Source organism: Pseudomonas sp. HN11, assembly GCF_021390155.1.
In the GTDB taxonomy this organism is placed as follows: Bacteria; Pseudomonadota; Gammaproteobacteria; order Pseudomonadales; family Pseudomonadaceae; genus Aquipseudomonas.
The window spans coordinates 400,201-515,543 of the sequence record NZ_CP089985.1 but is presented as its reverse complement, the minus strand read 5'-3'; the positions used below and the strand labels follow the sequence as shown (position 1 = coordinate 515,543).

The 115,343-nt window shown below is 61.0% G+C and carries 97 protein-coding genes and 5 pseudogenes (2 of these 102 only partly in view); 57 read left to right on the top strand and 45 right to left on the bottom strand.

The window, feature by feature from the left end:
• On the bottom strand, nt 1–682 hold the 5' portion of the coding sequence (gene msbA / locus LVW35_RS02330) for a lipid A export permease/ATP-binding protein MsbA (RefSeq protein ID WP_233893527.1). It extends 1,127 nt beyond the left edge of the window; the window shows 682 of its 1,809 coding nt (coding positions 1–682); the start codon lies at nt 680–682; its stop codon lies off the left edge, out of view.
• A gap of 9 nt (nt 683–691) precedes the next feature.
• Nucleotides 692–1,870, bottom strand: a complete 1,179-nt coding sequence (locus tag LVW35_RS02325) for an O-antigen ligase family protein (RefSeq protein WP_233893526.1) — start codon at nt 1,868–1,870, stop codon at nt 692–694.
• A gap of 148 nt (nt 1,871–2,018) precedes the next feature.
• Here LVW35_RS02325 and LVW35_RS02320 point away from each other — a divergent pair, with 148 nt between their 5' ends.
• Nucleotides 2,019–2,585, top strand: a complete 567-nt coding sequence (locus LVW35_RS02320) for a toluene tolerance protein (RefSeq protein WP_233893525.1) — start codon at nt 2,019–2,021, stop codon at nt 2,583–2,585.
• Here the strand turns inward: LVW35_RS02320 and LVW35_RS02315 are convergent.
• From LVW35_RS02315 to LVW35_RS02280, 8 genes are all read right to left on the bottom strand, one after another.
• Nucleotides 2,574–3,659, bottom strand: a complete 1,086-nt coding sequence (locus tag LVW35_RS02315) for a glycosyltransferase (RefSeq protein WP_233893524.1) — start codon at nt 3,657–3,659, stop codon at nt 2,574–2,576. The genes LVW35_RS02320 and LVW35_RS02315 overlap by 12 nt on opposite strands.
• A 45-nt stretch (nt 3,660–3,704) precedes the next feature.
• On the bottom strand, nt 3,705–4,466 hold the full coding sequence (locus tag LVW35_RS02310; protein WP_233893523.1) for a glycosyltransferase family 2 protein: 762 nt from the start codon (nt 4,464–4,466) through the stop codon (nt 3,705–3,707).
• A gap of 51 nt (nt 4,467–4,517) precedes the next feature.
• The gene (locus LVW35_RS02305) at nt 4,518–5,474 is read right to left on the bottom strand and encodes a glycosyltransferase family protein (RefSeq protein WP_233893522.1); all 957 of its coding nucleotides are present in this window, start codon (nt 5,472–5,474) and stop codon (nt 4,518–4,520) included.
• Nucleotides 5,474–6,883 carry a PIG-L deacetylase family protein gene (locus LVW35_RS02300; protein ID WP_233893520.1) on the bottom strand — a complete coding sequence of 470 codons (1,410 nt, stop codon included), beginning with the start codon at nt 6,881–6,883 and terminating at the stop codon, nt 5,474–5,476. Before LVW35_RS02300 ends, LVW35_RS02305 begins: the two co-directional genes overlap by 1 nt.
• Complete coding sequence (locus LVW35_RS02295) at nt 6,880–7,776, bottom strand: GNAT family N-acetyltransferase (RefSeq protein ID WP_233893519.1); 897 nt, start codon at nt 7,774–7,776, stop codon at nt 6,880–6,882. The genes LVW35_RS02300 and LVW35_RS02295 overlap by 4 nt, the downstream gene beginning before the upstream one ends.
• Nucleotides 7,776–8,906, bottom strand: coding sequence for a glycosyltransferase (locus tag LVW35_RS02290; protein ID WP_233893518.1), 1,131 nt, complete (start codon nt 8,904–8,906; stop codon nt 7,776–7,778). Before LVW35_RS02290 ends, LVW35_RS02295 begins: the two co-directional genes overlap by 1 nt.
• Entirely contained in the window at nt 8,890–10,647 is a 1,758-nt protein-coding gene (locus LVW35_RS02285) for a carbamoyltransferase family protein (protein ID WP_233893517.1), read from the bottom strand. Before LVW35_RS02285 ends, LVW35_RS02290 begins: the two co-directional genes overlap by 17 nt.
• Nucleotides 10,648–10,789: 142 nt before the next feature.
• Entirely contained in the window at nt 10,790–11,146 is a 357-nt protein-coding gene (locus tag LVW35_RS02280; RefSeq protein WP_233893516.1) for a YceK/YidQ family lipoprotein, read from the bottom strand.
• Nucleotides 11,147–11,283: 137 nt separating this feature from the next.
• Between LVW35_RS02280 and LVW35_RS02275 the strand changes: the two are divergent.
• Nucleotides 11,284–11,961, top strand: a pseudogene (locus tag LVW35_RS02275) (hypothetical protein); the annotation flags it as partial.
• A 43-nt stretch (nt 11,962–12,004) separates the two neighbouring features.
• Here the strand turns inward: LVW35_RS02275 and LVW35_RS02270 are convergent.
• The 8 genes from LVW35_RS02270 to glnE are packed head-to-tail and all read right to left on the bottom strand — an operon-like array spanning nt 12,005 to nt 21,945.
• The gene (locus LVW35_RS02270) at nt 12,005–13,444 is read right to left on the bottom strand and encodes a lipopolysaccharide kinase InaA family protein (RefSeq protein ID WP_233893515.1); all 1,440 of its coding nucleotides are present in this window, start codon (nt 13,442–13,444) and stop codon (nt 12,005–12,007) included.
• A complete protein-coding gene (locus LVW35_RS02265) occupies nt 13,444–14,196 on the bottom strand; it encodes a lipopolysaccharide kinase InaA family protein (protein ID WP_233893514.1) in 753 nt (250 codons plus the stop codon). The genes LVW35_RS02270 and LVW35_RS02265 overlap by 1 nt, the downstream gene beginning before the upstream one ends.
• Entirely contained in the window at nt 14,193–14,927 is a 735-nt protein-coding gene (locus LVW35_RS02260) for a lipopolysaccharide kinase InaA family protein (protein ID WP_233893513.1), read from the bottom strand. Before LVW35_RS02260 ends, LVW35_RS02265 begins: the two co-directional genes overlap by 4 nt.
• A complete protein-coding gene (gene rfaP, locus LVW35_RS02255) occupies nt 14,927–15,733 on the bottom strand; it encodes a lipopolysaccharide core heptose(I) kinase RfaP (protein ID WP_233893512.1) in 807 nt (268 codons plus the stop codon). The genes LVW35_RS02260 and rfaP overlap by 1 nt, the downstream gene beginning before the upstream one ends.
• Nucleotides 15,730–16,854: a glycosyltransferase family 4 protein gene (locus LVW35_RS02250; RefSeq protein WP_233893511.1), complete on the bottom strand. Its 1,125-nt coding sequence runs from the start codon at nt 16,852–16,854 to the stop codon at nt 15,730–15,732. Before LVW35_RS02250 ends, rfaP begins: the two co-directional genes overlap by 4 nt.
• Nucleotides 16,854–17,915 carry a lipopolysaccharide heptosyltransferase I gene (gene waaC, locus LVW35_RS02245; RefSeq protein WP_233893510.1) on the bottom strand — a complete coding sequence of 354 codons (1,062 nt, stop codon included), beginning with the start codon at nt 17,913–17,915 and terminating at the stop codon, nt 16,854–16,856. The genes LVW35_RS02250 and waaC overlap by 1 nt, the downstream gene beginning before the upstream one ends.
• Before the next feature lies 1 nt (nt 17,916).
• The gene (waaF, locus tag LVW35_RS02240) at nt 17,917–18,951 is read right to left on the bottom strand and encodes a lipopolysaccharide heptosyltransferase II (protein WP_233893509.1); all 1,035 of its coding nucleotides are present in this window, start codon (nt 18,949–18,951) and stop codon (nt 17,917–17,919) included.
• A 54-nt stretch (nt 18,952–19,005) separates the two neighbouring features.
• Nucleotides 19,006–21,945 (bottom strand): bifunctional [glutamate--ammonia ligase]-adenylyl-L-tyrosine phosphorylase/[glutamate--ammonia-ligase] adenylyltransferase, encoded by a 2,940-nt coding sequence (glnE, locus tag LVW35_RS02235; RefSeq protein WP_233893508.1) that lies wholly within the window; start codon nt 21,943–21,945, stop codon nt 19,006–19,008.
• Between the two features lie 384 nt (nt 21,946–22,329).
• On the opposite strand from glnE, the gene aceE reads away from it, so the two are divergent.
• The 4 genes from aceE (at nt 22,330) to msrA (ending at nt 30,362) form a co-directional block, all read left to right on the top strand.
• Nucleotides 22,330–24,975 carry a pyruvate dehydrogenase (acetyl-transferring), homodimeric type gene (gene aceE / locus LVW35_RS02230; RefSeq protein WP_233893506.1) on the top strand — a complete coding sequence of 882 codons (2,646 nt, stop codon included), beginning with the start codon at nt 22,330–22,332 and terminating at the stop codon, nt 24,973–24,975.
• A gap of 11 nt (nt 24,976–24,986) precedes the next feature.
• A complete protein-coding gene (aceF, locus tag LVW35_RS02225; protein WP_233893505.1) occupies nt 24,987–26,642 on the top strand; it encodes a dihydrolipoyllysine-residue acetyltransferase in 1,656 nt (551 codons plus the stop codon).
• A gap of 306 nt (nt 26,643–26,948) precedes the next feature.
• Nucleotides 26,949–29,642, top strand: a complete 2,694-nt coding sequence (locus tag LVW35_RS02220) for a putative bifunctional diguanylate cyclase/phosphodiesterase (protein WP_233893504.1) — start codon at nt 26,949–26,951, stop codon at nt 29,640–29,642.
• Nucleotides 29,643–29,714: 72 nt separating this feature from the next.
• Nucleotides 29,715–30,362: a peptide-methionine (S)-S-oxide reductase MsrA gene (gene msrA, locus LVW35_RS02215; RefSeq protein ID WP_233893503.1), complete on the top strand. Its 648-nt coding sequence runs from the start codon at nt 29,715–29,717 to the stop codon at nt 30,360–30,362.
• Between the two features lie 63 nt (nt 30,363–30,425).
• On the opposite strand, the gene LVW35_RS02210 is transcribed toward msrA, so the two are convergent.
• The 4 genes from LVW35_RS02210 to putP form a co-directional block, all read right to left on the bottom strand.
• Entirely contained in the window at nt 30,426–31,262 is an 837-nt protein-coding gene (locus LVW35_RS02210) for a 23S rRNA (adenine(2030)-N(6))-methyltransferase RlmJ (RefSeq protein WP_233893502.1), read from the bottom strand.
• A 97-nt stretch (nt 31,263–31,359) separates the two neighbouring features.
• Entirely contained in the window at nt 31,360–32,043 is a 684-nt protein-coding gene (locus tag LVW35_RS02205) for a DUF4123 domain-containing protein (RefSeq protein WP_233893501.1), read from the bottom strand.
• Between the two features lie 21 nt (nt 32,044–32,064).
• The gene (locus LVW35_RS02200; protein WP_233893500.1) at nt 32,065–34,041 is read right to left on the bottom strand and encodes a type VI secretion system Vgr family protein; all 1,977 of its coding nucleotides are present in this window, start codon (nt 34,039–34,041) and stop codon (nt 32,065–32,067) included.
• Between the two features lie 205 nt (nt 34,042–34,246).
• Complete coding sequence (gene putP, locus LVW35_RS02195; protein ID WP_233893499.1) at nt 34,247–35,731, bottom strand: sodium/proline symporter PutP; 1,485 nt, start codon at nt 35,729–35,731, stop codon at nt 34,247–34,249.
• A 460-nt stretch (nt 35,732–36,191) separates the two neighbouring features.
• Here putP and putA point away from each other — a divergent pair, with 460 nt between their 5' ends.
• The 3 genes from putA to LVW35_RS02180 all read left to right on the top strand — a co-directional run bounded on the left by putA (nt 36,192) and on the right by LVW35_RS02180 (nt 42,462).
• Entirely contained in the window at nt 36,192–40,145 is a 3,954-nt protein-coding gene (gene putA / locus LVW35_RS02190) for a trifunctional transcriptional regulator/proline dehydrogenase/L-glutamate gamma-semialdehyde dehydrogenase (protein ID WP_233893497.1), read from the top strand.
• 170 nt (nt 40,146–40,315) lie between these two features.
• Entirely contained in the window at nt 40,316–40,528 is a 213-nt protein-coding gene (locus tag LVW35_RS02185) for a hypothetical protein (protein ID WP_233893495.1), read from the top strand.
• A 131-nt stretch (nt 40,529–40,659) separates the two neighbouring features.
• Entirely contained in the window at nt 40,660–42,462 is a 1,803-nt protein-coding gene (locus tag LVW35_RS02180) for an acyl-CoA dehydrogenase (RefSeq protein ID WP_233893493.1), read from the top strand.
• Here LVW35_RS02180 and LVW35_RS02175 read toward each other — a convergent pair.
• Nucleotides 42,459–42,752 carry a cell division protein ZapA gene (locus LVW35_RS02175; protein WP_233893492.1) on the bottom strand — a complete coding sequence of 98 codons (294 nt, stop codon included), beginning with the start codon at nt 42,750–42,752 and terminating at the stop codon, nt 42,459–42,461. The genes LVW35_RS02180 and LVW35_RS02175 overlap by 4 nt on opposite strands.
• Nucleotides 42,749–42,979, bottom strand: a complete 231-nt coding sequence (locus LVW35_RS02170; protein WP_016977201.1) for a hypothetical protein — start codon at nt 42,977–42,979, stop codon at nt 42,749–42,751. The genes LVW35_RS02175 and LVW35_RS02170 overlap by 4 nt, the downstream gene beginning before the upstream one ends.
• Nucleotides 42,980–43,256: 277 nt before the next feature.
• Here LVW35_RS02170 and LVW35_RS29050 point away from each other — a divergent pair.
• From LVW35_RS29050 to selO, 5 genes and pseudogenes are all read left to right on the top strand, one after another.
• A pseudogene (locus LVW35_RS29050) lies at nt 43,257–43,979 on the top strand (MCP four helix bundle domain-containing protein); the annotation flags it as partial.
• A 30-nt stretch (nt 43,980–44,009) separates the two neighbouring features.
• Nucleotides 44,010–44,882, top strand: a complete 873-nt coding sequence (locus tag LVW35_RS29045) for a methyl-accepting chemotaxis protein (protein ID WP_370694346.1) — start codon at nt 44,010–44,012, stop codon at nt 44,880–44,882.
• A 232-nt stretch (nt 44,883–45,114) separates the two neighbouring features.
• Entirely contained in the window at nt 45,115–46,857 is a 1,743-nt protein-coding gene (locus tag LVW35_RS02160) for a potassium/proton antiporter (protein ID WP_016977199.1), read from the top strand.
• A gap of 50 nt (nt 46,858–46,907) precedes the next feature.
• A complete protein-coding gene (gene mscK, locus LVW35_RS02155) occupies nt 46,908–50,291 on the top strand; it encodes a mechanosensitive channel MscK (protein ID WP_233893490.1) in 3,384 nt (1,127 codons plus the stop codon).
• A gap of 48 nt (nt 50,292–50,339) precedes the next feature.
• The gene (gene selO / locus LVW35_RS02150) at nt 50,340–51,803 is read left to right on the top strand and encodes a protein adenylyltransferase SelO (protein WP_233893489.1); all 1,464 of its coding nucleotides are present in this window, start codon (nt 50,340–50,342) and stop codon (nt 51,801–51,803) included.
• A 6-nt stretch (nt 51,804–51,809) separates the two neighbouring features.
• Here the strand turns inward: selO and LVW35_RS02145 are convergent.
• Nucleotides 51,810–51,941: pseudogene (locus LVW35_RS02145) on the bottom strand (transcriptional regulator); the annotation flags it as partial.
• 61 nt (nt 51,942–52,002) lie between these two features.
• On the opposite strand from LVW35_RS02145, the gene trxC reads away from it, so the two are divergent.
• Complete coding sequence (gene trxC, locus LVW35_RS02140; protein WP_078046533.1) at nt 52,003–52,437, top strand: thioredoxin TrxC; 435 nt, start codon at nt 52,003–52,005, stop codon at nt 52,435–52,437.
• A gap of 92 nt (nt 52,438–52,529) precedes the next feature.
• On the opposite strand, the gene LVW35_RS02135 is transcribed toward trxC, so the two are convergent.
• A complete protein-coding gene (locus tag LVW35_RS02135; RefSeq protein WP_078046532.1) occupies nt 52,530–52,739 on the bottom strand; it encodes a DUF6124 family protein in 210 nt (69 codons plus the stop codon).
• A 494-nt stretch (nt 52,740–53,233) separates the two neighbouring features.
• Nucleotides 53,234–54,004, bottom strand: coding sequence for a ParA family protein (locus LVW35_RS02130; RefSeq protein ID WP_078046531.1), 771 nt, complete (start codon nt 54,002–54,004; stop codon nt 53,234–53,236).
• 349 nt (nt 54,005–54,353) lie between these two features.
• On the opposite strand from LVW35_RS02130, the gene LVW35_RS02125 reads away from it, so the two are divergent.
• From LVW35_RS02125 to LVW35_RS02030, 20 genes are read left to right on the top strand one after another with little or no spacing between them, the layout of a single operon-like run.
• Nucleotides 54,354–55,073, top strand: a complete 720-nt coding sequence (locus tag LVW35_RS02125; protein ID WP_233893488.1) for a beta-ketoacyl synthase chain length factor — start codon at nt 54,354–54,356, stop codon at nt 55,071–55,073.
• Nucleotides 55,049–55,861: a lysophospholipid acyltransferase family protein gene (locus LVW35_RS02120; RefSeq protein WP_233893487.1), complete on the top strand. Its 813-nt coding sequence runs from the start codon at nt 55,049–55,051 to the stop codon at nt 55,859–55,861. The genes LVW35_RS02125 and LVW35_RS02120 overlap by 25 nt, the downstream gene beginning before the upstream one ends.
• A complete protein-coding gene (locus tag LVW35_RS02115; RefSeq protein ID WP_014716603.1) occupies nt 55,839–56,108 on the top strand; it encodes a phosphopantetheine-binding protein in 270 nt (89 codons plus the stop codon). Before LVW35_RS02120 ends, LVW35_RS02115 begins: the two co-directional genes overlap by 23 nt.
• 9 nt (nt 56,109–56,117) lie before the next feature.
• A complete protein-coding gene (locus tag LVW35_RS02110) occupies nt 56,118–56,372 on the top strand; it encodes an acyl carrier protein (RefSeq protein ID WP_016979215.1) in 255 nt (84 codons plus the stop codon).
• The gene (locus LVW35_RS02105; RefSeq protein ID WP_071492343.1) at nt 56,369–56,914 is read left to right on the top strand and encodes a hypothetical protein; all 546 of its coding nucleotides are present in this window, start codon (nt 56,369–56,371) and stop codon (nt 56,912–56,914) included. The genes LVW35_RS02110 and LVW35_RS02105 overlap by 4 nt, the downstream gene beginning before the upstream one ends.
• A complete protein-coding gene (locus LVW35_RS02100; protein WP_233893485.1) occupies nt 56,911–58,581 on the top strand; it encodes an acyl-CoA synthetase family protein in 1,671 nt (556 codons plus the stop codon). Before LVW35_RS02105 ends, LVW35_RS02100 begins: the two co-directional genes overlap by 4 nt.
• The gene (locus tag LVW35_RS02095; RefSeq protein ID WP_233893483.1) at nt 58,574–59,308 is read left to right on the top strand and encodes a glycosyltransferase family 2 protein; all 735 of its coding nucleotides are present in this window, start codon (nt 58,574–58,576) and stop codon (nt 59,306–59,308) included. The genes LVW35_RS02100 and LVW35_RS02095 overlap by 8 nt, the downstream gene beginning before the upstream one ends.
• Nucleotides 59,305–60,240 carry an LpxL/LpxP family acyltransferase gene (locus LVW35_RS02090; protein ID WP_233893482.1) on the top strand — a complete coding sequence of 312 codons (936 nt, stop codon included), beginning with the start codon at nt 59,305–59,307 and terminating at the stop codon, nt 60,238–60,240. The genes LVW35_RS02095 and LVW35_RS02090 overlap by 4 nt, the downstream gene beginning before the upstream one ends.
• Nucleotides 60,224–61,765, top strand: a complete 1,542-nt coding sequence (locus LVW35_RS02085) for an HAL/PAL/TAL family ammonia-lyase (RefSeq protein ID WP_233893481.1) — start codon at nt 60,224–60,226, stop codon at nt 61,763–61,765. The genes LVW35_RS02090 and LVW35_RS02085 overlap by 17 nt, the downstream gene beginning before the upstream one ends.
• Complete coding sequence (locus LVW35_RS02080) at nt 61,758–62,183, top strand: acyl-CoA thioesterase (protein WP_233893480.1); 426 nt, start codon at nt 61,758–61,760, stop codon at nt 62,181–62,183. Before LVW35_RS02085 ends, LVW35_RS02080 begins: the two co-directional genes overlap by 8 nt.
• Nucleotides 62,180–62,770: an outer membrane lipoprotein carrier protein LolA gene (locus LVW35_RS02075; protein WP_233893479.1), complete on the top strand. Its 591-nt coding sequence runs from the start codon at nt 62,180–62,182 to the stop codon at nt 62,768–62,770. Before LVW35_RS02080 ends, LVW35_RS02075 begins: the two co-directional genes overlap by 4 nt.
• Nucleotides 62,760–65,072 (top strand): MMPL family transporter, encoded by a 2,313-nt coding sequence (locus LVW35_RS02070; protein ID WP_233893478.1) that lies wholly within the window; start codon nt 62,760–62,762, stop codon nt 65,070–65,072. The genes LVW35_RS02075 and LVW35_RS02070 overlap by 11 nt, the downstream gene beginning before the upstream one ends.
• 33 nt (nt 65,073–65,105) lie before the next feature.
• Entirely contained in the window at nt 65,106–66,353 is a 1,248-nt protein-coding gene (locus LVW35_RS02065) for an NAD(P)/FAD-dependent oxidoreductase (RefSeq protein ID WP_233893477.1), read from the top strand.
• Nucleotides 66,350–67,084, top strand: a complete 735-nt coding sequence (locus LVW35_RS02060; RefSeq protein WP_233893475.1) for a class I SAM-dependent methyltransferase — start codon at nt 66,350–66,352, stop codon at nt 67,082–67,084. Before LVW35_RS02065 ends, LVW35_RS02060 begins: the two co-directional genes overlap by 4 nt.
• The gene (locus LVW35_RS02055) at nt 67,081–67,563 is read left to right on the top strand and encodes a hypothetical protein (RefSeq protein WP_233893473.1); all 483 of its coding nucleotides are present in this window, start codon (nt 67,081–67,083) and stop codon (nt 67,561–67,563) included. Before LVW35_RS02060 ends, LVW35_RS02055 begins: the two co-directional genes overlap by 4 nt.
• Complete coding sequence (locus LVW35_RS02050; protein WP_233893472.1) at nt 67,560–68,726, top strand: beta-ketoacyl-[acyl-carrier-protein] synthase family protein; 1,167 nt, start codon at nt 67,560–67,562, stop codon at nt 68,724–68,726. The genes LVW35_RS02055 and LVW35_RS02050 overlap by 4 nt, the downstream gene beginning before the upstream one ends.
• Nucleotides 68,723–69,184 (top strand): hotdog family protein, encoded by a 462-nt coding sequence (locus LVW35_RS02045; RefSeq protein WP_233893470.1) that lies wholly within the window; start codon nt 68,723–68,725, stop codon nt 69,182–69,184. The genes LVW35_RS02050 and LVW35_RS02045 overlap by 4 nt, the downstream gene beginning before the upstream one ends.
• Nucleotides 69,181–69,909: a 3-oxoacyl-ACP reductase FabG gene (fabG, locus tag LVW35_RS02040; RefSeq protein ID WP_233893469.1), complete on the top strand. Its 729-nt coding sequence runs from the start codon at nt 69,181–69,183 to the stop codon at nt 69,907–69,909. Before LVW35_RS02045 ends, fabG begins: the two co-directional genes overlap by 4 nt.
• A complete protein-coding gene (locus LVW35_RS02035) occupies nt 69,909–71,135 on the top strand; it encodes a beta-ketoacyl-ACP synthase (RefSeq protein ID WP_233893468.1) in 1,227 nt (408 codons plus the stop codon). The genes fabG and LVW35_RS02035 overlap by 1 nt, the downstream gene beginning before the upstream one ends.
• A 26-nt stretch (nt 71,136–71,161) precedes the next feature.
• The gene (locus LVW35_RS02030; RefSeq protein ID WP_233893467.1) at nt 71,162–71,605 is read left to right on the top strand and encodes a hypothetical protein; all 444 of its coding nucleotides are present in this window, start codon (nt 71,162–71,164) and stop codon (nt 71,603–71,605) included.
• A gap of 207 nt (nt 71,606–71,812) precedes the next feature.
• Here the strand turns inward: LVW35_RS02030 and LVW35_RS02025 are convergent, their stop codons facing one another.
• Nucleotides 71,813–72,199 carry a type II toxin-antitoxin system PemK/MazF family toxin gene (locus LVW35_RS02025; protein WP_233893466.1) on the bottom strand — a complete coding sequence of 129 codons (387 nt, stop codon included), beginning with the start codon at nt 72,197–72,199 and terminating at the stop codon, nt 71,813–71,815.
• Between the two features lie 87 nt (nt 72,200–72,286).
• Entirely contained in the window at nt 72,287–73,180 is an 894-nt protein-coding gene (locus LVW35_RS02020; RefSeq protein WP_099492896.1) for a LysR family transcriptional regulator, read from the bottom strand.
• 172 nt (nt 73,181–73,352) lie between these two features.
• Between LVW35_RS02020 and LVW35_RS02015 the strand changes: the two genes are divergently transcribed.
• On the top strand, nt 73,353–74,579 hold the full coding sequence (locus LVW35_RS02015) for an MFS transporter (protein WP_442799660.1): 1,227 nt from the start codon (nt 73,353–73,355) through the stop codon (nt 74,577–74,579).
• 119 nt (nt 74,580–74,698) lie between these two features.
• Here LVW35_RS02015 and hemE read toward each other — a convergent pair whose 3' ends face one another.
• From hemE to pilM, 10 genes and pseudogenes are all read right to left on the bottom strand, one after another.
• Entirely contained in the window at nt 74,699–75,766 is a 1,068-nt protein-coding gene (hemE, locus tag LVW35_RS02010; protein ID WP_071492361.1) for a uroporphyrinogen decarboxylase, read from the bottom strand.
• Between the two features lie 243 nt (nt 75,767–76,009).
• Nucleotides 76,010–77,428 carry an FAD-dependent oxidoreductase gene (locus LVW35_RS02005; RefSeq protein ID WP_233893464.1) on the bottom strand — a complete coding sequence of 473 codons (1,419 nt, stop codon included), beginning with the start codon at nt 77,426–77,428 and terminating at the stop codon, nt 76,010–76,012.
• Nucleotides 77,429–77,460: 32 nt separating this feature from the next.
• On the bottom strand, nt 77,461–81,906 hold the full coding sequence (gene gltB / locus LVW35_RS02000; RefSeq protein ID WP_233893462.1) for a glutamate synthase large subunit: 4,446 nt from the start codon (nt 81,904–81,906) through the stop codon (nt 77,461–77,463).
• A 351-nt stretch (nt 81,907–82,257) separates the two neighbouring features.
• Nucleotides 82,258–83,823: an SPOR domain-containing protein gene (locus LVW35_RS01995; protein ID WP_233893461.1), complete on the bottom strand. Its 1,566-nt coding sequence runs from the start codon at nt 83,821–83,823 to the stop codon at nt 82,258–82,260.
• Between the two features lie 10 nt (nt 83,824–83,833).
• On the bottom strand, nt 83,834–84,934 hold the full coding sequence (gene aroB, locus LVW35_RS01990; RefSeq protein ID WP_233893460.1) for a 3-dehydroquinate synthase: 1,101 nt from the start codon (nt 84,932–84,934) through the stop codon (nt 83,834–83,836).
• 125 nt (nt 84,935–85,059) lie between these two features.
• Entirely contained in the window at nt 85,060–85,578 is a 519-nt protein-coding gene (aroK, locus tag LVW35_RS01985; protein ID WP_010213757.1) for a shikimate kinase AroK, read from the bottom strand.
• Nucleotides 85,579–85,582: 4 nt separating this feature from the next.
• Nucleotides 85,583–86,839: pseudogene (locus LVW35_RS01980) on the bottom strand (type IV pilus secretin PilQ); the annotation flags it as partial.
• A 138-nt stretch (nt 86,840–86,977) separates the two neighbouring features.
• Complete coding sequence (locus LVW35_RS01975) at nt 86,978–87,937, bottom strand: pilus assembly protein PilP (RefSeq protein WP_233893459.1); 960 nt, start codon at nt 87,935–87,937, stop codon at nt 86,978–86,980.
• Nucleotides 87,934–88,488: a PilN domain-containing protein gene (locus LVW35_RS01970; RefSeq protein WP_233893458.1), complete on the bottom strand. Its 555-nt coding sequence runs from the start codon at nt 88,486–88,488 to the stop codon at nt 87,934–87,936. Before LVW35_RS01970 ends, LVW35_RS01975 begins: the two co-directional genes overlap by 4 nt.
• Nucleotides 88,485–89,138 carry a type IV pilus biogenesis protein PilM gene (pilM, locus tag LVW35_RS01965; RefSeq protein WP_233893457.1) on the bottom strand — a complete coding sequence of 218 codons (654 nt, stop codon included), beginning with the start codon at nt 89,136–89,138 and terminating at the stop codon, nt 88,485–88,487. The genes LVW35_RS01970 and pilM overlap by 4 nt, the downstream gene beginning before the upstream one ends.
• Before the next feature lie 220 nt (nt 89,139–89,358).
• On the opposite strand from pilM, the gene LVW35_RS01960 reads away from it, so the two are divergent.
• A complete protein-coding gene (locus tag LVW35_RS01960) occupies nt 89,359–91,818 on the top strand; it encodes a penicillin-binding protein 1A (RefSeq protein WP_442799659.1) in 2,460 nt (819 codons plus the stop codon).
• A 131-nt stretch (nt 91,819–91,949) separates the two neighbouring features.
• Here LVW35_RS01960 and LVW35_RS01955 read toward each other — a convergent pair whose 3' ends face one another.
• The 3 genes from LVW35_RS01955 to rpmE all read right to left on the bottom strand — a co-directional run bounded on the left by LVW35_RS01955 (nt 91,950) and on the right by rpmE (nt 94,454).
• Nucleotides 91,950–93,218, bottom strand: a complete 1,269-nt coding sequence (locus LVW35_RS01955; RefSeq protein ID WP_016979185.1) for a malic enzyme-like NAD(P)-binding protein — start codon at nt 93,216–93,218, stop codon at nt 91,950–91,952.
• Between the two features lie 181 nt (nt 93,219–93,399).
• Complete coding sequence (locus LVW35_RS01950; protein WP_233893455.1) at nt 93,400–94,206, bottom strand: thermonuclease family protein; 807 nt, start codon at nt 94,204–94,206, stop codon at nt 93,400–93,402.
• A 14-nt stretch (nt 94,207–94,220) separates the two neighbouring features.
• Nucleotides 94,221–94,454: a 50S ribosomal protein L31 gene (rpmE, locus tag LVW35_RS01945; protein ID WP_005784030.1), complete on the bottom strand. Its 234-nt coding sequence runs from the start codon at nt 94,452–94,454 to the stop codon at nt 94,221–94,223.
• Between the two features lie 215 nt (nt 94,455–94,669).
• Between rpmE and LVW35_RS01940 the strand changes: the two genes are divergently transcribed.
• The 10 genes from LVW35_RS01940 to LVW35_RS01895 all read left to right on the top strand — a co-directional run bounded on the left by LVW35_RS01940 (nt 94,670) and on the right by LVW35_RS01895 (nt 107,241).
• The gene (locus tag LVW35_RS01940) at nt 94,670–96,889 is read left to right on the top strand and encodes a primosomal protein N' (protein ID WP_233893454.1); all 2,220 of its coding nucleotides are present in this window, start codon (nt 94,670–94,672) and stop codon (nt 96,887–96,889) included.
• A 110-nt stretch (nt 96,890–96,999) separates the two neighbouring features.
• Nucleotides 97,000–98,736 carry an arginine--tRNA ligase gene (argS, locus tag LVW35_RS01935; protein ID WP_233893453.1) on the top strand — a complete coding sequence of 579 codons (1,737 nt, stop codon included), beginning with the start codon at nt 97,000–97,002 and terminating at the stop codon, nt 98,734–98,736.
• A 1-nt stretch (nt 98,737) separates the two neighbouring features.
• A complete protein-coding gene (locus tag LVW35_RS01930) occupies nt 98,738–99,439 on the top strand; it encodes an SPOR domain-containing protein (protein ID WP_233893452.1) in 702 nt (233 codons plus the stop codon).
• Nucleotides 99,440–99,594: 155 nt separating this feature from the next.
• On the top strand, nt 99,595–100,125 hold the full coding sequence (gene hslV, locus LVW35_RS01925; protein ID WP_003171209.1) for an ATP-dependent protease subunit HslV: 531 nt from the start codon (nt 99,595–99,597) through the stop codon (nt 100,123–100,125).
• Between the two features lie 36 nt (nt 100,126–100,161).
• Entirely contained in the window at nt 100,162–101,499 is a 1,338-nt protein-coding gene (gene hslU, locus LVW35_RS01920; protein WP_233893451.1) for an ATP-dependent protease ATPase subunit HslU, read from the top strand.
• An 83-nt stretch (nt 101,500–101,582) separates the two neighbouring features.
• Complete coding sequence (locus tag LVW35_RS01915) at nt 101,583–101,960, top strand: gamma-butyrobetaine hydroxylase-like domain-containing protein (RefSeq protein ID WP_010213778.1); 378 nt, start codon at nt 101,583–101,585, stop codon at nt 101,958–101,960.
• 249 nt (nt 101,961–102,209) lie between these two features.
• Nucleotides 102,210–103,889 carry a class II poly(R)-hydroxyalkanoic acid synthase gene (gene phaC, locus LVW35_RS01910; protein WP_233893450.1) on the top strand — a complete coding sequence of 560 codons (1,680 nt, stop codon included), beginning with the start codon at nt 102,210–102,212 and terminating at the stop codon, nt 103,887–103,889.
• A gap of 87 nt (nt 103,890–103,976) precedes the next feature.
• Nucleotides 103,977–104,822 carry a poly(3-hydroxyalkanoate) depolymerase gene (phaZ, locus tag LVW35_RS01905; protein WP_233893448.1) on the top strand — a complete coding sequence of 282 codons (846 nt, stop codon included), beginning with the start codon at nt 103,977–103,979 and terminating at the stop codon, nt 104,820–104,822.
• 88 nt (nt 104,823–104,910) lie between these two features.
• Nucleotides 104,911–106,593 carry a class II poly(R)-hydroxyalkanoic acid synthase gene (phaC, locus tag LVW35_RS01900; RefSeq protein ID WP_233893446.1) on the top strand — a complete coding sequence of 561 codons (1,683 nt, stop codon included), beginning with the start codon at nt 104,911–104,913 and terminating at the stop codon, nt 106,591–106,593.
• Nucleotides 106,594–106,620: 27 nt separating this feature from the next.
• The gene (locus tag LVW35_RS01895) at nt 106,621–107,241 is read left to right on the top strand and encodes a TetR/AcrR family transcriptional regulator (RefSeq protein WP_095014376.1); all 621 of its coding nucleotides are present in this window, start codon (nt 106,621–106,623) and stop codon (nt 107,239–107,241) included.
• A gap of 49 nt (nt 107,242–107,290) precedes the next feature.
• On the opposite strand, the gene LVW35_RS01890 is transcribed toward LVW35_RS01895, so the two are convergent.
• From LVW35_RS01890 to LVW35_RS01880, 3 genes are all read right to left on the bottom strand, one after another.
• Nucleotides 107,291–108,274 carry a phasin family protein gene (locus LVW35_RS01890; protein ID WP_233893444.1) on the bottom strand — a complete coding sequence of 328 codons (984 nt, stop codon included), beginning with the start codon at nt 108,272–108,274 and terminating at the stop codon, nt 107,291–107,293.
• 12 nt (nt 108,275–108,286) lie between these two features.
• Nucleotides 108,287–108,709: a phasin family protein gene (locus LVW35_RS01885; RefSeq protein ID WP_233893442.1), complete on the bottom strand. Its 423-nt coding sequence runs from the start codon at nt 108,707–108,709 to the stop codon at nt 108,287–108,289.
• A 104-nt stretch (nt 108,710–108,813) separates the two neighbouring features.
• Nucleotides 108,814–109,089: a polyhydroxyalkanoic acid system family protein gene (locus tag LVW35_RS01880; RefSeq protein ID WP_233893441.1), complete on the bottom strand. Its 276-nt coding sequence runs from the start codon at nt 109,087–109,089 to the stop codon at nt 108,814–108,816.
• A gap of 144 nt (nt 109,090–109,233) precedes the next feature.
• Here LVW35_RS01880 and ubiE point away from each other — a divergent pair, with 144 nt between their 5' ends.
• The 10 genes and pseudogenes from ubiE to LVW35_RS29040 all read left to right on the top strand — a co-directional run.
• Nucleotides 109,234–110,004: a bifunctional demethylmenaquinone methyltransferase/2-methoxy-6-polyprenyl-1,4-benzoquinol methylase UbiE gene (gene ubiE / locus LVW35_RS01875; RefSeq protein WP_003171186.1), complete on the top strand. Its 771-nt coding sequence runs from the start codon at nt 109,234–109,236 to the stop codon at nt 110,002–110,004.
• Entirely contained in the window at nt 110,004–110,627 is a 624-nt protein-coding gene (locus LVW35_RS01870; protein WP_233893440.1) for a ubiquinone biosynthesis accessory factor UbiJ, read from the top strand. The genes ubiE and LVW35_RS01870 overlap by 1 nt, the downstream gene beginning before the upstream one ends.
• Nucleotides 110,624–112,228: a ubiquinone biosynthesis regulatory protein kinase UbiB gene (gene ubiB / locus LVW35_RS01865; protein ID WP_233893439.1), complete on the top strand. Its 1,605-nt coding sequence runs from the start codon at nt 110,624–110,626 to the stop codon at nt 112,226–112,228. The genes LVW35_RS01870 and ubiB overlap by 4 nt, the downstream gene beginning before the upstream one ends.
• Nucleotides 112,229–112,269: 41 nt before the next feature.
• On the top strand, nt 112,270–112,662 hold the full coding sequence (hisI, locus tag LVW35_RS01860) for a phosphoribosyl-AMP cyclohydrolase (protein ID WP_012721796.1): 393 nt from the start codon (nt 112,270–112,272) through the stop codon (nt 112,660–112,662).
• A 2-nt stretch (nt 112,663–112,664) separates the two neighbouring features.
• Nucleotides 112,665–112,997 carry a phosphoribosyl-ATP diphosphatase gene (locus LVW35_RS01855; protein WP_003209299.1) on the top strand — a complete coding sequence of 111 codons (333 nt, stop codon included), beginning with the start codon at nt 112,665–112,667 and terminating at the stop codon, nt 112,995–112,997.
• Between the two features lie 26 nt (nt 112,998–113,023).
• Nucleotides 113,024–113,302 (top strand): twin-arginine translocase TatA/TatE family subunit, encoded by a 279-nt coding sequence (locus LVW35_RS01850; RefSeq protein ID WP_233893438.1) that lies wholly within the window; start codon nt 113,024–113,026, stop codon nt 113,300–113,302.
• 10 nt (nt 113,303–113,312) lie between these two features.
• Nucleotides 113,313–113,717 (top strand): Sec-independent protein translocase protein TatB, encoded by a 405-nt coding sequence (tatB, locus tag LVW35_RS01845; protein ID WP_233893437.1) that lies wholly within the window; start codon nt 113,313–113,315, stop codon nt 113,715–113,717.
• A complete protein-coding gene (gene tatC, locus LVW35_RS01840) occupies nt 113,714–114,487 on the top strand; it encodes a twin-arginine translocase subunit TatC (protein ID WP_233893436.1) in 774 nt (257 codons plus the stop codon). The genes tatB and tatC overlap by 4 nt, the downstream gene beginning before the upstream one ends.
• A complete protein-coding gene (locus LVW35_RS01835) occupies nt 114,484–115,191 on the top strand; it encodes a 16S rRNA (uracil(1498)-N(3))-methyltransferase (RefSeq protein WP_233893434.1) in 708 nt (235 codons plus the stop codon). Before tatC ends, LVW35_RS01835 begins: the two co-directional genes overlap by 4 nt.
• A gap of 131 nt (nt 115,192–115,322) precedes the next feature.
• A pseudogene (locus tag LVW35_RS29040) lies at nt 115,323–115,343 on the top strand (methyl-accepting chemotaxis protein); its annotated part runs 1,038 nt beyond the window's last position; the annotation flags it as partial.

Sequence of the window (115,343 nt, the reverse complement as noted above, 5' to 3'; positions counted from 1 at the left end):
CCTGGATAGTTTCCGAAGCCACGTGGGTGACGTCGCCCATTGCTACCTGGATCTTCTTGCTCTGTTTGCGGAATTTCTTGCTGGTGCTGCCGACCATGATCGCGATCAGCGGCAGGATCGCCAGCATCACCAAGGTCAGCTTCCAGTTCATCCACAACAGGTAACCGAACAGGAACACCACCGTCAGGCCTTCGCGGATCACCACCTTGATCGCATCCGTGGCGGCGCCGGTGACCATGGTCACGTTGAAGGTGATGCGCGAAATCAGGTGACCGGAGTTGTGCGTATCGAAATAACGGTTGGGCAATACCAGCAGCTTGTTGAACAGCTGGACCCGAAGGTCATGTACCAGCCCCAGGGAAACCTTGGCCAGGTAGTAGTTGCCCAGGAACGAGCCGAGGCCCTGCCACGCGGCGATCAGGATGATCAGCAGCGGCACCGCCATCAGCAGCTTCAGGTCCTTGAACAACGGGATCTTGGGCAGGAACACCACGTCGGGGTTGCTCAGGCCATCCACGAAGTACTTGAGGATCCCGGCGAGCATCGGCTGGGTGGAAGCAAAAATCACGAAGCCCAAGATACTCAGCATGAACATGCCGATGTACGGTTTCACATAGCCCAGCAGCCTGAAATAAATTTTCAGGCTGGATTCCTGGTCCGCTTTGGGCGGTGCGTCACTCATGTGTCGAGCTCACTGATTGGGTAGGACGCGAACTTTATCACATGCGTCGGGGTTGGCCCGAGCCCAGACCAAGACACTGGCCAGCGCAATCGGCAGCCATGAGATAAACCACTCGGCACGTGGGGTGCCCGTCAAGCTGGCCGCATCGAACTGCATGGCCAGGAACGAAAACACCCACATACCGATGATGCCCTTGCCGTAGAGCGTGTCGCGAGCCTTCCAGGCTTGCCACAACACGCCGAACCAGAGTCCGCACCACAACAGCAGGCCGGGCAGGCCCAGCTCGATGGCAACATGGGAGAACAGGTTATGGGCGTGATCGAAATAGAGGTTATCGGCGAACACCCTGTAATCCCCCCCCAGACCCAAGCCGGTCCAAGGGTGCTCGGAAACCATCTGGACGGCAGCCATGAATATCTGTGGGCGATAAGAAACGCCGCGAGCCAGCATCAATGATTCCATCGCGAAAAACACCGCAGCCGCCGCCAGAACAGCGCCAGCAGCGAGCACGGTACTCCGTCGGTCACGGCACCAGAGCGGCATTGCCACAACCGTCAACAACAAGGCCAACGCAGCACCGCGGCTTTGACTCAGCACAACGAAAAGCCCAAGAAACCCGACGGACAGCACCCATGCAACCTGCATCCAGCGCCCACGCGGTACCCAATGCAGCAACCAGGTGGCGGCCAGACCAATCACATAGGCGCCCAGAATCGGGTGCGCCAGCTGCCCCAACCCTTCAAGGCGGGCGGACCAGGCATTATGCTCAACGCCATAAAACTTGATGATCGCTAACAGCGAGGAAAGGGCCAAGCCGAAACCGCCCCACTGCATCACACGAATGGTTCGCTCGGCCTGACCACAGGCGAACACCGGGAAAAACAGCAGAAACACGCCTATATAGAGAAGGCGCTTGGCCTCGCGCGAAGGGTCTTCGGCATTGGTCCACAGCAAACTGATTGCGCCCCACACTGCCAACGCCGCAATCATCAGGCATATCCAGCGCTGTTCGCGCCAGACTTCCTTGAGTCGCTCACGCGCCGACCAGGCAAACACCATGGCCGGCAACCAGAGAAACAGCGTCAAGCCTTGTTGATAAATCTTATTGGTCGGGGCAAAGGCAATCGCCAGCAAAAACCAAAGTAATCCGAAAATCATCCATACCTGCGCCCAACGACTTGCTTGCATCACCCGCTCCTGAATACGTCCAACCCGCCAACCCGGCATGGTTAAAACCCAAAACTTTCGGCATTATTGCCGATCACTGTGCCCGCGACTCCCACAAGGCTTTCCGACGATGCAATGTTCAAGGCTTCCCCAAGCCGATTTAACCGCGATGATTGAAGGTGCCAAGGTCCTCGAAAAGGACAGCTACGGCCCCAAAGTCTACCTGTTGGCAGACGGGAACATCCTTAAACTGTTTCGCCGCAAGCGCCTTTTTTCGTCGGCGCTGTTTCGTCCCTACTCCAAGCGATTCATCGACAACGTGGCACAGCTGCAACAGCGTGGCATCCCCACCTTGACGGTACTTGCGTTCTATCAATTGGCTGCGCCGGGCATGACGGCCGTTCTGTATCGCCCGCTGCCCGGCGAAACGCTGCGCCAGATTTCCAACAAAGAAGGCTTTGACTGGCACTCGAATCTCGACCCGCTGGTGGCCTTTATCCGCCGCTTGCATGGCGCGGGCATCTACTTCCGCTCCCTGCACCTGGGCAACATTGTCGTCACGCCGGACAATGAAATGGGATTGATCGATGTGGCCGATATGCGCTTTTTCCGCGCACCGCTGAACCCGGAACTCGCGCGACGCAACTTGCAACATTTCGCACGCTATATTGCGCGCGAGAAGCTGAACGAACGCTTTCCGATGCAGGCACTCGAGCAGGCACTGCTAGCGGCATGAAAACAGGCGCCGGGAGGTTTCGCTGAAATCCTTCCAGGCCTGCTCCGGCGCCAACGCCCGCGACTGCGCCGCCAGCACGTCGTGGGACGAGGCAGCGAACGCTCGCTCCATCAATTGGGCCCAGGCCTGCGCATCGCTGGAAGTAGCGTACCAGCCGGTATCTGCCAACTGTTCACGAAATACCTCCAATTCGCTGGTCAGTACAGGCACACCGGCCATCACGGCCTCTTGCAGGATCAGGCCCAGACCTTCTTGCATCGACGGAATAGCCACCCAGTCAAACGCTCGATACAGCGTCGCCGCCTCGGGCAGATGACCCGGTAGCGACACCCTGCCCTGCAAGCCCAGTTGTTCGATTTGCGCTTCAAGGGCTGCCCGTGCCGAGCCTTCACCGATGATCACCAGGCGCGCATCAGGTTGATGAGCCAAGACACTGGCAAACGCCTCCAGCAAACAGCCAAACCCTTTGCCATCCACCAAACGACCTACTGCGCCCACCACCGGCCAGCCTGCCAACGGCAGCCCCAGGTGAGCACGCGCCTGTTCGCGTGCAAGCGTCGCCGCGCGGAACGCGTCGGGGTCGAAGGCGCTGCGCAGCACCTCCACAGGCCGTTTCAAGTAGCGCTCAAGGGACTGTGCAAGGGTTTTTGACACCGCCGCAAGCGTCAATTGCGTGGCTGAAAACTGCTCAAGCAGCTTCTGATCAGCCCGACGCAAACGCGTGGCGCCATGAAAAACCACAACCACCCGTACCTGCGGCAAGCGCTTGAGTACCGGCAACATCACCCGCGCGACGCCAATGCCATCCAGCAATGCAACTTCAAGATTTTCAGGCAGCGCCTTCTGAAAACGCGCACGTATCCACGGCGTCATCAATTTCCAGAGGTGGCGGCCTTTTAACCGGGCAGAAGAAAGTTTCCATTCGACAGCCTGCTCACCGCTGGGCGCACTGCCTTGAAGCAACCACGTGTCAATCGGTGCACGGGTGACGGCGTGGGAAAGTATCTGCTGGTGAACCTTCTGCACCGAAGCGAATGCAGCACCACCGGCCCACATAATGTTGAGGATACTCATCGAAAAAATGACCTTTGCGGTAGGGTGTTGGCTTGTTGCGTGTCACTAACCGATCAACCAGCCGATTGCGGCCCCCAGTACCAGCGCGAACACCAGTTTGATTCGCTCTCGTCGCTTACGCCTCGCCTTGTGCAAACGCTCCGACGCCGTGGCCACATGCAAACCGAAACCGGTATGCAAGACCGCATCGCCTTCCAGCGTCACAGCGGCCAGGTTGAGCTGCGCGTAACGCTTGGAAAGCCCTTTTTCCCCTCCGAACCCGGCATAAGGGGCACACAACCAATATTCCTTGATGCGCCGTAAGCCCGGGTTCAAGGAGAATCCCTGCCACTCCGGCTTATCAGACAACAAAGAATAGCAAGGCACGCCACCAATCAGCTCGCGTGGCCCCAGATGGATATAGGGGCTGTGCACCTGCAGGTCATAAACGTAGTTGCGCAACCAGACTTGAAGAATATCCGGGCGCTGCTCGAGTACGGTCTTGGAATCCTCGACAAACCCTGGTCGATAAAACGCCCAATCGTCTTCGCAATGAAAGATATAAGACGTCTTGACCGCTCCGTATGCCAAGTCGATGGATGCCAGCTGCCCAAGCTTTGGACGATTGATAAAGAAAGTGCAATGACTGTTCCAGTGCTCGGGAATTGCGCGGCGAACCGCTTCATCACCGGAGTCCTCAGTAATGAAGACTTCGCGTATATCTGCGGTGTTGAAAAGGTCAAAGCTCTTGAGCGTACGCTCCAGCAGGTCAAAACGACCACAGCTGGTGACTACAAGCGTTATGTCACTTTGATCAGAGAACCGCATTTAAGCCTCGATAATATCATATGGCTATCATCCGCAGCCATTTAGCCGATATCAAACGCCCAGCTTCAGACGCAACCTTTCCAAAAGTCTCAATGGCGCGCGCGGTCGCAGAGGCGGGTGAAGCACTTCTACAATACGTTCGCCGATACGCGCAAAACTGAACTGGCTGACGGCCAGGTCCTGCCCACTGCGGGCAATATCGACGGCCAGTTGCGGGTTGGACCGCAACACCGCGAGCTTTTCCTGCAAGTGCGGGATGTCCCTGTAGAACACTACGTTGACCATGTCCTTGAACCCGAGTGCCGCGTTTTCCTCAGCGCCTTGGTCGAACGCCAGCAGCACGCAGCCGCAGGCCATGGCTTCGAAGTTCTTGATCATATACTCGCCCATGCCCACATCGGCACTGACGAAAAACCGGATGCGGTTGAGCGTCGCGCAGTACTCTTCACCGGACTTGGTGCGCGTTACGACCAGAGGCTCCACCTGTGACAATTCATCGAGCAACGCCTTGCGACCGCTATAGGCCACGCTATTGGTGCTGCCGACAAACGCCAGTTCGATATCGCGCTCACGGTCCTGTGGCTGCAGCAGCGCCTGGTCATAGCCCTTGGGCACGAAAACCGCGTCAAAGCCTTCCGCACGCAGGCGCTCGGTCACCATATGGCCGGAGCTGATTACCCGCGCCCACGGCAAGCGGCGGTAATGAGCGCTGAACTTGCCGGTGTACTTGCAGGGAATATAGTTCTGATAAGCATCGTGCTCGAGGATCACCAGGTTCGGGATCGTGCGGATAAACGCGACCTGGCGGATTTCCTGCTTGAAGCGCAGGAAGAACACAATACGATCGTAGCGGGTCACGTCGACTTCGCGCCGGAAGTAACCGCGCAGGTTGCGTTGCTCGTCACTGCTCAGCCAGCGGATATCACAGTCGCAATGCTCGGCCACACCTTCGTACAAACGGTCCAGGATGGCGCGCTGTTCTTTCTGCACCAGAAACAAGACTTTCATTACTTTTCCTTTCCCAAACGCCAGAACAACTCATGCCGTCGTACGGCTTTACGGAAAAATTCATTCTCACCGTATGGCGACGGCGCGCGCCCCGCCAGTAAACGCTGCAGCCAGCGCCGCACACGACGCTTGAACGGCGGCGCCGGTTGCAGATCATGCATCATCCCCAACGCCATGGCCTTGTCCCGCTGCTCCTCCAGCGACAGCGATAGACTGCACGGCGTCAATTCCATCCCATCGTCGAACTGCGGTGGCAACGCAATGCCCGCCCCCGCATCGCCCATGGGCCAACGGTCGTTGTCATGCAGGTGGTTGGCGTAGCCCAACACAGTGGTCGGTTGCCATTCCAGCCCCTGCAGCGCCTCGGCGACCGCTTGTTGCGCACAGATGTGGTCCGGGTGAGGGTCGAGAACCGGATGGGGTAATACAATCACTTCGGGACGTGCCGTGAGCAGCAATTGGCGCAAGTCGGCCAACAGGTTGTTCCAGGTGGGTAGGCCATCCTGGTCAGCGGGCAGCGCAAACGGGTTGAACCGGCGGAACAGGCGGATATCCGAGAGGTTCGCTTCGCGCGAAGCGACCGGCTGATCCGGCGTCGCGCGCATTGCCGGCAATTGCAGGCAGAAGTAACCCAATTGCACGCAATGCGCCTCGGGCACCCCGGCCCAGCGAGGTACGGCGATGCTGTCCCAGGCACGCAGACGCCCCTTGATGCGTGACGCTTCGACCGGGTCCAGGCCCATTTGCTGATAGTGTTCAGCTTCGATTTCACCGGCGGTGAGGGTGACGACCCAGGGTTTGTCGGCCCGCCCGTAGAGCCCGAAAGCGGCGAGTTCCGCATCGTCAGCATGGGGGGCGATGACCATCACCCGTTGCGCCGAGTAATCAGGCGTCGCCCAGGACCACAAACGGGGTGCATCCAGCAACCGGCAATAACGTGTGCGCAACTGCAGCTCGCCTGCCGACAAAGCCAGGGCCAAGCCACTGAGGTTGAGATAGCGAACGCCATTCACACCGCGCTCGAATGCCTGTCGATCGGGACTGACGCCACCCAGAATCTCAACGGCAGGGTCCAGGAAGCGCCCCAACCAACGGCTTCTGACCCGGATCGCCAACACCAGCGTCGTATCCGCGTCCAGCGGCGAGTCAAGCAGCAGCCGTCCGCCGTCGAGACGAACGCCCACCACTTCGGCATCCGCCGAAAAGCGATACTGATAATCCTCATTGGGCGCATAAAACAAATGATCGGCAAACCACGCCTCATGGGCGATCCACGCCAGCACGCCGAGCACCAACGGCAACCACCAGGCCACCCAGACACCGATCACCACCAGCAGCACCAAGCCAATCAACAGACCGACGCGCTTGTTGCGTCGATGGCGCTTGAGTAATTGCTGTTTGCGGCTCATACCGTCAGCACCGGTACAGGGTTGCACCAACGGTCCTTGTATTCACGGTCGGCACGCCCGAAGGAAAAGCGCAGCGGTTTACCGGCTTCACGCGCCTGCGCCCAGGCACTCTGGGTGTTCAGAAAACTCAGCACGCTGCCCGGGCTGAAGGCACGCGTTTCAGGGTCCACGCCGCCGTTGACGTATTCCACGCTGATCAACGAAGGCGACTCGACCCGGTACACCAGCTGGACCGCAATCGGCGCATCATTGAGGAAAATCACCGAGCCGATCAGCCATTCGCGCAACAGCTCGATGACTTCAGCCATACGCTCTGCTCCCGTGGCGACGAAGCCCCAGCGTCGCAAAAACAAATCGCAGTAGATCGCTGCCAGTTCAGGGCTGGAAAACTCACTCACTGGCCGCACGACGCCACCGGCCTCTTCCAGCAGACGCAGTTCGCGGCGCTGGTTGTAGCGGAATTTTTTCGACAGTTCTTCTGGGGTGCGCGCCATCGCCAATTGCTCGGCCTGGGGCTTTAGGCCACTGAAACGGCCTTCGTTCAGTATCGACAGGTAACGCGCGCGGTGCCGCAACGGCACCTGAGCCGCAGGCGCAGCGGGCAGGATCAATTCAGCATTGCCCAGATCGAACAAGCCCTTTTTGCCGCGCTGCTTGAGCACGTCCTTGGACAAGGCCAGGTCTCGCCCCCAGGTCGCAATGCATGCTTGCAATTCACCGGCGTGTTCCCAGGCCAGGTAACGCACCGGAATCTCAGCGAGGCCTGCCAGGCGCTCGATCACTTGCGGGTGGGTTGCGACGCTGCCGCCAAAACGCTGCCAGGCGTCACTGTAGACAGGTGCCTCAACGACGGACCAGCCCCGCTCGCGCCAGCCTTGGAATCGATTGAGCATCAAGCCCCCGCGGTCAGTTCAATAACGTGCGGCAGTTGCCAGAAGGTATCGCGTACCGCCTGATCCGAAAACCGCGCATGCAGGCGCTCCAGCATCATCTCGGCACACTGCCGTTGCTGATGCTGATCCATCGCTGCCAGGTGCTGCAGCCCCTGGGCAAGGTGCTCGGCGTCACCGAACGGGAACAGGATACCGACGCCTTCGACCACTTCTTTCGCACCGCCGCAGGCCGTGGCCAGCAACGGCAGGCCAGCCGCCATGGCCTCCAGCAGTACCATGCCGAAAGGCTCGTGGTCGGAACTCAACGCAAACACATCAAACGCGCGGAAATAACGGCGCGCCCCCGGCACCTGGCCGAGGAACAATACCTTGTCGGCGATTCCCAGTTCCCGGGCCAGCTCCTTCAGGTCTTGTTCCAGGCGCCCGGTGCCGAGGATCGCCAGGCGACTTTCAATCGGCAACTGCGCCAGCGCCAAGGCAAAGCCCTTGAGCAGCGTGGCCTGGTCCTTGTCCGGGTGCAGGCGACCGACATTGCCGACCACCCATTCGTCCGGCGACAACCCGAGGGCATCCCGCGCCTCATCCCTGGACACCTGCTGGGCTTGCAGGGTTTCGACATCGATGCGGTTGTACAAGGTCTGGATACGCGCCGCCGGCCATTTCGGCAGGCAACGACGGATGTCATCGCGCACGGCATCGGAAACCGCCAGCAAGCTCAGGCGCTTGCGGAAAATCGAGGCAAACAGCCGGCGACCACGGCGTTGATAGTCACCAAAGGCATGGTGCACACCAATCACCTGCAACCGCGTGGCGAGCAGCGCGACATAGATGGGCTTGGCGCGGTGCGCGATGCAGAAAATGAAATCGCGAGAGGCGGCGATTTTGCGCATCTCGGCGATGGCGCCCAGCTTGAGGCCACGAATGGCCTTCGAGCTGAACTCCATGAACAACACCTCATCACTGGCGCAACCCGCCGCCACTTCAGGGTCGGCAACCCCGGTGAGGAACACCGTGGTCACCTTGTAGCCGGACCCTGCGAACAGACTGGCGTACTGCCGCGCACAGTCCAGGAACGGCCCGTCATAGCCGTGGCAGAACTGCAGGACGTGGCGGTCAGCCGAGCGCGTCATAAGGGTCCACGCCGTCTTTGACGACCAGGATGTCTTCCATGATCAGATACTGCAGGTCGGAGCCGAAGAACATGTTCAGTGCGTCGGTCGGCGAGCAGATCATCGCTTCGCCACGACGGTTGAGCGAGGTGTTCAGGGACACGCCGTTACCGGTCAGTACTTCCAACTCTTTCATCATGTCGTAGTAGCGCGGGTTGTATTCGCGCTTGAGCACCTGGGCCCGGGAGGTACCATCTTCATGGACCACTTCCGGCACGCGGGTTTTCCACTCTTCAGACACTTCAAAAGTGAAGGTCATGAACGGCGCCGGGTGATCGACCTTGATCATCTGCGGAGCCACCGTGTCGAGCATCGACGGGCAGAACGGCCTCCAGCGCTCGCGGAACTTGATCTGGTGGTTGATGCGGTCAGCCACGCCAGTGGCACTTGGGCAACCGATGATCGAACGACCACCCAATGCACGTGGACCAAACTCCATGCGCCCCTGGAACCAGGCCACCGGGTTGCCATCGACCATGATCTTGGCGATGCGCTGCGGCATGTTCTCGATCTTGCGCCAGTTCGGCTTGCTCTCGTGCTTGGCGCACGCGGCAATCACGTCTTCGTTGCTGTAGGACGGGCCGAGGTAAACGTGTTCCATCTTCTCGACCGGTACACCACGGGCGTGGGACACGTAGGCCGCCGCACCGACCGCCGTACCGGCATCGCCGGACGCCGGTTGCACGAACAGCTCTTTCACGTCGTCGCGGGCGATGATCTTCTGGTTCAGCTTGACGTTCAGTGCGCAGCCGCCGGCGAAGGCCAGCTTGCCGGTGTCTTTCAGGATGTCGCCCAGGTAGTGGTCGATCATCTGCAGCGCCAGCTTCTCGAACAGCGCCTGCATGCTGGCGGCGTAATGGATGTACGGCTCGTCGGCGATATCGCCTTCGCGCTTGGGCCCCAGCCACTCGATCAGTTTTGGCGAGAAGTAGAAACCCTTGCCTTTCTCTTTATAGCGGCGCAGGCCGATGACGTTGGCGTATTCGGTGTTGATTACCAGCTCGCCATTTTCGAAGGAGGCCAGGCGCGAGAAATCGTACTTGCTGGCATCGCCATACGGCGCCATGCCCATGACCTTGAATTCGCCGTCGAGCATCTCGAAACCGAGAAACTCGGTGATTGCGCCGTAAAGGCCGCCGAGGGAGTCCGGGTCGTAGAATTCCTTGATTTTGTGGATCTTGCCGTTTTCGCCATAGCCGAAGAACGTGGTGGCGTACTCACCTTTACCGTCGATGCCGAGAATCGCGGTTTTCTCTTGGAAGCCGGAGCAGTGGTAAGCGCTGGAAGCGTGGGCCAAGTGGTGTTCAACCGGCTCGATCTTGATTTTCTTGGGATCGAAGCCCAGTTGTTCCAGACACCAGACGATCTTGTTGCGATAACGCTTGTAGCGACGGTTGCCCATCAGGATCGCGTCGAGCGCGCGGTCCGGGGCGTACCAGTAACGCTTGGCGTAGTGCCAGCGTGCCTCGCCGAACAAGCTGATCGGGGCGAACGGAATCGCCACCACGTCAACGTCGGAAGGCTTGATACCGGCCTGCTCCAGGCAGAACTTCGCCGATTCGTAGGGCATGCGGTTCTTTGCATGTTTGTCGCGTACGAAGCGCTCTTCTTCGGCGGCCGCGATCAGCTTGCCGTCGATATACAAGGCTGCGGAAGGATCATGGCTAAGGGCGCCGGACAGGCCAAGAATCGTCAATGCCACAGGGGTCTAGCCTCTTTTAGTCTGCATGCAGGCGGGTTGCGCCTGAAAAAAGTGTGCCTCCTGCCTGGGCAGGAAACAGCTAAAGGGCGGGATTATAGCTTAAAAGCAGGGGGGAGCTGTTAGCGGCAAGTAGCAAGAGGGATCATCGGAAGATCTCGATACTACCGTCCTGGCTCTGGCGGTAAATGGTATAGGGCAGCACCAGCGTGTCCAGCACGCCGGAGGCGACAAACTCGACCGCGACAATGGGTAGCATGCTCCCGCCATGGTCGATCAGGCTTTTGTCCTTCAAGCTTTTGTCCGGCGCAGGTTCGCCATTGAGCGTGCAGAAACCATAGATCACTCCGCTGTAGACACGCGGCACGTTTTCGCAGTGGCTGCGTGAATCCTTGAGGTTCTGACTGGTCACCGCATCTGGACGGAACACCGTATTGATGGTTCCGCAGCCGGCGAGCAAAAGACACAGCACCAGCCACAAGACTTTCGACCTGATCCTCATGAACCACTCCTTCTGCCCCATCAGCCATTGTTATTTTCACGGTAGGCCACGCTAACATCGCCAAGGCTGATGACCCAGGGCGCAAACGCCGATTTTCGGCGTAAGACGATTCTTAAATGATAAAAATCGCTTGAGTCACTAAACTCGCGCTGATCTATAGCAGCCTGGAGCAGAACGGCACGCAGGACCCGCTGGGCCAGACCTGGGCGGCGTATAAGGCTGACCCGCGCTCGGTGAGTGCCAACGCGCTGACGTACAACACGCGAAAAAGCCTTGATCATCAACAATTGGGGATGAATTACGAACGCTACATCGGCGATGCGACGTTGCAGGTGAATGCGTATACGGGGCGGCGGGGTGTGACTCAGTACTCGACCGCTGGACCCTGCAAGCGGGCGTTCGGCATAGCACCATGGAGCTGGACGTTGACGACCAATTCCTCAGCAACGGCGACGCCAGCGGCAACCAGACCTATCAGAAAAACACGCCATCGATGAGCGTGATGTACGCCTCACGCCTGAACTACACGGCTATGTCAGCGACCTCGTCAGCGGCGGCAACACCGCTGTAGACAAGAGGCAACTACCTGCCCGGCGTGCCGCAGACCAAGCTGTTCGCCGAACTGAATTGGAAGCCAAGGGACTGGGTCAGCACCGCCATCGAAGGCATGTAGCGATGGCAACAACCGTTATTACGAAGCGGCGCCTGGCCGCTCGTGGTACGCGGGTGCTGGTGCCGAGTACCAATTTTTAAACCACCATAAGGCTCATGTGGGCTTGCCTGCGAATGCGTTAGGTCAGCGACAAATATACTAACTGACACACCCTATTCGCGGGCAAGCCCACATTTTGATCGCGTTCAGAACTGAGCTGGCAAGCGCTGATCGATGAGTTTGTACAACGCACTCTCCGACGACCAGTTACGCATAAACCGCGCACGATCCTTGGCATACGCTGAGGCAAAGCTGGCGTCGGAGGTGTGTTGGCACATGGCATCAAGGTCGATCAACGACCAGCGGTCCTTGTCCCAAAACAGGTTATGCCCCTTGAAATCACCATGGCTGATGCGCTCGCGGATCAGTTCAGCAAACAGGTGGTCCAGCGCCCGCAGCTCGTTTTCCGGCGCATCGCCATTTTCAATGTACGGCGCAAAGCGTTCGATGATGTCCGGCCCTGGCAAGTATTCGGTGACCAGATAAGCCCGGCCACGCAACCAGAAAAACCGCTTCTCCAATACCGCCAGCGGCTTGGGCGTGGCGATGCCGAGGAACGCCAGGCGGTTGCCCTCGCGCCAGGAATGCCAGGCTCGGCTCGGGCGCCAGAAGCGCTTGAGCCAATGGGCAACGCCCTTGATGTTATAGCGCTTGATCACCAACTGCCGGCCGGCGACCTCGACCTTGGCCACGCTGGCGGCGCCACCGGTCTTGTACATATGGCCCTGATCCAGCAGCACATCGGCTTGCTCCAGTACCGGCAGCATCGCCGGCTCTTCTTCGCGACGAATTGCGCGCAAGGCAAAAGCGCCACGCACCACGCTGAACAGCGTGCATTCGCGGCCGACCTTGTTCAAAAAATCCTTGAGACGCCAGGCGCTGACTTTGCGCACCTGTTTTTCCAGGGCTTCCAATGGCAAGGCGTGCTCGCCGTTGGTCAACAGGTAATACACCAACAGTTCTTCAGTGAACGGTTCGAGGTTTTTCGGCAACTGGGCGAAAAACACCCCGAGATTTTCCAGCACGCGGTTGCGCGACAACGGCTTACCGGCCTCTTCGACGCGAATTCCGGCACCATCGATCAGGTACAGCTTGCCGTCCTGGCGCAGCAGGTTGTCCAGGTGCAGGTCTTCCTGCCACAGCCCTTTGGTGTGCATCTGGGCAATCGCACCCAGCGCCTCAGCGAGCACGGCGGTTTGTTCGTCGGCCAACGGCGGCAAACCTTCGACGGCCTGCCAGGCCTCGGCCAGGCTTACGGCACCCTCGATAAACTCGAACAGCAACCACCCGCCCTCGCCTTCCTGCAAGCCATCGGCCAGCAACAATGGCGTGGTCAAGCCGTGTTCCGCGAGCAGGCGCACGCCGCTGAGTTCACGCTGAAAATGCCGCGCCGCCTTGCTGCCCACCAACAACTTGGCCAACACCGGACGCCCGCGCCATACGGCAGCCCCCACATAGCGTTCACCCGGCAGCACGCGCAACAGGCTCAGCAGTTGCAATTGGCCCGGGCCCGCCGCATCGGCCAACTCAATGGTCAAGGGCAGGCCGGGGGTACGACCGGCGGTTTTCAGCTCCGACAAGCGCATCAACGGTTTTCCTTGTGGCTACGACGGGCGGTCAATTTCTGGAGCCAGGTGGCGACCAGCGCACTGTCCTGCGGCTGATCAAGGTAGGCCGCCAACAGTTGGCGCACTTGCTCGTCCGACCACTGCGGCGCGCGGCGCAACAGTGGTTCCAGGTCCTTGACCCGATCACGCCAGCCGAACAGCAGCGGGCGGGTTTTCTCCAGGTCGATCAACTGCGCGGCATAGCCGTCGCCGGTGGCCTGCATAAAAATATGCTTGGGGTAAAAACAGCCATGCACCTGGCCGACACTGTGCAACTGACGTGCAAGCTGGCCGCAGGCCAACAGGATCGCGCGGTGCTGGGCATCACTGAGCGAAGGCCAATGCTCCAGCAACGAGTCCAGGTCATTCCAGCCATCCAGGGCGCGGGTCAGCAGCATGGCACGGTGCTCGCCGGCCATTTTGCGCTCGCCATAGAAGGCAGCCTGCAACGCCGGGATACCGAGCTTTTGGTAACGACTGATATTACGAAACTCGCGAGAAAAACTCGGCTCGCCAAACGGGCGGTGCAGGCTGCGCGTCAGGTAGTTGCTCTGGCGCTTGAGGTAGTAACCGTGGCCGTCGAGCTCCAGGCGGAACACGCTGCTCCAGCCGCCCTTGCTGGTGTTGGGCTCGTCCACCGCGTCCAGTTGCTTGGCCCACAGGGCATCAAATGTCGCCAGGCCGTTACGCTCCAACAGCGCACGGTCCTCGGCCGCCAGGAAGTCACTCATTCGCGTCCCTCGAAAAACTTCACCACATGGCGAATACGCTCTTTGTCCGATGCACTCAGGTGCCGGCGTTCGCGGTACTGCAGGTAGAAGCGCAGGCGCTGGGTGGCAGACAGGTGATACTTGGCCACCTTGTCCAGGCAGGCCAGGTCTTTGGTGATTCGATACTTGAGCCAGAAACCACGCCAGAAATCGCCGTTGGGGCAATCGATCAGGTACAGGGTCGCCTGGTCATCGATCAGCAGGTTGCGCCATTTCAAATCGTTATGGGTAAAGCGGTGATCGTGCATGGTGCGCGTGTACTCGGCGAGCTGGCGGCTCACCGCGCCGACCCACTTGGGGTCGCGCAGGCGTGCATCGTTGCGCTCGGCCAGTACCGAAAGGTCTTCGGTCCTCGGCAGCTCGCGGGTGATCATCGCGCCACGGTCGTAGGCCAAGCCCTTGCGCTCCAGGCCCCAGGCCACCACATCGGCGGTGGGGATGCCCCACTTGGCGAAGCGCTTGAGGTTCTGCCACTCGGACTTAACCCGGGGCTTGCCCAGGTAACGCCGCAGCCCTTTGCCGGCGCCGGTGTAGCGCTTGACGTAGTAATTGACCCCGCCCCGTTCCACGCGGATCACTTCCGACAGAGGGTCACGGGTCAGTCGTTCTCCTTGCAGGGCGAACACTGCTTCAAGGCTTCCAAAATCATCCGCCAGGTTGGCGTAAGCAGGTTCCAGGATCCAACCCGCCATCAGATTGCATCCCCGAGGCGCTGCTTGCGTGCGTAAAGCTTGTCGGCCTTGCGCTGCATCAGGTTCAACGACGCCGACTGCTCGGCCAGGATCTGGCGCAGCGGCTGGCGGAAATAGCCCTTGAGGAAGCGCAACTTGTCGTGACGGGTCAAGCCGATTTCCAGCGCCGAGTAGTACAGCGCGGAAAGGTCCTTGTCGCGCCAGCGCACCGGCAAGTGCGCACGCAGCTGGGCCCGATGAAGGTCGATCACCGACAGCTTGATGTCACGCGCATCGATTGGCTTGGACGTGTCCAGCAAGAAGTGGCACAGGTAGCAGTCGCGATGGTTTACGCCGCCACGATGCATATCGCCGACCATGCGCGCCAGCTCATGGGTGAGCGCGTGACGCAACGCAGGCGTCGGCGGCTCGTCCACCCAGTTGATCGTGACGTCTTCGAGGCTGAGGGTCGGCGCCAGCTCTTCGGTGATGATGAACGAATGCTGGTCCGCCGGGTTGCTGCCCTTCTCGCCGAAGGCCACGCCGGTCATGGTCGGCACGCCGAGTTCCTGCAGCCGATGGATCGCCAACCACTCAAGGCCGGCGCCCAGTACCGGCAGCTTGGCGGTGATCAGGTTCTTGAAGATCTCGCCCCAGCCGATGCCACGGTGGATCTTGACGAAATACGGACGGCCCTGCACCACGGTACGCAGGGTGCGGCGCGCCGCCAGTTCACGGAATACCTGGCCTTGCAGTTTCTCGACTTCGGCGAAGGCATCGAGCCCGGCCCATAGCGTCTTGAACGGTTCGGCAAGAATCAACTTCATCGTCTTGGCTCCGCCAGAATCACATCCGCCGCGTGCTGCGGCATGCTGTAGAGGTCGGCCGTCTCCGCGAAGGCCAACCCATTGCGGCTCCAAGCCGCGCGCTGTGCAGTGTCGGTGAGCATTTGGGTCAGATAGTCGTCGAGCTGGCTCTGCTCGAACGGCTCATCCAGCACCAGGCCGCTGTCGGCTTCGGCGATGTAGTGGGCATACCCACACACGGCCGAGACCAGTACCGGCAGCCCGGCCACCAAGGCTTCAAGCAATACGGTGCCGGTGTTTTCGTTGTACGCCGGGTGAATCAATAAGTCGGCGCCCAGCAGGAAGCGCGGGATATCGCTGCGGCCCTTGAGGAACTGCACATTGTCCCCCAGCCCCAGCGTCGCGCTTTGCAGTTGGAATACCTTGGGGTCGTCCTGGCCGATTACAAACAGACGCGTGCGTTTTTTCAGCTCAGATGGCAGCGCAGCCACGGCCTTGAGGCTGCGGTCGACGCCCTTGGTCTTGAAGCCCGAGCCGATCTGAACCAGCAGCAAGTCATCGCCGCCCAGGTTGAACTCCTGGCGGAACCCTTCACGGATCTCGGCGGCGTTCGGCGGCGCGCGGCGGTCCTGGGCAATGCCCGGCGGCAGCAGGTGGAAGCGTTCCAGAGGCGTGTCGTAGTGCTTGATAAACAGCGGCTGCTGCACTTCGGAAATCATCAGGACTTCGGTCTTGGCGTCCTTGGCAAACACTGAACGTTCGTAGTCGGCAAAATGCTTGTAGCGGCCAAAATAGCGGTACAGCGAGTGGCGCAGGTTCTGCGCCTTGTCTTCAAAGCAGCCGTCGGCGGCATAGTACACATCAAGGCCGGGCATTTTGTTGAAACCGATCAAACGGTCCACCGGGCGCTTGGCCAGGTCGGCTTCCATCCAGGCGTAGAGTTTTTCGTTGCGCCGATGGTTGAAGAACGCCTTTACCGGCGCCACCAGCACTTCGAAACCGGGCGGTATATCGCCTTCCCAGATCAACGTGTAGACACGGATCTGGTGGCCGCGCTGCTGGCACTCCAGGGCGATGCGCATGAAGTCGCGCTGCAGGCCACCGAAGGGAAAATATTTGTACAAAACAAAAGCCAGTTGCATCAGTGCAGCTCCTCAGCCAGTAACAACGTGCTCAGTCGACTTGCCACACGTTCAGGGTTCAGCCGCGTGAAGCACAGGGGCGACTCGCGCTTGATGTCGAACCGACGCAGGTCGTCGGCCGTCGGTTGATAGGTACATTGCTTTTGCAGGCACGGCGCGCAGGGGAAGTCGCTGGCCAGGTGAATCTGACCCTTGCCATACGCACCGGTAAGGCCGGGATTGGTCGGGCCGAACAGGGAAATGGTCGGCACATCCAGCGCGGCGGCCAGGTGGCCGAGGCCAGTGTCCACCGCCACGCAGGCGCGGGCACCCGCCAGTACACGGGCGACGCCGGCCAGGTTCAACTTGGGCAGCACTTCGGCGTTTTGCAGACCTTGGGCCAGGCGTTCGGCGCGGGCTTTTTCGGCGGCGTTGCCCCAGGGCAATTTCACGTCGACGCCCAGGCGCCCCATGCGCTCGGCCAGCTCACGCCAGTAGGCTTCGGGCCAGTGCTTGGTGTCCCAGGTGGTGCCGTGCAGGAGCAGTACAAACGGTTTTTTCGGCGGCAGGCCCAGGAGTTTTTCAGTGCTCAGGCCGTAGTCGCCCAAGCCCTTGGGCAAGTCATAACCGAGGGCCACGGCGAATAGCTGACGCAGACGCTCCACCGCGTGTTGCCCACGCGCCACGGCGAGGCGTCGGGAATAGAAACGCGCGGCCATCGGCTCGCGCGCGGAATTCTTGTCGAACCCCGCAATGGGCGCGCGCACGTAGCGGGTCAGCCAGGCGCTTTTCAGCAGGCCCTGGGCATCGATCACCAGGTCATATTTGGTCGACTGGACTTGCTGCTTGAAGCGCCGCCATTCGCCACTCTTGAAGGTCTGCCAGATATTTTTGCGCCAGCGGCGGATCGCCACCGGGATCACGTTGTCCACCGCCGGGTGCCAGGTAGGGATCTCGGCGAAGCCTTCTTCCACCACCCAATCAAAGCGAATGCCGGGGATCGCCCGCGCCGCGTCGGTCAGGGCCGGCAAGGCATGAATCACGTCGCCCAGGGATGAGGTCTTGATTACCAGTACGCGCAAACTATCGGACCTCGACCGCAGAGCCCTGCAACCGCTGCAAGGCTTCGTTCACCGGCTGCGGCAGCAACTGGCGCATGCAGTTGTAGTGACCGAAACGGCAGGTGCGATCGAAACACGGGCTGCACTCCAGGCCCAGGCGCACCACTTCGACCTTGTCGGCCAATGGCGGGGTGAAGCCCGGCGATGTGGAGCCGTACACCGCCACCAGCGGGCGGTTAAGCGCGGCGGCGACGTGCATCAGGCCGGAGTCGTTAGACACCACCGAGTCTGCGCAGGACAGCAGGTCGATGGCTTCGGCGAGCGACGTGTCGCCACTGAGGTTGACCGCCTCTTCACGAAGGCCAGGAATCAGGCGCTGGCGAATGTCTTCGCCCACCGGATGGTCCTTCTTCGAACCAAACAGCCACACCTGCCAGCCTTCGCGGATCTTGGCTTCGGCGACCTTGGCGTAGTGCTCCGACGGCCAGCGCTTGGACTCGCCAAACTCGGCACCGGGACACAGCGCCAGGACTGGACGGTCAAGCTCCAGGCCAAACTTGGCCAGGGCGGCGTCGCGGCTCACCGGGTCGATCTGCAAACTCGGGCGCGGATACGGCGTGGGCAACTCGGCGTCCGGCTCATAAGCCAAGGCCATGAAGCGCTCGATCATCAGCGGGTAGCGGGCTTTATCCAGCGTGCGCACGTCGTTGAGCAGCACGTAGCGGAACTCGCCACGCCAGCCGGTGCGTTTAGGGATGCCGGCAAAATACGGCACCAGCGCCGACTTGAGCGAGTTGGGCAACAAGATCGCTTGATCGTACTGGCCCGCAAGGGACTTACCGATGCGACGCCGGGTCGCCAGCTCCAGGGCGCCATGGCCGAGCGGGAAGCTCAAGGCCTGACGTACTTGCGGCATGCGTTCGAGGATCGGCCGGCTCCACTCAGGGGCGAGCACGTCGATCTGGCAGTCCGGGTAGCGCATACGCAGGCACTGGAACAGTGTCTGCGCCATCACCATATCACCGACCCAACTGGGCCCAACGATCAGAATATTCATGTAGTTTCCACAAACGATGCGGGGAGGCTTATGCCTCCCCGCCCTAATAGTGTTTCAGCTCAACCCCAGCTCCTGCCAGATGCGCATCACCTGGCGCCGTTCGTCGGCGAACTGATCCCCGGCCACCGTACCGGCCTCGTTTTGCAAAGCCTGACGATGCGCGGCGGAACGGTAGGCCTTATACACCTCGCGCAGCAGGTGGGCATCGGCGGAGGGCATCAAGCCCACCTGCTCCAGGCCTTCCAGAATGCGGATATTGTCGGTATAGCGCAGCAGCGATGGGTGTTGCGCAGACCACGCCAAAGCCGCGTATTGCACCATAAATTCAATATCGACGATACCTCCGGCGTCCTGCTTGAGGTCAAACGCCGCCGTGGCCTCGAAGGCATTGGCGCCAGTACCGGCCGCCGTGCTCTTGGTGCCCAGGTTGTCACGCATCTTGGCGCGCATCTCGCTGACCTCCTGGCGCAGCTTCGCCAGGTCCCGCTCCTGCCCCAACACTTTAGCCCGTACCTGCTCAAATGCCTGGCCCACATCCTGGCTGCCGACCAGCACCCGCGCGCGGATCAGCGCCTGATGTTCCCAGGTCCACGCTTCATTTTGTTGGTAGCGATCAAACGCCCCCAGCGAACTCACCAGCAAACCGGACGCGCCAGAAGGCCGCAGGCGCATGTCCACTTCATACAACTGGCCGGAGTTGGTCTGGGTGGTCAGCAGGTGAATGATCCTTTGGCCCAGACGCGTGAAGAACTGCGCGCCGTCGATCGGTTTGGCACCATCGGTTTCTGCCTGCGGATCACCATCGTGGATAAACACCAGATCCAGGTCCGAACCATGCCCCAGTTCGATCCCGCCGACCTTCCCATAACCGACAATAATGAACCCAGGATCGCACAACGTGCCGTCCAACCGTTGCGGTGAACCGTGGCGCGCCACGGTCTGGCGCCAGGCCAGGGCCAGCACCTGTTCGAGAATCGCCTCGGCGAGCCAGGTGAGGTAGTCGCTGACCTTCATCAACGGCAAGCTGCCAGCGATTTCCGAGGCGGCCACGCGCAGGCGGTGGGCCAGTTTGAAGTGGCGCAGGGCTTCCATCTGTTGCTCAAGGTCGTCTTCCGGGATGCGCGTCAGGCGCTCGCGCAACTCGGCGGCCAACTCGGGAGCCAACGGCGGCTTGAACAGGCGGCCTTCGTTGAGCAACTCGTCGAGCAACAGCGGAAAGCGTGTGATCTGTTCGGCGATCCACGGGCTGGCGGCGCACAGGGTCAACAGGCGACGCAGGGCGTCGGGGTTTTCCGTGAGCAACACTAGATAGGCGGAACGCCGCGCGACGGCTTCGACCAGCGGCAACACACGCTCCAGCACCAAGTCCGGGTTGGCGTGTTCGACAGCCTGGGCAAGCAGACGCGGGATGAACGCATCCAACCGCTCGCGCCCCAAACGCTGCATGGCGCGCAGTTGCGGGCTGTTGCGCAGGCCGGCCAGCGCCTTGAGGGCCTTGGTCGCGTCGGTAAAGCCACCTTCGGCCAATTGACGGCAGGCGGCTTCTTCATCTTGGGATTCTTCCCACAGCGGCAACCACTCACCGCCCACCACCAACTCGCTTTCTTCGCCCTCTTCTTCGTCGGGATCGGCGATCACTTGGCGGAAATGCCAGTCCACACGACCGCGCCAATACATCAGGCGTTCGTGGAACGAGGCCCAGTCGGCAAAGCCCAACATAAAGGCAATGCGCGCCTGGTCTTCCGGGCTGTCGGGGAGCATTTGCGTCTGCCGGTCGGCAATCGCCTGAATCGCATGTTCGGTGTAACGCAGGAATTCGTAGCCATTGCGCAATTCGGCAATTACCGCCGGCGGCAGGTAGCCCTGGCCCTCCAGGGTGCCGAGCACCTTGAGCAACGGGCGCTGTTGCAGGCTCAGGTCACGACCGCCGTGGATCAACTGGAAGGCCTGGGCGATGAATTCCACTTCGCGGATACCGCCCGCGCCCAGCTTGATATTGTCGGCCATGCCTTTGCGCCGCACTTCCTGCTGGATCAACTGCTTCATGGTGCGCAGCGCTTCGATGGCGGAAAAATCGAGATAGCGGCGGTAGACAAACGGTCGCAGCATATCCAGCAATTGCGCACCCGCCACCTGATCGCCTGCAACGACGCGCGCCTTGATCATGGCGTAGCGTTCCCAATCGCGGCCTTGGTCCTGGTAGTACTGCTCCAGCGCATTGAAGCTGAGCACCAGCGCACCGGCCGACCCATAGGGGCGCAGGCGCATGTCGACGCGGAACACGAAGCCGTCGACGGTCATCGGGTCGAGGGCCTTGATCAGTTTTTGACCAAGACGAATGAAAAACTCCTGGTTATCCAGGGACCGTTTGACGCCGACCGTTTCACCACCCTCGGGGTAGGCGAAGATCAGGTCGATATCCGACGACAGGTTCAGTTCCACCGCACCAAGCTTGCCCATGCCAAGGATCACCATGTGCTGCGATTCGCCACTGCGCCGCCCGGTGGGCGTGCCGAACTGCACGCAGTGGCGCTGGTACAGCCACTGGTAAGCCTGGTCGATGCTGGCATCGGCCATGTCGGAAAGGTCACGGCAGGTTTGCACCAAATCGGCCTGGCGGGTCAGATCGCGCCAGATGATGCGCACCTGCTGGCGCGTACGCTGGCGACGCAGCACGCGGCCCAACTCATCTTCTGTTTCGGCTTGTTGCACGGCACCAGCAATTTGCCCGCACAGTTCGCCAGGCGCGAAACCACGGTCCAGTTCGCCCCAGGCCACCAGTTCGAGCAACATCAAAGGGTCACGAACACTTTGTTCAATGACGAAATCACTGGCCGCGCACACGCGGGCGAAGTCAGCCCACCGTTGCGGCGTCCACGCAGAAAGTCCATGATCGTCGTCCAGCGCGGCCACTGCGTCACGAAATGACTGCTCGGCCCGCTGGGCTTTTGACAAGAGAATGGCCGGCAGTTCGGCGAGTGTTGGAAGGCTCATGGTCTATCCTTGTTCGGCGCGTAATGGGCGTGTAGCTGTGAATGCAAGAACCACGCTCTTATGACGGACTGTCGAACAAAGGTTAGAAATAGCTGAAATTAATTTCATTTTGGCAGCCAACATCAAACATTCACCTTTTCTTGTTCGCAAAAGATCAACAATAACGATTATGCTCACCAGCCAGACCGAGCCATACGCTCAGTCTTGTGTAGTTTTACTACTCGTATATACATTCGAAAGGCTGAAATGGCCGACGATTTGTAGTAAAACTACAGGACGCCGAAGCAACCTTCGGCCATCCAAGAATTTATGTCGTCTGCCCACAAGGCCAGTCGCAAACTTCAGGCAACCGATTCTGGTAGCCTTTCCGCCCTGGAGCAAGCCATGCAAGACCTCGATCCCGTCGAAACCCAGGAATGGCTGGACGCCCTGGAATCGGTTCTCGACAAAGAAGGCGAAGACCGTGCTCACTATCTGATGACCCGTATGGGCGAACTCGCGACCCGCAGCGGCTCGCAACTGCCTTACGCCATCACTACGCCATACCGCAACACCATCCCCGTTACCCACGAAGCACGCATGCCTGGCGACCTGTTCATGGAACGCCGCATTCGCTCGCTGGTACGTTGGAACGCCATGGCGATGGTAATGCGCACGAACTTGAAAGATTCGGACCTGGGCGGTCACATCTCCAGCTTCGCATCCAGCGCAACCCTGTATGATATCGGCTTCAACTACTTCTTCCAGGCCCCGACCGACGAACACGGCGGCGACCTGATCTACTTCCAGGGTCACACCTCGCCAGGCGTCTACGCCCGTGCGTTCATGGAAGGCCGCATCTCCGAAGAACACATGAACAACTTCCGCCAGGAAGTGGACGGTAACGGCCTGTCGTCGTACCCGCACCCATGGCTGATGCCTGATTTCTGGCAGTTCCCGACCGTTTCCATGGGTCTGGGTCCAATTCAAGCGATCTACCAGGCACGTTTCATGAAGTACCTGGAAGCCCGTGGCTTCATCCCTGAAGGCAAGCAGAAAGTCTGGTGCTTCCTGGGCGACGGCGAGTGTGACGAGCCGGAATCCCTGGGTGCCATCTCCCTGGCCGGCCGCGAGAAGCTCGACAACCTGATCTTCGTCATCAACTGCAACCTGCAGCGCCTCGACGGCCCGGTTCGCGGCAACGGCAAGATCATCCAGGAACTCGAAGGTGTGTTCCGCGGGGCTCAGTGGAACGTGACCAAAGTCATCTGGGGCCGTTTCTGGGACCCACTGCTGGCCAAGGACGTCGACGGTATCCTGCAACGTCGCATGGACGAAGTCATCGACGGCGAGTACCAGAACTACAAAGCCAAAGATGGCGCGTTCGTGCGTGAACACTTCTTCAACACGCCTGAACTCAAGGCGATGGTTGCCGACCTGTCCGATGACGAGATCTGGAAACTCAACCGTGGCGGCCACGACCCGTACAAGGTCTACGCGGCGTACCACGAAGCGGTCAACCACAAAGAACAACCGACCGTCATCCTGGCCAAGACCATCAAGGGTTATGGCACCGGTGCCGGCGAAGCGAAGAACACTGCGCACAACACCAAGAAAGTCGATGTCGACAGCCTGAAGTTGTTCCGCGACCGCTTCGACATCCCGGTCAAGGACGAAGAACTGGAGAACCTGCCGTTCTTCAAGCCGGAGCCGAACAGCGCCGAAGCCCGTTACCTGGCCGAGCGCCGCGCCGCACTGGGTGGTTTCGTGCCTCAGCGTCGCGCCAACAGCTTCAGCGTGCCGACTCCGGACCTGAGCACCCTCAAGGCTATCCTCGACGGCTCGGGCGACCGCGAAATTTCCACCACCATGGCCTTCGTACGCATCCTCGCGCAGCTGGTCAAGGACAAGGAAATCGGCCCGCGCATCGTTCCGATCATCCCGGACGAAGCCCGTACCTTCGGTATGGAAGGTATGTTCCGTCAGTTGGGCATCTACTCCTCCGTTGGCCAGCTCTACGAGCCAGTCGATAAAGACCAGGTGATGTTCTACAAGGAAGACAAGAAGGGCCAGATCCTCGAAGAAGGCATCAACGAAGCGGGCGCCATGAGCTCCTTCATCGCTGCCGGTACTTCGTACTCCAGCCACAACCAGCCGATGCTGCCGTTCTACATCTTCTACTCGATGTTCGGCTTCCAGCGCATTGGCGACCTGGCGTGGGCAGCAGGCGACAGCCGTACCCGTGGCTTCCTGATCGGCGGCACCGCCGGTCGTACCACGCTGAACGGCGAAGGCCTGCAACACGAAGACGGTCACAGCCACATCCTGGCTGCCACCATCCCGAACTGCCGCACCTTTGATCCAACCTACGGCTATGAGCTGGCGGTGATCATCCAGGACGGCATGAAGAAGATGACCGAAGAGCAGCAGGACGTTTTCTACTACATCACCGTGATGAACGAGTCCTACCAGCAGCCAGCCATGCCGGCCGGTGTCGAGGAAGGCATCATCAAGGGCATGTACCTGCTCGAAGAAGACACCAAGGAAGCGGCGCACCACGTACAGCTGATGGGCTCCGGCACCATCCTGCGCGAAGTGCGTGAAGCGGCGAAGATCCTGCGTGACGAGTTCAATGTCGGCGCCGACGTGTGGAGCGTGACCAGCTTCAACGAACTGCGTCGCGATGGCCTGGCCGTAGAGCGTCACAACCGCCTGCACCCTGGCCAGAAGCCACAGCGCACCTTCGTTGAAGAGTGCCTGACCGGCCGTAAAGGCCCGGTGATCGCTTCGACCGACTACATGAAACTGTTTGCTGAACAAATTCGCCAGTGGGTCCCGTCCAAGGAATTCAAAGTCCTGGGCACCGACGGTTTCGGTCGCAGTGACAGCCGCAAGAAGCTGCGTCACTTCTTCGAAGTCGACCGTCACTTCGTGGTGTTGGCAGCCCTGGAAGCCTTGGCTGACCGTGGTGAAATCGAACCTAAGGTGGTGGCAGACGCTATCGTCAAGTTCGGGATCAACCCGGAAAAACGCAACCCACTGGACTGCTGAGGAGACTTTTTGTGAGCGAACTCATTCGCGTACCTGACATCGGCAGCGGTGAAGGTGAAGTAATCGAGCTGTTTGTGAAGGTCGGCGACACCGTCGAAGCCGACCAGAGCATCCTGACCCTGGAATCGGACAAGGCGAGCATGGAAATTCCTGCTCCCAAGGCCGGTGTGGTCAAGAGCCTGAAAGTGAAGCTGGGCGACCGTCTGAAAGAGGGCGACGAACTGCTTGAGCTGGAAATCGAAGGTGCCGCTGATGCGGCTCCTGCAGCGGCTCCTGCTGCTGCAGCTGCACCCGCGCCTGCTGCTGAAAAGCCTGCCGCTGCTGCCGAGGCCCCTGCGGCCCCGGCTACTGCACCTGCCGCCGCCAGCGTCCAGGACATTCATGTCCCGGACATCGGTTCATCGGGCAAGGCCAAGATCATCGAACTGCTGGTCAAGGTGGGCGACACCGTCGAAGCCGACCAGTCGCTGATCACCCTGGAGTCCGATAAGGCCTCCATGGAAATCCCTTCGCCGGCTGCCGGCGTGGTGGAAAGCATTGCAGTCAAGCTGGAAGACGAAGTCGGCACTGGTGACTTCATCCTCAAGCTGAAAGTACAAGGTGCTGCACCGGCAGCCGCGCCAGCCCCGGCGGCTGCTCCTGCTGCCAAGGCTGAAGCTGCACCGGCTGCCGCTGCACCTGCACCTGCACCTGCACCTGCACCTGCTGCTAAAACCGAGGCCGCTCCGGCCGCTCCTGCACCGAGCGGTGCCAAGGTTCACGCCGGTCCTGCCGTGCGTCAGTTGGCCCGTGAGTTCGGCGTTGAGCTGAACGCTGTATCGGCCACCGGTCCTCACGGTCGCGTGCTGAAGGAAGATGTGCAGGTCTACGTCAAGGCCATGATGCAGAAAGCCAAGGAAGCTCCGGCTGCTGGCGGCGCTACCGGTGGTTCGGGTATTCCGCCGATCCGCACCGTGGACTTCAGCCGCTTCGGCGAAATCGAAGAAGTGCCGATGACCCGCCTGATGCAAATCGGCGCGGCCGGTCTGCACGCGAGCTGGTTGAACATCCCGCACGTGACCCAGTTCGACCAGGCTGACATCACCGACCTGGAAGCTTTCCGCGTTGCGCAGAAAGCCGTGGCCGAAAAGGCCGGCGTGAAACTGACCGTGCTGCCGCTGCTGCTCAAGGCGTGCGCGCACCTGCTCAAGGAGCTGCCGGACTTCAACGCCTCGCTGGCGCCAAGTGGCAAGGCGATCATCCGTAAGAAGTACGTGCACATCGGTTTCGCGGTCGACACCCCGGATGGCCTGCTGGTACCGGTCATCAAGAATGTCGATCAGAAGAGCTTGCTGCAACTCGCTGCCGAAGCCGCTGCACTGGCTGCAAAGGCCCGCGACAAGAAGCTCACCCCGGACGACATGCAGGGCGCCTGCTTCACCATCTCCAGCCTCGGTCACATTGGCGGCACTGGCTTCACGCCAATCGTCAACGCGCCGGAAGTGGCGATCCTGGGCGTGTCCAAGGCGACCATCCAGCCTGTCTGGGACGGTAAAGCGTTCCAGCCGAAGCTGATGCTGCCACTGTCGCTGTCCTACGATCACCGCGTGATCAACGGCGCCGCTGCGGCTCGCTTCACCCAGCGTCTGAGCCAGTTGCTGAACGACATCCGCACCATCCTGCTGTAAGCGCGGACAGGCCTCCCGTTCACCCGGGAGGCCTGGTTGCACCGATTTTCGAGCGCCACGCTCGTACCTCAACCCCGCCACTTGGCGGGGCTTTTTTTGCCCGTTTATTGAACAAATGCGAACAGGTTTGTACACCTTCCATCACCCCGACTGTAGAAATCCCTTTCGAGGCCGATAACACCCTTATAGCACTTAGCCTTCATCCTCTCTTGTCAGCCTGCGCCGCATGATGCAACCTTGCCGCAGGCAACAGAAAAGAGGGCGTGAGCCCGGCGCCGTGCGCGTAATTTCAAGTGAGTTCCCCCCATGAAAAGCCAACCCGATGTCGCCCGTATGGCGGCCGAGGTAGTGACGCAGTTACCGGTGCCTTCGCGCCTCGGCATGCTGCGTTTCGAGCGGCTTAATGAGGCAAGCTGGGCCCTCCTTTACCTCGACCCCAATTGCGAACGCCAATTCGGCCTTCCGGCGGTCGAGTTATGTGCCTTGATCGGCACGCCCTACGCCAGCCTGATGGAGCCCCAGGTGCGCTATCAGCTGCACGACACTATCCAGCAGCAACTGACCCAGAGTCCTCATTACCTGGTGCGCTACACCCTGCACACCAGCGACGGGCCGCTGAGCCTGCTGGAAATGGGCGAAGCCTATAAACAACACAATCGCCACCTGCTGCGCGGCTACCTGATGGTGGTCGACGGCCTGTTCAGTGAAATCCCCACTGCCGCGCCCACGGCCGACCTGGAGAACCAGAACAGCCGCCTGCAGATCGCCCTGGAGCTCAACCAGCGCGCCCAGCAGGAACAGTTGCAGCATCTGGAGCGGGTGCGGGCCCAGCAGGAGTTGATCCTGTTGCTGGCCCGCCAGCGCTACACCACCAACAATTCGCTGCAAGAAGCCGCCGAGCTGATCACTCGCAGTGCCTGTGACATCTACCAGATCGACTGCGCCAGCATCTGGAACCTCGAAGGCCAGCGCCTGGTGCCGATTTCGGCCTACCACCGCGCCGACGGCCAGCACCATCTGCCTGAATCCATCGATGCAAGCCTCTTTCCGGACTACCTGGAAGCCTTGCACAGCAGCCGCGCGATTGACGCCACCAACGCGATGCGCGATCCGCGCACCCGTGAAATGGCCGACAACCTGCGCGCCAAGGATATCCATGCCATGCTTGACGCGAGCATTCGCGTCGATGGCCAGGTTGTCGGCGTGCTGTGCCTGGAGCAAAGCGGCAGCACCCGGGCCTGGCAGGCCGATGAAATTGCCTTTGCCGGCGAGCTGGCCGATCAGTTTGCGCAGGTCATCAACAACCATAACCGTCGCACGGCCACCAGCGCCCTGCACCTGTTCCAGCGTGCCGTGGAACAAAGCGCCAACGCCTTTTTGCTGGTCAATTGCGAAGGGGTGGTCGAGTACGTCAACCCGAGCTTTACCGCGATCACCCAATACAGCGCCGAAGAAGTTCACGGCCATCGCCTGGCCCAGTTGCCGGCGCTGGAAAACCTCAGTGAGTTGCTGTTCGACGCACCGTCGAGCCTGGCCAAAAGCAACAGCTGGCAGGGTGAATTCAAGAGCCGCCGCAAGAACCTCGAACCTTACTGGGGCCAGCTGTCGATTTCCAAAGTGTATGGCGACAACCGCGAGCTGACCCACTACATCGGCATCTACGAAGACATCACCCAGACCAAGCTGGCCCAGCAGCGCATCGAGCGTTTGGCGTACACCGACAACCTGACCAACCTGGGCAACCGTCCGGCGTTCATCCGCAACCTCGACGAACGCTTCGCCCGCGACAGCGACAGCCCGATCAGCCTGCTGCTGGTGGACATCGACAACTTCAAACGGATCAATGACAGCCTTGGCCACCAGACCGGCGATAAACTGCTGATCAGCCTGGCGCGGCGTTTGCGCAACAGCTTGAGTACCGGCGGCAGCCTGGCGCGGTTTGCCAGTAACGAATTCGCGGTGCTGCTCGATGACACCGACCTGGAAAGCGGCCAGCAGGTTGCCAGCCAGTTGCTGGCGACCCTCGACAAGCCGATGTTCGTCGATAACCAACTGATCAGCGTCACCGGCTCCGTGGGCCTGGCCTGTGCGCCGCTGCATGGCCGAGACCCGCAGACCCTTATGCGCAACGCCGGCCTCGCGTTGCATAAAGCCAAGGCTAACGGCAAGCATCAGGTCCAAGTGTTTACCGAAGCGCTGAACGCCGAGGCCAGCTACAAGCTGTTCGTGGAGAACAATCTGCGCCGCGCCCTCACCCAGAACGAGTTGGACGTGTTTTACCAGCCCAAGCTGTGCCTGCGCAGCGGCCGTCTGCTGGGCATGGAAGCACTGCTGCGCTGGAATCATCCGGAAAAGGGCATGATTCGCCCCGACCAATTCATCAGCGTGGCGGAAGAAACCGGCCTGATCATCCCCATCGGTAAATGGATCGCCCGCCAGGCCTGCCGCATGAGCAAGCAACTGAGCGCCAGCGGCATGGGCAATTTGCAGGTGGCAATCAACCTGTCACCCAAGCAGTTTTCCGACCCAGACCTGGTGGCCTCGATTGCCACCATCCTCAAGGAAGAACAGCTGCCGGCCAACCTGCTGGAGCTTGAGTTGACGGAGGGCTTGCTGCTGGAAGCGACCGAAGACACGCGTCTGCAACTTGATCAATTGAAAAGCTTTGGCCTGACCCTGGCCATGGACGACTTCGGCACTGGTTACTCTTCGCTGAGCTATTTGAAAAAATTCCCCATCGATATCATCAAGATCGATCGCAGCTTTATCCACGAAATCCCGGATAACCAGGACGACATGGAAATCACCTCGGCAGTGATCGCCATGGCCCACAACCTCAAGCTCAAGGTGGTGGCCGAAGGCATTGAGACTGCCGAGCAGCTCGCGTTCCTGCGCCGCCACCGCTGTGATGTGGGCCAGGGTTACCTGTTCGACCGGCCGATCCCCGGTGCAGAGCTGCTGGCGATGCTCAAACGCTACCCGCGCGGGCCAATCGCCTGACAGCGCTGTAACACTCGGGCACACTGGCTGTCTGAATTCTTACCCAACTCAATCTGACTGAGAGGACTGATCATGGTCTTGCGCTCGGAAATTCTGGTGAACAAAAACGTGCTGCCTACTCAAGAACAAGCTCTGCCTGGCCGTGAAACCCCGATGGCGCTGCCAGAGACTCACTTCGTCAACGGCAACCCGCTGCTCGGCCCGTTCCTCGATGACGTGGGTTTTGCGATCTTCGGCCTGGGCTGCTTCTGGGGCGCCGAGCGCAAGTTCTGGCAGCGCGATGGCGTGGTCAGCACCGTGGTCGGTTATGCCGGTGGCTACACGCCGAACCCGACCTATGAAGAAGTCTGCTCCGGCCTGACCGGCCACAGTGAAGTGGTACTGGTGGTGTATGACCAGGCCAAGGTGAAATACGAAGACCTGCTGAAGATGTTCTGGGAACTGCACAACCCGACCCAGGGCATGCGCCAGGGTAACGACATCGGCAGCCAGTACCGCTCGGTGATCTACGCGACTACCCCAGAGCAATTGGCGGCAGCGCAGGCGAGCGCCGAGGCTTATCAGGGTGAGCTGACCAAGGCTGGCCTGGGTGCGATTACTACGGAAATCGAAGAAGCGCCAACGGTGTATTTTGCCGAGGCGTATCACCAGCAATACCTGGCTAAGAATCCGCAGGGCTATTGCGGGATTGGCGGGACGGGCGTGAGCTGCCCGATCTGAAGATCAAAGCTGCAAGTGCCGAGGTTCTGCTTTTACTTGCAACTTGCAGCTTGAAACTCATAGCTACTCAGCTATGAGCCAATCCATCTGCCAGCCACCCTGGGTCTGGCCAAGCTGCCTGGACAGCCATGGCAGCAGCTCGCGCAACTCCTCCTCCAAGCCCCACGGCGGGTTGGCGATCGCCAGGCCCGAGCCGGTCAGGGTGTTGGGTGTGTCCAGCGGATGCACCAGCAATTCCACACGCAGCAACTTCGGCGCACCGGTGCCGGCCAGGTCCTGGTAGAAACGGCGCAACATGCGCTGGTCTTTCACCGGGTACCAAATGGCGGCGACGGTCTGGCGCATGCGGCCCACCGCCTCTTTGAGAGATGCCGCACAGCGCTGCATTTCGTCGAGCTTTTCGAACGGCGGGTCGATCAGCATCAGCGCCCGCTTTTCTGGCACCGGCAGCAGGGCACGCGGCACATGCCAGCCTTCGCCCAGATGCACTTTGACGCGACGATCGCCCTTCATGTTGTCCTTGAGCAACACGCCGTCTTCCGGGTGCTTTTCATTGAGCAACACGCGGTCCTGGGGGCGAGTGAGTCGTCGCGCCAGTTCCGGCGAACCCGGGTAGTAGCGCAACTCGCCATCCGGGTTCATCTCATGCAGTACGCGCATGTAATCGGCGGTCAGCGCTGGCAGGTCGCTCGCGCCCCACAGGCGCGCAATGCCTTCCAGGTATTCACCCGTGCGGTTGGCCTGGTCACCTTGCAGGTCGTACAGACCGATGCCGGCGTGGGTGTCGAGGTAGGCGAACGGCTGCTCCTTGCGCGACATCAGGGCGATGAGGCGGGTCAAGGTCAGATGTTTGAAGACATCGGCGTGATTGCCGGCGTGAAAGGCGTGACGATAATTCATGGTTGCTCCTGCGCAGGGGGCGAAGTTTACCTTTTACGCGGGCGTTGGTGCAGTGCGGTGTGCCGGGCGGTGCTTGAGTCGAAAAGGCGCGCTGGCTTCAACTCAGCTCTGAAGCCAGGTAGTCCGCCAAAGCCTGATGGCTGACATCGTGGCCGCGCGCAAAGTAGGCGACCTTGTACCGCAAAGTCGTAGGCATGAACGCGGTGCAGAGGTCGGGGCGTTGCTCTTCGAGCCATTGCAGGAGGTTATCGATCAGGGTTTGCGGCGACTGCTCGGCCAGATGTTGTAGCAACGGCGCAGGTACTTGCCACCATGGGCTAGCTTTGGCGGCAGCGACCGGACCAGTGGTTACGGTCAGCGACTGGCCATTGATCAAGTACCGCTGGAACACCGGCAATACCTCATCGCCCGACCGCTGAAGGATTGGCAGGAATTGAGCACCATCCCAGAACCGCAAGAACACTTCCTGGCCTTCGGGCAGGTACACCTTGGTCAGGCCTTGCAGGTGTGCAATCACGGTTTCCAGTGACTGGGAAGATATGGCCAACCAGCCCCAATCCGTAGCGTCCGTGGAAGCGGCCCACTCCAGGAACTGGCTGCCCGGCTCGACGATGCCCACATAGGGCATTACCTCATCCCATGCCGCATAGGCTGTACCGGCCCAAACGGGTTGCGGCGGGGCTCCGGCGGAGAGCGCCCGCCAAGCGTCAAGGGGCTTGGCGTCGCTGGCTGCGCCCAGCACTGCAAACATCTGTTCACCAGGAAGCAGAGGTTGATGCATCTTCGTAAATCCCTTTAAAAGTCAGATGGGGCCGCACTGGCCATTCTTGCAACGCTCGCACTCTTCGCAAAACGGCGCACTGCGCTTCAGGCTGGCCACTTGCACCCGGCTCAGTGGAGCGGGAATCACCGCCAGCAGTGTTTCCTTCAAGCCAGGCCTTAACGGCGCCACATTAGCAGCGGGCGCACCGCCAAGCTGGATCGGCACACTGCTGAAAATCCCGCCCGCAGACAGCGTGATCGACTGCCCACCCGCCTGAATCGCGACGGTCGCGCCCGCGTCGATGACAATGGTTTGTCCCGCCCCCATCTGAATGGCCCGTCCAGCATGCGTTTGCTGCGAACCGCCGATCACCAGGTGATCATCCTGCTTGAGCTCCGTCAGACGATTACCGTGGGTGATGCGCTGCTCCTCGCCTTGCAGTTCCTGATGCGACTCACCGCCCACTTTTACCCGAAGATCATGCAACACATGCTGCGTCCAATCCCGCTGGGCGCGCAGGTAGATTTCCTCGGCGCCCTTGCGGTCCTCGATGCGCAGCTCGTTGTAGCCCCCACCACCGGGGCTGCTCTGGCTGCGGAAGATGCTGCGGGTCTTGTCTGCCGGCAGATCGAGAGGCACCTGGGTTGCAGCATTGGGGAGGCAGCCCATGATCAACGGCATATCCATGTCGCCATTGGCGAAGCCCACCAGCACTTCCATGCCGACTCGAGGAATCAATACCGAACCATAACGATCATGGGCCCAGGCGCTGGCGACCCGCAGCCAGCAGCTGGAATGATCGTTATGTTCCCCGACACGATCCCACGCCAGTTGCACCTTGACCCGGCCGTATTCGTCACAATGGATTTCGCTGTCGACGGGGCCGGTCACCACCGCGTTCTGATAGCCAGCAACGATCGGACGAGGCTGCTCAGGCATTGGCGGACGGAAGATCACATCCCACGGCGTGGCGGAAAATTCGTTGCGATAGCCCTGACGGAAATCACCGCCCACCACCTCGGTGACGGACTCCTCCAACGCCTGCGGCTGCTTGCCCTCATGGGTCACTTGCGTCACCAGCCATAGGTCATTCCAGTCCTCGCGTGGATGGCCGGCCAGCGTGAAGAACCGACCGCTGGCTAAAGAAGGCTCATCACTGCTGCCACGGGCGACGCGATAGTCACTGCGATGACGCTCCAGGCCACGCTGTGCGAGATATTTGCCATGAGCTCGGTCGGTAAAGCGGCCGGGGTAAACCTGCGTTTCAAGCCGTGGTAGCCGCTCGCCAGACACCGCGCTTTCCAGCGCCAGGCTTGGTTTGCGAAAGTCATAATCGCGGAGGTTTACTGCCGTGGTACGAGCTTGCACCTGCACCCCAAACCGTTTGATCACTGGGGTGTCCGCCACCATCCCGGAACCAGCGGTGTATGGCGTGGACCGATCTGCCTGGGCAAATACGGCCTGGTCGTCGCCGAACACCAGTAAATGACCACCAGCCGAATGCTGAAAGTGATAGTGAATACCCAACTCAGCACAAAGTCGCTGAATGAAAGCCAGGTCAGTTTCGCCAAACTGCACGCAGTACTCACGCGCGGGGTAGGTGCCGCTGAGACGAAAGTCGAAACGGTCGCTCTGGATCCCCTGCCCTTCCAGCACCTGCGCAACTATCTGCGGCACCGTCTTGTGCTGGAAAATACGTTGATGACTGCTGTGGGCCAAATAGGCAAGCTGCGGCATAAGCGTCATCTGATAACGCGTCAGGCGCCGCCCGGAGTCACCTTGCGCGACCCGGCAAACAAAACCATGAATACCCCGCCCCTGCTCATCGAAACCGAGGTACACCTGGCGGTGCAGCAAGCTCTCAAGGTCCAGATCAGGCTGTTCGCTGACCAGCTCGAGGTCAAATCGGTAGGGCTGACTGATGGATTCAATACCCACGAACTCAAACACCTTGAGTTCACTGGGTTCCCCATCAAGGGTCAGGGTAAAGGCATTTTGATTGGCAGGAGCGAACATCCGGTGTTTCTCTGCAAGGTGTGGACTGCCGATTCTGCATCACTGTTTTGCCTTGCTGAGCACGCCCTAAACAAATCAGTAAATCCCTACACTGACACGTCTGAATCTTCTTCCGATCAGCGTAATTCAAACGCAAAAAAAGGCCCGTCATCCGTAGGACGCGGGCCTTTTTTTTCAGTTCGCAGGGCACTAAGTGCCCGACGAATTACTTGTTGAGGTTGTAGTCTTTTTCCGCAGCATCAAAGCGCTCAACCATACCCGCAGTCGGTGCGCCCATTTTGCTCACGAAGTAGATCGCCAAACTGGCGAAGATAAAGCCTGGGATGATTTCGTACAGACCCAGCAATTCGAACTGCTTCCACACAATCACGGTGATTGCGCCGACCAGGATGCCGGCCAGTGCGCCATTGCGGGTCATGCCTTTCCAGATCACCGAGATCAGCACCACGGGACCGAATGCGGCACCGAAGCCGGCCCAGGCATAGCTCACCAGGCCAAGCACGCGGTTTTCCGGGTTGGCGGCCATGGCGATGGCAATCAGTGCAACCAGCAGCACCATCAGGCGACCGACCCATACCAGCTCAACCTGGGAAGCGTTTTTGCGCAGGAAGGTCTTGTAGAAGTCTTCGGTCAAGGCGCTGGAGCACACCAGCAGTTGGCAGCTCAAGGTACTCATCACGGCCGCCAGGATGGCCGACAGCAGTACACCGGCAATCCATGGATTGAACAGCAACTTGGCCAGCTCAATAAATACGCGTTCGTGGTTTTCAGTTACGGGACCTGCAACTTCCGGATGCGCCGAGAAGTAGGCAATACCGAAGAAGCCCACTGCCACGGTGCCACCCAGGCACAGGATCATCCAGGTCATGGAGATGCGACGTGCCTTGGCAATCGACTTCACCGAATCCGCCGCCATGAAACGCGCCAGGATGTGCGGCTGGCCGAAGTAACCCAGGCCCCAGCCCATCAGCGAGATGATACCGATGAAGGTGGTGTTTTTCAGCATGTTGAAGTTGTCAGGGTTCTTGGCTTCGATGGCCAGGAACGTGGTGTCGACGCCACCGGTGGCCAGCAGCACGATGATCGGTGTGAGGATCAGCGCGAAAATCATCAGCGTGGCTTGTACGGTATCGGTCCAGCTCACGGCCAGGAAACCACCGACGAAGGTGTAGGCGATGGTCGCTGCAGCACCGGCCCACAGGGCGGTTTCGTAGGACATGCCAAAGGTGCTTTCAAACAGGCGGGCACCGGCCACGATGCCGGAAGCGCAGTAAATGGTGAAGAACACCAGGATCACCACGGCAGAGATGATCCGCAGCAGGCCGCTTTTATCTTCGAAACGGCTGGAGAAGTAATCCGGCAAGGTCAGGGCGTCACCGTTGTGCTCGGTCTGGACCCGCAGGCGACCGGCGACGAACAGCCAGTTGAGGTAAGCGCCGACGATCAGGCCAATGGCGATCCAGCTTTCGGACAAGCCAGACATGTAGATCGCGCCCGGCAGGCCCATCAACAACCAGCCGCTCATATCGGAAGCGCCGGCCGACAAGGCAGTCACCACGCTACCGAGGCTGCGACCGCCCAGGATGTAATCGGAAAGGTTGTTGGTGGAGCGATAGGCCATGAAGCCGATCAGCACCATTGCTGCGATGTAGATCACGAACGTGATCAGGGTTGGATTGCTAACGCTCATATGAGTGACGCCCTGGCTTTGTTTTTATGTAGCAGCGGTCTGTCAGACGGCCACCTATCTAAAAGTAGGTAGACGTAACTGCGTGCCGCGCATTTATGACTGACGTTTCCCCAGGAAAGCCGTCAGCCGATGAACCGACCCGTCGGAGTGGTTGCACCTTGGGCGCGAATGCTATTCAACAAAGCAAATAAGGTGCAACCAGTTTCGTGAGAATAAGTTGCACCTGGATGTGTTTTGCGGGGAACACCCTGTTTTTGCTCCTTTTCGGAGCAAGAACAACCGATTTCAGAAGCAAACGCACCAAGGCGGAGCGTAATTCATCGGCAGTGTATTTTTTCCCGATCACGATCAAAAATTTCCTGAATAAAAAGGGTTGCACCCGGTTGCACCTCCGCATGCGCAAAGCTAATCTTGCCGCCAGCTGATGCCACTCGGTAGTGGCACCCATGAGGATAAGAAAATGGCTACGACCACCCTTGGGGTCAAACTCGACGACCCGACCCGCGAGCGCCTGAAGGCTGCCGCGAGCTCCATTGATCGCACGCCGCACTGGTTGATCAAGCAGGCGATTTTCAATTACCTGGAGAAGCTGGAGGGTGGTGCAACCCTGACCGAACTCAATGGTTCGAGCAGCAAAGACGCCGACGATGCAGGCGAGGTCCAGACCGACCACGTCCACCAGTGCTTCCTCGAGTTCGCCGAGAGCATCCTGCCGCAATCCGTATTACGCGCCTCGATCACCGCCGCTTACCGCCGCCCTGAGCCGGAAGTGGTGCCGATGCTGATCGAACAGGCTCGCCTGCCGGCCCCGATGGCCGAAGCCACCAATAAGCTGGCCGCCTCGATCGCTGAAAAACTGCGTAACCAGAAGAGTGCTGGCGGCCGTGCCGGTATTGTTCAGGGCCTGCTGCAGGAATTCTCTCTGTCGTCCCAGGAAGGCGTGGCGCTGATGTGCCTGGCCGAAGCGCTGTTGCGTATCCCGGACAAGGGCACCCGCGACGCCCTGATCCGCGACAAGATCAGTACCGGCAACTGGCAGCCGCACCTGGGCAACAGCCCGTCGCTGTTCGTCAATGCCGCGACCTGGGGCCTGCTGCTGACCGGCAAACTGGTCGCCACCCACAATGAAGCGGGCCTCACCTCGTCCCTGAGCCGCATCATCGGCAAGAGCGGCGAGCCGATGATCCGCAAGGGCGTCGACATGGCCATGCGCCTGATGGGCGAGCAGTTCGTCACCGGCGAAACCATTGCCGAGGCCCTGGCCAACGCGAGCAAGTTCGAAGCCAAGGGCTTCCGCTACTCCTACGACATGCTGGGTGAAGCCGCGCTGACTGAACACGACGCGCAGAAGTACCTGGCCTCGTATGAACAAGCCATCCATTCGATCGGCAAAGCGTCCCACGGCCGTGGGATTTATGAAGGCCCGGGCATTTCTATCAAGCTGTCGGCCTTGCACCCGCGCTATAGCCGCGCGCAATACGAGCGCGTGATGGACGAGCTGTATCCGCGCCTGCTGTCCCTGACCCTGCTGGCCAAGCAATACGACATTGGCCTGAACATCGACGCCGAAGAAGCCGACCGCCTGGAGCTGTCGCTGGATCTGCTCGAGCGCCTGTGCTTCGAGCCGCAACTGACCGGCTGGAACGGCATCGGTTTCGTGATCCAGGCTTACCAGAAGCGTTGCCCGTATGTGATCGACTACGTCATCGACCTGGCGCGCCGCAGCCGCCATCGCCTGATGATCCGCCTGGTGAAAGGCGCGTACTGGGACAGCGAGATCAAACGCGCCCAGGTCGAAGGCCTGGAAGGCTATCCGGTCTACACCCGCAAGGTGTACACCGACGTTTCCTACATTGCCTGCGCACGCAAACTGCTGTCGGTACCGGAAGTCATTTACCCGCAGTTCGCAACGCACAACGCCCACACGCTGTCGGCCATCTACCATATTGCCGGTCAGAACTATTACCCTGGCCAGTACGAGTTCCAATGCCTGCACGGCATGGGTGAACCACTGTACGAGCAAGTTGTAGGTAAGGTTTCCGATGGCAAGCTGAACCGTCCATGCCGCGTGTACGCACCGGTCGGCACCCACGAAACGCTGCTGGCTTACCTGGTACGTCGCCTGCTGGAAAACGGCGCGAACACCTCGTTCGTCAACCGCATCGCCGACCAGTCCATCTCCATTCAGGAACTGGTGGCCGATCCAGTGGCCAGCATCGAGCAAATGGCCACGCTGGAAGGCGGTTTTGGTCTGCCGCACCCACGCATTCCATTGCCGCGTGACCTGTACGGCAGCGACCGCGCCAACTCGGCCGGTATCGACCTGGCCAACGAACACCGCTTGGCGTCGCTGTCCTGCGCCTTGCTGGCCACCGCTCACAACAACTGGAAAGCCGCGCCGATGCTCGGTTGCGTCTCCAGTGAGCAAACGGCAGTGCCGGTGCTGAACCCGTCCGACCTGCGTGATGTGGTCGGCCATGTGCAAGAAGCTACCGTCGAAGACGTCGATAACGCCATTCAATGCGCCATCAGCGCCGGCCCGATCTGGCAGGCCACCCCGCCCGCCGAACGCGCCGCGATCCTGGAGCGAGCCGCCGACCTGATGGAAGGCGAGATCCAGCCGCTGATGGGCCTGCTGGCCCGCGAAGCCGGCAAGACCTTCGCCAACGCCATCGCCGAAGTGCGTGAAGCCGTGGACTTCCTGCGCTACTACGCGGTGCAGGCGCGCAATGACTTCACCAATGACGCCCACCGCCCATTGGGCCCGGTCGTCTGCATCAGCCCGTGGAACTTCCCGCTGGCGATCTTCAGCGGTCAAGTCGCTGCCGCACTGGCCGCCGGTAACCCGGTATTGGCCAAGCCGGCCGAACAAACCCCGCTGGTCGCCGCGCAAGCCGTGCGCATCCTGCTGGAAGCTGGCATTCCGGAAGGCGTGCTGCAACTGCTGCCGGGCCAGGGCGAAACCGTCGGTGCGCGCCTGGTGGGTGATGATCGCGTCAAAGGCGTGATGTTCACCGGCTCCACCGAAGTGGCGCGCCTACTGCAACGCAATGTCGCCGGCCGCCTGGATGCCCAGGGCCGTCCGATCCCGCTGATCGCCGAAACCGGTGGCCAGAACGCGATGATCGTCGACTCCTCGGCGCTGACCGAACAAGTGGTCATCGACGTAGTGTCCTCGGCCTTCGACAGTGCCGGCCAACGCTGCTCGGCCCTGCGTGTACTGTGCCTGCAGGAAGATTCGGCAGACCGCGTCATCGAAATGCTCAAGGGCGCCATGGCGGAATGCCGTCTGGGCAACCCTGAGCGCCTGTCCGTCGACATCGGCCCGGTAATCGATGCCGAAGCCAAGGCCGGTATCGAGAAACACATCCAGGCCATGCGCGACAAGGGCCGCAACGTGTACCAGGTCGCGATTGCCGATGGCGAAGAGATCAAGCGTGGCACCTTCGTGATGCCAACCCTGATCGAACTGGAAAGCTTCGACGAACTGCAACGCGAGATCTTCGGCCCGGTGCTGCACGTGGTGCGCTACAAGCGCAAAGAGATCGACTCGCTCATCGGCCAGATCAACGCCTCCGGCTACGGCCTGACTCTAGGCGTACACACCCGTATCGACGAAACCATCGCCAAGGTGATCGACAACGTCAATGCCGGTAACGTCTATGTGAACCGCAACATCGTGGGTGCTGTGGTCGGCGTGCAACCGTTCGGCGGCGAAGGCCTGTCGGGTACCGGCCCGAAAGCCGGTGGCCCGCTGTACCTTTACCGCCTGCTGTCGACGCGTCCTACGGATGCCATCGAACAATCCTTCGTACGCGGCGACGCACTGGCCGCACCGGACGTGCGCCTGCGCGACGCCATGAGCCAACCGCTGACGGCCCTGAAAGCCTGGGCCGACAGCAACAAGTTCAGCGACCTGAGCGCCCTGTGCAGCCGGTTCGCCGCACAGTCACAAAGCGGTATCACCCGTCAACTGGCTGGCCCGACCGGCGAGCGCAACAGCTACGCCATCCTGCCTCGCGAGCATGTGTTGTGCCTGGCGGAAGTAGAGGGCGACCTGTTGACTCAATTGGCAGCCGTATTGGCCGTCGGCGGTTCGGCGGTATGGCCGGAAACCGAGCTGACTAAGGCCTTGCTCCCACGCCTGCCGAAGGAAATTCAGGCGAAGATCAAGCGCGTGGCTGACTGGACCAAGGACGAGGTGGTGTTCGATGCGGTTCTGCACCATGGTGATTCCGATCAACTGCGTGCGGTGTGCCAGCAAGTGGCGCAACGTGGCGGGGCGATTGTCGGGGTGCATGGTTTGTCCCAAGGCGAGACGGCGATTGCGCTGGAGCGTTTGGTGATTGAGCGGGCGTTGAGTGTTAACACTGCAGCAGCGGGTGGTAATGCGAGCTTGATGACTATCGGCTAAATCGCAATACGATCGGGCACCCGCAACGGGTGCCCGATTTGTTTATCTCCTACGTCCCCACCGACCTGTTAGATCTAACAGCTACCCTGCGACCAACGGGAAGAGTACGTTTCCTACACCTGGATTGATGTTCAGCTGTTTTCAGGCCCCTTCATCACAGGAGAAAGACCATGACTACTCAAAGCAACCAAAGCACACCAAAGGTCACATTCCAGACATCACCCAATGTGGCTACCCAAGAGCAGTACTATCTGAACGCTAAGGTAGGTGAGGTATATCAAAGCGCCAGTCCAGTAGCCGAGCCGGCTTTAATCATCTCAAAGAAATGGACGCACACCGCCGCTGGTGACGTCTTAATCGAGCTTGGCCTCCAGGCGCTCTAGCGCCACCCAGAAGGAGCCAGACACGAATTTTCATGGCTCCTTATTACCTCCCCATCACCCAAATCAATCTTGCTATCCAGCTTCTATTCGCGCACTTAGACTCAGGCCAATTCCTCCAAAGGTAAGCCGCCATGTCCGAGACGCTGCTCAGTTCCCGCAATCTGGCTTTCGAGCTGTACGAAGTCCTCGATGCCGAGGGCCTGACCCAGCGTGAGCGGTTTGCCGAGCACAATCGCGAAACCTTCGATGCGGCCATCAGTACCGCACGCAGTATTGCGGAAAAATACTTCGCGCCCCACAACCGCAAGAACGACGAGAACGAACCGCGTTACGAAGATGGCAAGGCGATACTGATTCCGGAGGTAAAACCGGCGGTGGACGCGTTTCTCGAAGCCGGCTTCCTCAACGCGGCGCGCAGTTTCGAAGCGGGAGGCATGCAGCTGCCGACCCTGCTGTCACAAGCCTGTTTCGCGCACTTCCAGTCGGCGAACGCCGCCTCTACCTCCTACCCGTTCCTGACCATGGGCGCCGCCAACCTGATCGAAAGCTTCGGCTCCGACGATCAGAAACAACGCTTCCTGCAGCCAATGATCGACGGTCGTTTCTTCGGCACCATGGCCCTCACCGAACCCCACGCCGGTTCGTCACTGTCGGATATTCGTACCCGCGCAGAGCCTGCCGCTGACGGCACCTATCGACTCAAGGGCAACAAGATCTTCATTTCCGGCGGCGATCACCCGCTGTCGGAAAACATCGTGCACATGGTGCTGGCCAAGCTGCCGGACGCGCCGCCTGGGGTGAAGGGCATTTCGCTGTTTATCGTGCCTAAGTTCCTGGTGAACGACGACGGCAGCCTGGGCGAGCGCAACGATGTGTTGCTGGCGGGACTGTTCCACAAGATGGGCTGGCGCGGCACCACGTCCACCGCGCTGAACTTTGGCGATAACGGGCATTGCGTCGGCTATCTGGTGGGCAAGCCGCACCAGGGTTTGAGCTGCATGTTCCAGATGATGAACGAGGCGCGTATTGGCGTTGGCATGGGTGCGGTAATGCTGGGTTACGCCGGCTACCTCTACTCCCTGGAGTACGCCCGCGAACGCCCGCAAGGTCGCCTGCCCGATAGTAAAGATCCCACTACCGCACCGGTCTCGATCATTCAGCACGCGGATATCAAGCGAATGCTGCTCACCCAAAAATCCTACGTGGAAGGCGCCTTCGACCTCGGCCTCTACGCCGCGCGCCTGTTCGACGACACCACCACCCTGGCCAGCGAAACCGAGCGCAAGCAAGCCCACGAACTGCTGGACCTGCTCACCCCCATCGTCAAATCCTGGCCGTCGGAGTTCTGCCTCAAGGCCAACGAACTGGCGATCCAGATCCTCGGCGGCCATGGCTACACCCGCGAATACCCGGTGGAGCAGTACTACCGTGACAACCGTCTGAACCCGATCCATGAAGGCACTCACGGCATTCAGTCCCTGGATCTGCTCGGGCGCAAGCTGGCACAGAACGGCGGCGCGGGCCTGAAGCAACTCATCAGGCTGATTGCTGAAACCGGCGCCCGTGCGCAGCAATACCTTAGCCTCACCGCGTTAAGGGAACCACTGGAACAGCTGGTCAACCGCCTGCAAACCGTTACCATCGGCCTGCTGACGGATCTCGCCCACGGCAAGGTCAACAGCAGCCTGGCGAACTCGGCGCTGTACCTGAAAGTGTTCGGGCATACGGTGATTGGCTGGCGCTGGCTGGAACAGGCGATTCGCGCCGAAGAAGGCTTGGCCAAGGGCAATACGGCGGACGTGGCCTTCTATAAAGGCAAGCTCCAGGCCGCCCGGTACTTCCTGACCTGGGAAGTACCGAGCTGCCATCATGAACTGGCAATCTTGGAGGCCCGCGATGACACGTGCCTCGGCATGCAAGATGAGTGGTTCTAAGGCGTTCCGATCGCCTTGGCAATCACATCGACCGTGGCGCTGACTTGCTCTTGGTAACGGTCGAGTTCCTGCTGGTGCGCCTGCTGCATTTCGATCTGCTCGGCGCACAGGTTCAGCGCGGCCAGCACCAGCAACTTGTCCCCAATCAGGGTCGGGTACTTTTTCTTGGTGGTGGCCAGTGAGGCCTTGAGCATGGTCACAGCGTGCATCAGGGTTTTATCTTCCCCGGCCGGGGCCTTGATCGAGTAATCCTCTCCGAGAATCGAAACGACCTTTATCCCTTCACTCATGCGCCGACAGGCCCTGCGCTCACACGCTCAACCAGCGCCTGGATACGCGCGGCGGTGGCGCCGTGCTTTTCTTCCTGTTCCATCAGGTTCAGTTGCAGACTGTCGTTCTCATCCTTGGCGCGGGCCAGTTCGGCCTTGAGGGATTCGTTGGTGCCCAGCAGATCCTGGTTCTGCTGTACCAGGTCGCTGACCAGTTGTTCCAATTGGCTGAGGGATGCTTCTAACATTTTGATTTCTCTGGCTTTTTCAAAGGGCGGTGACGATAAAGAAAATTCACCTCGGATGCCAGGGTTATCCCCGGCGCGCAGCCCGATTTTTAAGGGCCGGGCCGCACTTTCGAGCCTTAGTGACTGCATTTACCGGATCTGGTTCCTGAATCGGCCCAACCCCTCGTCAGATGCGACAAAACCGCACACGCCCCTTTAGACTTTAGTCGTACGACCGATAAAAAGGGACACCCCATCTCATGGCCGCACGGATCGCGCTCTCCTCCAGGATTCCCGCATGTCGCTTCGTAATATGAATATCGCTCCGAGGGCCTTCCTCGGCTTCGCGTTTATTGGTGCGCTGATGTTGTTTCTCGGTGTGTTTGCCCTGAACCAGATGAGCAAAATCCGTGGCGCCACCGAAGACATCACCCTGTCCAGCGTGCCGAGCATTCGTGCACTCGATGAATTTACCCAGCTGACCCTGCGCCTGCGCGTACTGTCGTATCGCCTGCTGACCAACCGTGAGCCGGAGGTTCAGCAAAAAACCCTGGAAGCGTTTGAAGTGCGTAATCAGCAGATTCGTACGGCCCAGGGCATCTACGAAAAACTGATCGAGAGCAGCGAAGAGCGCTCGACCTACGATGAATACGTGCGCCTGCTCGGCCAGTACCACCAGATTGAAGAGCGCATGAAGAGCCTGTCTCGCGCCAATCAAGTGGAAGAATTGCGTACCCTGCTCAACACCGAACTGCTGAGCAACTCCGAGCAGGTCAACGCCGTGCTCACGCGCCTGCTGGACATCAACAACAAGATGGCCCTGGCCACCAATCAGGACGCCGAAGACCAATACAACATGGCCTTCAACATGGTGGTGAGCCTTCTGGTGATCGCCACCCTGCTGACCCTGCTGTTCGCCTGGCTGCTGACCCGCAGCATCACCCTGCCCATTTCCCAGGCATTGGAGGCGGCCGAAGAAGTGGCCGACGGCAACCTGACGCGGCCAATCAAGGTCGACGGCAACGACGAAGCCGGGCGCCTGCTGGCCGCCATGGCCAAGATGCAGGACAAACTGCGTGACACCCTGCAACGCATCGCCGGGTCCGCGACGCAGCTGGCGTCTGCTGCCGAGGAACTGAACGCCGTCACCGACGAAAGCGCCCGTGGCCTGACCCAGCAAAACAACGAAATCGAACAAGCCGCCACGGCGGTGAATGAGATGACCAGTGCGGTCGAAGAAGTCGCCCGCAACGCGGTCAGCACCTCCGAAGCTTCGCGCAACGCCACCACTTCCGCCGGTGATGGCCGTGACTTGGTACAGGAAACCGTCAGCGCCATCGAACGCATGAGCGGCGACGTGCAGGCCACGGCCACCCTGATTGGTGACCTGGCCAATGAGTCGCGCGACATCGGTAAAGTGCTGGACGTGATTCGCGGCCTGGCTGACCAGACCAACCTGCTGGCCCTGAACGCCGCGATTGAAGCGGCGCGTGCCGGTGAAGCCGGTCGCGGCTTTGCGGTGGTGGCCGATGAAGTGCGGGCCCTCGCTCATCGCACCCAGCAGTCGACCAGCGAAATCGAGCGGATGATCGGCAGTATCCAGGCCGGCACTGAACATGCGGTGGATTCAATGCGTAACAGCACTGAACGCGCGGAATCGACGCTGAACATCGCCAAAGGCGCGGGGATGTCGCTGGATACCATCAATACGGCGATTGTCGAAATCAACGAACGCAACCTGGTGATCGCCAGCGCGGCGGAAGAGCAGGCCCAGGTGGCACGGGAAGTGGACCGTAACCTGGTGAATATCCGCGATCTGTCGGTGCAATCGGCGACTGGCGCCAGCCAGACCAGTGCCGCGAGCAGTGAGCTGTCGCGCCTGGCGGTGGATTTGAATGGGATGGTCGGGCGCTTCCGCCTCTAACTGACACGCCTCAGTCAAAATGTGGGAGCGGGCTTGCTCGCGAATGCAGTGGTTCAGTCAGCATATCTTTAGCTGATGTGCCGCATTCGCGAGCAAGCCCGCTCTCACATTGGATCTGGATGAATCAGAAAAAGCTTTTTGACAGCACCGCAATTCAACAGGTTAGAATCGCTGGCACGTAGACTGCATGGTCAGTTTGCGCCCCGTCTTGTTTGCTCATGGAGTACTGCCTTTGAATGCGACGACCATCAACAGCCTGTTCTTGATCGGCGCGTTGCTGGTGAGTGCGAGCATTCTGGTGAGTTCTCTTTCGTCGCGCCTGGGCATCCCGATCCTGGTAATTATCCTGGCCGTGGGCATGGTCGCCGGCGTCGATGGCGGCGGCATCATCTTCGATAACTACCCAACCGCTTACCTGGTGGGCAACCTCGCTCTGGCCGTGATCCTGCTCGATGGCGGTTTGCGCACCCGGGTGGCCAGTTTCCGCGTGGCGCTCTGGCCGGCGTTGTCGCTGGCCACGGTGGGGGTGTTGATTACCACCGGCCTCACTGGCATGGCCGCAGCCTGGCTGTTTGACCTCAACATCATCCAAGGCTTGTTGATTGGCGCCATCGTTGGTTCCACGGACGCCGCGGCGGTGTTCTCGTTGCTCGGCGGCAAAGGGCTCAACGAGCGGGTCACCGCCAGCCTGGAAATCGAATCCGGCAGCAACGACCCGATGGCGGTGTTCCTCACTGTCACCTTGATCGACATGCTCGCCAGCGGCCAGACCGGCCTGCACTGGAGCCTGTTGACCCACTTGGTGCGCGAGTTCGGTATCGGCGGCGTGGTCGGCCTGGGCGGCGGCTGGCTGATGCTGCAAATGGTCAACCGCATCAACCTGGCCACCGGTCTGTACCCGATCCTGGTGATCGCCGGCGGCCTGTTCGTGTTCGCCGTGACCAACGCCCTGCACGGCAGCGGCTTCCTCGCCGTGTACCTGTGCGGCCTGGTGATCGGCAACCGCCCGGTGCGCAGCCGTCATGGCATTTTGCATATGCTCGACGGCATGGCCTGGCTCGCGCAGATCGGCATGTTCCTGGTGCTGGGCCTGCTGGTCACACCTCATGATTTGCTGCCGATTGCACTGCCAGCCCTGGGCCTGGCGCTGTGGATGATCCTGTTTGCGCGACCATTGTCGGTGATGGTCGGCCTGCTGCCGTTCAAAGCGTTCCACGGACGCGAAAAGGCCTTTATCGCCTGGGTAGGTTTGCGCGGCGCGGTGCCGATCATTCTGGCGGTGTTCCCACTGATGGCCGGGCTGCCCCATGCGCAGTTGTACTTCAACCTGGCGTTCTTCATCGTGCTAGTGTCGCTGCTGGTGCAGGGCACGAGCCTGCCGTGGGTGGCCAAGCTGCTCAAAGTCACCGTACCGCCGGACCCGGCGCCGATTTCCCGTGCCGCGCTGGAAGTGCACGTCACCAGCGAGTGGGAACTGTTCGTCTACCGCCTGGGCGCAGAGAAATGGTGCATCGGCGCTGCCCTGCGTGAACTGAAAATGCCCGAAGGCACGCGGATTGCCGCGCTGTTCCGGGGCCAGCAACTGCTCCATCCGTCGGGTAGTACGGTGTTGGAAGTCGGCGATTTGCTCTGTGTGATCGGCCATGAACACAACCTTCCGGCCTTGGGCAAGCTGTTCAGCCAGGCGCCGCAACGGGGTCTGGACCTGCGTTTCTTCGGCGACTTCGTGTTGGAAGGCGACGCCCAGCTGGGCGCGGTATCCGCGCTGTACGGCCTGAAGCTGGAAGGCATCGACCCGGACATGCCGCTGAGCAGTTTCATCACCCAGAAAGTCGGCGGCGCCCCCATCGTCGGCGACCAGGTGGAATGGAACAACACCATCTGGACCGTCGCGGTCATGGACGGGAACAAGATCGGCAAAGTGGGCGTCAGATTCCCCGAAGGAAGTCGCCCGGGCCCCGGACTCTTCCTCTAAACTGCGGGGCGACGACGCCCCCGATTCTTCACCTTGCAAGACCGGTCTCTATGCCTACCCTGCGCACGTTCATCGCCACTGCCCTGCTGGGCCTGACCCTTTGTGTCGGCACCGTTCACGCGGCCGACCCGCCCAGCGCCGACGCCATCCAGCAAACCCTGGACAAGCTGCCCGACCGCAAACTGCCCGACGCCGACATGAAGGCGCTGCAGACCGTCCTGCAGCAGACCCTGACGTACCTGGGCAACAAGCAGGATTACGAGCAGCGCCTGGTCGACCTCAAACGCCAGCTGGAAGACGCACCGCGCCAGACCGCCGACAACCAGCGCGAACTGACCCGGCTCAAAGCCACCAAAATCATCCCGGTCGCCCAGCGCTACGCCACCTTGCCAGTGCCGCAGCTGGAACAACTGCTGGTGCAGCGCAGCACCCAGCAAGGCGACCTGCAAAAAGAACTGGCCGATGCCAACAGCCTGTCCATCGCCGCCCAGACCCGCCCCGAACGCGCCCAGACCGAAATCAGCAGCAGCCAGACGCGCATCCTGCAGATCAATTCGATCCTCAAGACCGGCAAGGACAACGGCAAGGCCCTCACCGGCGACCAGCGCAACCAGCTCAACGCCGAACTGGCCGCCCTCAACGCATTGATCCCGCTGCGCCGCCAGGAGCTGGCGGGCAATAGCCAACTGCAAGACCTGGGCAACAGCCAGCACGACCTGATCCAGGAAAAAACCGCACGCCTGGAGCAAGAGATCCAGGACCTGCAAACCCTGATCAACCAGAAGCGCCTGGCTCAGTCCCAGCAGACTGTGACCCAGCAGTCCATCGAAGCGCAAAAGGCCGGCAGCAGCAGCCTGCTCGCCACCGAGAGCGCGGCCAACCTGAAGCTGTCCGACTACCTGCTCAAAAGCACCGACCGCCTCAACGACCTGACCCAGAAGAACCTGAAAACCAAACAGCAACTGGACACCGTGACCCAGAGCGATTCGGCCCTGGACGAGCAGATCAACGTGCTCAAGGGCAGCCTGTTGCTGTCCAAGATCCTCTACAAACAAAAGCAGGCCCTGCCGCGCCTGACCGTAGACCGCGATCTGGCGGACGACATCGCCAACATTCGCCTGTACCAGTTCGAGGTCAACCAGCAGCGCGAACTGATCAGTTCGCCCAGCGCCTATGTGGATAACTTGCTGGCGAATCAGGCGCCGGAGGATGTCACCCCGCAGTTGCGCCGCACCTTGCTCGAATTGGCGATCACCCGCAGCGACTTGCTGGAGCGCCTGAGCCGTGAGCTGAGCGCGCTGCTCAATGAATCCATTACCCTGCAACTGAACCAGAAACAACTGCTCAGTACCGCCACCACCCTGCGCGCGACGCTGGATGAGCAGATGTTCTGGATCCCCAGCAACAAGCCGCTGGACACCGAATGGCTGGAAACCGTACCAGCGCACCTGAGCAAGCAAGTCGCCACCCTGCCCTGGGCTTCCAGCGTCAGCGAACTGTATGACGGTCTGACCCAGCGCCCGCTGCTGTTCCTGCCCCTGCTGCTGTTGATCGGCGCATTGCTGTGGCGTCGTAAAAACCTGTACCAGCGCCTGAACAAGGTGCATCTGGACATCGGCCACTTCAAGCGTGACAGTCAGTGGCACACGCCGCAGGCCATCCTGATCAATATCCTGCTGGCAATGCCGGTGTCCCTGGGCTTGGCGTTGTGCGGCTACGCGCTGCAGATCGACGCCCGTGGGCAAAACGCCAACCTCGGTTCGGCCCTGTTGCAGATCGCCCAGGCCTGGCTGGTGTTCTATACCGCTTATCGCATCCTGGCGCCCGGTGGCGTGGCGGAACTGCACTTTCGCTGGGAAAAACCCCAGGTCGAATTCCTGCAAGGCTGGGTGCGCAAGCTCGGGCTGGTGGTACTGGCCCTGGTGGCCGTGGTGGCCATCGCCGAGCACCAACCGGCGGCGCTGGCCGACGACGTGCTGGGCATCGGCGTGGTGCTCACCTGCTACGCGCTGATGGCCTGGCTGCTCGGCCGCCTGTTGCTCAACAGCCCGACTCACGAAAAAGCCTCGCTGTTCCGCAAGGCCGTGGGCCTGTTGTTTACCGCGCTGCCCATCGCGTTGTTTATTGCGGTGTGTTTCGGCTACTACTACACCGCGCTCAAACTGAGTGACCGACTGATCAACACCCTGTATCTGCTGATGTTCTGGCTGGTGATCGAAGCCACCTTCGTTCGCTGGCTGAGTGTCGCCGCACGACGCCTGGCCTACGCCCGGGCCCTGGCCAAACGCCAGGCCGCCAAAGAAGCCGGCGAAGGCGAAGCGGTGATCGAAGAGCCAACCCTGGACATCGAAAAGGTCAACGAACAGTCCTTGCGACTGATCCGTCTGGCCCTGCTCGGGGGCTTTATCGCGGCGCTGTACTGGGTATGGTCGGACCTGATCTCGGTGTTCTCTTACCTGGACAACGTCACTCTCTACGAATACACCAGCGGCACAGGCGCCAATATCAGCATGGTGCCCATTAGCATCGGCGACTTGCTCGGTGCATTGATCATCATCGGCATCACCTTCGCCTTGGCGCGCAACCTGCCCGGCCTGCTTGAAGTGCTGGTGCTGTCCAAGTTGGACCTGGCCCAAGGCAGCGCCTATGCGACCACTACGTTGCTGTCGTATGTGATTGCCGGCGTCGGCTTCGTCTCCACCCTGTCCACCCTCGGCGTCAGCTGGGACAAGTTGCAATGGCTGGTGGCGGCGCTGTCGGTGGGGTTGGGCTTCGGGATGCAGGAAATCTTCGCCAACTTTATCTCCGGCATCATGATCCTGTTCGAACGCCCGGTGCGCATCGGCGACACCATCACCATCGGCAACCTGTCGGGCACGGTGAGCAAGATCCGCATCCGCGCCACCACGATCACCGACTTTGACCGCAAGGACATCATTGTCCCGAACAAGACCTTCATCACCGGGCAACTGATCAACTGGTCGCTGACCGACACCATCACCCGCGTCACCCTCAAACTCGGCGTGGACTACGGCTCGGATCTGGACCTGGTGAAGGAACTGTTACTCAAGGCCGCCAGGGAAAACCCACGGGTCCTGAAAGAACCAGAACCCCACGTGTACTTCCTCAATTTCGGCGAAAGCACCCTCGACCACGAACTGCGCATGCACGTGCGCGACCTGGGTGACCGTAACCCGGTGCTGGACGAGGTCAACCGCTACATCAACCGTGAGTTCAAAAAGCAGCACATCAACATCTCGTTCCGGCAGATGGAGGTGTACCTGAAGAACATGCACGGCCAGGAATACAAACTGGTGCCGGTTGAGGATGACCGCAAGACCATCGCCGCACCCGCCACAGAGCAAGATGCCCCCGAGCCGCCGCCCGGCAAAGTCGACGACGCGCCGCAACCGCCGCCGAGCAAACTCGACTAACCGCGCTATCCCCAGCAGAATGCTCGGACATTCTGCTGGAGATGGCCGGTGAAAGCCCTCGACGAACTGACCTTCGATAACCGCTTCGCACGCCTGGGCGACGCGTTCTCGACCCACGTACTGCCTGAGCCCCTCGACGCACCGCGCCTGGTCGTGGCGAGCGAGGCCGCCATGGCCCTGCTCGATCTTGACCCCGCCGTGGCCGAAACGCCGGTATTTGCCGAGCTGTTTAGCGGCCACAAGCTGTGGGCCGAGGCAGAACCGCGGGCGATGGTCTATTCCGGGCATCAGTTCGGCGGCTACACCCCGCAGCTGGGTGACGGCCGTGGGTTGTTACTGGGTGAGGTGTACAACGAAGCCGGCGAGCACTGGGACCTGCACCTCAAGGGCGCCGGGATGACACCTTACTCACGCATGGGCGATGGGCGTGCCGTGTTGCGCTCGTCGATCCGTGAGTTTCTGGCCTCCGAAGCCCTGCACGCGCTGGGCATCCCCAGCAGCCGCGCACTGTGCGTGATCGGCTCCGACACCCCCGTGTGGCGTGAGAAACAGGAGCGTGGCGCGATGGTATTGCGCATGGCGCACAGCCATATCCGCTTCGGCCATTTCGAATATTTCTACTACACCAAGAAGCCCGAGCAGCAGGCGCTGTTGGCCGAGCATGTACTGAACCTGCACTACCCCGAGTGCCGCGAACAACCCGAGCCGTACCTGGCGATGTTCCGCGAAATCGTCGAGCGCAACGCCGAATTGATCGCCAAGTGGCAGGCTTATGGCTTCTGCCATGGCGTGATGAACACCGACAACATGTCGATCCTCGGCATCACTTTCGACTTCGGGCCGTTTGCGTTTTTGGATGACTTTGACGCGCACTTCATCTGCAACCACTCGGACCATGAAGGGCGCTATTCCTTCAGCAATCAGGTGCCGATTGGGCAGTGGAACTTGAGTGCATTGGCGCAAGCACTGACGCCGTTTATCAGCGTCGACGCCTTGAAAGAAGCCCTTGGGCTGTACCTGCCGCTGTATCAGGCGAACTATCTGGACCTGATGCGCCGCCGCCTGGGACTCACCACCGCCGAAGACGATGACCAGCAGTTGGTGGAGCGTTTATTGAAGCTGATGCAGAACAGCGGCGTGGATTACACCCTGTTCTTCCGCCGCCTGGGGGATGAGTCGGCGGCGTTGGCCGTAGCGCGGTTGCGCGATGACTTTGTCGACCTGGCCGGGTTTGATGCCTGGGCCGAGCAGTACAAGGCGCGTGTTGTACGGGATGGTGACTACAGCGAGGAACAGCGCCGTGCGCGGATGCATGCGGTGAACCCGCTGTATATATTGCGCAACTATCTTGCGCAGAATGCCATCGCTGCCGCCGAGTCCGGGGATTACAGCGAGGTACGACGGCTGCATGAAGTGCTTTCCAGGCCGTTTGAGGAGCAAGCGGGGATGGAGCAATACGCACAGCGGCCGCCGGATTGGGGGAAGCATTTGGAGATTAGTTGTTCCTCGTAAAAACCTTTAAATGAAGGTTTCTACTGAAACCCCAAAACGCTCAGCCAGCCAACGTATTTGACGTATGTTGAGCTGGCGCTTGCCACGCAATCTCTCGGAGACGAGCGATTGCGCCCCCCCCGGCAGATCGCATCTGGTCTTGATAAACCTCGTTGCCGGCTCCAGATTGAACCTAATGGCCACACCCTAGGAGCCCCCGATGTCCGAACCTCTTGTAATCCCCTGCCCCCACTGCAACGGGCTCAACCGCATCCCCGGTGAACGCCTGGGTGATGCGCCAAAGTGCGGGCGCTGCAAGCAGCCGGTTTTGTTGAACAAGCCGTTTGAGCTGAAACAAGGCGACTACGCCAGCCAGATCAAAGGCGACCTGCCGTTGCTGGTGGATGTATGGGCCGACTGGTGTGGCCCGTGTAAATCGTTTGCGCCGGTGTTCGAGCAGGCGGCCGGGCAGTTGGCGGGCAAGTGCCGGCTGGCCAAGCTGGACAGCGAGGCCAATCAGCAGTTGTCGGCGCAGTTGGGGATTCGCTCGATTCCCAGCTTGATTCTGTTCAAGAACGGTCGCGAAGTGGCTCGCCAGAGTGGGGCGTTTCCGTTGCCGCAGTTGATGGCGTGGTTACGCAGCCAGGGCATTTGACACCCGACCTGGAGGAGCCGACTTGCCGGTGATGGCGTTCTTGAGGGCGCCATCGCCGGCAAGCCGGCTCCTACAGCGATGGTATTCCAGCGTTAGGCCACGGGTGTTTCGCGGTCCATCATCTGGCCGACCAGCAGTACACCCAGCTCGCTCAATTGGTGGATCGCCAAAGCAACGTCTCGGTGTTCGCCGGTAAGGTCGTTGGACAGGTTGAGCAACAGGGTGCGAACGGATGAGAAGGTTTCGTAGCTGTTGAGGACTAGGGTTTCGTTGGGGAGGTTGGGGGTGACGGTGAATAACATGCTTTTCGTTCTCTGATAGGGCCACCACCTATTCGCTACTAAACAAGGGCGGCGGCTGTACGCAGGTTAGTAGACCGGGAACGAAAGCAAAAACCGGCGCACCCGAAGGTGCCCTGCGCACAGCCACCATCAGATAGGCGAAAAACGCCATGCTGTCGGAGCGGTGCACATACTTTCGTCTGACTGGGCTACTAAACCCGACCACTGAGAATTCAGCGGCCCGAGAACCTTAAGAGAAGCCCATCCAGACGCACAAGCCGGGCGATTCTGGCTTACCTGTAGGCATCGTTACAAGGCATAACCCCATTGCCAGACCCGTCCTACAGCCTCTGTGGGACAAATCCAGCGGCTGGAATGCAGAACCAAGTGTGGGAGCTGGCTTGCCTGCGATGCAGGCGACTCGATCTGCCTGATACACCGAGGCGATGCGATCGCAGGCAAGCCAGCTCCCACACTGATCGCATTTCAAACTCAGGTCCGCGCTGCCTTTCAGATCACGCGTTTTCCAGCAGGTTATGCAGCTCCACAAATTGCTGTGTGAGCTTATGCCGTGGGTCCAGGTGGATCAGCGGCTTGCTCTCCTGGTGCGATTCACGCATGCGTACGGAACTGGCCAGGTACACCGGCAACACCGGCAGGCCCTCAGCAATCAACTCATCCAGCATCTGCTGCGGCAGGCTCGCCCGGGCCTGGAACTGGTTGACCACGATGCCTTCGACTTCAAGGCCTTCGTTGTGGTCTTCCTTCAACTCTTCGATTTCTGCCAGCAAGCCATAGAGGGCCTGGCGCGAAAAGCTGTCGCAATCGAAGGGGATCAGCACGCGATCAGCGGCAATTAACGCCGAAACTGCATAGAAGTTCAGCGCCGGCGGCGTATCCAGATAGATCCGGTCGTAATCTTCGCTCAGTTCATCCAGCAACTTTCGCAGCTTGTTGATCTTGTGCTTGGCCTCAAGCTTGGGCTGCAGGTCCGCCAATTCGGCGGTGGCGGTGATCACGTGCAGGTTGTCGAAGGGTGTCTCGTAGATATCCACCCGGTTTTTTTTCGAAAACGGCCCGGAAGACAGGGTTTGCTTGAAGAATTCGGCAATGCCCATCGGTATATCTTCGCCGGTCAGCCCGGTGAGGTATTGGGTTGAGTTGGCTTGTGCATCGAGGTCCACCAACAGGGTTCGATAGCCTTCGCTGGCGCTGACTGCCGCCAGGTTGCAGGCAATGCTGGACTTGCCAACGCCGCCTTTCTGATTGAACACCACACGCCGCATGGAAAAACCTCCGTGTATCAATGAATGTCCGAGTGTAGAGGGCAAAAGCGCCTGTTAGCTACCTCGTTCATCCATGCACTACTGCATCGCAATACGATCGGCGCCCGGTCTGTCATACGCAACCGACAGATTAAAAAGAACGGTCCGACAATCCAATCAGTTCCCTGGTAAAGGACAATCTGTAAATCCTTTCCACTATTTTGTAATCAACCGTGCGCAAATCTTTACCAAAGTTTGCTAGAACCCCACGGCACCGGGATAATGCGCGCCATTCGGCTATTGTTCCCTGTCCCGGTATTCGGGGCCAAAAGCCACACATGGAAGCCCGCAGGGGCGGGATACCTTCTCAGTGATCACTTTCAACATCGCCCAATGGCGCGCCTGGGCCCCAGGGCTCGATAGCGTGGACGACTGGCACGCCTGGTGCCAGGCCCCGGTATTGCTGCCTGCAAGCGAAGCCGCCCCTGATGTCTCGTTTCTGCCAGCCATGCAACGCCGCCGCTTGAGCCGCCTGGCGCGCATGGCCTTCAGCGTGGGCTGGCCACTGGCCGAGGGCTTGCAGGACCTGCCGCTGGTGTTCGTTTCCCGGCATGGCGAAACCCCGCGCACCCTCGACATCCTCAGTGACCTGGCCAACGACCAGCCGCTGTCGCCGACTCAGTTCAGCCTGTCGGTGCACAACGCAGTGATTGGCCTGTGGTCGATCCTGCGCAATGAAACCAGCGAAATGACCGCGCTTGCTGCCACTGGCGACGGCCTGGAACACGGCGTGCTAGAAGCCGCCACCCTGCTCAACGAGGGCGCGCCGGCCGTTTTGCTGGTGATTACCGAAGAACAGCCGCCCGAAGCCTACACCCGCTGGATTCGCGATGTGCCCTTCCCTTACGCCCTCGGCCTGCTGCTGACACCGGGCGACGAGTGGCAACTGGAACTGAACAGCGACACTGTCCAACTCACTCAAACCCGGTGGCCTCACGCCCTGAACCTGCTGCGCACCCTGCTCACCGAACAGGTCGCCTGCCAACATGCCTGGAAGAACCGTGTATGGAACTGGCAACGCAAGCCCTGAACGAAAAACCACGGGACGCCTACTACTGGCGCCTGTTCGCCACCGCCGCCAGCTTCGCACTGTTCGGCTTCGGTGGGTTGTGCCTGCGTTTGCTGGTGTTCCCGCTGCTCAGTTGCCTGCCAGGTAACGCTGCAAAACACCGCAGCCGCGCCCGCCACACCATCAGTTGGCTGTTCTGGTTCTTTATTCGCCTGATGCAACGCGCCGGCGTGCTCACCTACAGCGTCGAAGGCGCGGAAAAACTCGGCCGCCCGGGCCAGATGATCATCGCCAACCACCCGTCGTTGATCGACGTGGTGTTCCTGATCGGCCTGGTTCGCCAGGCCAACTGCGTGGTCAAGCAGAGCCTGTGGCAGAACCCCTTCACCCGTGGACCGGTGCGCGACGCTGGCTATATCAGCAACGATGGCAGTGCCGAAATGCTCGATGCGGCGGCTGACGCCCTGCGCACCGGCCAGACCCTGATCATCTTTCCCGAAGGCACCCGCACCACACCCGGCGCGGCGCCTGCCTTTCATCGCGGCGGCGCCGCCATTGCGCTGCGCGGTGCGACAATCATCACCCCCGTGGTGATCAAGGTCAGCCCTACGACGCTGACCAAGGCCGAACCCTGGTATCGCATCCCAAAATGCCGCGTGCACTTCAGTTTGCGGGTGGGTGCCGATATAGAACCACAGGCGTTCGCAACATTGGGCCCCGCGCCCCAGGCCTCACGCAAGCTCAACGATTACCTGCATCACTATTTTATTAAGGAGCTCGCCGAAGATGAGCGACCAACACCGCCTTGAGCACGACATAAAAACGCTGATCATCGAGGCTCTGGGCCTGGAAGACATCAGCGTCGACGACATCGGCAGCGAGCAAACCCTGTTCGGCGAAGGCCTCGGCCTGGATTCGGTAGACGCCCTGGAATTGGGCCTGGCGATCCAGAAAAAGTACGGCATCAAGATCGATGCCGACGCCAAGGACACCCGCAATCACTTCACCAACGTGGCCAGCCTTGCGGCGTTCGTCACGGCCAGACAGGCAGCTTGAGACCGGACCATGCAAACTCGTGACGATATTTTCAACACCTTGCGCGACGCCTTGGTGGAACTGTTTGAACTGCCGCCGGAACGCGTCACCCTTGACGCCAACCTGTACCAGGACCTGGAAATCGACAGCATCGACGCCGTCGACTTGATCGACCATATCAAGCGCCAGACCGGCAAGAAGATCGCCGCCGAAGAATTCAAGGCCGTGCGCACCGTGAACGACGTGGTTGAGGCGGTGTACCGTCTGGTCACGCCTGCCGCATGAGCCGGCTGATCGGCCTTGGCCTGTTGTTGGCGGGGCTGCTGTACCCCTTTGCGGTGTATTACGGCACCGAACATTTTGCTCCGTGGCAATTCGGCCTGCTGCTCGGCAGCCTGTGGCTGCTGCGCGCGCTGACCGGTGCGCGTCGCCCCGGCAGCCGCTGGATGGCGCTGGCGGTGATCGTGTTCTGCCTGTTGCTGGCCTGGTTCGACAACCCCCGTCTGCTGCGGTGGTACCCGAGCCTGGTCAGCGCGTTCATGCTGGCGCTGTTCGGCCTGAGCCTCAAATACGGCCCACCGATGGTCGAGCGCCTGGCGCGCATGACCGACCCGGTGCTGGCGCCGCATGCCATCGTGTATACCCGCCAGGTCACCGTGGTGTGGAGCGTGTTTTTTCTGTGTAATGGCCTGCTCGCCGCCGCCCTCACGTTGTGGGCGCCGCTGAGCTGGTGGACGTTGTACAACGGCCTGATCGCCTACGGGCTGATGGGGCTGTTGTTTGCCGTGGAATGGCTGGTACGACAAAGGGTTCGAGGCCGCGTATGAATGGGTTGAAACTTGAGCATGTGCTGCTTGAGCCGCTGGAACAGCGTGCGGTCACCACCGAACCTGCAATGAATCATGCCCAATTATGGGCGCAGTCCCTGAGCCTGGCCGCAGGCCTGCAAGCGCGCGGTATCCGGCGCCTGGCCGTGTACCTGGAAGACGCCGGCCTACTGGCGATTGCCCTGCTGGGCGCGTGGCGGGCCGGGGTCAGCGTGCTGCTGCCCGCCGATTTGCAACCTCAGACCCGCCAACGCTGGGATGAGGCCGTCGATGCCTGGCTGACCGAAGCGGCGGACCTGGACGCGCTGTACGAGGCGCCACTGAGCGCTGCAGCACTCGACCTCGACGCTTGCCAATTGAGCCTGTGCACCTCCGGCTCCAGCGGCGAACCCAAGCGCATCGACAAAAACCTGCGCCAACTGGCCAACGAAGTCGAGGCCCTGGAAACCCTGTGGGGTCCTGGCCTTAAAGACGCCTGCATCATTGGCAGCGTCGCCACCCAGCATATCTACGGCTTGTTGTTCCGCGTGCTTTGGCCGCTGTGCGCCGGCCGCACCTTTGTGCGCAAACAACTGGCCTTCCCCGAAGACATGCAGCGCGCCAGCCGCGAGCACGCGCACTTTGCTTGGGTCGCCAGCCCGGCGCTGCTCAAGCGCATGGGCGACAACCTTGACTGGCCGGCGCTGAGCCAGGTGTCGCGGGTATTTTCATCTGGCGGCGCGCTGCCCGTAGAAGCCGCCGGCAGCCTGTACGACCGCTTGCAACAATGGCCGACCGAGATCCTCGGCAGCTCGGAAACCGGTGGCATTGCCTGGCGCCAAGGCGCACAGCCGTGGCAGCCGTTTGCCGACGTGCAACTGAGCCAGGATGCCGACGGCGCCCTGCGCATCGCCTCGCCTTACCTGCCTGAGGGGCATGTCGAGCAAACCGCCGACGCGGCACGCATCCATGCCGATGGCCGTTTCGAGCTGCTCGGCCGCCTGGATCGCATCGTCAAGCTGGAAGAAAAACGCATCTCCCTGCCCATGCTGGAGCACGCATTGATGGACCACCCCTGGGTCGCGGAAACCCGCCTGGGCGTGGTGCAGGAAAACCGCGCGTCACTCGGCGCGCTGGTGGTGCTGAGCGCCGAGGGGCTGCATGCCTTGCGCAACCAGGGGCGACGCACGCTCACCCAGACCCTGCGCCAGCATCTGAGCCAACATTGCGAAGCCCTGGCGCTGCCACGTCGATGGCGGTTGCTGAAACAGTTGCCCCTGAACAGCCAAGGCAAACTGCCCCAGGTACACGTCGAGGCGCTCTTGTTGGCAGCACGACCGAAAGCCCCGGATGTACTGGAGCAGGTCAAAGCCAATGGTGAATGGACCCTGCAACTGAGCGTCCCGCCGGACCTGGCCTACTTCAGCGGCCACTTCCCCGTCACCCCGGTGCTGCCCGGCGTGGTGCAGGTGGAATGGGCCTTCAATCTGGGCCAGCAACTGCTCGATTTGCCGGTAACCTTTGCCGGGATGGAAGTGCTCAAGTTCCAGCAACTGGTGCGGCCAGGCGATGTGATCGAACTGCATCTGCGGTTTGATGCGGAACGCAGCAAGTTGTATTTCGCCTATCGCAATGGTGCTGCGGCCTGTTCCAGCGGACGGATTTTGCTGGAGACCGTCGATGCATAACCCCTGCGCCCTGATCCCGGTCTACAACCACGAAGCCGCCGTGCCCGCCGTGGTCCGCAGCCTGTTGAACAGTGGCCTGCCATGCCTGCTGGTGGATGACGGCAGCAGCCCGGCCTGCGCGGCGGTATTGGTACAACTGGCGAGCCTGGAAAACGTCACCCTGCTGACCTTGCCCACCAACCAGGGCAAGGGCGGTGCAGTGATGGCCGGCTTCCGCGAAGCCGCCCGCCTGGGCTTCAGCCACGCCCTGCAAGTCGACGCCGATGGCCAGCACGACCTGCGCGAAGTCGAGACTTTCCTCGACACCTCGCGCCGACACCCCGACGCCATTATCTGCGGCTACCCCGAATACGACGACAGCGTGCCCAAAGGCCGTCTGTACGCGCGCTACCTGACCCACATGTGGGTGTGGATCAACACCTTGTCGCTGCAGATCCGCGACTCGATGTGCGGCTTTCGTGTGTACCCGCTGGCGCCAGTGCTGGCACTGATGGACTCGGCCTACATCGGCACGCGCATGGACTTCGACTCGGACATCCTGGTACGCCTGGCCTGGCGCAACCAGCCGATGCGCTGGCTGCCCACCCAGGTGCATTACCCCACCGACGGCCTTTCGCACTTTCGCCTGTTCCGCGACAACGTACGCATCTCGGCCATGCACACCCGGTTGTTCTTCGGCATGCTGGTGCGGGCGCCAATGATCCTGTGGCGACGGTGGCAGGCATGAGTGACAGCAGCAAACACTGGGCAGACCGCGAGGAACGCGGCAGCTACTGGCTGATGAAACTCACGGCATTCGCCGCCAAGGTCCTCGGCCGGCGCGTGTTGAGCCCGGTGCTGTACGGCATCGTGCTGTACTTCTTCCTGTTCGGTCGCACCGCGCGCCACAGCGCCTGGCAATACCAACAGCGCCTGGCCGACTGGAGCGGGCGCGAGGACCTTCGCCCCACTCACCGGAAAGTCTTCGGCCAGTTCATGGCCTTTGCCGACTCGCTGCTCGACAAACTCGACGTGTGGAACGGCAAGCTGCGCCTGGAACAGATCGAGATCAACGACCCGGCGCAATTGCGCGGGCAACTGCGTGGCGAGCGCGGACAGATGCTGGTGGGCGCACACCTGGGCAACCTCGAAGTGTGCCGCGCGCTCGCCGAGATTGGCGAGCAAGTCACCATGAACGTGCTGGTCCACACCAAGCACGCTGAGCAATTCAATCGCCTGCTGGGCGAAGCCGGGGCGACCCATTTGCGCCTGATCCAGGTCAGCGAGCTGGACCCGGCCACCATGCTGCTGCTCAGCCAGCGCCTGGACGACGGCGAGTGGCTGGCGATTGCCGGCGACCGCGTGCCGCTGCACGGCGGGCGCACGGTGCGCGTGGACTTTCTCGGCCATGACGCCGCCTTCCCCCAAGGCCCGTGGCTGCTGGCCGGTTTGCTCAAATGCCCGGTGAACCTGCTGATGTGCCTCAAGCACAACAGCCGCTATCGCCTGACCATTGAGCCCTTCACGCCGCAGATCGAATGGAAACGCAACACCCGCGAGCAGGTCATAGCCCTGTGGACCGCACGCTACGCCGCACGCCTGGGCCAGTTCTGCCTGGAAGCGCCCCAACAATGGTTCAACTTTTACCCTTTCTGGAAGACCGATGACGACGCATCTTGAGCCGGTAACCTTTGGCGAACGCGCTTTGCGCATCGAAGACGTGCTGGCCCTGGCCAACCGTCAGACGCCAACCCAGCTGCAGGGCGATGCCGCGTACCGCCAGCGTATTGCCAAGGGCGCGCAGTTCCTCGACTCGCTGCTGGACAAGGAAGGCGTGATCTACGGCGTGACCACCGGTTACGGCGACTCGTGCGTAGTGGCGGTGCCGTTGCAGCACGTCGAAGCCCTGCCGCGTCACTTGTACACCTTCCACGGTTGCGGCCTGGGCAAGCTGCTCGACGCCCAGGCTACCCGCGCCGTGCTGGCGGCGCGCTTGCAGTCGCTGTGCCACGGGGTCTCCGGCGTGCGCGTGGAGTTGTTGGAACGACTGCACGCGTTCCTTGAGCATGACGTCCTGCCGCTGATCCCCGAAGAAGGCTCGGTGGGCGCCAGCGGTGACCTGACGCCATTGTCCTATGTGGCCGCGACCTTGTCCGGCGAGCGTGAAGTGCTGTTGCGTGGCGAACGTCGCCTGGCGGCCGATGTGCACCTTGAGTTGGGCTGGGATCCGCTAGTCCTGCGCCCCAAGGAGGCCCTGGCGCTGATGAACGGCACCGCCGTGATGACCGGCCTGGCCTGCCTGGCCTTCGCCCGCGCCGACTACCTGCTGCAACTGGCCACGCGCATCACCGCGCTGAACGTGGTGGCGCTGCAAGGCAACCCGGAACACTTCGACGAACGCCTGTTCGCCGCCAAGCCGCACCCAGGGCAGATGCAGGTGGCCTCCTGGCTGCGCAAGGACTTGGCCATCGATGCGCCGACTGCGCCGCTGCATCGCCTACAAGACCGTTACTCGCTGCGTTGCGCGCCCCACGTGCTCGGCGTATTGGCCGACAGTCTGAACTGGCTGCGCTCGTTCATCGAGATTGAGCTGAACAGCGCCAATGACAACCCGATCATCGACGCCGAAGAAGAACGCGTGCTGCACGGTGGGCACTTCTACGGCGGGCATATCGCCTTTGCCATGGACAGCCTCAAGACCCTGGTGGCCAACGTCGCCGACCTGCTCGACCGCCAACTCGCGTTGCTGGTGGACGTGCGTTACAACCACGGCCTGCCGAGCAACCTGTCCGGCGCGCCGGCTGACCGCGCGATGATCAACCATGGCTTCAAGGCCGTGCAGATCGGCACTAGCGCCTGGACCGCCGAAGCCTTGAAAAACACCATGCCGGCCAGCGTGTTTTCGCGCTCCACCGAATGCCACAACCAGGACAAGGTAAGCATGGGCACCATCGCCGCCCGCGATGCGATCCGCGTGCTGGAACTGACCGAACAGGTTGCCGCCGCCACGCTACTCGCCGCCAATCAGGGCGTGTGGCTGCGGGCCCAGGCCGAGGATGCGCGGCCGTTGCCGCCTGCATTGGCGGCGATGCACGAAGAACTCGCCAAAGACTTCCCACCGGTTATCGAAGACCGCGCCCTGGAAGGCGAGCTGCGCCTGTGCCTGCAACGCATTGCCGAGCAACACTGGAGGCTGCATGCGTAGCGCCGGCGTACTGCATTGCGACACTGAAATCCTCGTGCCTTTTTTTGACGTCGACACCATGAACGTAGTGTGGCACGGGCATTACGTGAAGTACCTGGAAGTGGCGCGCTGCGCGTTGCTGGACAAGATCGGGCACAACTACACGGCGATGCTCGAGTCGGGCTACGCCTGGCCGGTGATCGACATGCAGCTGCGTTACGTACGCGGCGCGGTGTTCGGCCAGACCCTCAACGTGCGCGCCAGCCTGGTGGAGTGGGAGAACCGTTTGAAGGTCAATTACCTGATCACTGACCTGGCCAGCGGCGAGCGTCTGACCCGCGCCAGCACCGTGCAAGTGGCGGTGGAAATCGCCAGCCGCGAGATGCAGTTGGCCTCCCCCACAGTATTCACCGACGCCGTCGAAAAGGCCCTGTCATGAAATGGATCACCTTTCTGGGTGCGCTGCTGCTGTCGCTGCAAGCCCACGCCTTCGATCTGCAACAGCTCAGCGAGCAGTTGGCCAAACCCAGCGTGATCCACGGCAGCTTCACCCAGGAAAAACACCTGCGTGCCCTGCCCCAGCCCTTGGTCAGCAAGGGCACCTTTGTGCTGGCGAAAGACCACGGTTTGCTATGGCTGCTGAAAACCCCACTGCAACAGGACTATCGCATCAGCGCCCAGGGCATCGCCCGCCGCGACGCCAACGGCTGGCAACTGCTGCCGAACAAGAGCGCCGGGGCCGAGCAGAATCGCCTGTTCCTGGCCGTACTCCAGGGCGACAGCAGCGGCTTGCAGCGTGACTTCCAATTGCAGCTGCAAGGCGAGGCGAAGCAATGGAAGCTCACGCTGATCCCGCGCTCACTGTTGCTCAAACAGGTTTTCACCCAGATCAACATCGACGGCGGCGACTTGGTGCAGACCATCGAACTGCTGGAAACCCAAGGCGACAGCACCGTTTTGCGCATGCAGGACAGCATTGCCAGCCAACCCCTGAGCGAAGCGGAGCAGCACGACTTTGCCCAGTGAGCGCCTGCCGCCGCGCCTGTTCCTGATCCTGCTGGTGGCTGTGCTGGCCTTGGCCGGCTGGCAGTGGCGCCATGGCGCGCCGCTGTCGGCCAACCTGATGGAGCTGGTGCCGGGCAACACACCGGATGCCCTGGAACAGCAAGCCGAACAGCGCATGCAAGAACCCTTGAACCGCGAGATGCTGGTGCTGGTGGGCCATGCCGACCGTCAGCAAGCCGTGGCGGTCGCACAACAACTGGGCGAGCGCTGGCAGGCCAGCGGACTGTTTGAAAAAGTGCAGTGGAACCTGCAAGCCGACTTGCCGGCACTGCGCGATCAATTACTGCGTGGGCGCCTGGCGATGCTCTCGACCAAGGACCGCGAGCAACTGATCGAGCAGCCCGACGCGTTTATCCAACAGCGCGTGCAAGCGCTGTTCGACCCTTTCACCGGCTTCAGCCTGGTACCAAGCCAGGACGACTGGCTGGGCCTCACCGGACGCATCCAGAACAGCCAGCCGCAACACGGCTCGGTGCAGTTGGATATCGGCAGCGGCGCACTGATCGCCGATGCCGACGGCAAAAGCTGGGTGCTGCTGCGTGCGCGCACCACCGGCAATGCCTTCGACATGAAACTGCCGCTGCAAGTGGCGGATCTGCTCCAGGCCAGTCGCGCGCAAGCCAGCGAACACGGCGCGCAACTGCTTGCCGCCAGCGGCTTGCTCTACGCCGCCAATGGTCAGCAGCAAGCCACGCGGGAAATCACCTGGGTCGGCGGCGGTGCAACCGTCGGCATCCTAGCGTTGCTATTGCTCGCCTTCCGCCGCTGGCGCGTGTTGCTGGCCTTTGTGCCAGTGCTGGTGGGCATGCTGTTTGGCGCGGTGGCTTGTGTAGCGTGGTTCGGCCATATGCATGTGATGACGCTGGTGCTGGGCTCCAGCCTGATCGGCGTGGCAGTGGATTACCCGCTGCATTACCTGTCGAAAAGCTGGAGCATGCGACCGTGGCGCAGTTGGCCGGCGCTGCGCATCACCTTGCCGGGGCTGAGTTTGAGCTTGGCGACCAGTTGTATCGGTTACCTGGCACTGGCCTGGACGCCATTCCCCGCGTTGACGCAAATCGCCGTGTTCTCCGCTGCCGGCCTGGTCGGCGCCTACCTGTCCGCCGTATGCCTGTTACCGGCGCTGCTCAAGGGCGTCGAACTGCGCCCGGCGCAATGGCCGCTGCGCATCGCCGAATGCCTGTGGCTGGTTCGCGCCGCGTTGCTCAAGCGCGTGCCGAGCCCGGTGCTGCTGGCCTTGCTGCTGCTGTTTTGCGCGGGTGGCCTGTGGCACCTGAACAGCAAAAACGATATCCGCCAATGGATCGGCGCGCCGCCGCAGTTGCTGCAAGAAGCGCAGGCCGTGGCGCGGATTACCGGCTTCCAGCCCACCAGCCAGTTCTTCCTGGTGCGGGCGGACAACCAGCAACAATTGCTGGAACGTGAAAGCGCCCTGGGCCAACGTCTGGATCAGTTAGTGAACATGGACAAGCTCCAGGGTTACCTGGCGCTCAATCAACTGGTCAGCCTGCCCGCCGAACAGCAACGACTGCGTGATGCGCTGAACAACCTCCCATCACACTGGCAGCCGCTACTGGACCTCGGCGTGCCCGCCAGCGCCCTGCAAGCCGAAGTCGCGCACCTGCAAGCGCTGCCCACCCAAGACATTGATGCCGCTCTGGCCGGCCCGATGGCCGAGCCTTGGCGCATGCTGTGGCTGGGCAAGGTCGAAGGCGGCGTGGCGGCCATGGTCAGCCTGCAAGGTTTGAACAACCCCGCCTTGCTGCGCGTACAGGCGCTGGATTTGCCGGGCGTGCAGTTGGTCGACCGATTGGGCGATTTGAACCGGGTGTTCGCCGACACACAGATCAGCGCTGCTGAACTGAAGTTGATGTCCTGTGTGCTGATCGTGCTACTGCTGATCCTGCCGTTTGGCTTCGGCGGCGCCTTGCGCATCGTCGCGCTGCCGCTGCTTGCTGCGCTGTGCAGCCTGGCCAGCCTTGGATGGCTGGGCCAGCCACTGACGCTGTTCAGCCTGTTCGGCCTGCTGTTGGTCACGGCGATCAGTGTCGACTACGCGATCCTGATGCGCGAGCAAATCGGCGGCCCTGCGGTCAGTCTATTGGGGACACTGCTGGCGGCGCTGACGACCTGGTTGTCGTTTGGCCTGCTGGCGGTGTCCAGTACACCAGCGGTGAGCAATTTCGGCTTATCGGTCAGCCTGGGCCTGGCATTCAGCTTTATGCTGGCACCCTGGGCCGGGCAACAGAAACACGCCTTATGAATGTGATTATCGCCAATGCGGCAAGGAGCCCTCGTGCCCACAGTTGAAATGGAACGTCGCCAGGTGGTGGTGATCGGTGCCGGTCCGTCCGGGGCCATCGCCGCCGCGCTGTTAAAGCGCAAAGGGCATGATGTATTGATCATCGAGCGCCAGCATTTCCCACGCTTCTCGATCGGCGAAAGCCTGCTGTCCCACTGCATCGACTTCATCGAAGAAGCCGGCATGCTCGACGCGGTGCAGGCCGCAGGGTTCCAGGTGAAAACCGGCGCCGCGTTCGCCTGGGGCGAGCGCTACAGCGCGTTTGATTTCAGTGACACCTTCAGCAACGGCAAGCCGACCACCTTCCAGGTGCAGCGCGGCGAATTCGACAAATTGCTGGCTGATCAAGCCGCGCTGCAAGGCGTGGACATCCGCTATGGCGAAACCATCGTCGGCGTGGATTTCAAGGGCGAATCCCGTTACCTGCATGTGCGTCGTGAGAACGGCAGCGAGTACCACCTCAAGGCCAAGTTCGTGCTCGACGCCAGCGGCTATGGCCGCGTGTTGCCGCGCCTGCTGGACCTGGACCTGCCGTCTGACTTTCCCGTGCGCCAAGCCGTGTTCACCCATGTCGAAGACCGCATCGAACACCCTGGCTTCGACCGCGCCAAGATTCTGGTAACCACACATCCGACGAAGCGTGACATCTGGTTCTGGACCATCCCGTTCAGCAACGGGCGTTGCTCGGTGGGCGTGGTCGCGGCCAAGGAGCATTTCGACGGCCGCGATGGGGACCTCGATGCCTGCCTGCGCGGCTTTATCGCCGAAACCCCGAGCCTTGCCGGCGTGCTGCAACACGCCGTGTGGGATACGCCGGCGCGCACCCTCGGCGGCTACGCGGCCAACGTCAAAACCCTGCACGGGCCAGGTTTTGCGCTGCTGGGCAACGCGGCGGAATTCCTCGATCCGGTATTCTCCTCCGGGGTGACCATCGCCATGCGCTCGGCCAGCATGGCGGCCGGTGTGTTGCATCGTCAGCTCAAGGGCGAAACCGTGGACTGGCAAACCGAATTTGCCGAGCCCTTGAAGCGCGGTGTCGATACGTTCCGCTGCTACGTCGAAGGCTGGTACGCCGGGACTTTCCAGGACGTGATCTTCCATCCAGGCAGCTCGCCGGATATTCGCCGGATGATCAGTTCGATCCTCGCCGGTTACGCGTGGGACGAGCGCAATCCGTTTGTCAGCGAGCCCAAGCGGCGCCTGCGGATGCTGTCGGAGATTTGTGCGAGTGAGCCGGTATGAGTAGTCAGTACCTGAGTAAAAACTACGTCGAAGAAACCAGGTTCGGCTTCTGGTTCCTGCGCAGCCACACCTGGCAACACCATGTGCTACGCGTGGCGATCAACGACCTGCGCAGCCTGTTTACCGATCCGCTGCCCGAGGCCCCGGTACTGCTGGACGCCGGTTGCGGCCAGGGCAAGTCGTTCCAATACCTGCAGCAGGTCTTCGCCCCCAAGCGCCTGATCGGCCTGGATGCCGACCCGCACAGCCTGGAACTGAGCCGTGAAGAAGCCAAGCGCCAAGGCTTGGCCATCGAGCTGATCGGCAGCGACTGCGCCACCTTGCAAGTACCGGATGCCAGCGTCGATATCCTGTTCTGCCACCAGACCTTCCACCACCTGGTCGAGCAGCACCGCGCGCTCAAGGAGTTCTACCGCGTGCTCAAGCCGGGCGGCTATCTGCTGTTTGCCGAATCCACCGAAGCCTATATCGACACCTGGGTGATTCGCTGGCTGTTCCGCCACCCGATGCATGTGCAGAAAAGCGCCGAAGAATACCTGGAGATGCTCCGCGAGCAGGGCTTTGAATTCGGTCCGCAGAACGTCTCGTACCCGTACTTGTGGTGGAGCCGCTCCAGCGATTTCGGCCTGTTGGAACGCTGGGGCCTGCGCAAGGCGCCGCCGGTGGGCCAGCGCGAGGAAACGTTGGTCAATTGCGTGGCACGCAAACCCTTGGCGAGTGCTGCCCCATGATGCGCATGTTGTTGATCGGCTGCCTGTTGTTGCTGAGCGCCTGCGCCAGCCAGCCGCCGCTGCCCGAGAAAACCCCAACCCTGACCTTGCCGCTGCAACTGCATGTGCAGCGCCTGGCCGACGGCCAGAGCCAGGATTGGCTGCTGGTAATCCAACGCGAAAGCGGCGGCATTCGCTGGTCGATGATGGACCCGCTGGGCATTCCCCAGGCGCGACAAAAACTGATCGATGACGAATGGCAGGCCGATGGCTTGCTGCCGCCCAATCCCCAGGCGCGCGAGTTGTTTGCCGCGTTGCTGTTTGCCCTGACTTCGGCCGATGACGTGCGCGCGCTGTACCCCAGCGCCCAAGCCATGGACCTGACCCGCACCCTGCCGGGGCATTGGCAGATCGTGTATCAATCGTCCGAGGTTTTCAGCGTGAACATGACCGGCCAGCCCTTGAGCTACCGCATCACGCCGCTCGGAGCCGCCCGATGAACGCCTACCTCAACGCCCTGGGCGTGATCTGCGCCCTCGGCCGTGGCCAGGATGAAGTCAGCCGCAGCCTGTTTGCCGGTGACTGCTCCGGCATGCGCGCCGAAAGCGGCTGGGTGCCGGAGCGCGTATTGCCGGTGGCCGGTGTGCACGGTGAGCTGGCGACCATTCCCGCCGAGCTGGGCCAGCAAAGCAGCCGCAATAATCAGTTGTTGCTGGAAGCGGCGTTGCAGATCGAAGGCGATATTCGCCAGGCGATCCATACCTACGGCGCGTCACGGGTGGGCATTGTGCTCGGTACCAGCACCTCGGGCATCGACGAAGCCAGTCGTGGCATCGCGCACTTTTTGCGGGAAAACCAGTTTCCCGGCGACTACGACTACCAGCAGCAGGAACTCAGCGCCCCGGCGAATTTCCTCGCCGACTGGTTGCAACTGAGCGGCCCGGCCTATGTGATCTCCACCGCTTGCACCTCCAGCGCCCGCGCCCTGATGAGTGCCCAGCGCCTGTTGGACCTGGGCGTGTGCGATGCGGTGATCTGCGGCGGCGTCGACAGCCTGTGCAAACTGACCCTCAATGGTTTCAGCTCATTGGAAGCCGTGTCAAACGAACGCTGCAATCCGTTTTCGGTTAACCGCAACGGCATCAACATCGGCGAAGCGGCCGTGCTGTTTCTGATGAGCAAGGAACCCGCGCCCATCGCCCTGCTGGGCAGCGGCGCCAGTTGCGATGCACACCATATCTCCGCGCCCGAGCCCACCGGCAAAGGCGCGTTGCAGTCGATGCGCAAGGCCTTGGCCAGCGCCCGATTGCAACCCGAGCAGATCGGCTACCTGAACCTGCACGGCACGGCCACCCAGCATAATGACGCCATGGAAAGCCTGGCCGTCGCCAGCCTGTTCCCGCAGGGCGTGGCCTGTTCGTCGACCAAACCCATGAGCGGTCATACCCTGGGCGCAGCCGGGGCACTGGAAGCGGCGTTCTGCTGGTTGAGCCTGGCTCACAACCGCGTACCGCCTCACGTGTGGGACGGCCAGGCCGATCCGGCCCTGCCCGCCTTGCAGTGGGCGCAAGCCGCGGAAACACTAGGAAAGCGCTGCCTGATGAGTAATTCGTTTGCTTTCGGCGGCAACAACGTCAGCCTGATTATCGGAGAGGCCCTATGATCGATTGGCCACTCGCTGAACTGCTGCCCCATGCGGGCGACATGATCCTGATCGACCAGGTGCTGTCATTCGATGAAGAGCAGATCCACACCCGCGTGACCGTCAAACCCGGCGGCCTGTTCAACCGCCCGGACGGTAGCCTGCCGGCCTGGGTCGGGATAGAGCTGATGGCGCAAAGCGTCGCCGCCTACGCCGGTTGCCACGCGCGTCAGAAAGGCGAAGCGGTGGAATTGGGCTTCCTGCTCGGCACACGTAAATTCGAGTGCAACGTGGAATACTTCCCGGCCGGCGCCGAGCTGGCGATCCACGGCCTGCGCTCCCTGGAAGACGACAATGGCATGGGTGTGTTCGAATGCCACCTGACCGGCGACGGAATCCAGGCCAGCGCCCGCTTGAATGTATTTCGACCGCCTCAGGCGGCCAACTATTTAGATGAATCGAAGGACGTAACGCCATGACTGAATCTGTACTGGTCACCGGCTCCAGCCGTGGCATCGGCCGCGCCATCGCGCTGCGCCTGGCCCAGGCCGGGCATGACATCGTACTGCATTGCCGCAGCGGTCGTGCCGAAGCCGATGCGGTGCAGGCCGAGGTTGAAGCCTTGGGCCGCAAGGCGCGGGTGCTGCAATTCGATGTGGCGGATCGCGCGGCGTGCAAGGACATTCTGGAAGCGGATGTCGAGCACCATGGCGCCTATTACGGCGTGGTACTTAACGCCGGCCTGACCCGCGACGGCGCCTTCCCGGCCCTGTCGGAAGACGATTGGGACGTGGTGATGCGCACCAACCTCGATGGTTTCTACAACGTGCTGCACCCGGTGATGATGCCGATGATTCGTCGTCGCGCAGCCGGGCGTATTGTGTGCATTACCTCGGTTTCCGGGCTGATCGGCAACCGTGGTCAGGTCAATTACAGCGCGTCCAAAGCCGGCCTGATCGGCGCGGCGAAGGCCCTGTCCATCGAGCTGGGCAAGCGCAAGATCACCGTCAATTGCGTCGCCCCGGGCTTGATCGACACGGCGATGCTGGATGAAAACGTGCCGGTGGAAGAACTGATGAAGATGATCCCGGCGCAGCGCATGGGCACGCCAGAAGAAGTGGCCGGCGCGGTGAACTTCCTGATGTCGGCCGAGGCGGGCTACATCACGCGCCAGGTCCTGGCCGTGAATGGAGGCCTGTGCTGATGAAACGCGTCGTCGTCACCGGCATGGCCGGCATGACCTCCCTGGGCAGTGATTGGGACACCATCGCCGCCAACTTCCGCGCCAACCGCAGCGGCATCCGGCGCATGGATGAGTGGGATCGCTTTACCGAATTGAACACACGCCTGGCCGGGCCGATTGACGATTTTGTCGTGCCCTCGCACTGGACGCGCAAGCAACTGCGCAGCATGGGCCGGGTATCGCGTCTCGCGGTGTGGGCCGCGGAACAGGCATTGCAGGACGCCGGATTGCTTGGCGACGAGTCGATCAAAGACGGGCGCATGGGCGTGGCCTGCGGCTCGTCCACCGGCAGCACCGACGAGATCAAGGCGTTCGGCAATATGCTGCTGAACTCGGTCGCGGAGGGGCTGAACGCCAACTCCTACGTGCGCATGATGCCGCACACCACGGCGGCGAATATCAGCATCTTCTTTGGCCTCACCGGGCGGCTGATCCCCACCTCCAGCGCCTGCACCAGCGGCAGCCAGGGCATCGGCTATGCCTATGAGGCGATCAAGTTCGGCCGCCTGCCTTTGATGCTCGCCGGCGGCGCCGAAGAGCTGTGCCCCACCGAAGCCATGGTGTTCGACGCACTCTACGCCACCAGCCTGAAAAACGATGCGCCGCAAACCAGCCCACGCCCCTACGACAGCAACCGCGATGGCCTGGTGATCGGCGAAGGCGGTGGCATGTTGGTGCTCGAAGAACTGGAGCACGCATTGGCCCGCGGTGCGCATATCCACGCCGAGCTGGTGGGCTTCGGCAGCAACGCAGACGGCCAGCACACCACCCGCCCAGAACAGAAAACCATGCGCCGCGCGATGGAACTGGCCCTGGAAGATGCCGGGTTGGAACCCTCCGCAATCGGCTACGTGAACGGTCATGGCACGGCCACCGACCAGGGCGATATCGCCGAGACGCTGGCCACCAGCAGCCTGTTCGGCAGCCGCATGCCCATCAGCTCGCAGAAGAGTTTCCTCGGCCACACCCTGGGCGCATGCGGCGCGTTGGAGTCGTGGTTCAGCATCGAGATGATGAACCGCAGCCAGTACGTGCACACCTTCAACCTGGATTCCGTCGACCCGCAATGCGGCGAGCTGGATTACCTGCAAGGTGAGTTCCGCGAGATGCACCACGACTACGTGATGAACAACAACTTTGCCTTTGGCGGCGTCAACACCTCGCTGATCTTCCGCCGCTGGTCCTGACTTTTAAATCGATTGGAGAATACGGAATGTCTTCCTTGCTACGCGCCACCCTGATCACCCTTGCCCTGCTGGTCACCGCCGGCTGCACCAGCAAGCCGATCCTCAACACCCAGCACGACCTGCCGGCAGACGCCCAGGTCAGCGAAGAAAAAATGAAAACGGTGATCGTCAATGCCCTGCAAAAACGCGAATGGACAGTACAACGCCTGAGCCCGCAACTGGTGCAGGCCGAGATCACGGTGCGCAACCAGTACTACGCAGCCATCGACATCCGCTACACCCGCAACAGCTACGCCATCACCTACCGCGACAGCCGCGACCTTGGCTACAAGGACGGCAAGATCCATCGCAACTACAACCGCTGGGTGAACAATCTGGATAGCGACATCATGGCGGGGTTGCGCAGCAATGGCGTGAATGAGGCGGGGACGGCGGCGCAGTTGTTTGAGCAAACCGGCACCACCAAGTAAAACGGATATAGGCTCTACAGAAACGACAAAGGGCGCCTTTCGGCGCCCTCTTCACAAACAGGTTGGCTTGTCATCGCCGCTTCCTGCCTGGCTCTGCAATTGCTGGTTGCCCAGGATCCTCAGAGTCTCACAAGCCCCTTTCGGGAACGTGGGCAGTATGCCTGAAAACAACTTTACGGCAACCTGTGGCAAAGTGCCGTTCGTCCCTCAGCGCAACCCCAACGCGCTGCCCACCGCCGCCTTTATTGCTAGAAGCTGATCAGAAGTGAGCTCAGCGATTTTGTAAGTTCGTTTGCCATGACGATCTTTGATTTTGATTCGGTCGAGCCTTCCCAAGCTGACGGTTGCCACAATGTCACATTTCGCCCAACAGATAGGGCTTGCTCCTGGAAGATGACTATCAAGCTGGCAGTGGTGATCCAGAACCGTCTGCGGCGCAGTAGTACTCAACGGCACAACCGTCACCAACAACTTATTGGTTCGGTGCTTGCGTATCACAATGACCGGGCGGATCTTTATGATTCCCGGGACCTCATAGCCTCGAAAGTCACAAATCAACACGCTGCCCTCCTTGGGCTGATAGAGAAGTGCCATCCATATCACTCGCTTGAGAAAAAGCGATTCTGCGTAACTTTCCCGCGAATCGCTAAGCAGCTTGCGTTACCTGATATGTGAGCACCTCTACACCGAGGCCTTGCGCGTCAACAACTCCACAAACGCCTCTGCCATGGGCGTCTGCGCGCCCTTGCGTTGCACCAGCCACACCGCCGTCACCGCCTCCTGATCCAGCAGCGTGCGATACACCACGCCATCGATACGAATGCGCTGGTAGGACGCCGGCAGCACCGACACGCCCAAGCCCGCCGCCACAAGGCCGATGATGGTCATCGCCTCCCCGGCCTCCTGGGCAAAGTGCGGGCTGAAGCCGGCATCACGCGCCAGGTTGAGCAACTGGGCATAGAGACCACTGCCGTAGGTGCGCGGGAAAAACACAAACGGTTCCTGTGCCAATTGCGCCAGGTGCAAGCCACGTTCACTGCCCTCCACCAGCGGGTGCCCGGCGTTCAACACGGCCACCAGCGGCTCACGCATCAGCTCGACCACACCCAGCGAATCCGGCAATGGCAGCGGCCGCATCAGGCCCACTTGGATCGACTCATCCACCAGCGACTCGGCCACTTCGGTGCTGCTCATCTCCTGCAGGTTCAGATGCACCGCCGGGAATGCCTGGCGAAACGCAAAGATCGCCTGGGGAATGCTGGAATTGAACGGCGCCGACGAGGTGAAGCCAATCTTCAGTTCGCCCAGCTCACCCAACTGCGCCCGCCGCGCTACGTCCGCAGCCTTGTCCACCTGCGCCAGCACCAGCCGCGCCTCTTGCAAAAACAATCGTCCCGCCTCGCTCAGCTCGACCCGACGATTGGTCCGCTCAAACAGCCGCGCCCCCACCTCCTGTTCCAGCGCCTGGATCTGCTGGCTCAGCGGCGGCTGCGAGATGCCCAGCACCTGCGCAGCCCGGCCGAAATGCAACTCTTCGGCGACGGCAATGAAGTACCGCAAGTGACGCAATTCCATGCAAGCCTCATTAGGTCGTTAAAGCTATCAAACAGGTCGAACAATATATTGGAAAGAATCATTAGGCAGCTATATTCTTTTTTGCATTGCCGGTCCTGGTACGCTCTTCCTCCCCGAGGTCCCCGTGAAAGCTGCTGTCGCTCCACTCGCTCAAGAAGTCCCGCCCACTGCCCTGGATGAGGTGGTGGCCCAGCTCAATGACGCGTACATCGAAAAAGGCACGCCGATGTTCATGCGCACGGTGTTGGCGCTGTTCTCCGGCGGTTTCGCTACCTTTGCGCTGCTGTATTGCGTGCAGCCGATGATGCCGGCGCTGTCCCACGAATTTTCCATCAATGCGGCGCAAAGCAGCCTGATCCTGTCGGTGGCCACGGCGATGTTGGCGTTCGGCTTGCTCATCACCGGGCCGATCTCCGACCGGTTGGGACGCAAGCCGGTGATGGTGTCTGCGCTGTTCTGTGCCGCATTGGCGACCATCGCCAGCGGCTTGATGCCGACCTGGGAAGGCATCCTGCTGATGCGTGCGCTGGTGGGCCTGTCGCTGAGCGGCCTGGCCGCCGTGGCCATGACCTACCTGAGCGAAGAGATCCATCCGCAGCACATTGGCCTGGCCATGGGCCTGTACATCGGCGGCAACGCGATTGGTGGCATGAGCGGGCGCCTGATCATCGGCGTGCTGATCGATTTCGTCAGTTGGCACACCGCAATGCTGATCATCGGCGCCCTGGCGCTGCTCGCCGCCTCGGTGTTCTGGAAAATCCTCCCCGAATCGCGCAACTTCCGCGCTACCAGCCTCAAGCCGCGCAGCCTGGTGGATGGCTTCGTCATGCACTTCAAGGACGCGGGCCTGCCGTGGCTGTTCCTCGAAGCGTTCCTGTTGATGGGCGCGTTCGTGACGATGTTCAACTACATCGGCTATCGCTTGCTGGCCGCCCCCTACGACCTCAGCCAAGCCGTGGTCGGCCTGCTGTCGCTGGTGTACCTTTCGGGCATCTACAGCTCGGCGAAAATCGGCTCCCTGGCTGACCGCCTCGGCCGCCGTCGCGTGCTGTGGGGCACCATCGTGCTGATGCTGGCCGGCATGGCCCTGACCCTGTTCACCCCCCTGTGGCTGGTGGTGCCGGGCATGCTGATCTTCACCTTCGGCTTCTTCGGCGCCCACTCGGTGGCCAGCAGCTGGATCGGCCGCCGCGCGGTGAAAGCCAAGGGACAGGCGTCGTCGCTGTACCTGTTCTGCTACTACGTAGGGTCGAGTATTGCCGGGACGGCGGGCGGGTTCTTCTGGCACTTTGCCGGGTGGAATGGGATCGGGGCGTTTATTGTGGCGCTGTTGATTGGCGCGTTGCTGGTGGCGTTGAAGCTGGCGAAGTTGCCGCCGTTGGTGCAAGCGAAGGCCTGAGTTTCTCTGGCTTTTAATGTGGGAGGGGGCTTGCCCCCGATGAGGGTAGATCAGTCATAGTTGTACTGACTGGTACACCGCCATCGGGGGTAAGCCCCCTCCCACATTTGTTTTGCGTGTTATTCGTGATACTGCGCCGACAGCTCATGCACCGCGCGCAGGAACGCGCCGGCATGCTCCGGGTTCACTTCCGGGGTGATGCCATGGCCGAGGTTGAACACATGCCCGGTGCCTTTGCCGTAGCTGGCGAGGATGCGGCCAACTTCGGTGCGGATGGCTTCCGGCTTGGCGTACAGCACGGTCGGGTCCATGTTGCCTTGCAGCGCGACGCGGTTGCCCACGCGCTGGCGAGCCTCGCCAATGTCGCAGGTCCAGTCCAGGCCCAGGGCGTCGGCACCGGCGTCGGCAATGCTTTCCAGCCACAGGCCGCCACCCTTGGTGAACATGATTACCGGCACTTTGCGGCCTTCGTGTTCGCGGATCAGGCCGCTGACGATTTTGCGCATGTAGGCCAGGGAGAACTCCTGGTAAGCCGCCGCCGACAGGTTGCCGCCCCAGGTGTCGAAGATCTGCACCGCTTGCGCGCCGGCCATGATCTGGCCGTTGAGGTAGGAGGTGACCGACTGCGCCAGCTTGTCCAGCAGCAGGTGCATGGCTTGCGGGTTGTCGTAGAGCATGGCCTTGGTCTTGCGGAAGTCTTTCGACGAGCCGCCTTCGACCATGTAAGTGGCCAGCGTCCACGGGCTGCCGGAGAAGCCAATCAGCGGCACGCGGCCGTTAAGCTCGCGGCGGATGGTGCTGACGGCGTCCATCACGTAACCGAGGTCTTTGTGCGGATCCGGGATCGGCAGCGCTTCGATATCGGCCAGGGTGCTGACGACTTTCTTGAAACGCGGGCCTTCGCCGGTCTCGAAGTACAGGCCTTGGCCCATGGCGTCAGGGATGGTGAGGATGTCGGAGAAGAGGATGGCCGCGTCCAGTTGTGGGTAGCGGTCCAGCGGCTGCATCGTGACTTCGCAGGCGAACTCCGGGTTCATGCACAGGCTCATGAAGTCGCCGGCGTTGGCGCGACTGGCGCGGTATTCCGGCAGGTAGCGACCGGCCTGGCGCATCATCCACACAGGGGTGACATCCACGGGTTGCTTGAGCAGGGCACGAAGGAAACGGTCGTTCTTGAGGGCAGTCATGTCGGCATCCGCAAAAAAAGTGCGGGCATTTTCTCAGAGCCAGACGCAAAAGGCACGGAATGCGCCGTGCCTTTTGTCTATCGGGTCAATTTGTCGCGGACATGAAAGCGCCGCAAAACAAATGTGGGAGCGGGCTTGCTCGCGAAAGCGGCGGGTCAGTCGACACATCCAGTGACTGATATACCGTATTCGCGAGCAAGCCCGCTCCCACATTTTGATCCGATTTCAAGCTGGGGATCGGGATCAGACCTGCAGGTAATCCAGGATACCTTCGGCGGCATTGCGGCCTTCGAAGATCGCCGTCACCACCAGGTCAGAACCACGCACCATGTCGCCACCGGCGAAGATTTTCGGGTTGCTGGTCTGGTGCTTGTACTGACCTTGTTCCGGGGCCACGACGCGGCCCTGGCTGTCGGTCTGGATTTCAAACTGTTCGAACCACGGCGCCGGGCTTGGGCGGAAGCCGAAGGCGATGACCACGGCGTCAGCCGGGATGATCTCCTCGGAACCCGGGATCGGCTCGGGGCTGCGACGGCCACGGGCGTCCGGTTCGCCGAGACGGGTCTCGACCACCTTCACGCCTTCGACGCGGTCTTCACCGACAATCGCAATCGGCTGGCGGTTATAGAGGAATTTCACGCCCTCTTCCTTGGCGTTCTTCACCTCTTTGCGCGAACCCGGCATGTTGGCTTCGTCACGACGATAGGCACAGGTCACCGACTTGGCGCCCTGGCGGATCGAGGTGCGGTTGCAGTCCATCGCGGTGTCACCACCGCCGAGCACCACGACCTTCTTGCCTTTCATGTCGACGAAATCTTCCGGCGACTTTTCAAAGCCCAGGTTGCGGTTCACGTTGGCGATCAGGAAGTCCAGCGCGTCATAAACGCCCGGCAGGTCCTCACCGGCAAAGCCGCCCTTCATGTAGGTGTAGGTGCCCATGCCCATGAACACGGCATCGTATTCTTCGAGCAGTTGCTCCATGGTGATGTCCTTGCCGATTTCGGTATTGAGTCGGAACTCGATACCCATGCCGGTGAACACTTCACGGCGGTTGCTCAGCACGGTTTTTTCCAGCTTGAACTCGGGGATGCCGAAGGTCAGCAAGCCGCCGATTTCCGGGTTCTTGTCGAACACCACCGGGGTTACGCCGCCACGCACCAACACGTCGGCGCAGCCCAGGCCGGCAGGACCGGCGCCAATAATGGCGACGCGCTTGCCGGTCGGCTTGACCTTGGACATGTCCGGACGCCAGCCCATGGCGAACGCAGTGTCGGTGATGTACTTCTCCACCGAACCGATGGTCACCGCGCCGAAGCCGTCGTTAAGGGTGCAGGCACCCTCGCACAGACGATCCTGCGGGCACACCCGGCCGCACACTTCCGGCAGCGTGTTGGTCTGGTGCGACAGCTCGGCGGCGGCGAGGATGTTGCCCTCGGCCACCAGCTTGAGCCAGTTGGGAATGAAGTTGTGCACCGGGCACTTCCATTCGCAATACGGGTTACCGCAACCCAGGCAGCGGTGGGCCTGGTCGGCCGAGTGCTGGGGTTTGAAGGGCTCGTAGATTTCCACGAACTCTTTCTTGCGTTGACGCAACAGTTTCTTCTTCGGATCTTTGCGCCCGACATCGATGAACTGGAAGTCGTTATTCAGACGTTCAGCCATGTTAAAACCTCATCAAACTCTTCAGGCGCATATCACTGCGGGTTGGCACGGATGCTGGAAAGCAACGATTTCAGGTTGGCAGCCTTGGGCTTGACCAGCCAGAAACGACGCAGGTAATCATCGAGATTTTCGGCGAGGTTACGGCCCCATTCGCTGCCGGTCTCCTCGACGTACTCGTCCAGCACGTGCTGCAAGTGGTTCCGGTAGGACTCCATGGCTTCGCCGCTGATCCGCTGGATCTCGACCAACTCGTGGTTGACCTTGTCGACGAAGGTATTGTCCTGGTCGAGCACGTAGGCGAAACCGCCAGTCATGCCCGAACCGAAGTTGTAACCGGTCTTGCCCAGTACCGCGACAAAGCCCCCGGTCATGTACTCGCAGCAGTGATCGCCGGTGCCTTCCACCACGGTGTGGGCACCGGAGTTACGCACGGCGAAACGCTCACCGGCGGTACCGGCGGCGAACAACTTGCCACCGGTGGCGCCGTACAAGCAGGTGTTGCCGATGATGGCGCTGTCCTGGGTCTTGTACACGCTGCCTTTAGGCGGAACGATCACCAGCTTGCCGCCGGTCATGCCCTTGCCCACGTAGTCGTTGGCGTCGCCTTCCAGGTACATGTGCAGGCCGCCGGCGTTCCACACGCCGAAGCTCTGGCCCGCCGTGCCCTTGAAGCGGAAGGTGATTGGCGCTTTCGCCATCCCTTGGTTGCCGTGCTTGCGCGCGATTTCGCCGGAGATGCGTGCACCGATGGAGCGGTCGCAGTTACAGATATCGAGGGCGAAATCACCACCGCTGGCGTCGTTGATAGAAGAGCTGGCCATTTCGACCATCTTCTCGGCCAGCAGGCCTTTGTCGAACGGTGGGTTGCGGTCCACCTGGCAGAATTGTGGCTTGTCCGCCGGGATGTGGTCGCTGCCCAACAGCGGCGTCAGGTCCAGGTGGTTCTGCTTGGCAGTCTGGCCTTCGAGGATGTCCAGCAGGTCGGTACGACCGATCAGCTCTTCGAGGGAACGCACGCCCAGCTTGGCCAACCACTCACGGGTCTCTTCGGCGACGTAGGTGAAGAAATTCACCACCATGTCGACGGTGCCGATGTAGTGATCCTTGCGCAGCTTCTCGTTCTGAGTGGCGACGCCGGTAGCGCAGTTGTTCAGGTGGCAGATGCGCAAGTATTTGCAGCCCAGGGCGATCATTGGCGCGGTGCCGAAACCAAAGCTTTCGGCGCCGAGGATCGCGGCCTTGATCACGTCTAGGCCGGTTTTCAGGCCGCCGTCGGTCTGTACACGGACTTTGCCGCGCAGGTCGTTGCCGCGCAGGGTCTGGTGGGTTTCGGCCAGGCCGAGTTCCCACGGCGCACCGGCGTACTTGATCGAGGTCAGCGGCGAAGCGCCGGTGCCGCCGTCGTAGCCGGAGATCGTGATCAGGTCGGCATAGGCCTTGGCCACACCGGCGGCGATGGTGCCCACACCGGCTTCTGCTACCAGCTTCACCGAGACCAGGGCCTGCGGGTTGACTTGTTTCAGGTCGAAAATCAGCTGCGACAAATCTTCGATCGAGTAGATATCGTGGTGCGGCGGAGGTGAAATCAGCGTCACGCCCGGCACTGCATAACGCAGCTTGGCGATCAGACCGTTGACCTTGCCGCCTGGCAGTTGGCCGCCTTCACCAGGCTTGGCGCCCTGGGCCACTTTGATCTGCAGCACTTCGGCGTTGACCAGGTATTCCGGGGTCACGCCGAAACGGCCAGTCGCAACCTGCTTGATTTTCGAGCTCTTGATGGTGCCGTAGCGCGCCGGGTCTTCACCGCCTTCGCCGGAGTTGGAACGCGCACCCAGGCGGTTCATGGCTTCGGCCAGGGCTTCGTGAGCCTCGGGCGACAAGGCGCCCAGGGAGATACCGGCGGAGTCGAAGCGTTTGAGGATCGATTCCAGCGGCTCGACTTCGCTGATGTCCATCGCAGTGTCCAGGGTCTTCACCTTGAACAGGTCGCGGATCATCGACACCGGGCGGTTATCCACCAGCGCGGTGTATTCCTTGAACTTGGCGTAGTCGCCCTGCTGCACGGCGGCTTGCAGGGTGTTGACCACGTCCGGGTTGTACGCGTGGTATTCGCCACCGTGCACGAACTTGAGCAGGCCGCCTTGCTGGATTGGCTTGCGCGCACTCCAGGCTTCGGCTGCCAGGGCTTTCTGCTCGGCTTCGATGTCGACGAAACGCGCGCCCTTGATACGGCTTGGCACGCCACGGAAGCTCAGGTCGCACACCTCTTCGGACAGGCCGATGGCTTCGAACAACTGTGCACCACGGTACGAGGTGACGGTGGAAATCCCCATCTTCGACAGGATCTTCAACAGACCCTTGGTGATGCCTTTACGGTAGTTCTTGAACACCTCATAGAGGTCGCCCAGCACTTCACCGGTACGGATCAGGTCACCCAGCACTTCGTACGCGAGGAACGGATAGACCGCCGAGGCGCCGAAACCGATCAGCACCGCAAAGTGGTGCGGGTCGCGGGCGGTGGCAGTTTCTACGAGGATATTGGAGTCGCAGCGCAGGCCTTTTTCGGTCAGGCGGTGGTGTACCGCGCCGGTGGCGAGCGAGGCGTGGATTGGCAGCTTGCCTGGGGCGATATGGCGGTCGGTCAGCACGATCTGGGTACGACCGGCGCGCACAGCTTCTTCGGCCTGGTCGGCGACGTTGCGCACCGCGGCTTCAAGGCCGAGGCTCTCGTCGTAGTTCAGGTCGATGATCTGGCGGTCGAAGCCTGGGCGATCCAGGGTCATCAACGAGCGCCATTTGGCCGGGGAAATGACCGGCGAGCTGAGGATTACACGGGAAGCATGCTCGGGCGATTCCTGGAAGATGTTGCGCTCGGCACCGAGACACACTTCCAACGACATCACGATGGCTTCGCGCAGCGGATCGATCGGCGGGTTGGTCACCTGGGCGAACTGCTGGCGGAAATAGTCATACGGCGTGCGCACGCGCTGAGACAGCACGGCCATTGGCGTGTCATCGCCCATGGAGCCGACCGCCTCGTAGCCTTGCTCGCCGAGCGGACGCAGCACCTGGTCGCGCTCTTCGAACGTGACCTGGTACATCTTCATGTATTGCTTGAGCTGGTCGACGTCATAGAAAGCCGAACCGTGGTCGTTGTCTTCCATGGTCGCCTGGATGCGCAGGGCGTTCTTGCGCAGCCATTGCTTGTACGGGTGACGCGACTTCAAGCGGTTGTCGATGGCGTCGGTATCGAGGATCTGACCGGTTTCGGTGTCCACGGCGAGGATCTGGCCAGGACCAACGCGGCCTTTGGCAATCACGTCTTCGGGCTTGTAGTTCCACACGCCGATTTCCGACGCGAGGGTGATGAAGCCATTGGTGGTGGTGACCCAACGCGCCGGGCGCAGACCGTTACGGTCAAGCAGGCACACCGCATAGCGGCCATCGGTCATGACCACGCCGGCCGGGCCGTCCCACGGTTCCATGTGCATCGAGTTGTATTCGTAGAACGCCCGCAGGTCCGGGTCCATGGTCTCGACGTTCTGCCACGCTGGCGGAATGATCATGCGCACGCCACGGAACAGGTCGATGCCGCCAGTGACCATCAGTTCGAGCATGTTGTCCATGCTGGAGGAGTCGGAACCCACGCGGTTGACCAGCGGGCCAAGTTCTTCCAGGTCCATCAGGTCGTTGGCGAACTTGGTGCGACGGGCCACGGCCCAGTTGCGGTTGCCGGTGATGGTGTTGATCTCGCCGTTGTGGGCGAGGAAACGGAATGGCTGAGCCAGCGGCCATTTGGGCAGGGTATTGGTGGAGAAACGCTGGTGGAACACGCAGATTGCAGTTTGCAGGCGCTCATCGCTCAGGTCTGGATAGAAGGCGGTGAGATCCGCCGGCATCATCAGGCCTTTATAAATGATGGTCTTGTGCGAAAAGCTGCAGATGTAGTGGTCGGTGTCGGCGGCGTTGGCCACGGACGAGCGACGACGCGACGTGAACAGCTTGATCGCCATGTCCTGGTCGCTCAGGCCTTCACCTGCGATGAACACTTGCTCGATCTGCGGCAGGCGCTCATTGGCCAGGCGGCCGAGCACGCTGGTGTCGATCGGCACTTTGCGCCAGCCGACGAGCTGCAGGCCGGCAGCCAGGATCTCGCGGTTCATGTTCTCGCGAGCGGCTTCGGCTTTGACCGGGTCCTGGTTGAAAAACACCATGCCCACGGCGTACTGTTTGGGCAGGTCGACCGCAAATTGCTCTTTTGCGACAGCGCGCAGGAACAGATCGGGCTTTTGAATCAGCAAGCCACAACCGTCACCGGTCTTGCCGTCGGCGTTGATCCCACCGCGGTGGGTCATGCAGGTCAGGGCCTCGATGGCCGTTTGCAAAAGGGTATGGCTGGGCTCGCCCTGCATATGAGCTATCAGGCCGAAACCACAGTTATCCTTGAATTCATCGGGTTGGTACAGACCTGCTTTCATAGACACTTTCTCACCAGGCTGCCTCTTATATCGAGGCAAATTTCTTTTCAATTCAACCGGTTACCTTCCACGCCGAACGTACGCCGGCTTAGCGGGGGCAAAAGGGAGGTCATTGTACACACCGACACAGACGCCCACAAATTTAGCGACGAAATGTCGCAAATCTATGTCGCATTTATGAAAGGTTTAAAGCGATATGCTGTGCTAGTCAAAACTTTTTTAATTCTGACCGCTACGACTCAAAAGCCACTGTGACGCAGACACCACAAAGCGCGCGGCCCTTAGGGGACTGCACGCCATGCGATTTTTTTGAGGTGCCGGGAGGGCGGCCTGGGTAAGGCCGCCGGATCTTCAGCGAGTTGTTGCGAGTTCTTGTTGAACGCTGGCAACAGTGCGAGGCCAAGGTTTACCAGCCTGAACCTTCGCTGGCAAGGTTTTGATCGCGGAATCGGCGGCTGCACGGCTGGAGAAGTTGCCGTAGGTGATCACGTAGAGAGGCTTGCCGTTGAGCACTTTCTTGAAATAACGGTACTCGCCGCCCTGCTCTTTCACGAACGCCTGGGCGTTGGCTTCGGAGCTGGTGCCGAGAATCTGTACCACGAAGTTGCCGGTTGGCTGGCTGGCGTACCAGCTGCTGCCAGCGGCACCCGCCTTGGCAACGGTGGCGGCCGGTTTTTCGGCCGGCTTGGCAGCTGGAGCCGGAGCTGGCTTGGCGGCTGGCGCAGGCGTGACTGGCTTGGTCACGGGAGCTGGCTTGGCGGTGGCGACCGTCGGTGCCGGAGTAGGCTTGGCAACCGCAGCCGGCTGGCCCGCTGGCACGCCCGCAGGCGGTGCAGTGGTGGTCACGGTTGGTGGTGTGGCGCTAGAGCCTTCCACCGGCACGCCGTCGTCGCCTTCCGAAATGCCACCGGCCTCTTCGGCGAGCGGGCCGCGCATCACGGGTTGGCCAACCATCGGCAGGTTGGTCGGTTGGCCGGAGTTGGCGAATTCGACGTTTGGCGTGGGCTTGCCCAATGGCAACTGCGCCTGTTCGGCTGGCGCGCCGGCAGTGGTCGGTGCCTTGCTGCGGCCTGGGATCAACCAGGCGGCGGCGACAGCGACCACGACAACGGCGGAAATAGCCAATACGTGTTTCTTAGGCATAGTAAACCCCATCTTTGGACGCTTGACCGCAGTGCGGCTGGCAATCATGGCTTCGATCATGGCATCGCGGGCAACCTGGTTGATGGTGCCAGGCCAGCCGTCGGAGCTTTCGTGAATATCAGAGATCTGCTGAGCGGAGAAAAGTTCGATACCCGCGCCCGCGCCCTCGAGGCGTTGAGCCAGGTATTCGCGGGTTTCTTCCTCTTCGTACGGCTGCAGCTCGATGACGTGGAACAGCTCTTGATCACCGCTGATCTGCTCCAGATCGGCGATCAGCGACGACTCACCAAACAGGAACACATGCGGGCGACCTTCCGGCGTACCCGCCGCCAGCGCCAGCAGCGCTTCAAGGGCGGATTCGTCGAGCTGCTCGGCGTCATCCACCAGCAGGTAGACTTCCTGGCCGGTCAGGCCCAGTTGCACCACCTGCTTGAGGATTGCATTTGGCTCGGCAGTCGCCACGTCCAAGGACTGGGCAACCTGACGCAGCACGCCCGCCGCATCACCGGCGCCACGGGCCGACACCACCACACTCTGTACCGACTGTTTGTTGGTACTGGCCACCAAGGCCTGGCGCAGCAGGGTCTTGCCGCTGCCCAAGGGGCCGGTCACGACCAGCAGCAGTTGGCTGTAGCGCGCGAGGTGGTGCAACTGCCCGAGCACTGGCTTGCGCTGGGCCGGGAAGAATTTAAAGCCAGGCACCCGAGGAGCAAAAGGGTCGTGGCTTAACTGATAATGGCCGAGGAACGCCTCGTCGGCATGCAAACTAGTCATCGGGATCTTATTAACCTTTAAGCTGGGCCAGGGCGCGGTAATCCGCTCCCAGCGTGGCCTGTAAAATCTCTTTCGGATAATCGTCGGTCACCACCGCTTCGCCCATGTGGCGCAGCAGCACCAGTCGCAGTCGACCGTCGATCACTTTCTTGTCTATCGCCATATGTTCGAGGAAGTCCGTCTCGGTCATTTCCTGCGGCGGAATGACTGGCAAACCGGCGCGCTGGAATAGGCGAATGCCCCGGTCACGCTCCTGGGCACTGATCCAGCCCAGGCGCTGCGACATCTCCAATGCCATCACAGTGCCAGCCGCCACGGCTTCCCCATGCAACCACACACCATAGCCCATGTGCGTTTCGATCGCATGGCCGAAGGTGTGGCCCAGGTTCAAGGTGGCCCGTACGCCGGACTCCCGTTCGTCGGCATTCACCACCAGCGCCTTGGCGGCGCAGGAGCGCGAAATCGCTTCGGTGAGTGCCGCCTGGTCCAGATTGCGCAGCGCGTCGACGTGCTCTTCCAGCCAAGTCAGGAACGGCTCGTCGCAGATCAAACCATACTTGATGACTTCCGCCAGGCCCGCCGACAACTCGCGTGGCGGCAAGGTGTTGAGGGTCGCGGTGTCGATCAGCACGGCTTGAGGCTGGTAGAACGCGCCCACCATATTCTTGCCCAGCGGGTGGTTGATGCCGGTCTTGCCGCCCACCGACGAGTCGACCTGGGACAGCAAGGTGGTCGGCACCTGGACAAAATCTACGCCACGCTGGTAACAGGCCGCTGCAAAGCCGGCCATGTCGCCGATCACACCACCGCCCAGAGCAATCACGGTGGTGCGGCGGTCATGACGCGCGGTCAGCAGGCCATCAAAGATCAGTTGCAGGGTTTCCCAGTTCTTGTGGGCTTCGCCGTCGGGCAGGATCACGGAGATCACCGAATAAGCCGACAGACTGCGGCTCAGACGCTCAAGATACAGCGGCGCGACCGTTTCGTTGGAAATGATCGCCACCTGCCGCCCGGCAATATGCGGTGCGAGCAATTCGGGTTGGTCCAGCAGACCTTCGCCAATATGGATCGGGTAGCTGCGCTCGCCTAGATCGACCTTAAGTGTCTGCATGTGTCCCCGCGTTAGAGATGGTGTGACGATCGATGACGTCAAGTTCTGACGAAACCTGATGGCTCTACGCCATACCCCGCAGGGTGATAGCGCGCCGCCGAGAATAGCGCATTTCGGGCCAGGCTTTAACGGGGTGGCAGCCGTTGCAGGCGCTCAAGAATGTCGAGGACCACCATCCGCGGTGGCCGCTCATCGGTTTCAACCACCAGATCAGCAATTTCCCGGTACAGCGGATCGCGCAGCGTGAGCAGGTCGCGCAGGGTTTTCTCCGGGTTGGCCGTGCGCAACAATGGGCGATTGCGATCGCGAGCGGTGCGGCCCACCTGCTGCTCGACCGACGCATGCAGATAGACCACCCGACCACCGGCATGCAACGCGCGGCGGTTTTCATCGCGCATCACTGCGCCGCCACCGGTCGCCAATACCACACCGTCGCAGCCGCACAGCTCGGCGATCATCGCCTGCTCGCGGTCACGAAAGCCCAGTTCGCCTTCCTTATCGAAGATCCATGGGATATTGGCACCCGTGCGCAATTCAATTTCCTTGTCGGAATCTTTGAACGGCAGGCGCAGCTCTTTGGCCAGCAAACGGCCGATGGTGCTTTTTCCAGCGCCCATCGGTCCTACAAGAATCAAATTTCGCACAGAATCAACGACTCACAGCAATCGCCTGGTTATTCATAATACGCGGAGTCAGGAATACCAGCAGCTCGGATTTTTTCTCCGCCAGCACATCGCGCCGGAAAAGGCGGCCAAGATACGGCACATCGCCTAAAAATGGCACTTTATCTACCACTTTGCTTTGGGTATTGGAGAAAACCCCGCCGATGACGATGGTCTCGCCATCCTTGACCAACACCTTGGCATTGACCTCGTTCTTCTTGATTGGCGGCACGTCATTGAGTTTGTTCAGATAGTCGGGCTCATCCTTGGTGACCTTGACCTCCATGATCACGCGGTCGTCAGGGGTGATTTGCGGGGTGACCTCAAGCGACAGCGAGGCTTCCTTGAACGACACTGATGTCGCGCCGCTGGAGCTGGATTCCTGGTAGGGAATCTCGGTGCCCTTGAGGATGCGCGCGGTTTCCTTGTCGGACGTGACCACCTTGGGTTGCGAGACGATTTCACCGTTGCCGGTTTTCTCCATCGCGGTGAGCTCCAGGTCCAGCAGCAGGTTGTCGGTGATATAGGCAATGCCCAGGCCCGAGGTGCCAGTGAATGATCCCAAATCCACAAAAGGTGAACTGGGTGGGTTTTGCGGCGGTTCCGCGCCTTCGGGCAGGGGCTTTGGAATGCCGCCCGCGCCCCAGTTGCCGCGATTGAGCCGCCCACCCCAGCGCGCGCCCAGGCTTTTGTCGTAATCGACATTGGCCTCGACAATCCGCGCCTCGATCATCACCTGGCGCACCGGAATATCCAGCTGCGCCACGATTCGCCGCAACTCCTCCAGCCGCTCCCCGGTCTGGTAGGCGATGATGTTGTTGGTGCGATCGTCCACCGCCACCGAACCTCGCTCGTCGGTCACGCCCTCCAGACCCGTGACCGACTGGAACAGCTTGGCCAGGTCTGCAGCCTTGGCGTAATTGACCTGCAGTAACTCACGGCGCAATGGCGCCAGTTCAGCCATTTGCTTGCGCGACTCCAGGGTCAGCAGTTCACGCGCGGCCAACTCTTCTGCGGGCGCTACCAGTAGTACGCCGGCCTTTAGCCGCTTATCCAGGCCCTTGGCTTGCAGCACCAAGTCCAACGCCTGGTCCCACGGCACATCCTTGAGGCGCAGGGTGATCGTGCCTTGCACATCGTCGCTCGCCACCAGATTGAGGCCCGCCACATCGGCGATTTGTTGCAACGCCGTGCGCAACTCAATGCTCTGGAAGTTGAGGTTGAGCTTGTCACCCGTGTAGGCACTCAACGTGGCGTTAACAGGCGGTGGCAACTGAATCAGGTCCACGCGATTGGGCACAGCAGCAGCCATCGGTGCCGTGAACGCTATCCATAGCGCCACACCGAAGGACAAAAAAGTCCTTTTCATTGTTTGATTCCGTTATGAGTTGAGGTTTAACACCAGGGTTCGCGGGCGCTCGAGCCAAGCGCCCTGATCATCAGGAAACAGCTCGACCAGCTCTATGTAACGCTCATGGATGGCGACGACCCGCCCATGGTCCGGCCCCAGGTAGTCACCAACCGCCAGGCGGTGCACCGTGGATGCCGCACGCAGCAAGGCGAAAGCCTGCGCCCCACGGGACAGCGTGCCGACCATTTCAAACTGGTCCACCGAGAGCTTTTCCAGGACTCCACGTGGCCGGTCGAGGTCTGGCGCACGGGCGCGTCGCCCCTTCAGATGGTCGACTTGAACGGCTAGCAATTGAAATGGGTCACGCAGCCCGGACGAGTCGTAGACAAACGGCTGCCCTTGCACACCACGCCCACCACCCTGCGCGTGCCAGTAGGTCTTGGCCAACAGCTCAAGGCGTAATAGTTTGTCATCACGCCTCACGGCCACATCGTGCACCGTGGCGATGCGCGACAGCCCCCCCAGGCCGGCCAGGAACATTGCCAGGTCGTGATAAGCCCCCGTGACGCCGATCTGCACTGGCTGTTCGTTATAGAACGGCCGAGACAGCTCATCCAACGGCATGACGCTCTCAACCAGCAAACCATTGGCCAGTGCCAGGCGCGCAACGTCTTCCAGCAACCCAGGCATTTCTGACTCACCCGGCAACGCCTGCAAAAGGTCATCGACCTTCACCTGCATCAGTTGGAGCTGTTGCGCGCGCGCCTCAAGGCTGGCTGCCAGGACAGCTTTTTGTGCGACCTGCTGCTGCAGGGCCACTTCCCGCGCTTCGGCCTGCTGTAACCGCGCCCGCGAGGCACTCAGGTACACCAGATCGCCCACCACAAACACCAGGCCCGCCAGCGCACAGCCCAACAGGGCCTTGCCAGGTAGGGGCCATTTTGCAGCGTTGTGAGTGAGTGCAGAAAGATTGAGCCTCAGCGGGCTCAAGGTTGAGCCTCGGAGGACTCTCCCTGACGCACCATCAGCTGGAACTCATTATTGCCGCGCGCGCCATCCGTTCGCACATGTTGCAACCGAGTGGAATGGGCGCCTTCAGTTGCCTCCAGACGGCGCATCAATTGGGCGATATCCTGGCTGGATTCAGCGCTGCCGCTGATCCTGACCGTATCGCCCTTGGCGACCACTTCGTGCAGGTGCACACCGTCAGGGACCGCGCGCGCCAACTGATCCAACAGTTGGGCACCGGACGAACGGGCATCGTGCAGGTCTTGCACGCCCTTCATGCGCTGCGCCAGTTGCTGGCTTTGCTCCTGCAGATCGTCGATGGTCTTGATACGTGAGTCCAGGCCGGTGATTTCCTTGCCCAGATGGTCATTGCGCGTCACCTGCCGATCAATTGCCTGGTCGATCACCTGATCGGCAAGCCACACGGCCGCAAGCGCCGCGCAGGCGAACGCCAGCAAACACGCCAGTAAATACTTGCGTCGCCGCTCTGCCAGCGCCTGGCGCCACGGCAGTAGGTTGATTCGTGTCTTCAAGCGAAACTCCTCAGGGCCAACCCGCAAGCAATTCCCATCCCCTGGGCATCAACGGCCCATTGTGCACCATCCACTCGATGACCTGGCGTGAAGCTGGCGAAATCGTGACTGCAAGCGCGCGCCAATGCAAATGCTTCGACATCGACCACCTTCGGCACCAGCCCCGCCAGGGACAAAACCGCCTCGCGAGCTTCCACCTGTTCCTTCAAGCATGCGGCGAGCAGTACCTCGATACGACCTGGGTCAAGTGCCGTCGGCCCGCGCACTTGAAAGTCGATGGCCACATCATCCAGCGGATAGGGAATGTATTGGTCCGCTTCCATCTGGATCATCCAGGTCATTTCGTCGTCTGTGAGCCCTGCGTCCATCTCGATCATTCGCGTGATCACCGAGGGGCCGGCCACGGCGACCACAGCACCACGAGCCGACGTCGACAACCGCGACAACGCACTGCGCAGAATGCGCCCTACGCCTTCCAGGTCGAGGAATGTGCCGTCGACCACCGTCTGCGCAGGCAGTGCCTGAGTGACGTAGCCTTGAACGGTGAAACCTGAAATCGAGCGACCCAGCTCGATCAAGCGGATAGCCGAATCATTGATGTCGACACCTAGCAAGGTGTCGGCTTTTCGCGTGAAAAATCCCTTTCCCATAAAACTCCCTATGGCTTTGCCTGTCATACCGCCTGATTGCCGCCGGGCACCCTGCATTCGGTCGATTGTTGAACAGCGGCGAATGACGCCCGAAGTCGAAAAATGCTTTAATGCCCAGCGTTTTTTTCCGCTTTTTATCTGCCGCTCGGGTCGATTCATCGTTTGCCATGCATGTCCCGACGCCTAACTCATTCTTTTCTCTGGAAATCCAAAAGCCTTGATTCGTCTGCTGAAGTTTTTCGGGTACTCCATTGTCGCCATCGTTTGCGGGCTGCTGCTCGTGCTCAGCGGGGCCTACCTCTACCTTAGTCCGGGTTTGCCCTCCGTAGAGGCCCTTAGAAGTATCCAGTTGCAGATTCCTTTGCGGGTCTACAGCAGCGATGAAAAACTGATCGCGGAGTTCGGCGAAATGCGCCGCACACCGATCCGTTTTGCCGATATTCCGCCCAATTTCATCAGTGCCCTGCTCTCGGCCGAAGACGATAATTTTGCCAACCACTATGGCGTCGACCCCAGCAGTCTGGTGCGCGCGGCCACTCAACTGGTAAAAAGCGGACACATTCAGTCCGGCGGCAGCACCATCACCATGCAGGTGGCGAAAAACTTCTTCCTCACCAGCGAGCGCAGCTTTTCGCGCAAAGCCACCGAAATCCTCCTGGCGCTGCAGATCGAACGCCAGTTGACCAAGGACGAGATCCTTGAGCTGTACGTCAACAAGATCTACCTGGGCAACCGCGCCTACGGGATCGAGGCGGCGTCCCAGGTCTACTATGGCAAGTCCATCCGTGACGCCAGCCTGGCGCAGATGGCGATGATTGCCGGCCTGCCCAAAGCCCCTTCACGCTTCAACCCCCTGGCCAACCCGGCACGCAGTAAAGAACGCCGCGACTGGATCCTGGGGCGCATGTACAAGCTGGGCAAGATCGACCAGGCCGCGTATGAAGGCGCCATTGCCGAACCACTGAACGCCAGCTACCACGTGCCGACCCCGGAAGTGAACGCCCCCTATATCGCCGAAATGGCGCGTGCCGAGATGGTCGGCCGCTACGGCAGCGAGGCTTACACCGAAGGCTTTCGCGTCACCACCACCGTGCCGAGCAACCTGCAGGAAATTGCCAACGACTCGGTGCATTCCGGCCTGATCACCTACGACCAGCGCCACGGCTACCGCGGCCCTGAATCGCGCCTGCCGGGCAAGACCCTCAGCGCCTGGACCACCGAGCTGGGCAAACAACGCGCGATCAGCGGCCTGGAGCCCGCCATCGTCACCCAGGTGCAGAAGGATGGCATACAGGTACTGACCCGTACCGGCGAAGCCCATGTGGCATGGGACAGCATGAAATGGGCACGCCCATTCCTGAACACCAACAGCATGGGCGCGCTGCCGAAGCAGCCGTCGGACGTGGCACAAGTGGGTGACTTGATCCGCGTGCAGCGCCAGAAGGACGACAGCCTCAAATTCAGCCAGGTACCGCTGGCCCAGGGCGCGCTGGTGTCGCTGGACCCGCAGAATGGCGCAATCCGCGCACTGGTCGGCGGTTTCGCATTTGAGCAGAGCAATTACAACCGCGCCACCCAGGCCAAGCGTCAGCCGGGCTCGAGCTTCAAGCCGTTCATCTACAGTGCCGCGCTGGATAACGGCTACACCGCCGCCAGCCTGGTCAACGATGCACCCATCGTGTTTGTCGACGAATACCTGGACAAGGTCTGGCGCCCGAAGAACGACACCAATACCTTCCTCGGCCCGATCCGTATCCGCGAGGCGCTGTACAAGTCGCGCAACCTCGTATCGATCCGCTTGCTGCAAGCCATGGGCGTGGGCAAGACCATCGATTACATGACGCGCTTTGGTTTCGCCAAGTCGGACCTGCCGCCAAACCTGTCCCTGGCCCTGGGCACCGCGACCCTGACGCCGATGGAAATCGCCACAGGCTGGAGCACCTTCGCCAACGGCGGCTACAAGATCGCGCCGTACCTGATCGACAAGATTGAAAGCCGCAACGGCGACACCCTGTTCACTGCCAACCCGCCGCGAGTACCGGGGGATGTGGTCAACGGTGTGGCGGCGACGGATGGCCTGGCAGCACCGAGCAATGGCGGTATCACCATTGAACCAACGCCTGGCGCTGCGCCAGCTGCCAACGCTGCCGCAACTGAACCGCAAGCGCCCGCCGTGGCCGAGCGCATTGTGGATGGCCGTACCACCTACATCCTCAACAGCATCCTGGAAGACGTGATCAAGAAGGGCACTGGCCGCCGCGCCCTGGCCCTGGGCCGTCCGGATATTGCGGGCAAGACGGGTACCACCAACGAATCCAAGGATGCCTGGTTCTCTGGCTACAACGCCGATTACGTGACCACTGTGTGGACCGGCTATGACCAGCCGGAAAGCCTGGGCCGCCGCGAGTTCGGCGGCACAGTCGCGCTGCCGATCTGGATGAGCTACATGGGCGCAGCCCTGAAGGACAAGCCGCCACACACCCAGCCGGAGCCGGAGGGTATCCTCAGCCTGCGGATCGACCCGGTCAGTGGCCGCGCCGCATCGCCAAGCACGCCGAATGCGTACTTTGAACTGTTCAAGAGCGAAGACACGCCGCCGTCTGTCAACGAGCTGGGCAATGGCGTTGTGCCGGGCAGCCCGCTGCCGGCGGATGAGGCGGCGCCAATTGATCTCTTTTAGAGAGCGGCAAGCTGTCAGCTACAAGCTGCAAGAAAGAGCAATGTGATCCCGCCCTTGACTTGCAGCTTGCAGCTAGAAACTTCCCCACAAAAAACCCGGCTCAGAGGCCGGGTTTTTTGTGGGTCTACGGCTTAGCCGTTGAACACATCATCCACGCTTTGCAGCGGGTAGTGCTTCGGATACGGCAGGGTAGCAACGCCGGTCTCGATGGCGGCCTTGGCCACGGCATCGGAGATCAGGGTGATCAGGCGTTTGTCCATTGGTTTCGGGATGATGTACTCACGACCGAATTCCAGCTTGATACCGCCGTAGGCATCGCACACTTCCTGGGGCACTGGCAGCTTGGCCAGTTCACGCAGGGCGTTGGCGGCTGCCACTTTCATCTCTTCGTTGATGCGCTTGGCACGAACGTCCAGGGCGCCACGGAAGATGAAAGGGAAGCCCAATACGTTGTTGACCTGATTCGGGTAGTCTGAACGGCCAGTGGCCATGATCACGTCGCTGCGGGTAGCGTGAGCCAGTTCCGGCGAGATCTCTGGGTCCGGGTTGGAGCAAGCGAACACGATCGGGTTGGCCGCCATGGACTTGAGGCCTTCGGCGCTCAGCAAGTTCGGGCCGGACAGGCCGACGAACACGTCTGCGCCGTCAAGGGCGTCAGCCAGAGTGCGCTTGTCGGTCGCGTGGGCAAACATCGCCTTGTATTGGTTCAGGTCGGTACGCTCGGACTGGACTACGCCCTTGCTGTCGACCATGAAGATATTTTCCAGCTTGGCGCCCATGCTCACCAGCAACTTCATGCAGGAGATGGCCGCAGCGCCAGCGCCCAGGCAGACGATTTGTGCGTCAGCCAGGGTTTTGCCAGCGATTTCCAGGGCGTTGATCATGCCAGCCGCGGTCACGATCGCAGTGCCGTGCTGGTCATCGTGGAATACCGGAATGTCGCACTGTTCGATCAGGGCCTTTTCGATCTCGAAGCACTCAGGTGCCTTGATATCTTCCAGGTTGATGCCACCGAAGGTGATGGAAATGCGCTTGACCGTGTCGATGAAAGCCTGCGGGCTTTCGGAGTCGACTTCGATGTCGAAAACGTCGATGCCGGCAAAGCGCTTGAACAGCACGCCTTTACCTTCCATGACTGGCTTGGATGCCAATGGGCCGAGGTTGCCCAGGCCGAGAATAGCGGTGCCATCGGAAATCACTGCAACCAGGTTGCCTTTGCCGGTGTACTTGTACGCCAGTTCAGGGTCGCGGGCGATTTCACGTACGGGCTCGGCAACACCAGGGCTGTAGGCCAGCGACAGGTCGCGAGCGGTGGCAGTGGCTTTGGTGAGCTCTACACTCAGCTTTCCTGGACGAGGATGGGCATGATATTCGAGAGCGGCAGTTTTCAAATCAGACATATCGGCATTCCGCTTTTACTGTTGGTCGACGGACCGCCGAGGATACTCGTGTCGTAAAGTCCCTACAAGACTGGGCAGTCACAGGTGTCAAGGGCCCTGCGCTACGACTTTCGGCCAAGAGCCACGGGATACAAGGGCTTAACTGTTCACAATCGAATAAAAAAATGTCTACAATTTTTTCTTAGCGTATCGGTTTGAGCATGCCAGGATCAGTCAGCGGCAGCAGCCAGCGTACCTGTCCATTTTTCAGTGCACCGCGCTTGGCGCGATCCTGCACCCAGCCACGCGCTTCGATTGTCATATCTTGCAGACCATTGAGCATTGCAGAGTCGAATTGTCCGATGAGGTCGGGCGCAATGCGTAATACCAGTGAACCTTGCAATTCGATCCAGATTCCACCGCGATTGCGTTCGATCTTGTTCACCCGGCCACTGACCAACGCGAAGCCGGACTGCTTGAGCTGCGCCACACTTTGTACCGGCGATTGCCGCCAAAGGCCCAATCGCGCGTGACGGGCGCTGTTTTCAGCCGCCCGCTGACAGGCCACAAGATCGACGTTGGGCGCTACGCCCACTTGAAACCCCAAACCTTCGGCCAGCAGTTGCGCCTCAAGATTCTCGCCATCAACGCCATAGAGGTGGGCCAACGTACGACCATACCGGTCCTTGCTCTCGCGCCCAGGCACCAGACCAACGCGACTGCCGCTGGCGTCGACCAATGCCTGCAAGCGCTGACGGGCAGCGACGGCGTAAGGTTCGTCGCTCCGGCCCTTCTTGCCGGTCTCCGGGGCATTGAGGCCGATCATCCGTACGCTGCGGCCGTCCTTGAGGCGTACCGTGTCGCCATCGACCACGCGCTGCACTTCCACCTGGGTCAGGGAGGCCGGAGCGCGACAAAATACCGCCGCCTCGGCCACTGAAAGCCAAATCCCAGGCACAAAAAAGGCGCCCACGAGGGACGCCTTTTTCAACAGCTGGCAAAAGCCCATAAGGCTTTTAAGCCTTACTCTGCTGGAGTAGCAGCAGGCTTCTTGCCGAAAGCACCAAAGCGATCTGCGAAGCGCTGTACACGGCCGCCGGTGTCCAGAGTTTTCTGCTTACCGGTGTAGAACGGGTGGCACTCGTTGCATACGTCAGTACCCAGTGGCTTGCACAGGTTCGAACGCGTTTCGAACTTGTTGCCGCAGCTGCAGGTGACTTCGATGGTTTCGTACGCTGGATGGATATCGGCTTTCATGGCACTTCCTCGGGCTAGCGTGCCGCCACTCGACACTATTGTCGAATACCGCACGTAATTAGGCCGCGGATTCTACCAGACCTTTTTAATCACGCAAGCCGCGTATCCGGGTGAAAACCGCCTTTCATCAGAAAACCGTGGCATACCCAAGCCCTCCCCTGTCTGCTAGGCTCCCGCACCTGCGCCACCGCCTGCCTTTATATGAGACCCCCCGCGTGCCCGACGCCATTTTGCGCCTAGCCCTGCCCTCGCCCCTGCGCCGCCTGTTCGATTACCGGGCCCCGGCCGGCGTGCTGCGAGAACAGTTGCAGCCGGGCATGCGCGTGCGCGTGCCGTTTGGCCGACGGGAAATGATCGGCATTCTGGTGGAAGTCGCGGACCACAGCGAAGTGCCAGCGGAAAAGCTCAAGCCCGCGCTGGCCATGCTCGACGCCGCCGCCCCGCTGCCGCCCGCCCTGTTCAAGCTGTGCCTGTGGACCGCGCAGTATTACCAGCACAGCCTGGGCGATACCCTGAGCTGGGCGTTGCCGGTGCTGTTGCGCCAGGGCGAACTGGCCGAAGCGCGCCAGGAGCGTTTCTGGTCGATGGCGCCCGGCGCGCGCCTCGACGACCCACGCATTGCCCGCGCCCCGCGCCAGCGTGAAGCCTTGGCCACACTGGCGCAGCATCCCCATGGCGTGGCTCATCAGCTATTAAGCAAGCTGATGCTGAGCAAGGACAGCCTCGACCTGCTGCTGGCCAAGGGCCTGGTGCAGGTGGAGATCCGCAAGCATGCGCCCGACGCCCGCCACGAACACTGGCTGGCCCAGCCGGAACTGCCGCTGAACCCCGAACAGCGCGCCGCCTACGAAGCGATTCGCGCCGGCTTTGACAGTTTCCACGCGTTCCTGCTGGCCGGTGTCACCGGCAGCGGCAAGACCGAAGTCTATTTGCAGTTAATCCGCGAAACCCTGCAGGCCGGCAAACAGGCGCTGGTGCTGATCCCTGAAATCAATCTGGGCCCACAGACCCTGGCGCGCTTCGAACAACGTTTTAACGCACGCATCGCTCTGGTGCACTCGGCGGTCAATGACCGTGAGCGCCTGGAAGCCTGGCTGGCAGCACGGGATGGCGAGGCCGACATTATTATCGGCACCCGTTCGGCGCTGTTCACACCGATGAAGAACCCAGGTCTGATCATCATCGACGAGGAGCACGACGGCTCCTACAAACAGCAGGAAGGCCTGCGCTACCATGCCCGCGACCTGGCGCTGGTGCGCGCACGCCAGGAGGACATCCCTATCGTGCTGGGCTCGGCCACGCCGTCCCTGGAAAGCTTGCACAACGCCTACACCGGTCGTTACGGCCTCCTACGCCTGAACGAGCGTGCGGGCGGCGCCAAGCAGCCCCGTTTCCTGCGCCTGGATGTTAAAAGTCGCCCGTTGGACAGCGGTATTTCCGGGCCGATGCAACAAGCCATCGACCAGACCCTCGCCGCCGGCCAACAGGTCCTGGTGTTTCTCAACCGCCGTGGTTTTGCGCCGACGCTGTTGTGCCACGACTGCGGCTGGATGTCCGAATGCGAGCGCTGCGATGCACGCATGACCGTGCACCAGCGCTACGGCGAGCTGCGTTGCCATCACTGCGGCCATGTGGAGCGCATACCGCGCCACTGCCCGCAATGCGGCAAAGTCGACCTTCGACCGGTGGGCGCCGGCACCGAACGGGCCGAAGAGCGCCTGGGCATTCTGTTCCCGGATTACCCGGTGCTGCGCGTCGACCGCGACAGCACCTCGCGCAAGGACGCAATGAACCAGCTGTTCGCCACCATCCAGAAAGGCCACCCGTGCATCCTGATCGGCACGCAGATGCTTGCCAAAGGGCACCACTTTCCACGGGTGACCCTGGTGTCGATCCTGGATGCCGACGGTGGGTTGTTCTCCGGGGATTTTCGCGCCAGCGAACGCATGGCGCAGTTGATCGTGCAGGTCGCCGGCCGCGCGGGCCGCGCCGAAGAGCCAGGCCGGGTGATCATCCAGACACACCTGGCCGATCATCCGCTGCTGATCCAACTGACCGAACAAGGCTATTTCGCCTTCGCCGAGCAGGCGTTGAGCGAACGTCGCGCCGCTGGCCTGCCGCCTTTTTCCCATTTGGCCCTGTTGCGTGCCGAAGCCCACAAACCCGGGCAAGCCGAAGGTTTCCTGGATGAAGCCTGCAGCGCCGCCGAACGTTTGCTCGGCGAACTGGACCTGACCGGCATCGAACTGCTCGGCCCGGTGCCCGCCCCTATGGAGCGCCGCGCCGGGCGCTACCGGGCTCAGCTACTCTTGCAAGCAACCTCACGCGCGCCCCTGCATCGGCTATTAAGTAGTTGGTTGCTTGCCCTGGAGCAAATGCCCAGCGGTCGCCAAGTGCGATGGTCACTGGATGTAGACCCGGTAGATTTGTATTAAGCCTGGCCATAGGTCCCGCGAAGGTTGGCAAGCCCGCCCTCGCCACGGATAATGCCCAGTTTTTCCACCTGCGCATCGCGCGCCGCCGCTTGCGGTCGAAAGAGAACACCATGAAAGACACCATTCGCCAGCTTATCCAACAAGCCCTCACCCAACTCGTCAACGAAGGTGTGTTGCCTGAAGGCCTGACGCCGGCGATCCAGGTGGAAAACACCCGCGACAAGACCCACGGTGACTTCGCCAGCAACATCGCGATGATGCTGTCCAAGCCTGCCGGCATGAAGCCGCGGGACCTGGCGGAAAAAATCATCGCCGCACTGCCTGTCGACGAGAGCGTCACCAAGGCTGAAATTGCCGGCCCTGGCTTCATCAACTTCTTCCAGAACACCCAGGCCCTGGCTTCGCGTCTGGACGCGGCCCTGGCCGACGCCAAGATCGGCGTGCGCAAGGCTGGCCCGCTGCAGCGCGTGGTTATCGACCTGTCGGCACCGAACCTGGCCAAAGAGATGCACGTGGGCCACCTGCGTTCCACCATCATCGGCGACGGCGTGGCCCGCGTACTGGAATTCCTCGGCGACACCGTGATCCGTCAGAACCACGTCGGCGACTGGGGCACCCAGTTCGGCATGTTGATGGCCTACCTGCAAGAAAACCCGATCACCAGCAACGAGCTGTCGGACCTGGAAAATTTCTACCGTGCCGCCAAGAAGCGCTTCGACGAATCCGAAGAGTTCGCCGACCGCGCCCGTGGCCTGGTGGTCAAGCTGCAAGCCGGTGACAAGGAGTGCCTGGAGCTGTGGAACCGCTTCCGTGAGATTTCCCTGTCGCACTGCCAGGAGATCTACGAGCTGCTCAACGTCAAATTGACCATGGCTGACGTGATGGGCGAAAGCGCCTACAACGACGACCTGATCAACGTGGTCAACGACCTCAAGGCCGCCGGCCTGCTGGTGGAGAGCAACGGCGCGCAGTGCGTTTTCCTCGAAGAATTCAAGACCGCCGACGGCGAGCCGCTGCCGGTGATCATCGTCAAGGCCGATGGCGGCTACCTCTACGCCACCACCGACCTGGCGGCCGTGCGCTACCGCAGCGGCGTGCTCAAGGCCGATCGTGCCCTGTATTTTGTCGACCAGCGCCAGGCCCTGCACTTCCAGCAGGTGTTCGAAGTGGCGCGCCGCGCCGGTTTCGTCACCCACCCGATGCACATGGAACACATGGGCTTCGGCACCATGAACGGCGCCGATGGCCGCCCGTTCAAGACCCGTGACGGCGGCACCGTGAAGCTGATCGACCTGCTGACCGAAGCCCAGGAGCGTGCCTACAACCTGGTGAAGGAAAAGAACCCGGAGCTGGCCGAGGCCGACCTGCGCAACATCGCCCGCGTGGTGGGCATCGGCGCAGTGAAATACGCCGACCTGTCCAAGCATCGCACCAGCGACTACAGCTTCAACTTCGAGCTGATGCTCAACTTCGAAGGCAACACCGCGCCGTACCTGCTGTACGCCTACACCCGTGTGGCCGGCGTGTTCCGCAAGTTGGGCAAGGATTTCAGCGAAGTCGAGGGCCAGATCAACCTGGAAGCTGCGCACGAACAGGAACTGGCCGCCAAACTGGCGCAATTCGGCGAAGTGCTGAACAGCGTCGGCGAGAAAGGCACGCCGCATATCCTGTGCACCTACCTGTACGAAGTCGCCGGCCTGTTCTCCAGCTTCTACGAGAACTGCCCGATCCTGACCGCCGACGACGAAGCTCAGAAGCAAAGCCGCCTGCGCCTCGCCGCACTGGCTGGACGGACCCTCAAGCAAGGCCTGGAACTGTTGGGCCTGGAAACACTGGAGCGTATGTAAGTTGGCTGCCAAGAAAAAACCTGCACCCAAGCGCGGCGCCAGCCGCTACCAGGCCCCGGCGAAGAAGCCGATCCCGGGCTGGTTGTGGATGGCGATCGGCCTCACCGTCGGCGCGTTTATTGTGTTCCTGATGAAACTGGATCCGGGCAAGGGCGATGACGTCAAGCGGGTCAAGCAGGAACAGCAGAAGGCCACGAAAATGGCCGAAGCCAACAAGACGGCGCCGAGCCCGACTGCCCCAGTGAAGCCGAAGTACGATTTCTACACGCTGCTGCCGGAATCGGAAGTGATCGTGCCGCCTGACGCCGTGCCGGAGAAAACCCTGCCGACGCCGCAAGTACCGACTACACCGGTCACCCCGGCAGAAGCGGCGAAGATCGATACCGCCCGCGCCCAGGCCGCGCTGGCCGGGATCACCCCGCCGCCAGCACCGCCGGTGGCCGAGACCAAGGCCGCGCCAGTGACCAAGTTCTTCCTGCAGGCGGGCTCGTTCCCGAAACAGGCGGATGCGGATCGCGTACGGGCGCAGATCATTCTGCTGGGCCAGACGGTGTCGGTGGAGTCGGGGACGGTGAAGGATGCGACTTGGTATCGCGTGCTGGTGGGGCCGTTCAGCAACCGTGAACAGCTGACCGTGGCGCAGAAACAACTGGCTGGCGCGGGCTTTAGCAACCTGTTGTTACAACAACGCCAGAGCCGCTGATTCAAGCTCAACACCGATCAAAATGTGGGAGCTGGCTTTCTGTAGTGAGCGGGCTTGCCCCGCTCACTACATTTCCTACGGTTGAAATCCCCCCCGCCACCCCCATATGAGTTTCCATCAGGGCATTTTCGCCCCGCTGCGTGGAGACTCTCCCCTTGACCACTATCGTTTCAGTACGTCGCCACGGCAAAGTCGTCATGGGCGGCGACGGCCAGGTTTCCCTGGGTAATACCGTGATGAAAGGCAACGCCAAGAAAGTGCGTCGCCTGTACCACGGCCAGGTTCTCGCGGGCTTTGCCGGCGCTACCGCCGACGCCTTCACCCTTTTCGAACGTTTCGAAGGACAGCTGGAAAAACATCAGGGCCACCTCGTGCGCGCCGCCGTCGAACTCGCCAAAGAATGGCGCACCGACCGCTCCCTCAGCCGCCTGGAAGCCATGCTGGCCGTCGCCAACAAAGACGCCTCACTGATCATCACCGGCAACGGCGATGTGGTTGAGCCTGAACATGGCTTGATCGCCATGGGTTCCGGCGGTGGCTACGCCCAAGCGGCAGCCAGCGCACTGTTGAAGAAAACCGACCTGTCGGCTCGTGAAATCGTCGAGACCGCCTTGGGCATCGCCGGTGATATCTGCGTGTTCACCAACCACAACCAGACCATTGAGGAGCAGGACCTCGCCGAGTAAGCCATAGGCTTATTCCGCTTGAGGCCGCCAAACACTATGTCCATGACTCCCCGCGAAATCGTCCATGAACTCAATCGCCATATCATCGGCCAGGACGACGCCAAGCGCGCCGTGGCCATTGCGCTGCGTAATCGCTGGCGCCGGATGCAACTGCCCGAAGAACTGCGCGTTGAAGTAACGCCGAAAAACATCCTGATGATCGGTCCTACCGGCGTCGGTAAAACCGAAATCGCCCGTCGCCTGGCCAAGCTGGCCAATGCGCCGTTCATCAAGGTCGAAGCCACCAAGTTCACCGAAGTGGGCTACGTGGGCCGGGACGTCGAATCGATCATTCGTGATTTGGCCGACGCCGCCCTGAAAATGCTGCGCGAACAGGAAGTAACCAAGGTCAGCCACCGCGCCGAAGACGCCGCCGAAGAGCGTATCCTCGACGCCCTGCTGCCACCGGCACGCATGGGCTTCAACGAAGACGCCGCACCGGCCTCGGATTCCAACACCCGTCAGTTGTTCCGCAAGCGCCTGCGTGAAGGCCAGTTGGACGACAAGGAAATCGAGATTGAAGTCGCTGAAGTCTCCGGTGTCGACATCTCCGCTCCACCTGGCATGGAAGAAATGACCAGCCAGTTGCAGAACCTGTTCGCCAACATGGGCAAGGGCAAGAAGAAAAGCCGCAAGCTCAAGGTGAAGGAAGCACTCAAACTGGTGCGCGACGAAGAAGCCGGGCGCCTGGTCAATGAGGAAGAACTCAAGGCCAAGGCCCTGGAAGCAGTCGAGCAGCACGGCATCGTGTTTATCGACGAGATCGACAAGGTCGCCAAGCGCGGCAACTCCGGGGGTGTCGACGTGTCCCGTGAAGGTGTGCAGCGCGACCTGCTGCCGCTGATCGAAGGCTGCACCGTGAACACCAAGCTGGGCATGGTCAAGACCGACCACATCCTGTTTATTGCCTCCGGTGCGTTCCACCTGAGCAAGCCAAGTGACCTGGTGCCGGAGCTGCAAGGCCGCCTGCCGATTCGCGTGGAGCTGAAGGCACTGACGCCGGGCGACTTCGAACGCATCCTCAGCGAGCCGCACGCTTCGCTCACTGAGCAATACCGTGAGCTGCTGAAAACCGAAGGCTTAGGGATAGAGTTCCAACCGGACGGCATCAAGCGCCTGGCGGAGATCGCCTGGCAGGTCAACGAGAAGACCGAGAACATCGGCGCACGTCGCCTGCACACTTTGCTGGAGCGTCTGCTGGAGGAAGTGTCCTTCAGTGCTGGCGATTTGGCTGGCGCGCAGAATGGCGAAGTGATCAAGATCGACACTGAATACGTCAACAACCACTTGGGCGAATTGGCGCAGAACGAAGATCTGTCGCGCTACATTCTGTAGAGTTCAAGCTGTAAGCTACAAGCTTCAAGTTGAGCCCATTCAACTTGCCGCTTGTAGCTTAAGGCTTGCCGCAGGAGGCACCCATGTCTAAATTCCCCACCGCTGTAAACCTCCACAAAACCTCCAACACCCTCGGCCTCACCTACGGGCCCGACGAGGTGTATCAACTCCCCGCCGAACTGCTACGCACCCACTCGCCTTCCGCCGAGGTCCAGGGTCATGGCAAACCCATCCTGCAATTCGGCAAGCTCAATGTGCGGTTGACCAAGGTTGAACCGGCCGGCCAGTACGCACTGAAATTGACCTTCGACGACGGCCATGACAGCGGACTGTTCACTTGGGACTATCTCTACCAACTGGCCGTGCGTCAGGACGCGTTGTGGGCCGATTATCTGGCCGAACTCAAAGCGGCCGGCAAAACCCGCGATCCGGATCAGTCGGTCGTGCGGCTGATGCTCTAGCCCAGGGGTCTTGCTCTTTAGAGGGCATTTTCTAATTTCATCTGCTTGAATGCCCTGTCGCGTGGCCAACGATTGGTCCGCTTGCGAAAAAAATTAAACTCGGGTAACCAATGGAACTGGCAAGTTCCCTGCATTTGACGATGCGGTATCAACGGTCATCCGAGTCGCAGTACCAGGCTTGTGTTGTGTATCGAAACTGGGTGCGCAGCGGTCCCCGGTACTCGTCTTTCGGACAATGGAGCGTCGTAGATGAGTAACAAGAACAACGATGACTTGAAACGCCAGGCCTCGGAAAACACCCTGGGGCTCAACCCGATCATCGCGTTACGTAAAAAGGATTTGCTCGCCTCGGCGAAGATGGTGCTGACCCAAGCCATCAAACAACCGTTGCACAGCGTCAAGCACGTCGCGCATTTTGGCGTCGAATTGAAGAACGTGATGTTCGGCAAATCCGTGTTGGTGCCGGAGAGCGACGACCGTCGTTTCCTGGACCCGGCCTGGACCCAGAACCCGCTCTACAAACGCTACCTGCAAACCTACCTGGCGTGGCGCAAGGAACTGCACGACTGGATCGGCGACAGCAACCTGTCGGAACAGGACATCAGCCGTGGCCACTTCGTGATCAACCTGATGACCGAAGCCATGGCGCCCACCAACAGCGCGGCCAACCCGGCGGCGGTCAAACGCTTCTTTGAAACCGGCGGCAAGAGCCTGCTCGATGGCCTGTCCCACCTGGCCAAGGACATGGTGCACAACGGCGGCATGCCGAGCCAGGTCAACATGGGTGCCTTTGAAGTGGGTAAGACCCTGGGCACTACCGAAGGCGCGGTGGTGTTTCGCAATGACGTGCTGGAGTTGATCCAGTACAAGCCGATCACCGAACAGGTGCACGAACGCCCGCTGCTGGTGGTGCCGCCGCAGATCAACAAATTCTATGTATTCGACCTGAGCCCGGAAAAGAGCCTGGCGCGTTTCTGCCTGCGCAATAACCAGCAAACCTTCATCGTCAGCTGGCGCAACCCGACCAAGGCCCAACGCGAGTGGGGCCTGTCGACCTATATCGAAGCGCTCAAGGAAGCGGTCGATGTAGTGACGGCGATTACCGGCAGCAAAGATGTGAATATGCTCGGCGCTTGCTCCGGCGGCATCACCTGTACCGCACTGCTCGGCCATTACGCGGCGCTGGGGGAAAAGAAGGTCAACGCCCTGACTCTGCTGGTGAGTGTGCTCGACACCACCCTGGACACCCAGGTGGCACTGTTCGTCGATGAGCAGACGCTGGAAGCGGCCAAGCGCCATTCCTACCAGGCCGGCGTGCTGGAAGGCCGCGACATGGCCAAGGTGTTCGCCTGGATGCGCCCCAACGACCTGATCTGGAACTACTGGGTCAACAACTACCTGCTGGGTAACGAACCGCCGGTGTTCGATATCCTGTTCTGGAACAACGACACCACGCGTTTGCCAGCGGCCTTCCACGGCGACCTGATCGAGCTGTTCAAGAACAATCCACTGGTGCGGGCCAATGCCCTGGAAGTATGCGGCACGCCCATCGACCTCAAGCAAGTCACTGCCGATATTTATTCACTGGCCGGCACCAATGACCACATCACGCCGTGGCAATCCTGCTACAAGTCGGCACAGCTGTTTGGCGGCAAGGTGGAGTTCGTGCTGTCCAGCAGTGGGCATATCCAAAGCATCCTCAACCCGCCAGGCAACCCCAAGGCGCGTTATCAAACCAGTGACAGCCTGACGGCGAAGCCGCTGGAATGGCAGGAGAATGCCACCAAGCACACCGACTCCTGGTGGCTGCATTGGCAGGCGTGGCAGGCGGAGCGGGCGGGGAAGTTGAAGAAAGCGCCGACAAGTTTGGGTAACAAGACGTACGCGGCGGCGGAAGCTGCGCCGGGCACTTATGTACATGAAAGATAGCGGCAAGCGACAAGTTGCAAGTTGACTGCATTCGGCTTGCAGCTTGTGGCTTGAAGCTGCTTCCCCTCTAACCCGCAGGGTTTTCCCATGCCGCAACCGTTCATCTTCCGCACCATAGACCTGGATGGCCAGACCATCCGCACGGCGGTGCGCCCGGGCAAGCCCCACTTGACGCCGCTGCTGATCTTCAATGGCATCGGCGCCAACCTTGAGTTGGTGTTTCCGTTCGTCCAGGCGCTGGACCCGGACCTGGAAGTGATCGCCTTCGATGTGCCTGGTGTAGGCGGTTCATCCACGCCCAATCGACCGTACCGCTTTCCCGGTCTGGCCAAACTCGCCGCACGCATGCTCGATTACCTGGACTATGGCCAGGTGAACGCGGTGGGCGTGTCCTGGGGCGGCGCGTTGGCGCAGCAGTTCGCCTACGACTATCCGGAACGCTGCAAGAAGCTGATCCTCGCGGCCACGGCGGCGGGCGCGGTGATGGTGCCGGGCAAACCCAAAGTACTGTGGCTGATGGCCAGCCCGCGCCGTTACATCCAACCGTCCCATGTCGTGCGCATTGCACCGATGATCTATGGTGGCTCGTTCCGCCGCGATTCGAAACTGGCCGCCGAGCACGCCAGCAAAGTGCGCTCGGCCGGCAAGCTGGGCTACTACTGGCAGCTGTTCGCCGGGCTGGGCTGGACCAGCATCCACTGGCTGCACAAGATCCGCCAACCCACCCTGGTGCTGGCAGGGGATGACGACCCGCTGATCCCACTGATCAACATGCGCATGTTGGCCTGGCGCATTCCCAATGCACAGTTGCACATCATTGATGACGGCCACCTCTTCCTCATCACCCGGGCGGAAGCCGTCGCGCCGATCATCATGAAATTTCTCGAAGAGGAGCGCATGCGTGCGGTGATTCATCCGCGACCGGCCGTGTAAGGACACACCGCCGCGCAACTTGCCAGGAACCGGCTATGGTTCTGAACTGGCGTGCCTGTTTGGTGGCTTGACGAAGGAGTGTTGGCTCATGCGAGAAAGACCCGTGACGAACCCGGCGCCCACCCCTGCCGCGTTCATCAATGCGCAAAATGCGATCACCGGCCTGCGCGGTCGGGACCTGCTGTCGACCCTGCGCAGCGTTGCCGCCCATGGTTTGCGTAACCCGGTGCATACCGCCCGCCATGCCTGGGCCTTGAGTGGTCAGCTGGGGCGCGTCCTGCTGGGCGAAACGGTGCACGAGCCCAACCCCAACGACGGCCGCTTCACCGACCCCACCTGGAAACTCAACCCGGTGTACCGGCGTAGCCTGCAAGCCTATCTGAGCTGGCAGAAGCAGACCCGTCAATGGATTGATGACAGCACCCTGAGCGCCGATGACCGCGCCCGTGCGCACTTTGCCTTCTCGCTGATCAACGATGCGGTCTCGCCGTCCAACACACTGCTCAACCCGCTGGCGATCAAGGAATTGCTCAACTCCGGCGGCAACAGCGTGGTGCGAGGCGTGAGCAACCTGTTCGAAGACCTTGTGCACAACAATGCCCTGCCGCGCCAGGTGAGCAAGCACGCCTTCGAAGTGGGCAAGACGGTCGCCACCACCCCAGGCTCGGTGGTGTTTCGCAATGAGCTGCTGGAGCTGATCCAGTACAAGCCCATGAGCGAAAAGCAGTACGCCAGGCCGCTACTGATCGTGCCGCCGCAAATCAACAAGTACTACATTTTCGACCTGAGCCCGGCCAACAGTTTTGTGCAGTACGCCCTGAAAAACGACCTGCAGACCTTCATGATCAGTTGGCGCAACCCGGACGTGCGCCATCGCGAATGGGGGCTGTCCACCTATGTGGCTGCGCTGGAAGAAGCACTCAACGTATGCCGCGCCATCACCGGCGCCCGCGAAGTCAACCTGATGGGCGCCTGCGCCGGCGGCCTGACCATCGCCGCGCTGCAAGGCCATCTGCATGCCAAACGCCAGCTGCGCCGCATCTCCAGCGCCAGCTACCTGGTGAGCCTACTGGACAGCCAGATCGACAGCCCCGCCAGCCTGTTCGCCGACGAGCAGACCCTGGAAGCCGCCAAGCGCCGCTCCTATCAACAAGGCGTGCTGGACGGCCGCGACATGGCCAAGGTGTTCGCCTGGATGCGCCCCAATGACCTGATCTGGAACTACTGGGTCAACAACTACCTGCTGGGCAAGGAGCCACCGGCCTTCGACATCCTGTACTGGAACAACGACAACACACGCCTGCCCGCCGCGCTGCACGGCGACCTGCTGGACTTCTTCAAACACAATCCGCTGAGTCATCCCGGTGGCCTGGAGGTATGCGGCACGCCTATCGATTTGCAGAAGGTCACGGTGGACAGCTTCAGCGTGGCGGGCATCAACGACCACATCACGCCGTGGGATGCGGTGTATCGCTCCACCCAGCTGCTGGGCGGCGAGCGGCGCTTCGTGCTGTCCAACAGCGGGCATATCCAGAGCATTCTCAACCCGCCGGGCAACCCCAAGGCCAATTACGTCGAGAACCCCAAGCTGAGCAGCGACCCGCGCGCCTGGTACTACGACGCCAACCACGTCGAAGGCAGCTGGTGGCCGCGGTGGCTGGCGTGGATCCAGCAGCGCTCCGGCGTGCAACGCGAAACCCTTACTGCCCTGGGCAGCCAGAACTACCCACCGATGGAAGCGGCGCCCGGCACCTATGTGCGGGTGCGTTGAGCTCAACGATCACATTAAGAAGACTGGATGAAGACCCGCGACCGTATCCTTGAATGTGCCCTGCAGTTGTTCAACCAAAAGGGCGAGCCGAACGTGTCGACCATGGAGGTGGCCAATGAAATGGGGATCAGTCCCGGCAACCTCTACTACCACTTCCACGGCAAGGAGCCGCTGGTACTCGGGTTGTTCGAACGCTTCCAGAATGAGCTGGCTCCGCTGCTGGATCCACCGGCGGACGCGCAACTGGAGGCGGAAGATTACTGGCTATTCCTGCACCTGATCGTCGAGCGCATGGCGCATTACCGGTTCTTGTTCCAGGACCTGTCGAACCTGGCAGGGCGCCTGCCGAAGCTGGCCAAGGGCATTCGCAACCTGCTGACCGCGCTCAAGCGGACTCTGGCATCTTTACTGGCGCGACTGAAAGCGGCGGGGCAATTGGTCAGCAGCACCCAGGCCCTGGGGCAACTGGTGGAACAGATCACCATGACCCTGCTGTTCTCGTTGGATTACCAGCGGATTCTTGACCGTGAGGGCGAGGTGCAGGTGGTGGTCTACCAGATCATGATGCTGGTGGCGCCGCATTTGCTGCCGCCGGCGCGGCAGGCGACTGAGCGGTTTGCGCTCAAGTACGTCGATCACACCCCATAAAAAATGCCCGACCTTTGCAGGCCGGGCATTTTTTGTGTCCTGGAAAAAATCAGGACTGACTGGATGGCGTCGGGGTTGCCGGCGTTGCAGTCGAGGTCACAGCAGCAGGGGCCGGTGCGGACACCGAGTTGGCTGTGGAAGCGGTTGGCGCATTAGCAGGCTTGGCCGCAACAGCTGGCTTGGCTGCTGCCGGTTTTTTTGCTGCTGCTGGCTTCTTCGCGGCGGCTGGTTTTGCCGCTGGCTTGGCTGCAGCAGGTTTGGCTGCTGGTTTCGCGGCGGCCGGTTTGGCTGCTGGCTTCGCAGCGGTTGGCTTGGCAGCAGGTTTTGCGGCAGCAGTTTTGGCCGCTGGCTTGGTGGCAGGTTTAGCAGCGGCCTTGGTTGCAGGTTTTGCGGCAGGCTTGGCAGCGGCTTTAGCGGCCACCGGCTTAGCAGCCGATTTAGCGGCAGGTTTGGCTGCAGCAGTTTTAGCCGCTGGCTTGGCGGCTGGTTTAGCGGCCGCTTTGGCAGTGGGTTTGGCTGCCGGCTTGGCGGCAGCTTTTACCAGAGGCTTGGCGGCAGCTTTCGCAGCAGGTTTGGCCGCTGCGGTTTTAGCCGCTGGCTTGGCAGCCGTTTTTGCAGCAGCCGTTTTCACGGGAGCCACTTTAGCACCGGTCAGTTTTTCGATTTGCTTGGTCAGCGTATCGACCTTACTGTTCAGTGTTTTCAGTTCAGCCTTGCTCGGCACGCCCAGTCGTGAAATGGCACTGTTAAGGCGTTTGTCGAAAGTTTCTTCCAACTTGCCCCACGTGTCAGAAATGCTCGACTTGGCGGAACCGGCAGTTGCCTTGGCCGCTTCAACTTTTTTGCCCACCGTGGTCTTGGTCAACTTCTCGGCCTTTTCGCCGTCCTTGACCAAAGTCTCGAAGTACTTGCCGCCGTCACTGCTAACCTTCGAGTACACGCCTAAACCAGCAAGCCAGATCTTACGGGAATATTTTTCAACTTCCCCGACCCACGAGCTGCCTTCTTTCTGAGTAGTCTTTTTAACAGCCATCCCGATGTCTCCTTAGTGTTTACGCGCGACACGTTCTAGCAATGTCGTCAGCTCTTCGAGCTTAGCAGAGAGTGTCTCAACGTCATGTTTAGACGCAATGCCGATTCGATTCAAGGCACTGGCAACACGAGTATCAAAAGCTTTTTCAACTTTATCCAGCTGAACTTCTACCAGACCTTTGACGGCGGAGACATTACTCTTTACTTGATCAATCTGACTGTTGGCGGCCTCAAGTTGTTCAACAGCAACTTTTTTGCCTTTACTTTCAACGTGTTGACCGGTTTTAACCAGCTCTTTGAAGTAATCGCTGCCCTCGCTTCCGACCTTGATATACGCGCCAAGTCCTGCCAGCCAGATTTTGCGGGCGTAGGATTTAACCTCGCTCAGGGTAGTGGTCTGGGTGTCGATTTTTTTCTTCAAGATAACTTTGGCCATGGTGCACCTCACGCAGAATAGGGTGGAGGAACGGCCCGCAGAGTTGAGGGCTTGGGCACAAAGTAGGCTGGAAAATTAGAATCGGCACCCTAAGAACAGGTTGATCACGCCAGCGCCTTATCCACGGCCTTTTCAATTTCGGACTTGATGGTCCCACTCATGGCCGACATCAACAGCCCCAGCTCAACGTCGATGCGCAACGAATCGTCGGCGACTAATACAGTGCCCTTAACCCCTGAACGCTTGAGGCTCAAGGTATCACCGGACCACGACGACTCCAGGCCATATTGCTCCTTGAGTTTGAGCGCCAACTTGTCGGCCTTTGCCCGTGCGTCTTCTTTACCCAGGGAATGTGCACGTTCAACGGTTATACGGGCCATTGCAATGACTCCTCTTTATAGCGAGTTGTAAACCTTCCATGCGGCAAAAGGTCTCTGTGATGACCTATCTTACCTGCAGCCTTGCCAAGACAAAGCAGGCCTTGGGGATTATCATGTCCCGCATTCTCTTTTGGTGACAGCGATATGACTGATCAGCGCAAAGGCAGCGATGCCGAACCCACCACTCACTTCGGCTTCAAGAACGTCCCGGAAAGCCAGAAAGCGGAAAAAGTCGCCGAGGTGTTCCACTCGGTCGCGGCCAAGTACGACCTGATGAACGACGTGCTGTCGGGCGGCATGCACCGTCTGTGGAAGCGTTTCACCATCGAGTTGTCTGGCGTGCGCACCGGCAACCGCGTGCTGGATATCGCCGGCGGCACAGGCGACCTGGCCGCCAAGTTCTCCAAGCTCGTCGGCCCGACCGGTCAGGTGGTCTTGGCGGACATCAACGGTTCGATGCTCAAGGTCGGCCGTGACCGCCTGCTCGACAAGGGCGTGGCGGGCAATATCGAGTTCGTCCAGGCCGACGCTGAAAAGCTGCCGTTCCCCGACAACCATTTCGATTGCGTGACCATCGCCTTCGGGCTGCGCAATGTAACCCACAAGGAAGACGCGATCCGCTCGATGCTGCGGGTGCTCAAGCCGGGTGGCCGCCTGCTGGTGCTGGAGTTCTCCAAGCCAACCAACGCGCTGATGTCCAAGGTCTACGACACTTACTCGTTCGCTTTCATGCCGTTGATGGGCAAGCTGATCACCAACGATGCCGAAAGCTATCGCTACCTGGCCGAATCGATACGCATGCACCCCGACCAGGAAACCCTGAAGTCGATGATGGTAGAGGCCGGTTTCGACCGCGTCACCTACCACAACATGACCTCGGGCATCGTCGCCCTGCACCGCGGCATCAAGCCCTGATGCTGATCAAAGGCCTTCTCGCCAGCGTTGAACACGGCCTCAACCGTGTACTGCGCCTGGACAGCACCGCCCTGGCGCGGCTTGCGCACCTCAACGGCAAAGTCATTGCCGTCGACTGCCGCAGCCCCACCTTGCAGCTGTTTATCCTGCCCAGCGATGAAGGCCTGATGCTCGCGACCCAATGGGCCGCCGACGCCGACTGCACCCTGCGTGCGCCGGCATCGAGCCTGCTGCACCTGGCCCTGAGCCGCAACAAGACCGCCATCCTGCACAGCGCCGAAGTGGAGCTGGAAGGCGACAGCTCGGTGTTGATGGACCTGGCGGCCGTGTTGCAGGACCTGGAACTGGACTGGGAATACGAGCTGTCGCGCTGGATCGGCCCCGTCGCCACCCAGTTGATCAGCGGGCACCTGCGCAGCCGTTCGCGCTGGTACCAGCAAGGGTTCGCCAGCCTCAACCAGAACCTCGCCGAATACCTGAGCGAAGAATCGCGCACCCTGGTCGGAGAACGTGAGGCGCAAGCGCGCTTTCGTGAACTCGACAAGGCCAAAATCGACCTGGAACGCCTTGAGGCACGCTTCGAGCGCCTGAGCCGTTCCCTTGATCCAAGCGATAACGCATGAAGCTGCTCGCCGTCCGCCGTTTGTTTCGTATCCAGCGCGTCGTAATCCGGTACCGCCTCGATGACCTGCTGTTCGCCCTACCCCTGCCGTGGTTCCTGCTGGCGGTGCGCTATGTGCTGCCGTGGCGCTGGTTGCCGCGCAAGAAGCTGGAGCTGAGCCGTGGCGCGCGCCTGCGCCTGGCGCTGCAGGACCTGGGGCCGATTTTCATCAAGTTCGGGCAGATCCTCTCGACCCGCCGCGACTTGCTGCCCGAAGACATCGCCGACGAGTTGATGCTGCTGCAGGACCGCGTGCCGCCGTTCGATCCCCAGCTGTCGATGAAGCTCATCGAGGGGCAACTGGGCAAGAAAATCAGCGAAGTCTTCAGCCGCTTCGACGTCGAGCCTCTCGCCTCGGCCTCCGTGGCCCAGGTGCACGCAGCGCAGCTCAAGACCGGCGAAGAAGTGGTGGTGAAAGTGATCCGCCCCGGCCTCAAGCCGATCATCGGCCAGGACCTGGCGTGGCTGTTCATCCTCGCCCGCGCCGCCGAGCGCTTCAGCGCCGATGCGCGCCTGCTGCATCCGGTAGACGTGGTCGCCGACTACGAAAAAACCATCTACGACGAACTCGACCTGCTGCGCGAAGCCGCCAACGCCAGCCAGCTCAAGCGCAACTTCGAAGGCTCGCCGCTGCTGTACGTGCCCCAAGTGTATTGGGACTGGTGCCGCTCCAAGGTGCTGGTGATGGAGCGTATCTACGGCGTGCAGGTCACCGACCTCGCAACCCTGGCCGACCAGCGTACCGACATGAAGATGCTCGCCGAGCGTGGCGTGGAGATTTTCTTCACCCAGGTGTTCCGCGACAGTTTCTTCCACGCCGACATGCACCCCGGCAACATCTTCGTCAGTACCGTGAACCCGTGGAGCCCGCAATACATCGCGATCGACTGCGGCATCGTCGGCAGCCTGACCCCGGAAGACCAGGATTACCTGGCGCGCAACCTGTTCGCCTTCTTCAAGCGTGACTATCGCCGCGTGGCACAGTTGCACATCGATTCGGGCTGGGTGCCGGCGGAAACCAAGCTCAACGAATTCGAAGCGGCAATCCGTACCGTGTGCGAGCCGATCTTCGAAAAACCGTTAAAAGATATTTCCTTCGGCCAGGTGCTGATGCGCCTGTTCCAGACCGCACGGCGCTTCAACATGGAGGTGCAGCCACAGCTGGTCCTGTTGCAAAAAACCCTGCTGAACATCGAAGGGCTGGGTCGCCAGCTGTATCCCGATCTCGACTTGTGGAACACCGCCCAACCGTTCCTGGAGCGTTGGATGCGTGAGCGCATGAGCCCGAAAACCGTACTGGGCAACCTGCACAGCCAGATGGAGCAACTGCCGCACCTGGCCAACATGACCCGCGACCTGCTGGAACGCATGTCCCAGCCCCACGCCAAGGACCCGGCGCCGCCCTGGAAGCAGCGCAAGGACGACTGGTTCCTGCGGCTGCTGGGCGCCGCTCACTTGGTCGGCGGGGTGATGCTGGCCATCGGTGGCCCGCTGAACCAACTGGGTCACTGGCCGGCCGACATTATGGTCGCCGTGGGTGTTTATCTGATCGTGCGTCGATAGCCAATCCGGTTATACACTGTCGCAAATTGCCGGAGCCGAACATGAAAGACTGGCTGGACGAGATCAAGTGGGACAGTGACGGCCTGGTGCCGGCCATCGCCCAGGACTACAAGACCGGGCGCGTGCTGATGATGGCCTGGATGAACCGCGAGGCCCTGAGCCTCACCGCCACTGAGCAGCGCGCCATTTACTGGTCACGCTCGCGTGGCAAACTGTGGCGCAAGGGCGAAGAATCCGGGCACGTGCAGACCCTGCACGAGATGCGCATCGACTGCGACGCCGACGTGGTGATCCTCAAGGTCGAGCAGATCGGCGACATCGCCTGCCACACCGGCCGTCACAGCTGCTTCTATCGCGTGTTCGAGAACGGCGAATGGAAAGTCGTGGAGCCGGTGCTCAAAGACCCGCACGCCATCTACTCGGCAGGACACTAGACATGAGCGATACCCTGAACCGCGTGGCCCAGGTGCTGGAAGACCGCAAAGGCGCGGATGCCGACAGCTCCTACGTCGCCAGCCTGTACCACAAGGGCCTGAACAAGATCCTGGAGAAACTCGGCGAAGAATCCGTCGAGACCATCATCGCCGCCAAGGACGCGCAGATCAGCGGCGACTGCAGCGATGTCATCTACGAGACCGCCGACTTGTGGTTCCATAGCCTGGTCATGCTCGCCCAACTGGGGCAGCATCCGCAGGCTGTGCTGGATGAACTGGACCGACGCTTCGGCTTGTCCGGGCATGCCGAGAAAGCCTCGCGCCCGTCCGCCTGAATAACCAAGACTAGAGGATTTGCAGCATGGGCATTTTTGACTGGAAACACTGGATCGTCATTCTGGTGGTGGTGGTACTGGTGTTCGGCACCAAGAAACTCAAGAATCTGGGCACCGACGTGGGCGAGTCGATCAAGGGCTTTCGTAAAGCCATGAACGACGACGAAAAACCCGCCGACCCGGCCGCCAACCCGGTGCCTCCGACGCAGCCTGTGCACCCGCAGGCCACCCAGCCGATCACCGAGCGTCGCACCTTCGACGTGCAGGCTGAGAAAGTCGAAGAGCCGACCCGCAAAGACTCGTGAGCACTGACTAATGTTTGGTATCAGCTTCTCTGAACTGCTGCTCGTCGGCCTCGTAGCCTTGCTGGTACTGGGGCCGGAACGCCTGCCCGGTGCAGCACGCACGGCCGGCCTGTGGATCGGGCGCCTGAAACGCAGTTTCAACGCCATCAAACAGGAAGTTGAACGGGAAATCGGCGCCGACGAGATCCGTCGGCAACTGCACAACGAGCACATTCTTTCGTTGGAACAAGAAGCCCGCAAGATTCTGTCACCGGTGCAGGAGCCCGCCAAACCGGCGGCGCCCGTCGTCGAAAACAGCATCGCGCCTGCCGCTGAAGTCATCCCCGTGGCACCGACCGCTGCAACCGAGCCTGCGCCGACGCCCACCGCGTCGCCGGCGCCCCATGACCCTACATTGCCGCCGCGAGCCCCATGAGCGCTGATAAACCGGAAAACGACCAGCATATGCCGCTGGTCTCGCACCTCACCGAGCTGCGTACCCGCCTGCTGCGTTGCGTAGCGGCCATCTTCATTATCTTTGCCGGGTTGTTCGCCTTTACCCAGCAGATCTACACCTTCGTCTCGACGCCGCTGCGCCAGTATTTGCCGGCCGGTGCGACGATGATCGCCACCGATGTGTCGTCACCGTTCCTCACGCCGTTGAAGCTGACCATGATGGTCTCGCTGTTCCTGGCGATCCCGGTGATCCTGCACCAGATCTGGGGCTTTATCGCGCCGGGCCTGTACAAGCATGAAAAGCGCATCGCGGTGCCGTTGCTGGTGTCGAGCATCCTGTTGTTCTACACCGGCATGGCGTTCGCTTACTTCCTGGTGTTTCCGCTGATCTTCAAGTTCTTCGCCGCCGCCACCCCGGCCGGCGTGGAAATGATGACCGACATCACCAGCTACCTCGACTTCGTGATGACGCTGTTCTTCGCCTTTGGCGTGGCCTTCGAAATCCCGGTGGCCGTGGTGCTGCTGGTGTGGATCGGCGTGGTCAACGTGGCCTACCTGAAGAAGATCCGCCCGTACGTGATCATCGGCTGCTTTGTGGTCGGCATGATCCTCACACCGCCGGACATCTTCTCCCAGACCCTGCTGGCCGTGCCGATGTGGATGCTGTTCGAGATCGGCATCCTGTTCAGTGGCTTGATCAGCAAGCGTGGCGAACACACGGATGACCAGCCGCCAGCGACCCAGCCGTGAACCTGCTGCTCCTCGAAGAGGCTGACTTCATTGCGGCCGACCGAGTGGTGCTGCGTGATCGGCGCCTGGTGCACATGCAGGAAGTCCACCGCGCCGCCGTCGGCGACAGCCTGCGCGTCGGCCGCATCGCCGGGCTGATGGGCAATGCGCAGTTACTGCGGCTGGAAGCTTCAGAGGCCGAGCTGCAAGTGAGCTTCGACCAGCCACCACCGGCCAAGCTGCCGCTGACCCTGCTGCTGGCCCTGCCACGCCCGAAGATGCTGCGTCGGGTGTTGCAGACCGTGGCCGCCATGGGCGTGCCGAAGGTAGTGCTGGTCAACAGCTACCGAGTCGAAAAGAGCTTCTGGCAAACCCCGTTCCTGGAACCCGAGGCGATTCGCGAGCAATTGATTCTGGGCCTGGAACAGGCACGAGACACGGTGTTGCCCGAGATCATTATCGAAAAGCGTTTCAAACCGTGCGTCGAAGACCGCCTGCCAGCCATGACCGAGGGCACCCTGGGCCTGATCGGCCATCCCGGTGATTACCCGGCCTGCCCCCGTGGGCTGGATGAGCCGGTGACGCTGGCCATCGGCCCGGAAGGTGGCTGGATTCCCTACGAGGTGGACCTGCTGACCAAGGCTGGCTTGCAGCCCGTGCAATTGGGCGCGCGTATCCTGCGCGTCGAAACCGCCGTCACCGCCCTGCTCGCCCGCCTCTTCTAACACCATTGATACGTGCTTTGTAGTGAGCGGGCTTGCCCCGCTCACTACAAATCCTCATTTCCTACAGATATCTCCCTGACAGCCGATAACCTTTGAATAAGTCCAAGCCTTGTTCCAGGGGAGTTCGCAGCATGTATCGTTGGTTAGCCGAA

What these genes read in the sequence shown, in the direction of transcription:
- LVW35_RS02105 (WP_071492343.1), top strand. Translation starts at nt 56,369, where the DNA reads ATGAGCCGGCTGATCGGCCTTGGCCTGTTGTTGGCGGGGCTGCTGTAC.
- LVW35_RS02315 (WP_233893524.1), bottom strand. Translation starts at nt 3,659, where the DNA reads ATGAGTATCCTCAACATTATGTGGGCCGGTGGTGCTGCATTCGCTTCG.
- LVW35_RS02045 (WP_233893470.1), top strand. Translation starts at nt 68,723, where the DNA reads ATGATCGATTGGCCACTCGCTGAACTGCTGCCCCATGCGGGCGACATG.
- mscK (WP_233893490.1), top strand. Translation starts at nt 46,908, where the DNA reads ATGCCTACCCTGCGCACGTTCATCGCCACTGCCCTGCTGGGCCTGACC.
- LVW35_RS02305 (WP_233893522.1), bottom strand. Translation starts at nt 5,474, where the DNA reads ATGAAAGTCTTGTTTCTGGTGCAGAAAGAACAGCGCGCCATCCTGGAC.
- LVW35_RS02130 (WP_078046531.1), bottom strand. Translation starts at nt 54,004, where the DNA reads ATGCGGCGTGTGGTGTTCAATCAGAAAGGCGGCGTTGGCAAGTCCAGC.
- LVW35_RS02180 (WP_233893493.1), top strand. Translation starts at nt 40,660, where the DNA reads ATGTCCGAGACGCTGCTCAGTTCCCGCAATCTGGCTTTCGAGCTGTAC.
- LVW35_RS01855 (WP_003209299.1), top strand. Translation starts at nt 112,665, where the DNA reads ATGAGCGATACCCTGAACCGCGTGGCCCAGGTGCTGGAAGACCGCAAA.
- glnE (WP_233893508.1), bottom strand. Translation starts at nt 21,945, where the DNA reads ATGAGCCTTCCAACACTCGCCGAACTGCCGGCCATTCTCTTGTCAAAA.
- LVW35_RS02170 (WP_016977201.1), bottom strand. Translation starts at nt 42,979, where the DNA reads ATGTTAGAAGCATCCCTCAGCCAATTGGAACAACTGGTCAGCGACCTG.
- putA (WP_233893497.1), top strand. Translation starts at nt 36,192, where the DNA reads ATGGCTACGACCACCCTTGGGGTCAAACTCGACGACCCGACCCGCGAG.
- LVW35_RS02185 (WP_233893495.1), top strand. Translation starts at nt 40,316, where the DNA reads ATGACTACTCAAAGCAACCAAAGCACACCAAAGGTCACATTCCAGACA.
- LVW35_RS01850 (WP_233893438.1), top strand. Translation starts at nt 113,024, where the DNA reads ATGGGCATTTTTGACTGGAAACACTGGATCGTCATTCTGGTGGTGGTG.
- LVW35_RS02005 (WP_233893464.1), bottom strand. Translation starts at nt 77,428, where the DNA reads ATGGCTGAACGTCTGAATAACGACTTCCAGTTCATCGATGTCGGGCGC.
- LVW35_RS02325 (WP_233893526.1), bottom strand. Translation starts at nt 1,870, where the DNA reads ATGCAAGCAAGTCGTTGGGCGCAGGTATGGATGATTTTCGGATTACTT.
- hemE (WP_071492361.1), bottom strand. Translation starts at nt 75,766, where the DNA reads ATGACTGCCCTCAAGAACGACCGTTTCCTTCGTGCCCTGCTCAAGCAA.
- LVW35_RS02175 (WP_233893492.1), bottom strand. Translation starts at nt 42,752, where the DNA reads ATGAGTGAAGGGATAAAGGTCGTTTCGATTCTCGGAGAGGATTACTCG.
- phaC (WP_233893450.1), top strand. Translation starts at nt 102,210, where the DNA reads ATGAGTAACAAGAACAACGATGACTTGAAACGCCAGGCCTCGGAAAAC.
- LVW35_RS02220 (WP_233893504.1), top strand. Translation starts at nt 26,949, where the DNA reads ATGAAAAGCCAACCCGATGTCGCCCGTATGGCGGCCGAGGTAGTGACG.
- LVW35_RS02100 (WP_233893485.1), top strand. Translation starts at nt 56,911, where the DNA reads ATGAATGGGTTGAAACTTGAGCATGTGCTGCTTGAGCCGCTGGAACAG.
- LVW35_RS02115 (WP_014716603.1), top strand. Translation starts at nt 55,839, where the DNA reads ATGAGCGACCAACACCGCCTTGAGCACGACATAAAAACGCTGATCATC.
- rfaP (WP_233893512.1), bottom strand. Translation starts at nt 15,733, where the DNA reads ATGAAGTTGATTCTTGCCGAACCGTTCAAGACGCTATGGGCCGGGCTC.
- msrA (WP_233893503.1), top strand. Translation starts at nt 29,715, where the DNA reads ATGGTCTTGCGCTCGGAAATTCTGGTGAACAAAAACGTGCTGCCTACT.
- hslU (WP_233893451.1), top strand. Translation starts at nt 100,162, where the DNA reads ATGTCCATGACTCCCCGCGAAATCGTCCATGAACTCAATCGCCATATC.
- phaZ (WP_233893448.1), top strand. Translation starts at nt 103,977, where the DNA reads ATGCCGCAACCGTTCATCTTCCGCACCATAGACCTGGATGGCCAGACC.
- LVW35_RS02210 (WP_233893502.1), bottom strand. Translation starts at nt 31,262, where the DNA reads ATGAATTATCGTCACGCCTTTCACGCCGGCAATCACGCCGATGTCTTC.
- LVW35_RS01870 (WP_233893440.1), top strand. Translation starts at nt 110,004, where the DNA reads ATGCTGATCAAAGGCCTTCTCGCCAGCGTTGAACACGGCCTCAACCGT.
- LVW35_RS02135 (WP_078046532.1), bottom strand. Translation starts at nt 52,739, where the DNA reads ATGTTATTCACCGTCACCCCCAACCTCCCCAACGAAACCCTAGTCCTC.
- LVW35_RS02280 (WP_233893516.1), bottom strand. Translation starts at nt 11,146, where the DNA reads ATGAGGATCAGGTCGAAAGTCTTGTGGCTGGTGCTGTGTCTTTTGCTC.
- LVW35_RS02050 (WP_233893472.1), top strand. Translation starts at nt 67,560, where the DNA reads ATGAACGCCTACCTCAACGCCCTGGGCGTGATCTGCGCCCTCGGCCGT.
- gltB (WP_233893462.1), bottom strand. Translation starts at nt 81,906, where the DNA reads ATGAAAGCAGGTCTGTACCAACCCGATGAATTCAAGGATAACTGTGGT.
- LVW35_RS02270 (WP_233893515.1), bottom strand. Translation starts at nt 13,444, where the DNA reads ATGCGCTTGTCGGAGCTGAAAACCGCCGGTCGTACCCCCGGCCTGCCC.
- aceE (WP_233893506.1), top strand. Translation starts at nt 22,330, where the DNA reads ATGCAAGACCTCGATCCCGTCGAAACCCAGGAATGGCTGGACGCCCTG.
- LVW35_RS01885 (WP_233893442.1), bottom strand. Translation starts at nt 108,709, where the DNA reads ATGGCCAAAGTTATCTTGAAGAAAAAAATCGACACCCAGACCACTACC.
- LVW35_RS02260 (WP_233893513.1), bottom strand. Translation starts at nt 14,927, where the DNA reads ATGGCGGGTTGGATCCTGGAACCTGCTTACGCCAACCTGGCGGATGAT.
- LVW35_RS02020 (WP_099492896.1), bottom strand. Translation starts at nt 73,180, where the DNA reads ATGGAATTGCGTCACTTGCGGTACTTCATTGCCGTCGCCGAAGAGTTG.
- LVW35_RS01995 (WP_233893461.1), bottom strand. Translation starts at nt 83,823, where the DNA reads ATGACTAGTTTGCATGCCGACGAGGCGTTCCTCGGCCATTATCAGTTA.
- LVW35_RS02295 (WP_233893519.1), bottom strand. Translation starts at nt 7,776, where the DNA reads ATGCTCAATCGATTCCAAGGCTGGCGCGAGCGGGGCTGGTCCGTCGTT.
- LVW35_RS02055 (WP_233893473.1), top strand. Translation starts at nt 67,081, where the DNA reads ATGATGCGCATGTTGTTGATCGGCTGCCTGTTGTTGCTGAGCGCCTGC.
- LVW35_RS02265 (WP_233893514.1), bottom strand. Translation starts at nt 14,196, where the DNA reads ATGAGTGACTTCCTGGCGGCCGAGGACCGTGCGCTGTTGGAGCGTAAC.
- waaF (WP_233893509.1), bottom strand. Translation starts at nt 18,951, where the DNA reads ATGAATATTCTGATCGTTGGGCCCAGTTGGGTCGGTGATATGGTGATG.
- fabG (WP_233893469.1), top strand. Translation starts at nt 69,181, where the DNA reads ATGACTGAATCTGTACTGGTCACCGGCTCCAGCCGTGGCATCGGCCGC.
- rpmE (WP_005784030.1), bottom strand. Translation starts at nt 94,454, where the DNA reads ATGAAAGCCGATATCCATCCAGCGTACGAAACCATCGAAGTCACCTGC.
- aroB (WP_233893460.1), bottom strand. Translation starts at nt 84,934, where the DNA reads ATGCAGACACTTAAGGTCGATCTAGGCGAGCGCAGCTACCCGATCCAT.
- LVW35_RS01955 (WP_016979185.1), bottom strand. Translation starts at nt 93,218, where the DNA reads ATGTCTGATTTGAAAACTGCCGCTCTCGAATATCATGCCCATCCTCGT.
- tatB (WP_233893437.1), top strand. Translation starts at nt 113,313, where the DNA reads ATGTTTGGTATCAGCTTCTCTGAACTGCTGCTCGTCGGCCTCGTAGCC.
- LVW35_RS02085 (WP_233893481.1), top strand. Translation starts at nt 60,224, where the DNA reads ATGACGACGCATCTTGAGCCGGTAACCTTTGGCGAACGCGCTTTGCGC.
- LVW35_RS02035 (WP_233893468.1), top strand. Translation starts at nt 69,909, where the DNA reads ATGAAACGCGTCGTCGTCACCGGCATGGCCGGCATGACCTCCCTGGGC.
- LVW35_RS02290 (WP_233893518.1), bottom strand. Translation starts at nt 8,906, where the DNA reads ATGACGCGCTCGGCTGACCGCCACGTCCTGCAGTTCTGCCACGGCTAT.
- tatC (WP_233893436.1), top strand. Translation starts at nt 113,714, where the DNA reads ATGAGCGCTGATAAACCGGAAAACGACCAGCATATGCCGCTGGTCTCG.
- LVW35_RS02030 (WP_233893467.1), top strand. Translation starts at nt 71,162, where the DNA reads ATGTCTTCCTTGCTACGCGCCACCCTGATCACCCTTGCCCTGCTGGTC.
- LVW35_RS02075 (WP_233893479.1), top strand. Translation starts at nt 62,180, where the DNA reads ATGAAATGGATCACCTTTCTGGGTGCGCTGCTGCTGTCGCTGCAAGCC.
- LVW35_RS02060 (WP_233893475.1), top strand. Translation starts at nt 66,350, where the DNA reads ATGAGTAGTCAGTACCTGAGTAAAAACTACGTCGAAGAAACCAGGTTC.
- LVW35_RS02320 (WP_233893525.1), top strand. Translation starts at nt 2,019, where the DNA reads ATGATTGAAGGTGCCAAGGTCCTCGAAAAGGACAGCTACGGCCCCAAA.
- pilM (WP_233893457.1), bottom strand. Translation starts at nt 89,138, where the DNA reads ATGGGAAAGGGATTTTTCACGCGAAAAGCCGACACCTTGCTAGGTGTC.
- trxC (WP_078046533.1), top strand. Translation starts at nt 52,003, where the DNA reads ATGTCCGAACCTCTTGTAATCCCCTGCCCCCACTGCAACGGGCTCAAC.
- hisI (WP_012721796.1), top strand. Translation starts at nt 112,270, where the DNA reads ATGAAAGACTGGCTGGACGAGATCAAGTGGGACAGTGACGGCCTGGTG.
- LVW35_RS02300 (WP_233893520.1), bottom strand. Translation starts at nt 6,883, where the DNA reads ATGAGCCGCAAACAGCAATTACTCAAGCGCCATCGACGCAACAAGCGC.
- argS (WP_233893453.1), top strand. Translation starts at nt 97,000, where the DNA reads ATGAAAGACACCATTCGCCAGCTTATCCAACAAGCCCTCACCCAACTC.
- ubiB (WP_233893439.1), top strand. Translation starts at nt 110,624, where the DNA reads ATGAAGCTGCTCGCCGTCCGCCGTTTGTTTCGTATCCAGCGCGTCGTA.
- LVW35_RS02250 (WP_233893511.1), bottom strand. Translation starts at nt 16,854, where the DNA reads ATGCAACTGGCTTTTGTTTTGTACAAATATTTTCCCTTCGGTGGCCTG.
- LVW35_RS02080 (WP_233893480.1), top strand. Translation starts at nt 61,758, where the DNA reads ATGCGTAGCGCCGGCGTACTGCATTGCGACACTGAAATCCTCGTGCCT.
- ubiE (WP_003171186.1), top strand. Translation starts at nt 109,234, where the DNA reads ATGACTGATCAGCGCAAAGGCAGCGATGCCGAACCCACCACTCACTTC.
- LVW35_RS01915 (WP_010213778.1), top strand. Translation starts at nt 101,583, where the DNA reads ATGTCTAAATTCCCCACCGCTGTAAACCTCCACAAAACCTCCAACACC.
- LVW35_RS02025 (WP_233893466.1), bottom strand. Translation starts at nt 72,199, where the DNA reads ATGGCACTTCTCTATCAGCCCAAGGAGGGCAGCGTGTTGATTTGTGAC.
- LVW35_RS02310 (WP_233893523.1), bottom strand. Translation starts at nt 4,466, where the DNA reads ATGCGGTTCTCTGATCAAAGTGACATAACGCTTGTAGTCACCAGCTGT.
- LVW35_RS02090 (WP_233893482.1), top strand. Translation starts at nt 59,305, where the DNA reads ATGAGTGACAGCAGCAAACACTGGGCAGACCGCGAGGAACGCGGCAGC.
- LVW35_RS02095 (WP_233893483.1), top strand. Translation starts at nt 58,574, where the DNA reads ATGCATAACCCCTGCGCCCTGATCCCGGTCTACAACCACGAAGCCGCC.
- LVW35_RS01950 (WP_233893455.1), bottom strand. Translation starts at nt 94,206, where the DNA reads ATGGGCTTTTGCCAGCTGTTGAAAAAGGCGTCCCTCGTGGGCGCCTTT.
- LVW35_RS02200 (WP_233893500.1), bottom strand. Translation starts at nt 34,041, where the DNA reads ATGTTCGCTCCTGCCAATCAAAATGCCTTTACCCTGACCCTTGATGGG.
- LVW35_RS02205 (WP_233893501.1), bottom strand. Translation starts at nt 32,043, where the DNA reads ATGCATCAACCTCTGCTTCCTGGTGAACAGATGTTTGCAGTGCTGGGC.
- LVW35_RS01890 (WP_233893444.1), bottom strand. Translation starts at nt 108,274, where the DNA reads ATGGCTGTTAAAAAGACTACTCAGAAAGAAGGCAGCTCGTGGGTCGGG.
- LVW35_RS01880 (WP_233893441.1), bottom strand. Translation starts at nt 109,089, where the DNA reads ATGGCCCGTATAACCGTTGAACGTGCACATTCCCTGGGTAAAGAAGAC.
- LVW35_RS29045 (WP_370694346.1), top strand. Translation starts at nt 44,010, where the DNA reads ATGGCCAAGATGCAGGACAAACTGCGTGACACCCTGCAACGCATCGCC.
- LVW35_RS02120 (WP_233893487.1), top strand. Translation starts at nt 55,049, where the DNA reads ATGGAACTGGCAACGCAAGCCCTGAACGAAAAACCACGGGACGCCTAC.
- LVW35_RS02110 (WP_016979215.1), top strand. Translation starts at nt 56,118, where the DNA reads ATGCAAACTCGTGACGATATTTTCAACACCTTGCGCGACGCCTTGGTG.
- phaC (WP_233893446.1), top strand. Translation starts at nt 104,911, where the DNA reads ATGCGAGAAAGACCCGTGACGAACCCGGCGCCCACCCCTGCCGCGTTC.
- putP (WP_233893499.1), bottom strand. Translation starts at nt 35,731, where the DNA reads ATGAGCGTTAGCAATCCAACCCTGATCACGTTCGTGATCTACATCGCA.
- LVW35_RS01895 (WP_095014376.1), top strand. Translation starts at nt 106,621, where the DNA reads ATGAAGACCCGCGACCGTATCCTTGAATGTGCCCTGCAGTTGTTCAAC.